Source organism: Burkholderia sp. Ac-20349 (genome assembly GCF_017104865.1).
GTDB lineage: Bacteria > Pseudomonadota > Gammaproteobacteria > Burkholderiales > Burkholderiaceae > Burkholderia > Burkholderia aenigmatica.
This window is the reverse complement of sequence record NZ_JAAGPM010000001.1, coordinates 57,495-168,417: the sequence shown is the minus strand read 5'-3', so window position 1 is coordinate 168,417 and position 110,923 is coordinate 57,495. Positions and strand designations below refer to the sequence as shown.

Genomic DNA, 110,923 nt, shown 5'->3' with positions numbered 1-110,923 from the left:
TTGCCGGCGAGGTGCGCATGCGCATCGATCCATCCGAGCCGGACCGGGTTCAGGTCGTGCAGCGGCTTGAATTCGGCATTCGGATCCCACCACCGATGGGCGAGGTCGCTGAATTTCTGGAGTTCGTGCGGATCGGCGTTGGTCATGTCGGCAAACGGGCTACGGGAGGAGGGCGGTGCTGCGGTTCGTCAGCCCCGAGTATATAAGAAGCGGACGAGCGGCGAAGCGACGAGCGCCTGGGCGGGCGTCAAAGAAAAAGCCCCGCCGGGGCGGGGCTTTGAAGCAGTCGAAAACCGCGGCTTAGTTTGCCGGAACGGTCGTCTTCTGCACTTGCTGCGTACCAACCACTTCGACTTCCACGCGGCGATCCGGTGCGAGGCAGGCGATGAGTTGCTTGCGGTTCTTCTGGTTGCAGCCAGTCGTAACCGGGTTGCGCTTGCCCTTGCCTTCCGTGTAGATCTTGTTGGCCGGCACACCCTTGCTGACCAGGTACGACTTCACGGCTTGCGCACGGCGCAGCGACAGACGGTCGTTGTACTTGTCCGAACCGATGCGGTCCGTGTAGCCCGTTGCGACGACCACTTCCGTGTTCATGCCTTCGATCTTCGAAGCCAGTTCGTCCAGCTTTTGCTTGCCCAGCGGCTTGAGCGTTGCCTTGTCGAAGTCGAACAGTGCGTCAGCTTGATACGTGATCTTCTGGCTCGTGATTGCCGGAGCGACCGGAGCGACCGGCGGCTGCGGTGCCTGGGCGACCAGTGCGCCATCGCACTTCGCGTTGGCGGTGGCCGGCGTCCAGAACGCATCGCGCCAGCAGAGCTCGTTCGTGCCGTTCATCCACACCCATTCGCCCGTGCCGTTGACCCAGTTGTCATTGACGGCTTGACGCGACGCCGGCACCGACTGTGCCGAAGCGGATGCAGCCATAACTGCGGTAGCTGCAATGAACGCGAGCTTTGAAAGTTTATTCATATTTCTCCTCTCGAAATTGAGATTACCGCAGGTTTACTGCGAGCCTGTTGACGGTGACAAGTCATACATTGCTCGAAGTATAACATTGGTGCGGCACAAAAAACGCGGCGCCGCCTCTGTGTAGACTTCGAGCAGCGTCTAACTTTCAGTGCGTTGGCATTTTGCCATATCGTTCCCTTCCTACGAAAAAAAATCCTCCCCACCCCAAGATCGCTTCAACTTTGTGGTGCATGCGCAACACTGACCTGCCGTAACTTTTAGAGATTGTCAAGAGTGTGGCGACGAAATTGCGCCGGTGAATGCAGTTGTTTACTCGTGCGCGAAAAACAAGCGATGTTGCAATCGTCTGTGATGTCGAGTCGGGCGCGATTGCGGTGCGCAATTCCGGCCGATTCGCTGGCGCTGCGATTTTTGCTATTTATATATAGAGGGGGCGGCGAATTGGCGGCTGATGGGCGCATGTTAGAATCTCGCGTTGCGTTGCGCATGCAGCGCCCACGCGAAAGGCGTTCGCCGTCTTCGCTCCGAAACGATACGGATACATGGATCAATTCGCCAAAGAGACCCTGCCCACCTCCCTAGAGGAGGAAATGCGCCGTTCGTATCTCGATTACGCGATGAGCGTGATCGTCGGACGTGCCCTCCCGGATGTCCGCGATGGCCTGAAGCCCGTGCACCGGCGCGTGTTGTTCGCGATGCACGAACTGAACAACGACTGGAACCGCGCGTACAAGAAGTCGGCGCGTATCGTCGGTGACGTGATCGGTAAGTACCACCCTCACGGCGACACTGCGGTCTACGACACGATCGTGCGGATGGCGCAGGACTTCTCGCTGCGCTACATGCTGATCGACGGGCAGGGCAACTTCGGCTCGATCGACGGCGACAATGCCGCGGCGATGCGTTACACCGAAATTCGCATGGCGAAGATCGGTCACGAGCTGCTCGCCGACATCGACAAGGAAACGGTCGATTTCGAGCCGAACTACGACGGCAACGAAATGCAGCCGTCGGTCCTGCCGTCGCGCATCCCGAACCTGCTGATCAACGGCTCGTCGGGTATTGCGGTCGGCATGGCGACCAACATTCCGCCGCACAACCTGAACGAAGTCGTCGACGCGTGCCAGCACCTGCTGGGCAACCCGGAAGCGACGATCGACGAACTGATCGAGATCATCCCGGCGCCGGATTTCCCGACGGCCGGCATCATCTACGGCGTCGCCGGTGTGCGCGACGGCTACCGCACCGGGCGCGGTCGCGTCGTGATGCGCGCGGCCACGCACTTCGAGGAGATCGACCGCGGCCAGCGGATGGCGATCATCGTCGACGAGCTGCCGTACCAGGTGAACAAGCGTTCGCTGCTCGAGCGGATCGCCGAGCTCGTCAACGAGAAGAAGCTCGAAGGCATCTCCGACATCCGCGACGAGTCCGACAAGAGCGGCATGCGTGTCGTGATCGAGCTCAAGCGCGGCGAAGTGCCGGAAGTGGTGCTGAACAACCTGTACAAGGCGACCCAGCTCCAGGACACGTTCGGCATGAACATGGTCGCGCTCGTCGACGGCCAGCCGAAGCTGCTGAACCTGAAGGAAATCCTGCAGTGCTTCCTGTCGCATCGACGCGAAGTGCTGACGCGCCGCACGATCTACGAACTGCGCAAGGCCCGCGAACGCGGCCACGTGCTCGAAGGTCTCGCGGTCGCGCTCGCGAACATCGACGAGTTCATCGCGATCATCAAGGCCGCGCCGACGCCGCCGATCGCGAAGGCGGAGTTGATGGCGAAGCCGTGGGATTCGTCGCTCGTGCGCGAGATGCTCACGCGCGCCGAGAGCGAGAACGCGGCGGCCGGCGGCCGTTCCGCGTACCGTCCGGAAGGCCTGAACCCGGCGTTCGGCATGCAGGTCGACGGGCTGTACCGCCTGTCCGACACGCAGGCCCAGGAAATCCTGCAGATGCGTCTGCAGCGCCTGACCGGCCTCGAGCAGGACAAGATCATCGGCGAGTACCGCGAAGTGATGGCGCAGATCGCCGACCTGCTGGATATCCTCGCGCGCCCCGAGCGGATCACGACGATGATCGGCGAGGAGCTGACCTCGGTGAAGGCCGAGTTCGGCGACGCGCGCCGCTCGAAGATCGAGCTGAACGCGACCGAGCTGAACACCGAAGATCTGATCACGCCGCAGGACATGGTCGTCACGATGTCGCATGCGGGCTACGTGAAGTCGCAGCCGCTGTCCGAGTACCGTGCGCAGAAGCGCGGCGGTCGCGGCAAGCAGGCGACGCAGATGAAGGAAGACGACTGGATCGAGACGCTGTTCATCGCGAACACGCACGACTACATCCTGTGCTTCTCGAACCGCGGCCGCGTGTACTGGGTCAAGGTCTATGAAGTGCCGCAGGGCTCGCGCAACTCGCGCGGCCGCCCGATCGTCAACATGTTCCCGCTGCAGGAAGGCGAGAAGATCAACGTCGTGCTGCCGGTCAAGGAATTCTCGGCCGACAAGTTCATCTTCATGGCGACGTCGCTCGGCACCGTGAAGAAGACGCCGCTCGAGGCGTTCAGCCGTCCGATGAAGAAGGGCATCATCGCGGTCGGCCTCGACGAAGGTGACTACCTGATCGGTGCGTCGATCACCGACGGCGCGCACGACGTGATGCTGTTCTCGGATTCCGGCAAGGCCGTGCGCTTCGACGAGAACGACGTGCGTCCGATGGGCCGCGAGGCGCGCGGCGTGCGCGGCATGCAGCTCGAGGACGGGCAGCAGGTCATCGCGCTGCTGGTCGCCGGCAGCGAAGAGCAGACGGTGCTCACCGCGACCGAGAACGGCTACGGCAAGCGCACGCCGATCACCGAGTACACGCGTCACGGCCGCGGCACGAAGGGTATGATCGCGATCCAGACGTCCGAGCGCAACGGCAAGGTCGTGGCCGCAACGCTCGTCGATGCCGAAGATCAGATCATGCTGATCACGACGGCCGGCGTGTTGATTCGCACCCGTGTCTCGGAGATTCGCGAGATGGGGCGTGCCACGCAAGGTGTTACACTCATCAGTCTCGATGAGGGTACCAAGCTCTCTGGCCTGCAGCAGATCGCGGAGGCCGAGGAGGGTGACGGCGAGGCCGACGAGGCGTCGGACGGCGAAGCCTGAAGAACGGATGAGACTCTAGCCGCCGCGGGCGCGAAGCGCCGCGGCCGGCGAGCAACCATTCATATTTCCAAAAGGGAGTGATGATGCAAAAGCAATTCAAGCAACTGGTTCTGCTGGCTGCACTGGTGCCGACGTTCGCGATGGCGCAAGCGCTGTCGAATTCCGCACCGGCAGCTCCGGCAGCAGCTGCGCCGATCGACGCCGACAAGAAGGCAGCGATCAAGGATCTGCTCGACGCGATCGACGCGCCGAAGCTCGTGTCGGCAATCGGCAACAGCGCCGAAATGCAGGCCAAGCAACTCGTCCCGGCGATCCTGTCGGACGCGCTGTCGGAAAACAAGACGCTGAACGACAAGCAGAAGCAGGCTGCCGTTCCGACGCTGCAAAAGAACGCGGTGCCGAAGCTGGTTGACGGCGCAGGCAAGGTGTTCGGCACGCAACAGTTCCAGAACGACGCGATGTCGGCTCAGTACGACGCCTACGCGAAGTACTACAGCACGTCGGAGATCAAGGATCTGACGACGTTCTACAAGAGCCCGACGGGCCGCAAGTTCATCCAGGTTCAGGATCAAGTCGGTCGCGACGTGGTCAACGGCCTGATGCAGAAGTACATGCCGCAAGCTATCCAGGCAACGCGCACGCAGGCTGACAAGGAAGTCGCAGCAGTCAAGCCGGGCAAGTAAAGCCGTCCGGGCACGCCCCCGGCCGTTCGGCCGGGTTTGGCGGGAGCCTGACGACAGTGCGATAATGGCCGTTTGCGCGTGAGCGCAAGCGGCCATTTCTTTTCTGGCGCGTTCTGCCGGCAGCGAGCCGGTCGCGTCCCTCCGAGGTTTTCACGATGCGCGTCTTTAATTTCTCCGCCGGCCCTGCGGCGATGCCCGAGGAAGTGCTGCGGCAAGCTGCCGACGAAATGCTCGACTGGCACGGCAGCGGCATGAGCGTGATGGAGATGAGCCATCGCGGCAAGGAATTCATGTCGATCCACGAGGCCGCGCTGACCGACCTGCGCGACCTGCTCGGCGTGCCGGCCAGCCACCGGATCCTGTTCCTGCAGGGCGGCGGTATCGCGGAAAACGCGATCGTGCCGATGAACCTGCTCGGGTCGCGCAAGACGGCCGACTTCGTCGTCACGGGTTCGTGGTCGCAGAAGTCGTTCAGCGAAGCGAAGAAATACGGCACGCCGCATCTCGCCGCGACCGGCAAGACGGAAGACGGCTTCACGCGTGCGCCCGCGCGCGCCGAGTGGCAACTGTCGGACGATCCGGCCTACGTGCATCTGTGCACCAACGAGACGATCGACGGCGTCGAGACGTTCGAGATTCCCGATCTCGGCGACGTGCCGCTGGTCGCGGATGTCTCGTCGCACATCCTGTCGCGTCCGATGGACGTCGCGAAGTACGGCGTGCTGTTCGGCGGCGCGCAGAAGAACATCGGGATGGCCGGCGTGACGCTCGTGATCGTGCGCGAGGATCTGCTCGACCGCGCGCTGTCGATCTGCCCGTCCGCGTTCGAATGGAAGACCATCGCCGCGAACAACTCGCTGTACAACACGCCGCCCACCTACGCGATCTACATCGCGGGCCTGGTATTCCAGTGGCTGAAGCGGCAGGGCGGCCTCGAAGCGATCGAGGCCCGCAATATCGAGAAGGCGAAGCTGCTCTACGACACGATCGATTCGAGCAGTTTCTATCTGAACAAGGTCGAGCCGGCAGCACGTTCGCGGATGAACGTGCCGTTTTTCCTGGCCGACGAAACGCGCAATGAAGACTTCCTCGCCGGCGCAAAGGCGCGCGGGCTGCTGCAGCTGAAGGGCCACAAGTCCGTCGGCGGCATGCGGGCGTCGATCTACAACGCGGTGCCGCTCGAGGGCGTGAAAGCGCTCGTCGAGTACATGAAGGACTTCGAGCAGCGCGGCGCCTGACGGCGGCGCTGTTCAAACAGCACGGCAAAACGCATGGACGACGAACTGAATTCCCGCCTGAAACCGCTGCGCGATCGCATCGACGCGATCGATGCGCAGCTGATCTCGCTCCTGAACCAGCGCGCCGCGGTGGCGCTGGAGGTGGGCGAGGTCAAGAAGCATTTCAACGCACCGGTGTTCCGGCCGGAGCGCGAGCTGCAGGTGATCGCGCGGCTGCAGGACATGAGCGCGGGGCCGCTCGCGAGCGAGCACATCAGCGCCATCTGGCGCGAGATCATGGCCGCGAGCCGCGCGCTCGAGCAGACGATCCACGTCGCGTTCCTCGGGCCGGTCGGCACGTACAGCGAGCAGGCGATGCTCGAGTATTTCGGCCAGTCGATCGAAGGGCTGCCGTGCCCGTCGATCGACGAGGTGTTCCGTTCGGTCGAGGCCGGTGCGTCCGCGTTCGGCATCGCGCCGGTCGAGAATTCGACCGAAGGCGCCGTGTCACGCACGCTCGACCTGCTGCTGCAGACGCAACTGTTGATCAGCGGCGAGCTCGCGCTGCCGATCCACCACAACCTGCTGACGCAGAGCGGCACGCTCGACGGCGTGAAGCGCGTCTGCGCGCATGCGCAGGCGCTCGCGCAATGCCAGCAGTGGCTCGCGGCGAATGCGCCGCAGCTCGAGCGGCAGGCGGTGGCGAGCAACGCGGAGGCCGCGCGTCTCGCGGCGGCCGATCCGACCGTCGCGGCGATCGCGGGCGACCGCGCAGCCGCACACTACGGCTTGCAGATCGCGTTCTCGCTGATCCAGGACGATCCGCACAACCGCACGCGCTTCGTGATCATCGGCAAGCAGCCGGCCGGGCAAAGCGGTCACGACCAGACGTCGCTGATCGTGTCGGTGAAGAACGAGCCGGGCGCCGTGTTCAAGCTGCTCGAGCCGCTCGCGCGGCATGGCGTGTCGATGACGCGCTTCGAGTCGCGCCCGGCGCGCGTCGGCACGTGGGAGTACTACTTCTACATCGACATCGAAGGGCACCGGGACGATGCGGCGGTGGCGGCCGCGCTGGCGGAACTCGGCCAGAAGGCTGCGTTCCTGAAGGTACTCGGTTCGTATCCGCGCGCACGCTGATGCGCGGCGGCCCGTCGCCTGCTCGAGCAGGCGTTGCGGCCAGGCGGGCAGGGCAGCCGGTCGGTGCTGCCGAAGGCGGGTTCGGGCGGTGTCCGGCGCAGGTTGCGCCGGATGCGAGCCCGTTGCCCGGAATCTGGAATTCCGCGTGCGGGGTGTCGTCCTGCGCGCGTAACTTGGCTCTTGTCGTGTCAGGCTTTGCATTCAACAAACTGGTCATCTTCGGCGTCGGCCTGATCGGCGGATCGCTGGCCCGCGCGCTGCGCGAGCGCGCGCCGGGCAGCGCGGGCGAGGTCGTCGGCGTGGGCCGTTCGCGTACGTCGGTCGAGCGCGCGCTCGCGCTCGGCGTGATCGACCGCGCGGCAGCGCTCGACGACGACGCGCAATTGCGCGACGCGCTGGCAGGCGCCGATCTCGTGCTGCTGGCGGCACCCGTCGCGCAGACGGGCCCGTTGCTCGCGCGCATCGCGCCGTGGCTTGAAGCGGCGACGATCGTCACCGATGCGGGCAGCACCAAGTCCGATGTCGTCGTGGCCGCGCGCGAAGCGCTCGGCGCGCGCATCGCGCAGTTCGTGCCGGGGCATCCGATTGCCGGTCGCGAGTCGAGCGGCGTCGAGGCCGCGTTGCCGGATCTGTATGTCGGCCGCAACGTCGTGCTGTGCCCGCTGCCGGAGAACCTGCCCGAATCCGTCGCCCGGATCGACGCGATGTGGCGCGAAACCGGCGCCGACGTGCGCACGATGAGCACCGAGCAGCATGATCGCGTGTTTGCGTCGATCAGCCATCTGCCGCACGTGCTGTCGTTCGCGCTCGTCGAGCAGATCCTTGGCGAGGCCGACGCGGAACTGAAATTCTCGTACGCGGCGGGCGGTTTCCGCGATTTCACGCGCATCGCCGCGTCGAGCCCGGAGATGTGGCGCGACGTGTGTGTCGCGAACCGCGCGGCGCTGCTCGACGAACTCGATGGCTACACGCGCGTGCTCACACGGCTGCGCGCGGCGATCGACGCCGGCGACGGCGCGGCGCTCGAAGCCGTGTTCACGCGCTCGCGCGCCGCGCGCAAGGCATGGCAGGAGCGCGGCGGTACGCCCGCTGCCGAACCGGTCAAGAAATAACAGGACGATTCCCATGGACTATCTCGATCTCGGCCCATACTCCAGCGCATCGGGCACCGTGCGCCTGCCCGGCTCGAAAAGCATTTCGAACCGCGTGCTGTTGCTCGCGGCGCTTGCCGAAGGCGAAACGACGATCACCAACCTGCTCGACTCCGACGACACGCGCGTGATGCTCGACGCACTCGGCAAGCTCGGCGTGAAGCTCGCGCGCGATGGCGACACCTGTGTCGTCACGGGCACGCGCGGCGCATTCACCGCGAAGACGGCCGACCTGTTCCTCGGCAACGCGGGCACGGCCGTGCGGCCGCTGACCGCCGCGCTCGCGGTGAACGGCGGCGACTATCGCGTGCATGGCGTGCCGCGCATGCACGAGCGGCCGATCGGCGATCTCGTCGACGGCTTGCGGCAGATCGGCGCGCAGATCGACTACGAGCTGAACGAAGGCTACCCGCCGCTGCGGATCAAGCCCGCGACGGTTTCCGTCGACGCACCGATCCGCGTGCGCGGTGACGTGTCGAGCCAGTTCCTCACGGCGTTGCTGATGACGCTGCCGCTCGTGAAGGCGAAGGACGGCAAGACCGTCGTCGAGGTCGACGGCGAACTGATCTCGAAGCCGTACATCGACATCACGATCCGGCTGATGGAGCGCTTCGGCGTGACCGTCGAGCGCGACGGCTGGCAGCGCTTCGTCGTGCCGGCCGGCGTCCGCTATCGCTCGCCGGGCCGGATCATGGTCGAGGGCGACGCGTCGTCCGCGTCGTACTTCCTCGCGGCCGGCGCGCTTGGCGGCGGCCCGCTGCGCGTCGAAGGCGTGGGGCGTGCGAGCATCCAGGGCGATGTCGGCTTCGCGAATGCGCTGATGCAGATGGGCGCGAACGTGACGATGGGCGACGACTGGATCGACGTGCGCGGCATCGGCCACGACCACGGCAAGCTCGAGCCGATCGACATGGACTTCAACCTGATCCCCGATGCGGCGATGACCATCGCGGTCGCGGCGCTGTTCGCGAACGGCACGAGCACGCTGCGCAACATCGCCAGCTGGCGCGTGAAGGAAACCGACCGCATCGCCGCGATGGCGACCGAGCTGCGCAAGGTCGGTGCGATCGTCGAGGAAGGCCCCGACTATCTCGTCGTCACGCCGCCGGAAAAGCTCACGCCGAACGCGGCGATCGACACGTACGACGACCACCGGATGGCGATGTGCTTCTCGCTCGTCAGCCTGGGCGGCGTGCCCGTGCGGATCAACGACCCGAAGTGCGTCGGCAAGACGTTCCCCGACTATTTCGACCGCTTCGCCGCGCTCGCCAAAGCCTGACCTGATTGTTCCGATGAAATCGACCCGACCCTTTCACCCGACCCCTGTCATCACGATCGACGGCCCGACTGCTTCCGGCAAGGGCACCGTCGCCGCGCTCGTCGCCGCGCATCTCGGCTTCCACCTGCTCGACAGCGGCGCGCTGTACCGTCTCGCGGCGCTGGCGAGCGTGCGCTACGACATCGCGGCCGACGACATCGATGCACTCGTGAAGCTGATCGACGATCTCCACATCACGTTTCGCGAAGGCTGCGCGCAGCTCGACGGCGTCGATGTGTCGAACGACATCCGCGCCGAAGCGGTCGGCAACCGCGCATCGGCGATCGCCGTGCACGGACCGGTGCGCACCGCGCTCGTCGCGCGCCAGCGCGCGTTCCGCAAGACGCCGGGCCTCGTTGCAGACGGGCGCGACATGGGCACCGTGATCTTCCCGGACGCCGTGCTGAAGGTGTTCCTGACGGCCAGCGCCGAGGCGCGCGCGACCAGACGGCATAAGCAATTGATGCAAAAAGGTTTTTCTGCTAATATAGATGACTTGCTCCGGGATCTTCGTGAACGTGACGCGCGCGACAGCAATCGCGCGGCCGCGCCGCTGAAGCCCGCGGCAGATGCCAAGCTGCTCGATACGTCGGCACTTTCGGTCGATGAAGCCGTCGATCAGGTGCTGCAGTGGTACCGGGCGCTCGGCCAGCCCGCCTGAGAAGGCGGGTAGCGGTAGGTGCTCCGCGCATAAGTGCGGGGCGTGTTTCGAACCCTTAACCCCGTGTGGACCTCGATCTGGCCCTTTCAGCCTGCCATTCCGGCCGGCGTGGCACAGCGATCCATGCACAATCAGATTTTTATGTCCGACCTGCAAACCTCTACCCCGAATACTGAATCTTTCGCGGCTCTGTTCGAAGAGTCGCTGACCCGCCAAGACATGCGCGCCGGCGAAGTGATTTCCGCCGAAGTCGTGCGCGTCGACCACAACTTCGTGGTCGTCAATGCAGGCCTGAAGTCCGAGGCTTACATTCCGATCGAGGAATTCCTGAACGATCAGGGCGAGGTTGAGGTGCAGTCGGGCGATTTCGTGTCCGTCGCGATCGACGCACTCGAAAACGGCTACGGCGACACGATCCTGTCGCGCGACAAGGCGAAGCGCCTTGCATCGTGGCTGTCGCTGGAAAAGGCTCTCGACAACAACGAACTCGTCACCGGCACGATCACCGGCAAGGTGAAGGGCGGCATGACCGTGATGGTCAACGGCATCCGCGCGTTCCTGCCGGGTTCGCTGGTCGACACGCGTCCGGTCAAGGACACGACCCCGTACGAAGGCAAGACGCTCGAGTTCCGCGTGATCAAGCTCGATCGCAAGCGTAACAACGTCGTGCTGTCGCGTCGTGCAGTGATCGAAGCAACCCAAGGCGAAGAGCGCGCGAAGCTGCTCGAGACGCTGAAGGAAGGCGCGATCGTCAACGGCGTGGTCAAGAACATCACCGACTACGGCGCGTTCGTCGACCTCGGCGGCATCGACGGCCTGCTGCACATCACCGACATCGCATGGCGTCGTGTGCGTCACCCGAGCGAAGTCCTGTCGGTTGGCCAGGAAGTCACCGCGAAGATCCTCAAGTTCGACCAAGAGAAGAACCGCGTCTCGCTGGGCATTAAGCAACTGGGCGACGATCCGTGGGAAGGCATCTCGCGCCGTTACCCGTCGGGCACGCGCCTGTTCGGCAAGGTCACGAACATCACCGACTACGGCGCATTCGTCGAAGTGGAATCGGGCATCGAAGGCCTCGTCCACGTGTCGGAAATGGACTGGACCAACAAGAACGTTGCTCCGTCGAAGGTTGTCCAGCTGGGCGACGAAGTCGAAGTCATGGTCCTCGAGATCGACGAAGACCGTCGTCGTATCAGCCTCGGCATGAAGCAGTGCAAGCCGAATCCGTGGGATGACTTCAGCCGCAACTTCAAGAAGGGCGACAAGATCACGGGCGCAATCAAGTCGATCACCGACTTCGGCGTGTTCATCGGTCTGCCGGGCGGCATCGACGGCCTGGTCCACCTGTCGGACCTGTCGTGGAGCGAAGCTGGCGAAGAAGCTGTTCGCAAGTACAAGAAGGGCGACGAAGTCGAAGCAATCGTGCTCGGTATCGACGTCGAGAAGGAGCGTATTTCGCTCGGCATCAAGCAGCTCGAAGGCGACCCGTTCAGCAACTACGTTGCAATGAACGACAAGGGCTCGATCGTCGACGGCGTCGTGAAGACGGTCGATGCGAAGGGTGCGGTCGTCACGCTGACGGGCGACATCGAAGGCTACCTGCGCGCGTCGGAAATCTCGCAGGATCGCGTCGAAGATGCACGCAACGTGCTGAAGGAAGGCGACAAGGTCAACGCGATGGTGATCAACATCGATCGCAAGTCGCGCGGCATCAACCTGTCGATCAAGGCGAAGGATTCGGCTGAGCAACAGGAAGCGATCCGCGGCCTGCAGTCGGACTCCAGCTCGGCTGCGACCGGTACGACCAACCTCGGCGCGCTGCTGAAGGCGAAGCTCGACGGCCAGAACCAGTAAGCCTCACGAGGTCTGCTGAAGTATGACCAAATCCGAGTTGGTCGCGCAGCTGGCATCGCGATTTCCGCAACTTGTCCTCAAGGATGCGGATTTCGCGGTGAAAACGATGCTCGATGCGATGTCTGACGCCCTGGCGAAAGGGCATCGTATCGAAATTCGCGGTTTCGGCAGCTTTGGCCTCAACCGTCGCCCGGCGCGCGTCGGACGCAACCCGAAGTCGGGGGAGAAAGTGCAGGTGCCCGAGAAGTTCGTGCCGCACTTCAAGCCTGGCAAGGAATTGCGTGAACGCGTCGACGGCCGTGCCGGTGAGCCGCTGAAGGCTGACGATCCGGACGACGAGCGTTGAGCGTCATCCGGTTTGCCCGGAACCTATCCGGCGAAGGCTGAAAAGAAAAGCGCCCCTTGCGGGCGCTTTTTTCATTTCCGGCGCGGGTGGCGTAACGGGTGAGCGCAGGATGTGCGCAGCCGCGGAAACGCTTCCTTTACAATACGGGTCGATTCGGTGCGACGAAGGGGAGTCGCGCGCCGCGGCAAACCTCAACAAAGAGAGGGCTTCATGAAGTTTATCGTCTGGCTGATCCGGGTATTGGTGTTCGTACTGCTGCTGGTGCTTGCGCTGGCCAATACGCAAACCGCGACGCTGAATTTCGTTGCCGGCTTTTCATGGCAAGCGCCGCTGATCCTGCTCGGCCTGGCGTTCTTCGGCGTGGGGCTGCTGGCCGGTTTGCTGTCCGCGCTGCCGTCGATCTTCCGCCTGCGTCTCGAGAACGGGCGCCTGAAGCGCGATCTGCGCGCGGCGCGCGAAACGCCGGCCGTCATCGACCAGCCGCCGATGCCGCCCGTCATTTAACACGGACGCCGCGCGATCATCGCGCGGTTTTCGTCTCTGCTTCGATATTTCGCATGGATCTGGATTTCTGGTGGTTGCTCGCGATTCCGGTCGCGTTCGCGCTCGGTTGGGCGGCGTCACGCTATGACCTGAAGAATCTCCTGTCGGAGAGTGCCAACCTGCCGCGATCGTATTTTCGCGGCCTGAATTTTCTGTTGAACGAACAACCTGACAAGGCGATCGACGCGTTCATCGAGGTCGCCAAGCTCGACCCCGAGACGGTCGAGCTGCACTTCGCGCTTGGCAACCTGTTTCGCCGCCGCGGTGAAACCGACCGCGCGATCCGGGTGCATCAGAACCTGCTGAGCCGCACGGACCTGCCGGTCAACGAGCGCGACCACGCGTTGTACGAGCTTGGCCAGGATTTCCTGAAAGCCGGCCTGCTCGATCGTGCCGAGGAGGCGTTCCACAAGCTCGCCGACGGCGATTACGCGCTCGGCGCGCAGCGGGCGCTGCTGACGATCTACGAGATCGAGAAGGACTGGAACAAGTCGATCGATACGGCGAAGCGCATCGAGTCGATGAGCGACAAGCCGCTTGGCGTCGAAATCGCTCAGTTCCACTGCGAACTCGCGCAGGACGCGCTGCAACGCAAGAATGCGGCAGCGGCCGCCGAACAGCTGCGCCTGGCGCTGGCCGTGAACCCGCAGAACGTTCGCGCGACGGTCCTGTCCGGCGACGCGGCGGAAGCGGAGGGTAACCACGCGGCCGCGATCGAGCACTGGAAGCGCGTCGAAGCGCAGAATCCGGCGTATCTGCCGCTCGTTGCCGACAAGCTGATGAAGGCGTACGTCGCGCTCGGCAAGAACGCCGAAGGCGCCGAGCTGCTGATGGGGTATATCGATCGCTATCCGTCGAACGACCTGCTCGACATCGCGTACCAGCACATCGCGGGGTTGCGTGGCCAGGACGCGGCGCACACGCTCGCGCGCACGCAGATGGAGAAGTCGCCGAACCTGTCGGGGATGCTGCATCTGCTCGATGCGCAAATCGCGGCGGCCGACGAACCGCGCCGTAAGGAACTTGAAATGATGCGTGCGCTGATCAAGCAGCGCACGAAGAATCTGCCACGGTATACGTGCCAGAATTGTGGTTTCCGGGCACGGCTTTTCTATTGGCAGTGTCCCGGATGCAGCGGCTGGGAAACCTATGCGCCGCGCCGCGTCGAACCAGCGATGCCGGGCTGATCCCGGCACGCCGAGCCAACGCGCTGCGGTTGTCGCCGGGCTCGTCCCGGCGGCCAAGTTAGTCAATCACCGGGAAGTACCGGAACATCTATGAAAATCACCATCATCGGCACCGGCTACGTCGGTCTCGTCACGGGCGCCTGCCTGGCGGAGATCGGTCACGACGTCTTCTGTCTCGACGTCGATCCGCGCAAGATCGACATCCTGAACAACGGCGGGATGCCGATTCACGAACCGGGGCTGCTGGACATCATCGCGCGCAACCGCGCGGCCGGGCGCCTGCGCTTCTCGACCGACATCGAGGCGAGCGTCGCGCACGGCGAGATCCAGTTCATCGCGGTCGGCACGCCGCCCGACGAGGACGGTTCGGCCGACCTGCAGTACGTGCTCGAAGCCGCGCGCAACATCGGCCGCCACATGACGGGCTTCAAGGTGATCGTCGACAAGTCGACGGTGCCGGTCGGCACCGCGCAGCGCGTGCGTGGTGTGGTCGACGAGGCGCTTGCCGCCCGCGGGCTGGCGGGCAGCGTCGCACACCGCTTCTCGGTCGTGTCGAACCCGGAGTTCCTGAAAGAAGGCGCTGCGGTCGAAGACTTCATGCGTCCTGACCGCATCATCATCGGCGTCGACGACGACGAGACGGGCACGATCGCGCGCGAGAAGATGAAGAAGCTCTACGCGCCGTTCAACCGCAACCACGAGCGCACGATCTACATGGACGTGCGTTCGGCCGAATTCGCAAAATACGCGGCGAACGCGATGCTTGCGACGCGTATCTCGTTCATGAACGAGATGTCGAATCTCGCCGACAAGGTCGGCGCCGACATCGAGGCCGTGCGCCGCGGGATCGGCTCCGATCCGCGCATCGGCTATCACTTCCTGTACGCCGGCGTCGGCTACGGCGGCTCGTGCTTCCCTAAGGACGTCCAGGCGCTGATTCGCACGGCCGGCGAGAACGGCCAGCCGCTGCGCATCCTGGAGGCCGTCGAGGCGGCCAACCATGCGCAGAAGGACGTGCTGATCGGCAAGATCGAGCAGCGCTTCGGTGCCGACCTGACCGGCCGCGAGTTCGCAGTGTGGGGCCTGGCGTTCAAGCCGAACACCGACGACATGCGCGAGGCGCCGAGCCGCCGCCTGATCGCCGCGCTGCTCGCACGCGGTGCGACCGTGCGTGCCTACGATCCGGTCGCGATCGAGGAAGCGCGGCGCGTGTTCGCGCTGGATTTCGGCCATGACGCGAGCGCGCTGGCGCGGCTGCATCTCGTCGACACGCAGGACGTCGCCGTGAAGGGCGCGGATGCGCTCGTGATCGTGACCGAATGGAAAGAATTCCGGAGCCCCGACTTCACGCGCCTGAAGGCTGAACTGAAGGTGCCGGTGATCTTCGACGGGCGCAACCTGTACGAGCCGGACGCGATGGCCGAGCTGGGCATCGACTACTACGCGATCGGCCGGCCGTATGTCGATCCCCAGTCGTCTTCCCGTGGCTGACCGCACGATGAACACTCTCCGCGAAGTCGTTCCGGTGCCGCGTGCGCAGATCGCGCGCTCGCGCGTGCTTGTCGTCGGCGACGTGATGCTCGACCGTTACTGGTTCGGCAACGTCGATCGCATTTCGCCTGAGGCGCCGGTGCCGGTCGTGCACGTGCAGCGTCAGGAAGAGCGGCTCGGCGGTGCGGCCAACGTCGCGCGCAACGCCGTGACGCTCGGTGGCCAGGCCGGGTTGCTGTGTGTCGTCGGTTGCGACGAGCCCGGTGAGCGGATCGTCGAGCTGCTCGCCAGCAGCGGCGTGACGCCGCATCTCGAGCGCGACCCGGCGTTGCCGACCACGATCAAGCTGCGCGTGCTCGCGCGCCAGCAGCAGCTGCTGCGCGTCGACTTCGAGGCGATGCCGACGCACGAGGTGCTGCTCGCAGGGCTTGCGCGCTTCGATTCGCTGCTGCCGCAGCACGACGTCGTGCTGATGTCGGATTACGCGAAAGGCGGCCTGACGCACGTCACGACGATGATCGAGAAGGCACGTGCGGCCGGCAAGTCCGTCCTCGTCGATCCGAAGGGCGACGACTGGGCACGCTATCGCGGCGCGTCGCTGATCACGCCGAATCGCGCGGAATTGCGCGAGGTGGTCGGGCAGTGGAAATCGGAAGACGATCTGCGCGCGCGCGTCGCGAAGCTGCGCGCGGAACTCGACATCGACGCGCTGCTGCTCACGCGTTCGGAAGAGGGCATGACGCTCTTTTCCGCCACCGGTGAACTGCACGCCCCGGCGCTCGCGCGCGAGGTGTTCGACGTGTCGGGCGCGGGCGATACCGTGATCGCGACCGTCGCGACGATGCTCGGCGCAGGCGTGCCGCTCGTCGACGCCGTCGTGCTGGCGAATCGCGCGGCAGGCATCGTGGTCGGCAAGCTCGGCACGGCCACGGTGGACTACGACGAACTGTTTCACTGAGCGCATGCGGTGGCGCGACAAGCGCGCCGCACGCATCGCTCGCACTTTTCAGGCAGGACGATCATGACCCTCATCGTCACCGGCGCAGCCGGTTTTATCGGCGCGAACATCGTCAACGCGCTCAACGCGCGCGGCGAGACGCGCATCATCGCCGTCGACAACCTGACGCGCGCGGACAAGTTCCGGAATCTCGTCGATTGCGAGATCGACGACTATCTGGACAAGACGGAATTTGTCGAGCGTTTCGCTCGCGGCGATTTCGGCAAGGTACGCGCGGTGTTCCACGAAGGCGCCTGTTCGGACACGATGGAAACCGACGGCCGCTACATGATGGACAACAACTTCCGCTACAGCCGCGCGGTGCTCGACACCTGCCTCGCACAGGGCACGCAGTTCCTGTATGCGTCGTCGGCGGCGATCTACGGCGGCTCGACGCGTTTCGTCGAGGAGCGTGACGTCGAGGCGCCGCTGAACGTCTACGGCTATTCGAAGTTCCTGTTCGACCAGGTAATCCGTCGCGTGCTGCCGAGCGCGAAGAGCCAGATCGCCGGTTTCCGCTATTTCAACGTGTACGGCCCGCGCGAGACGCACAAGGGGCGCATGGCGTCGGTCGCGTTCCACAACTTCAACCAGTTCCGCGCGGAAGGCAAGGTGAAGCTGTTCGGCGAGTACAACGGCTATGCGCCGGGCGAGCAGACACGCGACTTCGTGTCGGTCGAGGACGTGACGAAGGTGAACCTGTTCTTCTTCGATCATCCGGAGAAGTCGGGCATCTTCAACCTCGGCACCGGCCGCGCGCAGCCGTTCAACGATATCGCGTCGTCGGTCGTGAATACGTTGCGCGCGCTCGACAACCTGCCGCCGCTGACGCTCGCGCAGCAGGTCGAGCAGGGGCTGATCGAATACGTGCCGTTCCCCGATGCGTTGCGCGGCAAGTACCAGTGCTTTACGCAGGCCGACCAGACGAAGCTGCGCACGGCTGGTTACGACGCGCCGTTCCTGACCGTGCAGGAAGGTGTCGACCGCTACGTGCGTTGGCTATCCGGCCAGGTTTAAGCGGAAGCGTTGCATCGATAGACTGGGTCTCACGGTCGGCAGCCGCCGGCCGTATTCATCGGAGATCCAGCACATGATCAGGAAATGGTTGGTCGCAGCGGCAATGCTCGGCACGATCGCGTCGGCCTGGGCGGCCGTCGATGTCAACACCGCGAACGAGGATGCGCTCGTCGGCATCAAGGGCATCGGCCCGGCACGGGCAAAGGCGATTCTCGACGAACGCGGCGCACGCGGTCCGTTCAGGAATGCGGACGATCTCGCATCACGCGTGAAAGGCATGGGCGGCCATACCGTCGAGCGGCTTCAGCAGGAAGGCCTGACGATAGGCGCAGCCGGCACAGGTGCCGCGCTGCCGGCCGCGGGCAAGCCGGCGGCCGGCAAGCCCGCGGCTGCGCCCGCCCGCACCGCGCAGAAGTAACACGTCGCGCGAAGTCGACAACGAGCTCCTTCAGTCGCCGTCGTTGCGACGGCTTCCCGCGGCATGCCGCGGGTTTTTTGCGTGGGCACGGCGTACACGGCGGCCACGCATTGCGCGGCAGGCGTATTCCATCGTCGCAATGGGGTTGCCGGCGCGCGCAGCGGCGCTGGTTTACAATCGATTGATTGATCGGCCTCGTACTCACGGTATATCCATGGCTTACAAAACTATCGAAGACACGATCGGCAATACGCCGCTCGTCCAACTGGTCCGCTTGCCGGACGACGAGATTCGCGCGCGCAACAACGTGGTGCTCGCGAAGCTCGAAGGCAACAATCCGGCCGGCTCCGTGAAGGATCGTCCGGCACTGTCGATGATCAGCAAGGCCGAGGCGCGCGGGCGCATCAAGCCGGGCGATACGCTGATCGAGGCGACGAGCGGCAACACGGGTATCGCACTCGCGATGGCTGCGGCGATCCGCGGCTACAAGATGGTGCTGATCATGCCGGAGGATCTGTCGGTCGAGCGCCGCCAGAGCATGGCCGCCTACGGTGCCGAAATCATCCTGACGCCGGTGAAGGGCGGGATGGAGCTGGCACGTGATCTCGCCGACCAGATGCAGCGCGAAGGCAAGGGCGTGATCCTCGACCAGTTCGCGAACCCCGACAATCCGATCGCGCACTACGAAGCGACCGGCCCGGAAATCTGGCGCGATACCGAAGGGCGCATCACGCACTTCGTGTCGGCCATGGGCACGACGGGCACGATCATGGGCACGTCGCACTATCTGAAGGAACAGAATCCGGCGATCGAGATCGTCGGGGCGCAGCCGGAAGACGGTTCGCGCATTCCGGGCATCCGCAAGTGGCCGGAAGCGTACATGCCGACCATTTTCGATCGCAGCCGCGTCGACCGCGTCGAGAACGTGAGCCAGGCCGCGGCGGAAACGATGGCGCGCCGGCTCGCGTCGGTCGAAGGCATCTTCGCGGGCATTTCGTCCGGTGGCGCATGCGAAGTCGCGATGCGCATCGCGCGTCAGGTCGAGAATGCGACGATCGTGTTCATCGTCTGCGATCGCGGCGACCGCTACCTGTCCACGGGTGTGTTTCCCGCCTGAACGCGGGCAAGCGTGCGCAGGGCACGTGCATAAAAAAAGCGCCGCTTGTGCGGCGCTTTTTCTTTGGGCAGGCAGTGCTTACTGCGACTGCGTTTCGGTGGCGCTCGGCGGAAGTGCGCCGCTCGCTTCCATCTGTGCCTTCACGGCCTCGCCAAGCTGGTACACGGTGAGCGCGTAGAAGAAGCTGCGGTTGTAGCGCGTCAGCACATAGAAATTCTTGAGCCCGAGCATGTACTCGGTCGCGCGGCCCGGCGACGGCAGGTCGACGACCGTCACGGGCGTACCGGCTTCGGTCGTGATGTTGACCGTCGGCTCGTTCAGCGTCATGCCCGCGCGCAGCAGTTGCGACAGCGCCCAGTGCGGTTCGGGCTGGCCGTCGGCGGCAGCTTGTGCGATCCCCAGGCTGCCCGTATCGGGTGTGATCTGCCAGACCACCGGGCGATCGGTTTCCCAGCCGTGCTGCTTCAGGTAGTTCGCGACGCTGCCGATCGCATCGACAGGACTGCTGCGCAGGTCGACATGGCCCGTGCCGTCGAAGTCGACCGCATATTCGCGGATGCTGCTCGGCAGGAACTGCGGAATCCCGATCGCGCCCGTATACGAGCCGAGCACGGTGGTCGGGTCGAGCTGGTTGTCGCGCGTCCAGACCAGGAAATCCTCGAGGTTCTTGCGGAACGTCGCCTGGCGGCTGTCGCGGTTCGGCGTGTCCGGATAGTCGAACGTGAGCGTCGTCAGCGCGTCGAGCACGCGGAAATTGCCCATGTAGCGGCCGTAGATCGTCTCGACGCCGATGATGCCGACGATCACCTCGGGCGGCACGCCGAATTGCTCGGACGCGCGCTGCAGCGTTGCCTGGTTCGCCTTCCAGAATTTCACGCCCGCATTGATGCGGATCGGCTCGATGAAGCGCGAGCGATAGACGCGCCAGTTCTTGACCGTCGGCGACGGGGCCGGCCTCACGAGCTTGACGGCCGTCGCCGAATAGCTGATGCGCGAGAACAGCGCGTGCAGGCTGGTGGAGTCGAAGCCATTGCGGCTCACCATCTCGTCGATGAACGCGTCGACCTTCGCGTTGTTCGCGTAACGCTGCGGAACGATTTCCTCTTCGAAGGTCTGGCCTTGCTGCGGCTGGGCCTGTGCGACGAGCTTGCCCGCGGACTTCGCGGGTTGCGTCTGCGCGCCGGCGGGCGCGGCGCCGAGGGCCGCGACCACGGCGGCCGCAACGAGCGGGACGCGAACACGGAACAGCGCGGAGAGAAGGGCGGCAGGCTTGCTGGAATTCATGTCGAAGCGGGCGGACAGGGCGATTGGGTTCGGCGCAGTATACCCGACGGATCCGGCGCGCCGGGGCGTGGCGGGCCCCCATTGTGGTAAGTTAGCGGCGAATTCGCGGCAGACGATGGACATCATTGATGGAGACCTGCGGCGCATCGTGCGCCGCGGATGACAGCTTATGGCAACCGCTTTCTATACGCACCCCGACTGCATGCTGCACGAGATGGGGGAATGGCATCCGGAATGTCCGGCTCGCCTGTCGGCGATCCAGGATCAACTGATCGCGAGCCGCATCGACGACCTGATCGTGCACGAAACCGCACCGTTCGCGAGCGAGGTGGCGCTGGGCCGGGTGCACACGCAGGCGCATATCGACTACATCCGGAGCATGACGCCGGTCGATGGCTACGTCGAGGTCGATCCCGATACGCTGATGAACCGCGATACGTGGCGCGCTGCGCTGCGCGCGGCTGGCGCGGCGATCGCGGCGACCGACGCGGTGATCGAAGGCCGCTATGCCAATGCGTTCTGCGGCGTGCGTCCGCCCGGCCACCATGCGGAGCCTGCGCGCGCGATGGGTTTCTGCTTCTTCAACAACGTCGCGATTGCCGCGCGGCACGCACTCGACGTACACGGTCTCGAGCGTGTCGCGATCATCGATTTCGACGTGCATCACGGCAACGGTACCGAGGCCGCATTCGCGAACGACGAGCGGGTGCTGATGTGCAGCTTCTTCCAGCATCCGCTGTACCCGTTCTCGGGCGTCGATCACCAGGCGCCGAACATGGTCAACCTGCCGATGCCCGCGCGCAGCAACGGGATGGCGATCCGCGAGGCCGTCGACATGTTCTGGCTGCCGCGCCTCGATGCGTTCAAGCCGCAGATGCTGTTCGTGTCGGCGGGTTTCGATGCGCATCGCGAGGACGACATCGGCAACCTCGGCCTCGTCGAAGCCGACTTCGAATGGCTGACCGCGCAGATCGTCGACGTGGCGCGCCGGCATGCACAGGGCCGCATCGTGAGCTGCCTCGAAGGCGGCTACAACCTGTCCGCGCTCGGGCGCAGCGTCGTCGCACACCTGCGCGTGCTGGCCGGCATCTGATGATCGAGCGACCGGCCGGGCGCGCTCAGCGCGCCGGCACGCGCGCGTGAATCCACGCGATCAGCGCATCGATCACGCGGTCGCGTTCGAGATCATTCATCGTTTCGTGAAAGCCGCCTTCGTATAGCGTCAGCGTACGATCGGGCGAGCCGACGCGTGCGCCGAACGCGCGGCTGCCGTCGGGCTCGGTCAGCTTGTCCTCGGTGCCGTGATAGACGAGCACCGGAACGCGCAGCCCACCGCGGCCGCTTTCGATGCGCGCCATCGCGTCGAGAATTTCCGCGCCGGTGCGCGCGGGCACCGCGCCGTGATGCACGAGCGGATCGGCGCGGTTGGCCGCGACGATGGCCGGGTCGCGCGACAGCAGCGCTGCATCGATCTTGATCGCGGGGAAGGTCGGCCAGATGCGGCTGATGACGCGGCTCACCGCGAGCATCCAGCGTGGCACGTCGCGCCCCGGCGCGAGCGCCGGGCTCGACAGCACGAGGCCCGTCAGCGCGTGACCGCGTGCCGGCGCGCGTTCGATCGCGTACAGCGCCGCGACCGCGCCGCCCATGCTGTGCCCCATCAGGAACAGCGGCGAATTGCCGCGCGCCGCTTCAGCGATCAGCGCATCCGCATCGTTCAGGTAGCCGTCGAAGCGCTCGACCCACGCGCGCTTGCCGGGCGACTGGCCGTGCCCGCGCAGATCGATCGCGAGCACGTCGATGCCGGCCGCGTTCAACCGACTGGCAAGCGCGGCATAGCGGCCCGCGTGTTCGGCAAGGCCGTGCACGAGCGCGATCGTCGCGCGCGGCGGCGTGGTGCCGTCGCCGGCCGGCCAGCGGTACGACGCCAGTTCGAGCCCGTCCGCGGTACGCAGCCGGCCCATGGTCGGCGCGGGCGACGCCGAAGGCGCCGGTCCGGCGGTGGCGGGTGCGGCGGCCGGCGTGGTGGTGGCGGTCATCTGGCGTGTCCCCTGTTCGTTGGCATGTGTTCCGGGATCATAGTCGCGGCATTCCTGCGGCGGGCCAGCGGCGTCCCTCTAATTTCGTGTAGTTATGAAAAGATCGAAATCGATTATTAAGGGGAATGAGGGGTTTGCGGTAAAATCGACGGTTATTCCAGATGCATCGGCGGCCGACTGGCGGGCCAACTCGCCGGCCGGCCGCCGTTTTGTTTACATGATCGAATTACGCAATCTTTCGCAGCGATTTCCCGGGCCGGGCGGCTGGGTCGAGGCGCTTCGCAACATCAACCTGACGATCCCGCAGGGCGAGGTGTTCGGCATCATCGGCCGAAGCGGCGCAGGCAAGAGCACGCTCGTGCGCACCATCAACCTGCTCACGCGGCCGACCGAAGGCAATGTCGTCGTCGGCGGGCGCGATCTCACGCTGCTGCCGGCTGGCGCGCTGCGCGAGGCGCGCCGCGAGATCGGCATGATCTTCCAGCACTTCAACCTGCTGTCGTCGCGCACGGTGTTCGACAACGTCGCACTGCCGCTCGAACTGGCCGGCGCAAGCCGTGCCGAGATCGAGGCCGCCGTGCTGCCGCTGCTCGACCTCGTCGGGCTGTCCGCGCAGAAGGATCGCTATCCGTCGCAGATCAGCGGCGGTCAGAAGCAGCGCGTCGGTATCGCACGCGCGCTCGCGAGCCAGCCGAAGGTGCTGCTGTCGGATGAAGCGACCTCCGCGCTCGATCCCGAGACCACGCGCTCGATCCTCGACCTGCTGAAGCGCATCAACCGTGAGCTCGGCCTGACGATCGTGCTGATTACGCACCAGATGGAAGTGATCAAGCAGGTGTGCGATCGCGTCGCGGTGCTCGATGCAGGGCGTGTGGTCGAGGAGGGCCGCGTAATCGACGTGTTCCTGCAGCCGCATCACGAAGTGACGCGCGCGCTGATCGGCGACGTGATCGCACAGGAACTGCCGCCCGCGCTGAAGGCGCGTGTGGCCGAGCGGCTGAAGACGGGCCGCGGGCATCTGCTGCGGCTCGCGTTCACGGGCTCGGGGGTCGACCAGCCGATCCTGTCGGAGACGATCCGCCGGTACGAGCTCGATTTCAACATCCTGCACGGCCAGATCGACGAGATCCAGGGGCAGGCATTCGGTTCGCTCGCGGTGCTCGCGGGCGGCGAGCCGGGCAAGGTCGGGCAGGCACTCGCGTTCCTGCGCGAGCAAGGTGTGGTGGTAGAGGAGCTTTCGTATGTTGAGTGAGATGTTCGATATGTTCGTGCAGTCGTTCTGGGAGACGCTGATCATGGTCGGCATCTCCGGAGTGGTTGGCGCGCTCGTCGGCCTGCCGCTCGGCGTGCTGCTCTACCTGACCGACCGCCAGGGCGTGCTGCAGAACCTCGCTGTGAATCGTGTGCTCGGCGGCATCGTGAATGCCGTCCGCTCGACGCCGTTCATCATCCTGCTGGTCGCGGTGATTCCGTTTACGCGGCTCATCACGGGTTCGTCGATCGGCACGGCCGCGGCGGTCGTGCCGCTGACGCTCGCGGCCGCGCCGTTCATCGCGCGTCTCGTCGAGACGGCGTTGCGCGAAGTCGACCGCGGGCTGATCGAGGCTGCGCAATCGATGGGCGCGACCACGTCGCAGATCGTCTTCAAGGTGCTGCTGCCCGAATCGCTGCCGGGCGTCGTCGCGGGCCTGACGATCACGTTCGTGTCGCTGGTCGGCTATTCGGCGATGGCGGGCGCGATCGGTGGCGGCGGCCTCGGCGATCTCGGGATCCGCTACGGCTACCAGCGCTATCTGCCCGAAGTGATGTGGACGGTGGTCGCGATCCTGATCGTGTTCGTGCAGATCGTGCAGTCGTTCGGCGACTGGCTCGTCCGCCGGCTGAGCCACAAGTAAAACAAGACCGATCGGTCAGGAGACACTCGATGCAACGACGCTTCATGCTGAAATTCGCGGTGGCACTGGGCGCGGCCGCGCTGTTCGCGGGCGCGCACGCACAGGCCGAAACCATCAAGGTGGGTGTGACGGGCGGGCCGCACGCGCAGATCATGGAAGCGGTGAAGAAGGTCGCCGCGAAGAGCGGCCTCGAGATCCGCATCGTCGAATTCTCCGATTACGTGCAGCCGAACGCCGCGCTTGCGTCGGGCGACCTCGATGCGAACAGCTACCAGCACGATCCGTATCTGCAGGCGCAGGTGAAGGACCGCGGCTACAAGCTGATCAAGGTCGCGGATACCGTCACGTTCCCGATGGGCATCTATTCGAAGCGCGTGAAATCGCTGGCCGAACTGAAGCCGGGCGCGCGCATCGCGGTGCCGAACGATCCGACCAACGGCGGCCGTGCGCTGCTGTTGCTGCAAAAGCAGGGCCTGCTGAAGCTGCGCGCGGACGCGGGGCTGAAGGCGACGCCGCTCGATATCGTCGACAATCCGCGCAAGCTGAAGATCGTCGAACTCGATGCGGCGCAGATTCCGCGCTCGCTCGGCGACGTCGACGCGGCCGCGATCAACACCAACTACGCGATGGAAGCGGGGTTGAAACCGAAACAGGACGCGATCGCGATCGAAGGGCCGAATGGCCCGTACGCGAACATCCTAGCGATCCGCGAGGCGGACCGGAACAAGCCGTGGGTCGCGAAACTGGTCGCGGCCTATCATTCGGCCGATGTGAAGCAGTTCATCGAAGGCAAGTTCGGCGGAGCGGTCATTGCCGCCTGGTAACGGGCGAAGCAACGGGCGCCCGGCGAGATTAGAGTCGATGATCGAAAACCCGGGCTTTGCGTCCGGGTTTTTTCTCTTTTAAAATAGAACGACCGTTCGCTATCATTGGCGCGTCGCCAAGAAGCGGTATCCTCGACAACCACGAAGGTTGGGTCCGCTTGGCCGCGCAGTCATGAGGCCTCGCTATAGAATGGCCTCTGGTCGTATTCGTAACTTTGGAGCGTGTGCATGAAAATCCTGGTGCCAGTGAAAAGAGTGGTCGATTACAACGTGAAGGTCCGCGTGAAGTCGGACAACACGGGTGTCGACATTGCGAACGTGAAGATGTCGATGAACCCGTTCGACGAAATCGCGGTTGAAGAAGCGGTCCGCCTGAAGGAAGCGGGCGTGGCGACCGAAGTGATCGCCGTGTCGGTGGGCGTCACGCAAGCGCAGGAAACGCTGCGTACGGCGCTGGCGATCGGCGCGGATCGCGCGATCCTGGTCGAATCGACCGACAGCGTCGAGCCGCTGGCCGTCGCGAAGATCCTGAAGGCGCTGGTCGACAAGGAACAGCCGCAACTGGTGATCCTCGGCAAGCAGGCGATCGACGACGATTCGAACCAGACGGGCCAGATGCTGGCTGCGCTGGCAAGCCTGCCGCAAGCGACGTTCGCGTCGAAGGTCACGGTGGCCGATGGCCGTGCAACGGTCGCACGTGAAGTCGACGGCGGCGCGGAAACGCTGTCGCTGACGCTGCCGGCGGTGATCACGACCGACCTGCGCCTGAACGAGCCGCGTTATGTGACGCTGCCGAACATCATGAAGGCGAAGAAGAAGCCGCTGGAAACCGTGAAGCCGGAAGACCTGGGCGTGGACGTCGCGCCGCGTCTGAAGACGCTGAAGGTGGTCGAGCCGCCGAAGCGCGCAGCCGGCGTGAAGGTGCCGGATGTGAAGACGCTGGTCGAGAAGCTGAAGACCGAAGCCAAGGTGCTGTAAGAGGGAGCGGAAAGAAATGACGATTCTGGTGATTGCAGAACACGACAACGCGTCGATCAAGGCCGCGACGCTGAACACGGTGGCGGCGGCAGCGAAGATCGGCGGCGATATCCACGTGCTGGTCGCGGGCCACAACGCGCAAGCGGCAGCGGACGCAGCAGCGAAGATCGCAGGGGTGTCGAAGGTACTCCTGGCCGACGCGCCGCAACTCGAAGCGGGCCTCGCGGAAAACGTCGAAGCGACCGCGCTGAACATCGCGAAGGACTACTCGCACATCCTCGCGCCGGCGACGGCCTACGGCAAGAACATCGCGCCGCGTATCGCCGCGAAGCTGGACGTCGCGCAGATCTCGGACATCACGGCGGTCGATTCGGCCGACACGTTCGAGCGCCCGATCTACGCGGGCAACGCGATCGCGACGGTGCAGTCGAGCGACCCGATCAAGGTGATCACGGTGCGTGCGACGGGCTTCGATCCGGTGGCAGCGGAGGGCGGCAGCGCGTCGGTCGAGAAGATCGAAGCGGCAGCCGACGCTGGCAAGTCGCAATTCGTGAGCCGTGAAGTGACGAAGCTGGACCGTCCGGAACTCACCAGCGCGAAGATCATCGTGTCGGGTGGCCGCGGTCTGGGCAGCGGCGAGAACTACACGAAGGTGCTGGAGCCGCTGGCAGACAAGCTGTCGGCAGCCCTGGGCGCATCGCGCGCGGCAGTCGACGCGGGCTACGTGCCGAACGACTATCAGGTCGGCCAGACCGGCAAGATCGTCGCACCGCAGCTGTACATCGCAGTCGGCATCTCGGGTGCGATTCAGCACCTGGCCGGCATGAAGGATTCGAAGGTGATCGTCGCGATCAACAAGGATCCGGAAGCACCGATCTTCAGCGTGGCCGATTACGGCCTCGTCGGCGATCTGTTCGCGCTCGTGCCGGAACTCGTGGCCGAGCTCGGCTGACGCAGTGTGATGCTTCGGTAAGCACACGAGAAGAGGGGCGCGACGAGCGCCCCTTTTTTTTCGCCATCGACAGAAGAGAGAGGGGACACGCCATGAGCTATTCCGCCCCCGTCAAGGACATGCTGTTGTCGGCACGAAGGGCAACGAGGGCGTGCTCGCGTTGACGGAAGATCAGTTCTGATCGGCCGACGGTTCGATGAAATGAAAAAGGCGCCCCTGGGGGCGCCTTTTTTTCGATGCCGGCTGGCCCGCATGGCTGCGGGCGGCGTTGGCTTATGCGTATGCCGGGCGCGTCTGGCCGGCCACGTCCTTCAGGTAGCGATGCACCGACAGGTCGTCGGCCTGGATCGCGGGCATCTTGCCCGAGATCAGGTCTGCGAGCAGTTGGCCCGAGCCGCACGACATCGTCCAGCCGAGCGTGCCGTGGCCGGTGTTCAGGAACAGGTTCGACACCGGCGTGCGGCCGACGATCGGCGTGCCGTCCGGCGTCATCGGGCGCAGGCCCGTCCAGAACGTTGCCTTCGACGTGTCGCCACCACCCGGGAACAGGTCGTTCACGCACATCTCGAGCGTTTCACGGCGCGCGGCGCGCAGATTTTTGTCGAAGCCGACGATTTCCGCCATGCCGCCGACGCGGATGCGCTGGTCGAAACGCGTGATCGCGATCTTGTAGGTTTCGTCGAGCACGGTCGACACGGGCGCGGCTGCTGCATTGACGATCGGCGCGGTGATCGAATAGCCCTTCAGCGGATAGACGGGGATCTTCATCAGGTTCGAGATGAAGCTGGTCGAGTACGAACCGAGCGCGACGACGTACGCGTCCGCGCGCACCGTCTCGCTGCCGCACTGCACGCCGGCGATCTTGCCGCCCGCGATCGCGAGCGCATCGATCGGCGTGTTGTAGCGGAACTTCACGCCGAGCGATTCCGCGAGCGCGGCGAGGCGCGTCGTGAACAGCTGGCAGTCGCCCGTTTCGTCACCCGGCAGGCGCAGGCCGCCCGTCAGCTTGTGCGAGACGGCGGCGAGTGCCGGTTCGGCTTGCTTCAGATCGGCCGGCGACAGCAGCTCGAACGGCACGTTCGCTTCCTGCAGGACGGCGATGTCCTTCGCCGCGCCGTCGAGTTGCTGCTGCGTGCGGAACAGCTGCAGCGTGCCGCCCGTGCGGCCTTCGTACTGGATGCCGGTATCGGCGCGCAGCGCCTGCAGGCAGTCGCGGCTGTATTCGGCGAGGCGGACCATGCGGCCCTTGTTGACTGCATAGCGCTCGGCCGTGCAGTTGCGCAGCATCTGGTACATCCACTGGAGCTGGAAGCGCGTGCCGTCGAGGCGGATTGCGAGCGGCGCGTGCTTCTCGAACATCCACTTGACGGCCTTCAGCGGCACGCCGGGCGCGGCCCACGGCGCGGCATAGCCAGGGGAGATCTGGCCTGCGTTCGCGAAGCTCGTCTCGAGTGCCGGGCCGGCCTCCCGGTCGATCACCGTGACTTCATGACCGGCGCGCGCGAGGTAATACGCGCTTGCCACGCCCACCACACCGCTGCCCAGAATGACAACTCGCATAGCTGCTCCAGATGGAAGGGACCAGATCGAGGCCGGGCGCACCTGCGTCTCCGTGTAACCTCTAGCTGATCTAGTTTTTTGCGCTATGGTATTGTCGAATGTGTAGGTTTTGTTATCGTATTTTTCAGGTTTTCAGCATAAACAAATGAGAACGCAACGTCAGCCCGTACGCTCGCTCGACAAGCTCGACCGGCGCATCCTGAAACTGCTCCAGGACGACGGCCGGATGGCGATGAAAGACCTCGCGGAACAGGTCGGACTGACCGTCACGCCGTGCATCGAGCGTGTGCGGCGCATGGAGCGCGACGGTGTGATCACCGGCTATCACGCGCGTGTCGATCCGCACCAGCTCGATGCCGCGCTGCTGGTGTTCGTCGAGATCACGCTCGGCCACAAGGGCGGCAACATGTTCGAACAATTCCGCCGGGAAGTGATGAAGATCGACGAGGTGCTGGAATGCCATCTCGTGTCCGGCGATTTCGACTACCTGATCAAGGCGCGGATCGGCGAGATGGCCGACTACCGGAAGCTGCTCGGCGACATCCTGCTGCAGTTGCCCGGCGCCGTGCAGTCGAAGAGCTATGTCGTGATGGAAGAAATCAAGGAGACGCTGACGATCGCGGTGGGCGACTGACGCGCCTGCTGCAGGCCGTCGAGCCCTTTATCCCGCCCTTGGCATGCTGCGCCCAATACTGTATAAATGTACAGTATTGGGCGCAGGTAAATGGGTGGGCACATGGACGATCGATCCGACAACGAATTTCCGGTAGCGCCGCCCGTGCCTCGCAAGGGGCGCGGCGCGGTCGACAACCTGCAAGGGCGATACGAGATCGCGCAGCGCGAAGCGGTCGACGACGGCTGGACGCACGAGTCGGACGATAGCGATTTTCCCGCGCCGTTGCGCACGCAGGTATTCGAGGAGCGCGCGAAGAGCATCCTGACGCATAACCAGTCGCCCGACATCCCATTCAGCGTGTCGCTCAATCCGTATCGAGGCTGCGAGCACGGCTGCATCTACTGCTTCGCGCGGCCGACGCACAGTTATCTCGGCCTGTCGCCGGGGCTCGATTTCGAAAGCCGCATCTATGCGAAGGTCAATGCAGCCGAACTGCTCGAGCGCGAGATTTCGCGCAAGCGCTACGTGCCGGAGCCGATCGCGCTCGGCGTCAACACCGACGCCTATCAGCCGGTCGAGCGCGACCTGCGCATCACGCGCAGCGTGATCCAGGTGATGCACGATCGCGGGTTACCGTTCGCCGCGATCACGAAGTCGTCGCTGATCGAGCGCGATCTCGACCTGCTCGCGCCGATGGCCGAACGCGGGCAGGTGATGGCGGCGGTCACGATCACGACGCTCGATGCCGATCTCGCGCGCACGCTCGAGCCGCGCGCGGCGACGCCGGCGCGACGGTTACGTACGATCCGTGCGCTGAGCGAGGCGGGCGTGCCGGTTGGCGTGAGCATTGCCCCGATGATTCCGTTCGTCACCGAGCCCGACATGGAGCGCGTGCTCGAGGCGTGCGCGGAAGCCGGCGCAACGTATGCGAGCTACATCATCCTGAGGCTGCCGTGGGAAGTCGCGCCGCTGTTCAAGAACTGGCTTGCCGCGCATTTTCCCGACCGTGCGGAGCGCGTGATGAACCGCGTGCGCGACATGCGCGGCGGGAAAGACTACGACTCGGATTTCTCGAAACGGATGAAGGGCGAGGGGATCTGGGCCGACCTGCTGCGGCAGCGCTTCCGCCAGGCCGTCAAGCGGCTCGGGCTGAACGAGCGCACGAACGGCATTCTCGATCTGTCGCAGTTTCGCGGTGCGCCGGTTGCCGCGGCGCCGGTGCCGCACGTTGCGGTTCGTTCGGCCGGCACGCGGTCGACGCAGTCGCGCGACGACATGCAATTGAACCTGTTCTGACCGGCGCGCCAAGCCGGCGCGGGGTGCCGGTGGGGCGCGTTCGTTGCGCTTACTGCGAAATCTGCTTGGCCGCTTCGACCTGCGACTCGAAATACGTCTGGAACGACAGCGCGAGTGCGGTCATCAGCAGGAACGCGCCGATCAGCAGCGAGAAGATCACCACGAAGATCACGGTCCAGCCCGACTTGCTGTGCTTGCCCGTCTCCGCGTTGAATTGCGCGTCCCATTTTTCGTCGGGGCGCAGCCCATAGACGAGCGCGGCGAGGAACGCTGCCAGCAGCGAGATTGCGCCGGGTACCGCGAGCCACCAGCCGAGGCTGGCGCTGCGCTGGGTCGCGGCGAGCAAGAGGAAGCCCGGAATGCCGACGATCGTCGCGAGCAGGTGCGCCCAGCCGTATACGTCGCGAAAGCCATATAGATAGAAGCGGTGCGCACCGAGCGAGCCGAACAGGAACGCGAGGGCGGCGGTGAGCGTCTTGGAGCGAAAGCGGCGGGACGGTGCGGTGCTGCTGGACATGGATGGCGGCGTATTGTCGTTGGCATGGGCGGCCGGCGGGCCGGCGCGGGCGCGCGGCCCGGCACGCATTCTACGATGCCCGGTCGGGCCCGGTCACCCCTGTCCTGCGTCAAGGTGCCGCATAGGTCACGCGGTAGATTGCGCCCGCATAGTCGTCGCTGACGAGCAGCGAGCCGTCCGGCAGCGGCAGCACGTCGGCCGGGCGCCCCCATACCGTGCCGTCGGGCCGCAGCCAGCCCGTGACGAACGGGGTCTGGCGCGCCTGGCTGCCGTCCGCCGAGACGACGACGCGCATCACGCGGTAGCCGACCTTCGTGCTGCGGTTCCACGAGCCGTGTTCGGCGATGAACACGTTATTGCGATACGACGCCGGAAACATCGGCCCCGTATAGAAGCGCATGCCGAGTGCCGCGACGTGCGCACCGAGTTTCAATACGGGCGGCACATAGCGGCGGCATACGTCGGCGCTGCCGAATTCGGGGTCGGGCGTGTCGCCGCCATGACAGTACGGGAAGCCGAAGTCGAGGCCGGCGCGCGGCGCGCGGTTCAGCTTGTCGTCGGGCACGTCGTCGCCCATCATGTCGCGCCCGTTGTCGGTAAACCACAGCTCGCCCGAATCGGGGTGCCACGCAAAGCCGACCGTATTGCGTACGCCGCGGGCGACGACCTCGCTCCCGCTGCCGTCCGTCTTCATGCGTGCGATGATCGCGTAGCGGCCGCGATCGGCGAGACAGACGTTGCACGGTGCGCCGGTTGGCACGTACAGCTTGCCGTCGGGGCCGAACGCGATGAATTTCCAGCCGTGATGGTGCTCGGACGGCAGCGCGTCGGTGACGACGGTGGGGGCGGGTGGTGCGGCGAGCCGGTCGTCGATATGATCGAGACGCAGGATGCGCGATACGGCGGATATATAGAGTGCGCCGCCACGGTAGGCGACGCCGACGGGCATGTCGAGCCCGGATGCGATCACGTAGCGGGCGCTGATCCGGCCCTCGTGCATCACGAACGCATGCACGCGACCTTCCCGCGTGCCGACATACAGGATGCCGCGCGGCGACCATGCCATTTCGCGGGCGGTCGGTACCGCGTCGGTCAGCACTTCTATGTGGAAGCCGGGCGGCACGACGAGTTGCTCCACCGGCAACGGCGCGGCAAACGCCAGTGCGGACGCGAGGCAGGCAAGGCCGGCAAGCAGCGCCGCGAAACGGTGCTGCGCGCGGCGCGTCGAGGCGGCGCGAAGGGGCGGCATGACGGTGTGGAACGTCCCGGACACGACGATTGTATGCCCGGCGGACAGGCCGCCCACGGATTTTTTACGCGTAAGTGTTTGTTGTACCTCTGATTTCCGGCTATAATCGCGTGTTTCAGTAGTTTCGAACCCGGTTTTCCGAAGGACATCATATGGTTATCATCCGTCTGGCTCGTGGCGGCTCGAAGAAGCGCCCGTTCTACAACATCGTTGCTACCGATTCGCGTAACCGTCGTGACGGCCGCTTCATCGAGCGCGTCGGCTTCTACAACCCGGTCGCTACGAAGGGCGAATCGCTGCGTATCGCTCAGGATCGCCTGACGTACTGGCAAGGCGTTGGCGCACAACTGTCGCCGACCGTCCAGCGTCTCGTGAAGGAAGCGCAAAAGGCGCAACCGGCTGCCTAACATGGCACGGTGTGCCGGTCGTGCCGGCTGTAAGGAGCATTGATGGCGGGTCACGATTCCGGTAATGCAAGGCGCGGGCGTGCGTCGTTTGGCGCATTCGTCCGCAAGCCGGTCGAGCGCGACGCTGTCGCGAACGCCGGTCAGGCTGCCGAGCAGGGTAGTCTCGAAGTGGCGCAAGCCTGGCCCGACGATGCCGTCGAGGTCGGGGCGGTGGTCGACGCCTATGGCCTGAAGGGTTGGGTCAAGGTGGCGACGCATGCCGACGCCGGTCGCGGCGGCGATGCGCTGCTCAACGCGCGCCGCTGGTGGCTGGAACGCGGTGCGGAGCGGCTTTCCGTCCGCATCATGCAGTCGAAGACGCACAGCGACACCGTCGTTGCGCAACCCGCGGGCGTCAGCGACCGCGATGCCGCGCTGGCTATGCGTGGCTTTCGCGTGTTCGTGCGCCGGGAAGATTTCCCGGCATTGGCCGCGGACGAATTCTATTGGGTCGACCTGATCGGTCTCGACGTCGTCAACGAGCAATCGGTGGCACTCGGGAAGGTGAGCGGGATGATCGACAATGGCGTGCATTCGATCATGCGTGTCGAGTATCCGGCGACCGGCAAAGACGGTCAGCCGACCACCGATGAGCGGTTGATTCCGTTCGTCGGCGTATACGTCAAAACGGTGGATCAGGCGGCGCGTCGCATCGTCGTCGACTGGGAAGCCGATTACTGAAATGAACCAGGTTACCGAGAGCGCGGTGCAGTTCGACGTCGTCACGCTCTTCCCCGAGATGTTCCGTGCACTGACCGACTGGGGGATCACCAGCCGGGCCGTCAAGCAAGGGCGCTTCGGGCTGCGCACCTGGAACCCGCGTGATTTCACGACGGACAACTACCGCACGGTCGACGATCGTCCGTACGGTGGTGGTCCGGGCATGGTGATGCTGGCCAGGCCGCTCGAAGCTGCGATCGATGCCGCGAAAGCGGCGCAGGCAGAACAGGGCATCGCGAGCACGCGTGTCGTGATGATGTCGCCGCAAGGTGCGCCGCTCACGCACGATCGCGCGGTGCGGATGGCGCAGGAGCCCGGTGTCGTCGTGCTGTGCGGCCGCTATGAAGCGATCGACCAGCGCCTGCTCGATCGTTGCGTCGACGAGGAAATCAGCCTCGGCGATTTCGTGCTGTCCGGCGGGGAATTGCCGGCGATGGCGATGATGGATGCCGTCGTGCGGTTGCTGCCCGGCGTGCTGAACGATTCACTGTCGGCCGTGCAGGATAGCTTCGCCGATGGCCTGCTCGATTGTCCGCATTACACGCGCCCCGAGGAATACGACGGCGTGCGTGTACCGGATGTGCTGCTCGGCGGGCATCATGCCGAGATCGAGCGGTGGCGGCGCCAGGAAGCATTGAGGAATACGCTGCGGAAGCGGCCGGACCTGATCGTCCGGGCGCGCCGCGAAAAGTTGTTGAGCCGGGCCGACGAGGCATGGCTTGCGAACCTCGCACGCGAAGCGAAAAACGCCTCCTGAGGCGGCTGCGCGAGCGGGAATTGGCGGTGCCGCGCATGCGTGTGCGGCGCCTGATGTGAATCCATCCTCTATCGGGGCCAGGCCTGGAAGCAGGCGGGTGCCAACGCCGACACGATGGCATAAGGAGTCAGTAATGAATCTGATCGCAAAACTTGAGCAGGAAGAAATCGAGCGCGCGCTCGCCGGCAAGACGATCCCCGACTTCGCCCCGGGCGATACGGTGATCGTGAACGTGAACGTGGTTGAAGGTAACCGCAAGCGCGTTCAGGCTTACGAAGGCGTCGTGATCGCGATTCGCAGCCGTGGTCTGAACTCGAACTTCATCGTCCGCAAGATCTCGTCGGGCGAAGGCGTCGAGCGTACGTTCCAGACGTACTCGCCGCTGCTGGCAAGCATCGTCGTGAAGCGTCGCGGTGATGTGCGTCGTGCGAAGCTGTACTACCTGCGCGAGCGTTCGGGCAAGTCGGCTCGTATCAAGGAAAAGCTGGTGTCGAAGGATCGCGCCGCAGCAGCTTCCCAAGAGTAAGAGCTGTAAGGAAAAAGCACCCACCCGGGTGCTTTTTTCATTCTGGCGCGACAATATGCTCGATACGACACGACCCCGAGAGCCCCATTGAATCGCCGCCCCATCATCGATCCCGAAGTCCTGCCGGTCGAAGGCACCGGTGCCGGCCTGCCGGCCATTGATTCCCGCCTGATGACGCCAGCCGGCCTGCGTGACCGTTTCGCGCGCACGCTCGAATGGAGCGTCGAGCCCGGCGAGGCGAGGCTGCAGGAGGGCGTCGATCCACGTAGCGCGGCCGTCCTCGTGCCGCTCGTCGTCCGCGAGTCCGGCCTCACCATGCTGCTGACCCAGCGCGCCGACCACCTGAACGACCACGCCGGACAGATCAGCTTCCCCGGCGGTCGTCGCGAACCGTTCGATCGCGATGCAACTGCCACCGCGTTGCGCGAGGCGAAGGAAGAGATCGGGCTGGCAGACGAGCGTGTCGAGATCCTCGGCGCGCTGCCCGACTACCTGACCGGCACCGGCTTCTGCGTGGCGCCGGTGGTCGGCCTCGTGCATCCACCGTTCACCGTGCAGGCCGACACGTTCGAAGTGGCCGAGATTTTCGAGGTGCCGCTCGCGTTCCTGATGAATCCCGCGAACCATCAGGTCCGTGTGTTCCGCTGGGAAGGCGGCGAGCGTCGTTTTTTTGCGATGCCCTATCCAAATGGCGAACCCGGCGGGCATTACTTCATCTGGGGCGCAACTGCCGGCATGTTGCGCAATCTGTACCGCTTCTTGGCCGCCGGCTGATGCCGCGCGCCGGCTGGCGCGCGCGGCCGGCAGCCGGGCGACCGCGCCGGCAATCATGCCAGGCTGACGCTGTGCTATCGTTATGCAAAAAATGACATAACTCCGAAGACGGCACACGCATGACTTTCTTCTCGGTTCTCCTCGCTCTCATCATCGAACAGGTCCGCGCGTTGTCGCCGAACAATCCGGTGTTCGCGCTGTTCCAGTTTCACGCGGAAACCGTCGCGCATGGTCTCGACGCAGGCAAGCAGAAGCATGGCATCCTCGCATGGCTCGCGGTCGTACTGCCGTGGGTGCTGATCGTCGCGCTGATCTATTTCCTGCTGTACAAGGTGAGCTTCGTGCTCGCATTCATCTGGAACGTCGTCGTCGTGTACTTCACGCTCGGCTTCCGCCAGTTCAGCCACTACTTCACCGATATCCACCTCGCGCTCAACAACGACGACGTGCCGCGTGCGCGCGAAATTCTGCACGAGTGGACCGGCATCGACACGGTCGACATGCCGGTCGGCGAAATCGTCCGCCATACGCTGATTCATGCGGTCGTCGCGTCCCATCGCCACGTGTTCGGCGTGTTCTTCTGGTATGTGCTGCCGATCGGCCCGGCCGGTGCCGTGCTGTACCGGATCTCCGAATACCTCGCGCGCAGCTGGTCGACGCCGGGCGACGACCGCACGGCGGCCTTCTCGACGTTCGCGCAACGCGCGTTCTTCGTGATCGACTGGATTCCCGCGCGATTGACCGCGCTCGGCTTCGCGATCGTCGGCAATTTCGAGGACGCGATCTACGCGTGGCGCAACCACACGCGCCAATGGCCCGATCCGAACGACGGCGTCCTGCTGGCCGCCGGCAGCGGAGCGCTCGGCGCACGCCTCGCGGGGCCGCTCGCGGAACCGTCGAGCCTCGATGCGCTGGCGGTCGGCGACAGCGGCCCGTTGACGGTCGGTGACGATTGCACGCCGCGTACGCTGCAATCCGCGGTTGGCCTTGTCTGGCGCGCGGTGATCCTGTGGATGATTCTGCTGCTGATGCTGACACTTGCCGTCTGGGTGTCGTGACGGGGCAGTGCGGTACTCGATGAAAGGCAAAAGGCCGGCGGATGCCGGCCTTTTTGCTGTGGGTCAGTCGTCGCGCGGGTCGCGTACGGCGCCACATTGCCAGCATGCGGTGAACTGGGCTTCGAGCGCCTCGCCGCACTGCCGGCAGCGCCACGGCGCGGCACCGGCCGACGGACCGTGCGACGCGGCATCGAGGAGCCGGCGCGCGAGCGCGTCGTCGCGTTCGTCGTCGAGCCACAGCTCGGGCGTGCACGCGTCGGCGGGCAGGCCGCCGAGCGCGCCGGTCGCGTAGCAGTTATGCAGCTCGCAACCGATGCCGGCCACCTGAAGCACGTTGGCCCAATGCTGCGCCGTCGCGAGATCGGGTGCCTTGAAACGCATCGCGGCTCCTGTCGATGAAAGCCGGCCCGCATGGCACCGGCTGGCCGCCGCGCGCGTGCCGCGCGATCAGCGGACGATCTGGCTCGCCTCGTGCACGAGCTGCGCATAGAGCGCATGCCGCGACGGTGCGATGCGGCCGTCGGCGACGGCTTCGAGAATCGCGCAGCCGGGTTCGTGCAGGTGATGACAATTATAGAAACGGCAGTCGGCGAGCAGTGGCCGGAACTCCGGAAAGGCGCGCTCGAGACGGCCTTCCGTCAGATGGTAGAGACCGAATTCCTGGAAGCCCGGCGAATCGATCAGCGCGCCGCCGCCCTCCAATGGGTAGAGGCGCGTGAACGTCGTCGTGTGACGGCCGCTGTTGAGCGCGGCCGAAATCTCGCGCGTGGCGGCTTCGGCATCGGGAACGAGCAGGTTCACGAGCGTCGACTTGCCCATCCCGGACTGGCCGAGCAGGATCGTCGAATGCCCGGCGAGGTGCGGCATCAGCTGCGCGCGCGCGTCGTCGGGCGCGCCTTTCACCGACAGCTCGAGCACGTCGTAGCCGAGCGCGCGGTAGGGCGCGAGGCGCTCGCGCGCGACCGGCAGCGCGGCTTCGACGTCGATCTTGTTCAGCACGACGAGCGGCTTCAGCTGGTTCGCCTCGGCGGCGATCAGCGCGCGGCCGAGCAGGTCCTCGCTGAAATAGGGCTCGGTCGCGAGCACGATCAGCAACTGGTCGAGGTTGGCCGCGAACAGTTTCGACTTGAACTGGTCGGAGCGGTACAGCAGGTTGCGCCGTTCACCGATCTCGACGATCACGCCCTGGTCGGCCGATGCGAGCTCGTACACGACGCGGTCGCCGACCGCGATGTCGCTCTTCTTGCCGCGCGGGAAGCACTGCAGCATCGGGCCGCCGTCGTCGGGCGCGACGATGTAGTGGCGCCCGTGCGCCGCGATCACGCGGCCTTCGACCCGTTGCGCGTTCGACGCGCGCGGGGTCGGCTTGCGGGAAGTCGGGCGGCTCATGCGTGTTGCAGCAGGCGGTCGATCCGCTGCGACGCAGGCGGATGCGAGTAGTAGAAGGCCGTGTAGACGGGGTCGGGCGTCAGCGTCGACGCGTTGTCCTCATAGAGCTTCACGAGTGCGCTGACGAGGTCCTGCGCGTCGGTCTGGCTGGCCGCGAAAGCATCGGCCTCGAATTCGTGCTTGCGCGACGTGAGGCTGCCGAACGGCGTCGCGAAGAACAGGAACACGGGAATCGCGAGGAAGAACAGCACGAGCGCGGCGCCCGCGTTGCTGGTGTCGAGCGACGGCGTGACGCCGAGCCCCGTATAGAACCACGTGCGTTGCGCAAGCCAGCCGAGCAGCGCGAGCAGCACGAGGCTCAGCACGAACGACACGAGCATCCGCTTCATCACGTGGCGACGCTTGAAATGGCCGAGTTCGTGTGCGAGCACGGCCTCGATTTCCTGGCCGGACAGGCGCGCGAGCAGCGTGTCGAAGAACACGATCCGCTTCGACGCGCCGAAGCCCGTGAAGTACGCGTTGCCGTGCGCGGAGCGGCGGCTGCCGTCCATCACGAACAGCCCCTTGGCCGCAAAGCCGCAGCGCTTCATCAGCGACTCGATGCGTGTGCGGAGCGCGTCGTCCTTCAGCGGCTCGAACTTGTTGAAGATCGGTGCGATGAAGGTCGGGTAGATCAGCAGCACGAGCATCTGGAATGCGACCCAGACGATCCAGGTCCACAGCCACCACAGGCTGCCGGCCTGGTTCATCAGCCACAGCACGACGAACAGCAGCGGCAGGCCGAGCGCGGCGCCGAGCAGCGAGTTTTTCAGCATGTCGGTGAAGAACAGCCGCTTCGTCATCCGGTTGAAGCCGAAGCGCTGTTCGATCCCGAACTGGCGGTAATACTCGAACGGGACGTCGATGACGCCCGTGATCGCGAGCACCGCAGCGACGAGCGCGACCTGCTGCCCGTAGCCGCGGCCGAGCCAGCCGGTGAGCAGCGTGTCGAGCGCGCCGACGCCGCCGAGCAGCGTGAGACCGATCAGCACGGCCGCGCTGACGACGATCTCGAGCATCGTCAGCCGGGTGCGCTCGACCGTGTAATCGGCCGCGCGCTGGTGGGCGGTCAGCGGGATGGTTGCGCTGAACTGCGCGGGCACGCCATTGCGGTGCGCCGCGACGAAGCGGATCTGCCGCGACGCGAGCCACAGCTTGGTGACGACCATTGCGAGCACGGCGAGCGCGAACAGCAGGGTGAACGAAAAGGGTGACATCGAAGGGGCCAAAGGGTTCTATGCGAGAATTATATGTTCTTGCGGACCGGGCCCGCTGTTGCGATGCCGGCCGCCCGGGCGGCGCCGCGCGCCGTCCGCCATTTTCCAGGATGACTCATGACCGATACCGCCGCTTCCACCAGCCAGCCCGCGCTCGTGCGCAACGAGTTGAATCTCGTCTGGCTCGACATGGAGATGACGGGCCTCGACCCGGATAACGACCGCATCATCGAGATCGCGGTCGTCGTGACCAATTCCACGCTCGACATCGCCGTCGAAGGCCCCGTGTTCGCGATCCACCAGAGCGACGAAACGCTCGCGAAGATGGACGACTGGAACAAGTCGACGCACGGCCGCTCGGGCCTGATCGATCGCGTGCGCGCGTCGACCGTGACCGAGGCGGAAGCCGCCGCGCAGTTGCAGGCATTCCTCGCGCAGTACGTATCGCCCGGCAAGTCGCCGATGTGCGGCAACTCGATCTGCCAGGACCGCCGCTTCATGGCGCGCTGGATGCCCGAATTCGAGCGGTTCTTCCACTACCGCAACCTCGACGTCAGCACGCTCAAGGAGCTGTGCCGCCGCTGGCAGCCCGCGATCTACAAGGGCTTCCAGAAGCGTGCGATGCACACGGCGCTCGCGGACATCCACGAGTCGATCGACGAGCTGAAGTACTACCGCGAGCATTTCCTGATTCCGGCCGCGTCGGCTTCGGCAGGCGAGTCCGCGCCGGCCGCCTGAGCGGTCCCGCGCTCAGCGCGGTGCGCGTTGAGCGCTTTTCGGCCGGAACGCCGCGACCACCGCGGTGTCGGTCTCGATGTACGGACCGCCGATCAGGTCGATGCAGTAGGGCACCGCGGCGAAGATGCCGGGCACGGTCGACTTGCCGTCGGCATCGCGCAGCCCTTCGAGCGTTTCCCGGATCGATTTCGGCTGGCCGGGCAGGTTGATGATCAGCGCCGCATGGTCGGCCGTCTCGCGGATCACCGCGACCTGCCGCGACAGGATCGCGGTCGGCACGAAATTCAGGCTGATCTGCCGCATCTGTTCGCCGAATCCCGGCATTTCCTTCGTCGCCACCGCCAGCGTGGCCTCGGGCGTCACGTCGCGGCGCGCGGGGCCCGTGCCGCCCGTCGTCAGCACGAGGTCGCACCCGGCGACATCGACGAGCTCGGCGAGCGTGGCGGAGATCGTGGGCGCATCGTCCTGGATCAGGCGCGTTTCGGCGCGCCACGGCGACGCCAGCGCGCCGGCGAGCCACTCCTGCAGTGCGGGAATGCCTTTGTCCTCGTAGACACCCGTGCTCGCGCGGTCGCTGATCGACACGAGGCCGACGACGAGCTCGTCCGGGTGGTTACGCTTCGTCGTCGTCATGGTCGTCTCCGGCGTCGTCCGCCGCTTCGTCGTCCGCATTGGACGTGCCGCCAGCGGTCTTGATCCACTGGAACAGCTCACGGAAATAGCGCGGCGGCTTGCCTTGCTGCGCTTCCTTGCGTGCGTTGCGGATCAGCGTGCGGCCTTCCTGGATATCGGCTTCCGGGTGCTGGCGCAGGAATTCGGTCAGCGCGTCGTCGCTCGCGAGCAACTGTTCGCGCGTGCGTTCGATCCAGTGCAGGCGGGCCGTCGCGGCCTTGTTCACGCCGCGTTGCGCGTCGAGCGCGGTGCGCAGCGCGGCCGTCTCGTCGTCGGTCAGCGAGCGCATCACGCGGCCGACGTACTGGAGCTGGCGGCGCTTGCCTTCGTGATCGGTGATCCGGCGCGCTTCGCGAACGGCGTCCGCGAGGCTTTCGGGCATCGGCATGCGTTTCAGCGCGTCTTTCGGCAGATCGACAAGGGCCTGGCCGAGCACCTGCAGCTCGTGCATTTCGCGCTTCAACTGGGATTTGCTGGGACGATCGTAGCCATTGTCGTCGTCTTCGACGGCATGCTCGATCGGCTGGATTCGGGTTTTGCGTGTCATGGACGGCATTGTATCGCGCCGCGGACACCCCAAGCTTGTCGGTGTCCGGCCCCGGACCTTGCTATGATCGCGGGATACGCAACATTTTGAACATGCGGGCGCCCGCCCGCCACCGGATATCACGACGATGGCAGCCAATCTCGACGTACAAGCGCGCTATTTCCCGCACACGCAGGACCAGCTCAAAGAAATCGCCTCGGACATCCTTCGCCATGCGAAGGCGCTCGGCGCGACGGACGCCGCGACCGAAATCTCCGAGGGCGACGGCCTGTCGGTGTCGGTGCGCCGCGGCGAAGTCGAAACGATCGAGCACAACCGCGACAAGATGGTCGGCGTGACCGTGTTCATCGGCAAGAAGCGCGGCAATGCGAGCACGTCGGATTTTTCGCCGGGCGCGATCAAGGATACCGTCGCCGCCGCTTACAACATCGCGCGCTTCACGGCCGAAGATGAAGCGGCCGGTCTCGCCGAGGCCGAGCTGCTCGAAACCGACCCGCGCGACCTCGATCTGTACCACCCGTGGGCGCTGACGGCCGACGAGGCCGTCGAGCTCGCCCGCCGCGCGGAAGATGCCGCATTCGCGGTCAGCCCGCAGATCCGCAATTCGGAAGGCGCGAGCGTGTCGGCCCAGCATTCGCAGTTCGTGCTCGCGACGTCGCGCGGCTTCCTGTCCGGCTACCCGTATTCGCGCCACTACATCGCCTGCGCGCCGATCGCGGGCAGCGGCCGTCATATGCAGCGCGACGACTGGTATTCGTCGAAGCGCAGCGCGATCGATCTCGCGGCGCCCGAAGCCGTGGGCCGTTACGCGGCCGAGCGTGCGCTTGCGCGAATGGGCGCGCGCCGTCTCGACACCCGCAAGGTGCCCGTGCTGTTCGAAGCACCGCTCGCGGCCGGCCTGCTCGGCGCGTTCGTGCAGGCGGTGAGCGGCGGCGCGCTGTACCGCAAGACGTCGTTCCTCGTCGACAGCCTCGGCAAGCCGGTGTTCGCACCGCACATCCAGGTCGTCGAGGATCCGCATGTGCCGCGCGCGATGGGCAGCGCACCGTTCGACGAGGAAGGCGTGCGCACGCGTGCGCGCAGCGTCGTCAAGGACGGTGTCGTCGAAGGCTACTTCCTGTCGACCTACTCGGCGCGAAAGCTCGGCACGCAGACCACCGGCAACGCGGGTGGCTCGCACAACCTCGCGCTGCGCAGCTCGAACACGCAGGCGGGCGACGATTTCGACGCGATGCTGAAGAAGCTCGGCACCGGCTTGTTGCTGACCGAGCTGATGGGGCAGGGCGTGAACTACGTGACGGGCGACTATTCGCGCGGCGCGGCGGGCTTCTGGGTCGAGAACGGCGTGATCCAGTATCCGGTCGAGGAAATCACGGTTGCGAGCACGCTGCAGGAAATGTTCCGCCATATCGTCGCGATCGGCGCCGATTCGATCGTGCGCGGCACGAAGGAAACGGGCTCGGTGCTGATCGAGCAGATGACGATCGCCGGGCAGTAAGCGGCGCGCGGCGTCGGCCGTCATCAAACGAAAAAGCCCGACCGGCGTGAGCCGGTCGGGCTTTTTTCATTGCGCGCGACGCGTCAGCCGCGCTTGCGCGCGTAGACGACGAACGCATAGCCGAACGTGTTCGGCGCGGCCGCCTGGTGCGCATCGCGCGACACTTCCTGCCAGTGCGCGGCGTCGGGCGCCGGGAACGATGCGTCACCGTCGAAGTCTGCATCGATCTCGGTGACGACCAGCTTGTCGGCGAGGGCGAGGCCTTCCGTGTAGAGTTGCGCGCCGCCGATCAGGAACGCTTCGGGCACCCCGTCGCGCGCGGCGAGCGCGAGCGCGTCGGCGAGCGACGTGACCGTGTCGCAGCCGTCGAAGCGGCGCGTCGCGTCGCGCGTGACGACGATATTGCGGCGGCCCGGCAGCGGCCGGCCGATCGACTCGTGGGTCTTGCGGCCCATCACGATCGGTGCGCCCATCGTCGTGCGCTTGAAGAAGGCGAGATCCTCGGGAAGTTTCCAGGGCAACTGGTTGTCGCGGCCGATGATGCCGTTGCGGGCACGCGCGACGATCAGGGTCAACGTCGTCATGAAGGTCGGGGAGAGGAAAACCGGAATGGCGCCGATTCTACCGGAACGGCGGCGGGTGCCGGTTCCGGAGGCGCGCATCCGTCTTTCTGCGCTGCGCGCCGCGACGCTCGAAGCAATGCGTCGCGGCGATGGAATGAATAAAAAGAGTGCCCGCCGGGGGACGGAGCACAAAACCGTTTCGTGTTGCGAGATCGATGATGCGGGCTCTGACCGATCTGGTCAGGTCTGCTCAAATCAATATGTCATCCTTATCAAATGGGGCGGTCGATGCATCACTGACGCGTCGTGCCTTGCGTGGTGCCTTCCATCGCGTGCTGCACGTCGCCCGGCTGCGGTACCGGGAGCGGCATCGGTAACAGGGGCGGCGGCGGGATCTCGTCCCACAGCGTCACGAAAGTCCTGCCGGCCGGCAGCGGTTGCGGTGACGACACGGTCACGATGCCGAACCCGTTGACGTGCTGCATGTCCGGCGCGTTTGCCGCAAGCAGCATGACGCGATCCGGATTCGTGCTTTCGTCTGCGCGGACGGGCGTGGGCGGGCCGGCGGCCGCGACCGCAATGGCCATCGGCACGAAAGAAAGTAAAAGATGTTTTCGCATGGTCGCTGTCTCCGACGGTTTTCATATTCAGCGAAATGCATGCCATCGCGCCGGGACCATTGTCGAGACTGCGATTCGTGCGCAAGCGTTGCGAATTGTGTCGAAAAACGGCTGAAAATGTTTCAGGCCTGAAACGAGGGGGCTCGGGAATACTGCGGATTCAATCGATACGCTTCAAGGACGAAAATCGCCGCATGTGTTGATGACAGAGCGTATCGCTGCGCGGGGGCTATGTGCAGACGATTGACATGCATCGACCTCCTGAGCGATTCGGCCGCATCGCCCACCGCGCTGAAATCGGATTGTCGTATTCAGTGCCTATAACCAAGCTGTCTGGATCACAAAATAACTGGACGCGAGATAAGCGCCATCATGCGAGGCTTTGTCGTCGCCGCGCATCGGCATGGCGAATCGAGCCACCTTTGGCTGACCCGATTCGATCCTTTTCGCACGTGACGTGGCGTGCACGGCAATCGTTAGACGGTTGATGAACGGGGTGAGCATATGGGAGCCGATCAGCGGCACGTGATCTACTATTCGCGCGAACCGAACGACGCGTTGCGCGGCTATTTCGACGAATGCGGTTGGCGTGTCGATCTCGCGGAGACCGTGCGAGACGTACGGCGCGTCGTGCAGCATGGTGTCGCAACGGCCGGGCTGCTCGATTTTTCGCCGGGCTTCAAACCCTCGGACCTGCGCGAACTCGAATCCTGTCTGAGCATTCAGCACATCGGCTGGATCGCGGCGACGCGCCGCGGCCAGTTGCAGGACGCCACGCTGCGTCATCTCATTCGCGACTACTGTTTCGACTACGTGACGATGCCGTACGAGACGTCGCGGATCGTCGAGACCGTCGGTCATGCGCACGGCATGGTCGCGCTGACCGAACCCGTTGCGCCGCCCGTCGGCACGGGACGCAGCGAAGGCGAAATGGTGGGGACCTGCGATGCGATGCTCGGGCTCTTCAGGACGATTCGCCGCGTCGCGGCCACCGACGCGCCGGTGTTCATCTCGGGCGAATCGGGTACGGGCAAGGAGCTGACGGCGGTCGCGATTCACGAGCGGTCGTCGCGCGCGCAGGCGTCGTTCATCGCGATCAATTGCGGTGCGATTCCGTCGACGCTGCTGCAGGCCGAGTTGTTCGGCTATGAGCGCGGCGCGTTCACCGGCGCGAACCAGCGCAAGATCGGCCGGGTCGAGGCCGCCAACGGCGGCACGCTGTTTCTCGACGAGATCGGCGACCTGCCGCTCGAAAGCCAGGCCAGCCTGCTGCGCTTCCTGCAGGAAGGCAAGATCGAGCGGTTGGGGGCCCACGTGTCGGTGCCTGTCGATGTGCGCGTGATCTGCGCGACGCACGTGGACATGGAAGCGGCGCTGCGCGAAGGGCGGTTCCGCGAGGATCTGTACCATCGCCTGTGCGTGCTGAAGATCGAAGAGCCGCCATTGCGTGCGCGCGGCAAGGACATCGAGGTGCTCGCGCGGCACATGCTCGAGCGTTTCAAGGGCGACGCGCATCGTCGCCTGCGCGGCTTTTCCCCTGACGCGGTCGCGTCGCTGTACGGCTATTCATGGCCGGGCAACGTGCGCGAGCTGATCAATCGCGTGCGCCGCGCGATCGTCATGTCGGAGGGCCGGATGATCACCGCGGCCGATCTCGAGCTGAACGACTTCGCGACGCTCGCGCCCGTGTCGCTGCTGGAGGCGCGTGAGGCGGCCGAGCGGCAGGCGATCGAGCAGGCGCTGTTGCGTCATCGGGGCCGTTTCGCGGATGCGGCGCGCGAACTCGGTGTGTCGCGCGTCACGCTCTACCGGCTGATGTGCGCGCACGGCATGCGCGATCGCGGCGACACGCTGGCAGGGTTTTCGGCGCCGTTGCCGGAGCTTCCTCACCACGCTTGCTAAAATTGGCGGGTACGGCCGCCCTCGCGGCCGAAGGAACCCGCATGAAACAGTATCTCGATCTCGTTCGTACTATTCTCGATACCGGCACCTGGCAGGAGAACCGCACGGGGATCCGCACCATCAGCATGCCGGGCGCGATGCTGCGTTTCGACCTGCAGCAAGGCTTCCCGGCCGTGACGACCAAGAAGCTGGCGTTCAAGTCCGCGATCGGCGAACTGGTCGGCTTCCTGCGCGCGTCGCGCAGCGCGGCCGATTTCCGCGCGCTTGGCTGCAAGGTGTGGGACGCGAACGCGAACGAGAACGCGCAGTGGCTCGCGAACCCGTATCGCCAGGGCGTCGACGATCTTGGCGACGTGTACGGCGTGCAATGGCGCCAGTGGCCGGGCTACAAGGTGCTCGACGCGGGCGCCGACGCGCAGATCGCCGATGCGACGCGCCGCGGCTTCCGGATCGTCACGCGTTTCGACGAAGACGGCGCGCCGAAGGTGCTGCTGTACAAGGCGATCGACCAGCTGCGCCAGTGCCTGGACACGATCATGGAGAACCCGTCCGACCGGCGCATCCTGTTTCACGCGTGGAATCCGGCCGTGCTCGACGAGATCGCGCTGCCCGCGTGCCATCTGCTGTACCAGTTCCTGCCGAATGCGACGACGCGCGAGATCTCGCTGTGCCTGTACATCCGCAGCAACGACGTCGGCCTCGGTACGCCGTTCAACCTGACGGAAGGGGCCGCGCTGCTGTCGCTCGTCGGCCGGCTGACGGGCTACACGCCGCGCTGGTTCACGTACTTCATCGGCGACGCGCACATCTACGAGAACCAGCTCGACATGCTGCAGCGCCAGCTCACCCGCGAGCCTTACGACAGCCCGCGGCTCGAGATCGCTGAGCGTGTGCCGGAATACGCGAAGACGGGCGTCTACGCGCCCGAGTGGCTGGAGCAGATCGAGCCGTCCGATTTCTCGCTCGTCGGCTATCGACACCATGAGCCGCTGACCGCGCCGATGGCGGTCTGATCGCGCGCCCCGGACCGTGCGGATGCATCGATCCGCGCCCGACAGAAACAAGGCCCGACCGGCTGATGCCGGTCGGGCCTTTTTGTTTCACGTTTGCGGCACTTACTGGCGATGCCGCTCTTCGTGACCGCCTTGCGGCGGCGGGTTGCTCGGGCGCGGCGCCTCGACGTGCGGGGCCGGTTGCGGCCGCGGTTCCATGCGCGGTGCGGGCATCGACGGGCGCGGTTCCATGCGTGGTGCCGGTTGCGGCCGCGGCTCCATACGCGGCGCGGGTTGCGGCCGTGGATCCATGCGTGGCGCCTGCGGTTGCGGGCGCGGCATGTCATGCACGGCGGGGGCTGGCGGACGGTACTCGTTCACGCGTGGCGGGGCGATTTCGCGGTGCGGCGCCGGTTGCGCGAATTCGGGGCGCGGTTGCGGCGCGGGCGCCGCGCGTTCCGGTTGCGGTTGCCCATGCTGGGCCGGCGTCTGGAAATCAGGGCGCGGACGCGGCTGCGGAATCTGCGCCGTATTGTCGAGCCGCGGTTGCGGCAGTGCGCGCGGCGCTTCGTTTCGGCCGCCGGGCTGCGCGCCCTGCGGCGTCGGCACGCCCTCCGGATGCGGGACCGCAGCGCTGCGCACGGGCGGCAGCGCATTCTGTCCCGCCGCATGCAGCGCGGTGGGCGGAGCGGGGCGCTGACGCTCCATCGGCGTGTGCGGCTGCATCCAGGCGGGCGACGGCGCCTCGGCTGCGTGCGCATTGCCGATGCCCGACGGACCGTTGTTCGCCACCGGTGGATGCGGGACGCCGTTGCCCGGCTCGAAGGCCTGATGCGGCATCGGGTTGCCGGGTGCCTGCGGCATGCCGCCGTTGGCGAAACGCGGTGCGTTGGGGGTTTCGCCGTTCGCCGGCCGCGCGGCATTCGGTATGCCCGGCACCGGTGCTCCCTGCATCGGAGCCCCCGTCCGCCCGGCCTGCGCGGCGGCCGGCTGGCTTTCGCGAGACGCGCGAGCCGGCTGCACGACCGGTCCGTGCGGATTCACGAGCTGCACGTTGTGCATCGCCCATGCGCCGTCGCCCGGCTTGCCCGGTACGCGGACCGGACGCGCCGTATAGTCGGCCGGCACGTTCGTCTTCACGACAGGCGCACCGGCGCCTGGCACGCGCCCGCCTTGCTGCGCGAGGTGGGCCGCGGCCTGGTCGCGATACGCGGCTGGCACGGCAGGATTGCGCGTCGCGACGTACGGGTGCTGCGCGATCGCCGCCGGCGGACGGTAGCTCGCATTGCGCAGCCCGCCGGTGAAGCTCTGGCGCACCGGCGCAATGCCGGGCGTACCTGGCGTAACGTGCGCATTGCGCCATTGCTGCGGATCGACGTGCTGCGAGAAGTGCGCGACCGGCTGGCCGTGCACGAACGCAGACGCCGGTACGGCCGTGATCGCGTGCGGCGCGCGGAAGTTCACGTACGTCTTGTTGATGTTGGTGATATTGGTGATGTTCGTCACGTTCACGGTCTTGTTCACGTTGACGTTGACGTTGTTCACCACGATGTTGCGGTTCACGCGGTCGTAGTAGTGCGGGCTCCAGCCGCCCCAGCCCGGGTGCCACGGTTCGCCCGGGCCGAGCGCGAACCACGCGCAGCCGGCTGCGGCGACGCCGCCCACCGTGAGCGCGACGCTCCAGTCGGGGCCGCCGCCGCCGCCCACGAACGCGACGAGTGCCGGCGCATAGACCGGCGGCTGGCTGACGACCAGCGGGCCCGGTACCCAGGCCCAGCTATCGTCCACGTATGCCCAGCGGCCGTAGTGATACGGCGCGAAGCCCCACGGCGCGTCGTCGACCCAGGTCCAGCCCCACGGCGCCTGCCAGATCCAGTGGCCGTCGTGATACGGCGCCCAGTCGGCCGGCGTGTCGTTCGGCACCCATACCTGGCCGTAGTTCGGGGTTTCGCGCCACGTGCCGTTCGCGTCGAGATCCTGGTAGCCGGGAATGTCGCGGGACACATAGCGGGCCGACACCGAGCGCTCCTCGGCCGCATCGCGGCTGGCGGCCCACTGGTCGAGCGGATCGGGGCCCGGGGCGGCGGATTGCTGCGCGACCTGCAGGTCGGTGCCCGTGAACACGACCTGCTGCCCCGGTGACAGCGGGTACTGGCCGTTGCTGCCGTAGGCGGTCGCACTGCCGCTGCGCAACGTGACCGTCGTGCTCGTGCCGTTCGGTGCGACGTCGACGCGATAGTCGCCGGGGCCCGTGATGCCGAGCGCGAGGTTCGGCGTGTCGATTTCGTACGTTCCACCGGCCGGCAGATCGCGCACGTGCGTCGATACGGTGCCGAGCCCCACTTTCAGCTGGGTCGTCGAGTCGTCGAGGTTCAGCACCGACAGGCTCGTCGACTCGCCGAGCCGCACCGCGGTCGAGCCGATGTGCAGTTCCGAGCGCGCACCGGCATCGTTCCAGAGCTGGTCGCCGGTCGTCAGCGGCCGGTTCACGGCGGCATACGACCATGTATCGGTGCCGGCCGGTTCGGTCGTCACGGCGCCCGACAGGTAATTGAGCCGCGCGACACGGCTGGGCGGATCGCCGCCCGGTTGCCGTGCCGCAGCCGAATAGGGCGGGGCGTCGGCCGATTGCGCGAATGCGGGGGGCAGTGCCGCAAGCGCAACGAACGCGAGCAGCGTGCAGCGGGCGGTTCGCTTGAGCGTGAACAGGGTGGCCATGGTGAGCGTCTTCGTCATTATCGCGGCGCGTCGATTCGTGCCGTTGAGTTCACAATATCCGCTCGGCCTGTTTCAATGCTCGGTGTTTTGTAAGTTGAATGGCACGCGATGTAACAAAACCTGACGACCGCGCGTCGTTGTCGTGCAGACGCAATGCAGGCGTCAAGCGGACGTAAGCCAGCCGTCGAAAAGCTGCTGTCCGGGCACGGTGACGCGCAGCACGCGCGGTCGTGCGGCGCGCTCGATCCAGCCGTGCGCGCAGAAGCTCTCGAGCAGCGCCGCACCGAGTGCGCCGCCGAGATGCGAGCGACGCTCGCTCCAGTCGAGGCAGCCGCACGCGAAGCGGCGCCGGCGCGTGCGCTGCTGCGCGACGTCGATGCCCCATTGTGCAAGCGCCTGGGTGCCGAGTTCGGTGGCCTCGATCGCATCGCCGTCGGCAAGCAGCCAGCCGCGCGCGGTGAGCCCGTCGAAGATGCGCACCGCGAGTTCACCGGCCATGTGGTCGTAGCAGGTGCGCGCATAGCGCAGTTCGGCCGGGACCGTGCGGGACGGCGACGGAACCGGGCGATGCGGCGCGGCCGCACGGGCGACGTTCGCGAGCGCCTCGAGCGAGGCCGCGATATCGGCCGATGCGATCCGGTAGTAGCGGTGCCGGCCGCGGACGTCGAGCGCGAGCAGGCCGCCTTCGGTCAAGCGCGCGAGGTGGGCGCTTGCGGCGGACGGCGACAGTCCCGCGATCATCGTCAGTTCGCCCGCCGGTCGTGCGCTGCCGTCCATCAGCACCCACAACATCGCGGCGCGCCCGGGGTCGGCGATCAGCGAGCCGATGCGGCTCAGGCCCGGAAAGTGGTGGTCGTCTTGGTCGGTCATCGTCGTGTCTCGTCAGGCGGGATGATCTTCAGTGTAGTGGGCGCGCGCATTCGATGTTTCGCTGTTGGCTGAAATGTCGGATGCGGCGGCGCTGGCGTCGTCGAGGCGGCGAGCCGGGCTGCGGCCGCTTGCGGCGCGCGCGTAGAATGGCCGAAAGCGGCGGCAGCGGGCTGCCGCATGTGACACGACGCAACGATGAAGACGATTTTCTGTTTGCTGGCGGCCGCGCTCGTCTGTGCGGCCTGTGCGCAGGGCGGTGGCGCGACCGGCGAGCGCGGCGGCAGCATCGAGATGTACGGCACGATCGATCAGGGCATCACGGTGCGCCGCTGACCGGTGCCGGTGGCGTATGCGCCGGGCACAGCCCCGGCAGCCACGCCACGCGGGGCGCTCCGCGACGCGTTGCCGCAGCGCAACGTATAATGGCCCGATTACAGCGCCCCTGCCGCCTGGAGCCAACAAGATGTCCCAACCGTCCCCCGTACCGGCCGCCCTCGACCGCACCGAAACCGTCTTCCGCTTCCTCGCCGAGCCGTCGTCCGTGAACTTCGGCGGCAAGGTGCATGGCGGCGCGCTGATGAAGTGGATCGACGAGGTCGCGTATGCGTGCGCGGCCGTCTGGTCGAGCCGCTATTGCGTGACGGTCAGCGTCGGCAACATCCGTTTCCAGCGTCCGATCATGGTCGGCAATCTGGTCGAGCTGAAGGCGCGCGTCGTTGCGACGGGCCGTACCAGCATGCATATCCATGTGTCCGTGCATGCCGGCGATCCGAAGGGCGGCATGCTGCGCCAGACGACCGATTGCCTGGTCGTGTTCGTCGCGGTCGACGAGAACGGCAACCCGGTGCCGGTGCCGCCGTTCGTGCCCGAGACCGACGAGCAGAAGGTGCTCGCGAAATATGCGGCCGACGTGCGGGCCGCGCTCGACAAGATCGTCGAGATGAAGCCGGAGGAAGTCGCGAAGGGCGCGGTCTGACCGCTGCGGGCGCCGCGCATCGCGCCGCGCCCGTCGTTCTGCCTCTTCCTGCCGTTACTGCGACCCGATCATCTGCTCGGGACGTACCCACGCATCGAATTCCGCCTCGGTCAGGTAGCCGAGCGCGAGCGCGGCCGCCTTCAGCGTCGTGCCTTCCTTGTGCGCCTTCTTGGCGATCTGCGCGGACTTGTCGTAGCCGATGTGCGGATTGAGCGCCGTCACGAGCATCAGCGATTCGTTCAGCAGCAGGTCGATCCGCGAGCGGTTCGGTTCGATGCCCACCGCGCAGTGGTCGTTGAAGCTCTGCGCGCCGTCGGCGAGCAGCCGCACCGACTGCAGCACGTTGTGCGCGATCATCGGCCGGAATACGTTCAGCTCGAAGTTGCCGCTCGCGCCGCCGACGTTCACCGCGACGTCGTTGCCGAACACCTGGCAGCACAGCATCGTCACGGCTTCCGACTGCGTCGGGTTCACCTTGCCCGGCATGATCGAGCTGCCCGGCTCGTTCTCCGGAATCGACAGCTCGCCGAGCCCGCAGCGCGGCCCGCTCGCGAGCCAGCGGACGTCGTTCGCGATCTTCATCAGGCCGGCTGCCACCGTCTTCAGCGCGCCGTGCGCGAACACCAGCGCGTCGGCGGCCGCCATCACCTCGAATTTGCTCGGTGCCGTCACGAACGGCAGTTTCGCGAGCCGGCCGATTTCATCGGCGACGCGCACCGCGAACTCCGGATGCGCGTTCAGCCCCGTGCCGACCGCGGTGCCGCCGAGCGCGAGTTCGTACAGGTGCGGCAACGCCGATTCGACGTGACGGATGCCCTGGTCGAGCTGCGCGACGTAGCCGGAAAACTCCTGGCCGAGCGTGAGCGGCGTTGCGTCCTGAAGGTGCGTGCGGCCGATCTTCACGATGTCTGCAAACGCCTTCGACTTCGCGTCGAGCGTCGTGCGCAGCGTGCGCAGCGCCGGCAGCAGGTGGTTGACGATCGCGTACGCGGCCGCGACATGCATCGCGGTCGGGAACACGTCGTTCGACGACTGGCCGCGGTTCACGTCGTCGTTCGGATGAACCTTGCGCGCTTCGCCGCGCTCGCCGCCCAGCAGTTCGCTCGCGCGATTCGCGATCACCTCGTTGAGGTTCATGTTGGTCTGCGTGCCGGAGCCCGTCTGCCACACGGCGAGCGGGAATTCGCGCGGATGCTTGCCGGCGATGATCTCGTCGGCCGCGTCGATGATCGCGCGCGCCTTGTCGTCGGCCAGCACGCCGAGCGACTGGTTCACGGCCGCCGCGGCGCGCTTGACGATCGCGAGCGCGTGGATCAGCTCGGGCGACTGCTTCTCGGTCGAGATCCGGAAATTCTGCAGCGAGCGCTCGGTCTGTGCACCCCAGAGCCGGTCGGCCGGCACGGCGATCTCGCCGAACGTATCGCGTTCCATCCGAACTGCTTCGTTCATGATCCACTCCTCCAGGAAAGGGGAAAGGCCGCGCATCGTTGCGCGGCATCAGACGTAATCAGACGTATCGTGAGGCAGTCGCGCCGCTCGCGCGGCGTCTTGAGATCTTCAACCGACAAGCATAGCGCCGGCCCGGATTTCGCGTCGTGTCGCGCTCAGTGCGGCGACGTAACGAGCGACGCGCTCTTCAGATGAAAGCGCCACGCCATCAGCACGGCCACGCTGGCGAGCCCGGCCGCGAGGCCCCACCAGAGGCCACGGGCACCGAGGCCCACGTGGAACGCGAACCAGTAGCCGGTCGGAAAACCGATGCCCCAGTAGCCGAGGGTCGCCGCGAGCATCGGGATGCGCGTGTCCTTCAGGCCGCGCAGCGCACCCGATGCGACGGTCTGCGCGCCGTCGACGATCTGGAACACCGCTGCGATGCCGAGCAGCGACGCGGCGAGCGACACCGTGGCCGCGTTGGCCGGATCGCCGAGGTTCAGGTACAGGCCGACGATCGCGTGCGGCGCGACGATCAGCACGATGCCCGACAGCGTCATGAACGCGACACCGAGGCCGAGTGCGACGAAGCCCGCATGGCGCGCGGCGACGGGCGCCCCTGCGCCGACCCAGTAGCCGACCCGCACGTTGGCGGCCTGGCCGATCGCGAGCGGCACCATGAAGGCCACCGATGCGACGTTCAGCGCGATCTGGTGTGCGGCAAGCGCCGTCGCGCCGAGTACGCCGATGGTCAGGCCGGTGGCGAGGAACAGTGTCGATTCGACCCCGTACGTGATCGCGACCGGCCAGCCGATGCCGATCAGTTCGCCCATCATCGGCAGCTTCGGGCGCGCGGCGGTCACGAAGTGACGGAAGCGCTGCCGGCCGTGCAGCAGCCAGATCAGTGCGAGCGCGGTGAGCCAGATCGTGATGGTCGTCGCAACGGCCGAGCCGAGGAAGCCGAGGCGCGGCAGCCCGAACGCGCCGTGGATCAGCCCGTAGTTGAGTACGCCGTTGACGCCGACGCCGCCGATCGACACCCACAGCAGCCGGCGTGCGGCGCCGATCGCGGGCAGGAAGGCGCGCATCAGCCCGACGCCGATCAGGCTGCCGAGCGCGGCGAAGCGCAGGATGCCCGTGTATTCGCCGACGTGATGCGCGAGCAAGGGCGGCTCGTGGAACATCAGCAGGATCGGTTCGGACAGCGACAGCGCGATGATGGCCGGGATCGCGAGCAACACGGACAGCGCGAAGCCGGTCCAGTAGATGTGCGGGACGCGCTCGTCGGCCTTGGCGCCGCGCGCATGCGCGACGCTGACGCTGACCGACGACAGCACGCCTTGCAGCACGGTCACGATGACGAAGAAGAAGTTCGCGCCGAGCCCGCCCGCTGCGAGCGAATCGGGGCCGAGCGAGCCGAGCAGTACCGTGTCGGTGACGCTCATCGCCATCTGCGAGAGCTGCGCGATCGCGAGCGGCGCGGCGAGGCGCGCGGTATCGGCGGCATGACTGGACAGGGACGGCGGCACGGCGGCCGTCCGTGTAAGACCGGAATGCGACATGGAATGGGCGCTCGCGCGGGTGCGGGCCCGCGCTATATGTATTTATTTTGAGAGACAGCTAGCTTACGGCTTAATTCGAACTGTGTCGAACGCGCGCACCGATGGCCATGTCGCAGGCAGGGGAACGCTAGGCTTCGCGCACGGCAATGCGCGTGTCGCCGAGCAGGACGACCTGGCCCGCGCGGATCTTGCAGGTCTTGCGCAGCTCGACCGCGCCGTCGACTTTCACCGCGCCGGACGCGACGATCAGCTTCGCGGTGCCGCCGCTGTCTGCGAGGCCGGTGATCTTGAGAAGGTTGTGCAGCTCGACGTATTCGCCGGTCAGCGTGAAATCCAGATTGGGCATGACGAAGAAGGTGCGCGATGCGCGGGAGGAATCGCCCCGCATCATACGGCACCGCGGGCCGGTGCGCGAGCGCGGTCGGCTGCCGCATGCAGTTGTTAGGGAATGTGAGCCATTCGTCAGCAAATGAAACGGTGGGTAACAGTCTGAGAGATTCGAGAACCGGCCATGCGCGCCGCGGGTCTTTTGTCGTGCCTGCTGCGTGTTGCGGCGGGGGACGCCACGGACCGCATCGCTGCGGTTCGGGCTCACAACTTCCTGAGGAGAATTGCCATGTCCAAGATTCGTACGATGCTGATCGGTGCCGCGTTGACGGCGTTCGCCACTTCGGCCGCATTTGCCCAGACGGGCGCGGCGGCGCAGGGCGCAGCCGGAGCCGGCATGCAGGCACAGACGCCGGCAGCGGGTGTCGGTGCAGGCGTGCAGGGTGGTGCGGGCGCGAACGCGTCGGGCAATGCGGTCGGCGGTGCAACCGATGCGGTCGGCGCAGCAGCCGACGGCGCGAAGGATACGGCGTCGTCGGCCGTCCATTCGGCCAAGAAGCACGCGAAGCATGCCGCGAAGTCGGCCAAGGGCCATGCGGGTTCGGCCAAGGCGAAGACCGGTGAAGCGGCCGAGGGTGGCGCAGCGGTCGGTGCGGAGGGTGGTGCATCGGCCCAAGGCACTACGCAGTAAGCGGTGCCCGATGCCGCGTGACGCTCGTCCCGGACGGCGCGTCGCGACGGCGGCCGTCCGACGGCCCGGTGCGCGTTGCGCGAACCGGGCCGTTTTCATGTGTTGATGTGATGGGGCGCGCCGTTACGGCCGGCGTTGGCTTTGCCCTTGTCCTTGCGCCGGCCGCACGGCCGCCGGGGTGAATACGCTGCGCAGCCACGCGGCGAGCCGGGCGAACACGTCGTACGGTTCCTCGATGAAGATCTCCGGCTTCAGCAGCCGCAGGTATTCCATGATCTGCTGCGCTTCCTGCTTCTGGAACGAGCCATGCGAGAGCCCGAGCCGCAGCAGCCCGCGCAGTTCGCCGAGCTTGTCGCGCGCGGTGCTGCCGACGCTCATCTCGCACGCGAGCTTGGCCTCGTAGACCCGTTGTCGCAGCGATTCCGCGAGCCGCCATGCAGGCGTCTGCATCAGTTCCTCGAGCGTCTGGATGTCTTGCGCCGCCCCCTTGATCTGCGAGGCGAGCGGGTCGACCAGCGACGGGTCGCCCTGCGCTTCGGCGACGATCGCTTTCGCCCAGTCGCGGCACGCCTTCGCGAGTTCGTCGGGGGTCCATTCGGAGCGGAATGCGAAGCCGAAGCCGAATTCGCCGGCCTGCTGCATCAGGATGGCGACGACGTCCGGAAATTCCTTGTCGAGCGTGCGTTTTGCCCACGCGTACTGGCCGCCCTGCAGCATCCGCTGCACCGCGTGCTCGGTCAGCGGCACCATGTTGTCGAGCAGTTTGGCGCGCAGGAAATCCTCGAACGACGGCGTCGCGAACTGCGGGTCGAGTTTCAGCGACACGCGGACGAACGCGTCGTAGTCCTTGCGCAGGGACTCGAGTGTGTCGTCCTTGAGGGAAAGGGTGATCTGGCCCATGAATCGTCTCGATGGCGGCCCGCGCAAGCCGGCGGCCGGCACGGCGCACCGGAGCGGGCGCAGCGTCGACTGACCGGTGCGCGCCGAGGCCGGTGGCGGGTCTTCATTCCCTATATCGGCGTGCCGGACGAAAACTTGAGCGTGCTTGACCGAGCGTGTACTCAGGCGGGCAGCCAGTGGGGCAGCACGACCCCTTGCCAGAGAAAGAACACCGCGAGCCCCGCCGCGATCGTCACGAGCGGGCGGCGGGTGGCTGCCGACACGAGCACGGCGGCCAGCGCGCCGACGAGCTGCGGATTGCGCCAGGTCAGCTCGGCCGTACCGCCGTGCGGCGAGACGGTCATCGGCACGATGATCGCGGTCAGCACGGTGACGGGCACGAAGCCGAGCGCGGTCCGCACGAGCGGCGGGAAGGTCAGCCGTTCGCCGAACAGGAACAGCGTCGAGCGGATTGCGTACGTGATGACGGCCATCCCGAGAATCAACAGCGCGTAGCTCACGATGCGGCCTCCGTGCGCGAGCCGGCGCGCGTGCGTTCGTGCAGCAGCGTGAGCGCGACGCCGATCGCGACGCCGGCGGCAACCGCGCCGAGCAGCCCGAGTTTGTACGGCCAGCCCTGCCAGAAGTATGCCAGCGTGCCGGCCGTCACGGCCGCCGCGAAATAGCGCAGCGTGCCGAGCTGCGGGACGACGATCGCGATGAAGGTCGCCGCCATCGCGAAATCGAGGCCGAGCGACTGCAGACCCGGGAACGCGGCGCCGAAGCCGATGCCCGCGAGCGTCCAGACCTGCCAGTTCAGGTACATCGCGAGCCCCGAGCCGAAGAAGTAGTGGGGGCCGATCGCACCGGGCGGGAAGTGCCGGTAGTGCGCATAGGCGACCGCAAACACCTCGTCGGTCATCAGTGCGCCGAGCGTCGCGCGCCAGCGCAGCGGCAGGTGCGCGACATAGGGCGCGAGCGTCGCGCTGTACAGCAGGTGACGCAGGTTCACGATCAGCGTGGTCGCGAGCACGACGACAAAGCTCGCGCTGCCCGCGATCAGGCCGAGCGCGATGAACTGCGCGGAGCCCGCGAACACGGCGAGCGACATCAGCGCGCCATGCCACGGGGCGAGCGGGCCGCCGCCAACGAGCGTGCCGAAAATCACGCCGAACGGCGCGGCGCCAACCATCATCGGGATCGTGTCGCGTGCGCCGTCGAGCCATTCGTTGAACGGGCGGCGGGCAGGCGATGCGGGTGTCGGGTTCAAAGGGTGCTCCTCCATGAACTGGAGGATAGCGGGCAGGTGACCGGCCGGCTTGTATGTTCTTGCGCTCGCGGGATCGGGCCGGAGCTTGCCTGCTTGCCGGCGCCGCCCGCAATCGCGGTGGCGGGCCGTGCGCCGCCGTGTGTCAGCTCGCCTGCCAGCGCCCGGGCGGCACGCCGAACATGCGTTTGAAATGTCGGGTGAAGTGGCTTTGGTCGACGAAGCCGCTGGCTGCCGCGACATCGGCGACGGGTACGCCCGCGCGCAGCGGCGCCAGCGCGCGCTGCAAGCGCAACTGGTTGCGCCAGGCATGCGGCGGCATGCCGGTCGTGCGGGTGAACAGGCGCGCCGCGTGGAACGGCGACAGGCCGGCCGCGTGCGCGACTTCGTCGAGCGTCACCGTGCACATGAGATCGGCGGCGAGCCGCTCGCGCATCGCGTCGACGCGCGGCTCGTCCGCCGCGAGCGGCGCCGGTCGCGGCAGGGCATCGGCATGGCGCACGATCAGCGTCGACAACGCATCGAGCATCGCCGTCTCGGCAGCGAGCGGATCGTAGATGCGCGGTGCGCCGGTCGCCGGATCATGCGCCGGCTGCCCGTGCGCCTGCAAGGGCAGGGCGCGCTCGCTGCCGGCCTCCATCATCCGGTGCGCCAGCGTGAGCCGGGCTGCAAGATCGGCGTCGCGAATCACGTCCGGCGCAAACCACGGCGCGTCCTGCGGGCGGCCGGCAATCGCACTGGTGAGTTCGCGGATGAATTCGACCGGCATGTAGCTGACGCGATAGCACCAGCCCTCGTCGGCCGCGCGCGAACCCGTATGCACCTCGCCGGGATTGATCACGGGCACGGAGCCGGTTTCGGCGACATAGCCGCTGCCGCGATAGGTGAAGCGTTCCGCGCCTTCGAGAATCACGGGGATCGTGTACGCGTCGTGCCAGTGCGGTGCGAACGTGTGGTCGCGATAGGTGGCCGTGACGAGATCCGCATCCGGCAGCAGCGGCGTGCGCCAGTAGCGTGCTGAGTCGGGAAGGCGGGTGGCGGACATGATCGGGCGCGGAAGCGGTCGAATCGACAGTGTATCGCTCGCGCGCCCGGCAGGCGTGCGCTTTACTTGACCGGAATCGTCGTGCCGGCCGGCATCGGCACCGCGGTGACGGCGTTCTTCGGGCTGCCGCTGACGATGCGGTCGCTGTAGGTCAGGTAGACGATCGTGTTGCGCTTGGCATCGACCACGCGCACGACGTGCAGGGTCTTGAAGATGAACGACATGCGCTCGCTGAACACGTCGGTCTGCTGCTTGAGCGGCTCCTTGAAGCTGATCGGGCCGACCTGCCGGCATGCGATCGACGCTTCGCTCGGATCCTCGGCGACGCCGAGCGTGCCCTTGATCCCGCCGGTGCGGGCGCGCGACACGTAGCAGGTCACGCCGTTCACGACCGGATCGTCATACGCCTCGACGACCACGCGATCGGAGCCGGTGACGCGGAAATGGGTGTTGACGCTGCCGACTTCCTCCGCGTGCGCGAGCGGTGCCGCGGCGAACGCGGAAAGCAGGAGGGCGAAGGGGGCTGAGCGGAGGAGGCGATGCTTCATCGACGGAACCGGATGCGAATGCGGGACAGAGACTCTAGCATGCGCACGACCGGGCGATGAAAGGCGGGCCGGAAAAACAAAAGGCCCGTCGAATGACGGGCCTTTCGCTATTTGGCTCCCCGACCTGGGCTCGAACCAGGGACCTACGGATTAACAGTCCGGCGCTCTACCGACTGAGCTATCGGGGAATAAATCGGTACATCTGCATGCGTGTTTGTCTACCAGCAAAAAGCCCGTCCACTTTCAACGGGCCTTTGCGTTTTTGGCTCCCCGACCTGGGCTCGAACCAGGGACCTACGGATTAACAGTCCGGCGCTCTACCGACTGAGCTATCGGGGAACAAACAACAACAGCAGAGAAACGAGATTGTATGGAGTGTTCGCTAACCTGTCAATACTTTTGAGCGACGAGGCACAAAATTTTTTGCAGGGTTGCCGTGCGATCAGCGCTCGAGCAGGTGCAGTTTGTCCTGCACGTCCTTCCACTCGTCCGCGTCGGCCGGTGCCGGCTTGGTCTTCGTGATCGACGGCCAGTCCTTCGCCAGCTCGGCGTTCAGCGCGGTGAACTGCTGCTGGTCGCCCGGAACGTCTTCTTCGGCATAGATCGCATTGGTCGGGCACTCGGCGACGCACACGGCGCAGTCGATGCACTCGTCCGGATCGATGGCGAGAAAGTTGGGACCTTCACGGAAGCAATCCACCGGGCACACATCCACGCAGTCCGTGTATTTGCACTTGATGCAGCCTTCGGTCACAACGTGAGTCATTAAAACGCTCCTGCTTGGCGGTATATATGGGGTGGCGTTTGCGCCAAAACCGGCATTGTAACTGAAGCGCAAAACCCGCATGGCGTGGTCGGCTATCCGGCTTATATCGTTTCGTGATTAGTTTATGGGGGCCCGCCCAGAGGCTCGCCGAAGGGGCACGCCCAGCGGGCCGCATGTACCGTACGCCGGTGCGGCCGGAGCAGGGCGGCAGGCGGTTTCACGATGGTCGGGCCCGCATTCGGGTAACATGGCCGACAGACCGGGCGGCGCGCGGTGCGCCGGGGCCCTGTCTCGATATTGGCGGTGCCGTAATCATGATCATCACTTCGCTGCTCGACACGGATCTCTACAAGTTCACGATGATGCAGGTCGTCCTGCATCACTTCCCCGCTGCAAGCGTCGAATACCGTTTCCGGTGCCGCACGCCCGGCGTCGATCTCGTGCCGTACATCGACGAGATTCGCGACGAGGTGCGCGGCCTGTGCGCGCTGCGTTTTTCCGACGTCGAACTCGACTACCTGCGGCGGATGCGCTTCATCAAGAGCGATTTCGTCGATTTCCTCGCGCTGTTCCACCTGAACGAGAAGTACATCTCGATCACGCCGTCGCCGAAGGGCAACGGCGAGATCGACATCGCGATTACGGGGCCGTGGCTGCACACGATCCTGTTCGAGATCCCGGTGCTCGCGATCGTCAACGAAGTGTATTTCCGCAACACGCAGCGCGAGCCCGACTATCGCGAAGGCCGCGAGCGGCTGTGCGAGAAAATCAAGCTGCTCGGTGCGAAGCCGGAATTCGCCGACTGCAAGATCGCCGACTACGGTACGCGCCGGCGCTTCTCGAAGGTCTGGCATGAGGAAGTCGCGCTCACGCTGCGCGACGGCCTGGGCCCACAGTTCGCGGGCACGAGCAACGTGCTTTACGCGATGAAGCACGGCATCACGCCGCTCGGCACGATGGCGCACGAGTACCTGCAGGCATGCCAGGCGCTCGGCCCGCGGCTGCGCGATTCGCAGATCTACGGCTTCGAGATGTGGGCGAAGGAATACCGCGGCGACCTCGGGATCGCGCTGTCGGACGTTTACGGGATGGATGCGTTCCTGAACGATTTCGACATGTACTTCTGCAAGCTGTTCGACGGCGCGCGCCACGATTCGGGCGATCCGTTCGAATGGGGCGAGCGGATGCTGCGCCATTACGAGTCGAACCGTTGCGACCCGCGTACCAAGGTGCTCGTGTTCTCTGACGCGCTCGACATCCCGAAGGTCATGCAGTTGTACGAACGGTTCCGCGGCCGCTGCAAGCTCGCGTTCGGCGTCGGCACGAACCTCACCAACGATCTCGGCTACGTGCCGCTGCAGATCGTGATCAAGATGGTCCGTTGCAACGGCCAGCCGGTCGCGAAGCTGTCGGATTCGCCGGGCAAGAGCATGTGCGACGACAAGGCGTATCTCGCGTACCTGCGCCAGGTGTTCGGCATCGCGCAGCCGGTCGAGGAAGACGCGTCGAAGTAAGCGTCGGCCGAACGGCCAAAACTGCGTTGGGGCGAGGTCGGCCGGTATAATCCGACGGTATCGCCCGCCAACGTCACGAGGACCGTTCATGGACACTTCCGCTGCCCGTCGCCAGATCCTCGCGCGCATTCGCGCGGCGCAGGGGCGTGCGGCCGAACCCGATGCGGCCGAGCGCGACGGCGTTGCCGACTATCTCGCCCGTCATCCGGAGGGCCCGCGTCCGCCGGCGCCGGCCGATCTCGTCGCCGCATTCGTCGACGAAGCGGCCCGTCTGTCGACGACGGTCGACGAAGTCGCGACGCTTGCCGACGTCCCTGCCGCCGCGGCACGTTACCTTTCCGCTCACGGCCTGCCGACGCAGGCCGTCGCGTGGCGCACGCTGGCCGATTTCGACTGGGCGGGCGCAGGCCTGTCGGTCGAATGCCGCAAGCCGCGCGACGGCGATCTGGTCGGCCTCACCGGCTGCTTTTGCGCGACCGCCGAAACCGGCTCGCTGGTGCTGTTGTCCGGCCCCGACACTTATGCGTCGGCCGGCCTGCTGCCGGAAACTCACATCGCGATCGTTCCCGCGTCGCGGATCGTCGCCGGTCACGAAGACGCGTTTGCGCTGATCCGCTCGGAGCGCGGCGAATTGCCGCGCGCGGTCAATTTCGTGTCGGGCCCGTCGCGCACGGGCGATATCGAGCAGACCATCGTACTGGGCGCGCACGGCCCGTACCGCGTTCACGTGATCGTCGTACGGGGCGCATGACGCGCCCGCCGCATCCACTACCACTCGAACAAGGAAGTTCTGCATGAAACGACATGCCGCCTGGGCGGGCATGGCGTCGGGAATTGCGCTTGGCGCCGTTCCCGCGCTTGCATCGGCCGCAACGCTCGACGGTGCCACGCTGTCTGCTCTCTGGGGCATCCCGTTCGCCGGGATCCTGCTCTCCATCGCACTGTTCCCGCTCGTCGCCCCGGTGTTCTGGCATCACCACTTCGGCAAGATTGCGGCCGGGTGGGCGATCGTGTTCCTGATCCCGTTCGCGTTCGCGTTCGGCGCGGGCACCGCGTTCGGCACGCTCGTGCACGCGCTGCTCGAGGAATACATACCGTTCATCGTGTTGCTCACCGCGCTCTATACGGTCGCGGGCGGCATCTGCGTGAACGGCAACCTGCACGGCACGCCGAAACTGAACACCGCGATCCTCGCGCTCGGCACGCTGCTCGCGAGCGTGATGGGCACGACCGGTGCCGCGATGCTGCTGATCCGGCCGCTGCTGCGCGCAAACGACAACCGCAAGCATGTCGTGCATGTCGTGATCTTCTTCATCTTCCTCGTCGCGAACGCGGGCGGCTCGCTGTCGCCGCTCGGCGATCCACCGCTGTTCCTCGGTTTCCTGAATGGCGTGAGCTTCTTCTGGACGACCACGCACCTCGCGCTGCCGATGCTGTTCATCTGCGCGGTGCTGCTGACGCTGTTCTTCGTGCTCGATACGTACTTCTACCGGAAGGGCGGCGAGGAGCGGCCGGCCGTGCTCGACCCGACGCCCGACAACGACAGGCTGTCGATCGACGGCAAGATCAATTTCGTGCTGCTTGCGGCCGTGATCGGCCTGGTGCTGATGAGCGGCGTGTGGAAGCCGGGCATCACGTTCGACGTGTGGGGCACGCACGTCGCGCTGCAGAACCTCGTGCGCGACGTCGCGCTCGTAGGCGTGACGCTCGCGTCGCTCGCACTGACGCCGCGCTCGGCGCGCGAGGGCAATGCGTTCAACTGGGCACCGATCGAGGAAGTCGCGAAGCTGTTCGCGGGGATCTTCGTGACGATCGCACCGGTGATCGTGATCCTGCGCGCCGGTGCCGACGGTGCGTTCGCGCAGATCGTCCATCTCGTCACGGGGCCGGACGGCAAGCCGATCGACGCGATGTACTTCTGGGCGACGGGCATCCTGTCGTCGTTCCTCGACAACGCGCCGACCTATCTCGTGTTCTTCAACCTCGCGGGCGGCGATGCCCAGTCGCTGATGACGACCGGCGCGTCGACGCTCGCCGCGATTTCCGCGGGCGCGGTGTTCATGGGCGCGAACAGCTATATCGGCAACGCACCCAACTTCATGGTGAAGGCGATCGCCGAATCGCGCGGCGTGAAGATGCCGAGCTTCTTCGCGTATCTCGGCTGGGCGCTGGTCGTGCTGATACCGGTATTCCTGCTGACGTCGTGGCTCTTCTTCACGGCGTAAGCTGACGATTTTCAACCTAGAGCGGGCGGTCCCGGCGGCGCACGGTGCGCTGCGATCCGCCCGCGGCATGCGGAGATGGCGATGCAGAAGATCCTGGTCGCGCGTCCGATCTTTCCGGACGTGATCGAGCGGCTCAAACAGTATTTCTACGTCGACTGGAACAACGGCGACGCACTCGCTCCCGACGTGCTCGCCGCGCGTCTGGCCGACAAGGACGGCGCGCTGACGGCCGGTGACCCGATCGGCGCTGCCGAGCTCGCGGCGGCGCCGCGCCTGCGCGTCGTGGCGAACATGGCGGTCGGCTACAACAATTTCGACATGGCCGCGTTCAACGCGGCGAACGTGCTCGGCACCAACACGCCCGACGTGCTGAACGAGTCGACCGCCGATTTCGGCTGGGCGCTGATGATGGCCGCAGCACGCCGGATCGCCGAATCCGAGCACTGGCTGCGGGCCGGCCACTGGCAGAAGTGGGCGTACGACGGTTTCCTCGGCAGCGACATCTACGGCTCGACGCTCGGCGTCATCGGAATGGGGCGCATCGGCCAGGCGCTCGCGCGCCGCGCGCGCGGCTTCGGGATGCAGGTGATCTATCACAACCGGTCGCGCGTCGCGCCCGAGATCGAGGCCGAGCTGAATGCCGAATACGTGTCGAAGGACGCGCTGCTCGCTCGTGCCGATCACGTCGTACTCGTGCTGCCGTACACGAAGGAGAACCATCACACGATCGGCGCGGCCGAACTCGCGAAGATGAAGCCCACCGCGACGCTGACCAACATCGCGCGCGGCGGGATCGTCGACGATGCGGCGCTGGCCGTCGCGCTGCGCGACGGGACGATCGCCGCGGCCGGCCTCGACGTGTACGAAGGCGAGCCGACGGTCCATCCGGCACTGCTCGAGGTGCCGAACGTCGTGCTGACGCCGCATATCGCGAGCGCGACCGAAAAAACGCGCCGCGCGATGGCGAACCTCGCCGCCGACAACCTGATTGCCGCACTGGGCGAGGGGCCGCGCGCGGGGCAGCCGCCGAATCCGATCAACCCTGACGTGATCGGGAAGCCGCGCGCATGACGATGACGTTGTTGCTTGCGGCGGTCGTCGTGCTGGCCGTCGCGCTTGCCGTGGCGATCGTCGCACTCGTGCGTGGCGGTGGCCACCACGACGATGCGGCGGTACTGGGCGATCAGATCGAGGACGCCGCGCATGCGCAGGCGCGCGCGGTCGAGCGGCTCGAACGCGAATTGCGCGGCGAGATCGTCGAGAACGCGCGCGGCTCGCGCACCGAGCTGGCCGGCAGTTTCGCGCAGCTTCAGCAGACGCTCGCCGCGCAACTGACGAGCGTGGCGACCGTGCAGAACAACCAGATCGAGGGTTTCGCGCAGCAGCTCGGCAAGCTGGTCGCCGGCAATGCGCAGCAGTTCGACGCGATGCGCGAGAGCGTGCAGCGCCAGGCGCAGCAGGCGCGCGAGGAGCAGACAGGGGCGCTCAGGCTGTTCGGCGACACGTTGAACCGGCAGCTCACGCAACTGACCGAGGCGAACGACCGCCGGATCGGCGAGGTGCGCGCGACGCTCGAACAGCGGCTGAAGGAAATCGAGACGAACAACGCGGCGAAGCTCGAGGAGATGCGCCGCACCGTCGACGAGAAGCTGCACGCGACGCTCGAGCAGCGGCTCGGCGAATCGTTCAAGCTCGTGTCGGACCGGCTCGAGCAGGTGCATCGCGGGCTGGGCGAGATGCAGACGCTCGCGGCGGGCGTCGGCGATTTGAAGAAAGTGCTGACCAACGTGAAGACACGCGGCACCTGGGGCGAAGTGCAGCTCGAGGCGCTGCTCGAACAGATGCTGACGCCCGAGCAGTACGCGAAGAACGTCGCGACGGTGCCGAAGAGCAGCGAGCGTGTCGAGTTCGCGATCCGGCTGCCGGGGCGCGATGCCGGCACGCGCGACGCGCCGCCCGTGTGGCTGCCGATCGACGCGAAATTCCCGCGCGAAGACTACGAGCGGTTGATCGATGCGCAGGAGCGCGCCGATGCGGCGGCGGTCGAGGAAGCGGCCCGCGCGCTCGAAGCGCGCGTACGGCAGGAGGCGCGCACGATCGCCGAGAAGTACGTCGCGCCGCCGCACACGACCGATTTCGCGTTGCTGTTCCTGCCGACTGAAGGGCTTTATGCGGAGATCCTGCGTCGCCCGGGGCTGACCGACCTGCTGCAGCGCGACTATCGCGTGACGGTCGCCGGCCCGACGACGCTCACCGCCTTGCTGAACAGCCTGCAGATGGGCTTCCGTACGCTCGCGATCGAACAACGGTCGAGCGAGGTGTGGCAGGTGCTCGGCGCGGTGAAGACGGAGTTCGGCAAGTTCGGCGACGTGCTCGCGCGCACGAAGTCGCAGCTCGAAACGGTCACGCGCTCGATCGAGGCCGCCGAGCAGCGCACGCGCGTGATGAACCGGAAGCTGAAGCAGGTCGAGGCGCTGCCAGGCGACACGGCGGCCGGGCTGCTTGGCGCGGAAGGTGTCGACGGTGCGGACGCGGACGACGCATGACGTACACGGCCGACATCGGCCTGAAAGCAAAAACGGGCGCCGCGGCGCCCGTTTTCTTTTGCAGCGCTTGCTGGCATGGCCGGCGAGCGGTCAATGCCCGGCGAGCGTATCCAGCGCGTCGCCCGTGATACGCACGATGCGCCAGTCGGGCAGCACGGTTGCGCCCATCTTTTCGTAGAAATCGATCGCAGGCTGGTTCCAGTCGAGAACCGACCATTCGAAGCGCGCGCACCGGCGTTCGACGGCCAATGCCGCGAGGTGACGCAGCATCGCGGTGCCGAGGCCCGTGCCGCGCTGCGACGGCTGCACGTACAGATCCTCGAGATAGAGGCCGCGACGGCCGAGGAACGTCGAATAATTGTGGAAGAACAGCGCATACGCGACGATCGCGCCGTCGCGTTCGGCCACGCGCGCCTCGGCAGCAGGGTGCGCGCCGAACAGCGCGTCGGCGAGATCGACCTCGGTCGCGACGAACAGGTGCGTGAGCTTCTCGAACTCGGCCAGTTCGCGCATCAGCGCGAGGATCGCGCCGACGTCGCGCGCTTGGGCCGCGCGGATCAGCGGTGTGCCGCTCACGCTTCCTCCGGCGGATCGGACAGCACGATCTCGATGCCGCCGAAGCGCGATGCGACCCAGTTGTACGCGTGGCACGCGATCCACAGCAGCACGAAGCCGAGGATGGCGTTCAGCAGCAGCGCGCTCAGGATCGTGCTCAGTTCGACCATCCCGTAGCGGATGTACGCGACGAGAATGCCGAGCAGCACGATCGGCACGCTGAACGTCAGGTACACGAGGATCAGCGCCTTTGCGGTCTGCCCCGCGGCGATCGACGAAATTTGTTTCTTCATGTGCGGATTGCCCCGTAGAGAGTTACCGATAGTGGAATTCAGATCAGGCCGTCGAGCGGCAGGATGTCGACCGGGGTGCCCGCGTCGACTGCCGCGGTATCGTGGCCCAGGACTATGAAACAGTTGGCGGCCGAGAGGCCGCTCAGCGACGCGGAACTCTGCGAGCCCGCCGGTGCGACGTGCCAGCGGCCGTCGGCGGCGCGTGTCGCGATGCCGCGCAGGTAGTCGGTGCGGCCCGCGCGCGACTTCAGCGCATGCGTGCTGAGTGCCGTATGCATGGCCGGCGGCTGGGCCTGCGCGCCGGCCAGCGTCAGCAGCGCGGGGCGCACGATCGCGTAGAACGTCACAGCTGACGCGACCGGATTGCCGGGCAGCCCGAAAAACAGCGCGCGACCGGCGCCCTCGGCCGCGCGTGCGAGCGTGCCGCACGCGAGCGGCCGGCCGGGACGCAGCGCGAGGCTGGCGAACGTCACGTCGCCGAGCCGTGCCATGACGTCGCGCGTGAAGTCGGCTTCGCCGACCGATACGCCGCCCGACGTGATGACCGCGTCGGCCTGCGCGGCGACGGCGTCGCGCAATGCGGCTTCGAGCGCGACCGGGTCGTCGCGGACGATCCCGAGATCGACCGCGTCGACATGCAGCCTTTCGAGCATCGCGATCAGCATCCCGCGATTGCTGTCGTACAGTGCGCCGGGGCCGAGCGGCTCGCCGGGCTCGCGCAGCTCGTCACCGGTGGAGAACACGGCGACGCGCACGCGCCGGCGCACCGTGACCTGGGTGATACCGAACGACGCGAGCAGGCCGAGATCGGACGGCCGCAGGATGCGGCCCGCGGCGAGCGCGCAGGCGCCGCGCGCGAGATCCTCGCCGGCCTTGCGGCAGTTCGCGCCGCGCGCGATGTCGTGCGCGGCGAAGTGGATCGTGTCGCCGTCGACGCGCACGCGTTCCTGCGGAATCACCGTGTCGCAGCCGGCCGGCATCGGCGCGCCCGTCATGATGCGCACGCAGGATCCGGCCGCCACGGCGCCGTCGAACGGATGGCCGGCGAGCGCGGTGCCGGCGACCGTCAGCGCGACGTCCGCTTGCGGGCCGGCGCTACCGTCGAACGCATAGCCGTCCATCGCCGAGTTGTCGTACGCGGGGATGTCGAACGGCGCGTTCACGTCGGCCGCGAGCACGCGGTCGAGCGCATCGCGCAGCGTGACCGTGTCGCACGCGTCGACGGGCACCGCGAAGCGGCACGCGAGCGCCTGCGCGTCGGCGAGCGACAGAGGGGCATCGGAATCGGGTGCGGTTCGGGAGATGGGCGAGGATTGCGTGATCATCAGTCGGACTGCGCCGCAAGGCGTATCGGGTTCGTGGCCGGTGGCGCGAGGAGGGCGCCTGGACGCGGGTTTCGCGTGCGGCAGGCGCCGGGCGGGAACCGCATGGGTGCCGTCAGCGGCGGGCCAGCGCGGCGAGTTCCTGCCAGGAGTTGGCATTGTAAAACGCACGCTCGTCGTGAAACTCGACTTCGACCGTCTTGTGGCGTGCGTACCACGCACGCACCTTGCGATCGCCGGCCGCGAGCCGGGCGGCGAGATCGTCGGCCAGCGATGTGCGCAGCAGCGCGAACGTCGGCTGCGGCGAGCGTGCCTGCTGCGCGTCGACGGTTACCGCCATGGCGATGTCGGCCTGCTGCGCATCGAGCGCCGCCTGCAGCCGTGCGACGAGGTCGGCAGGCAGATAGGGCGTATCGCATGGTGAGCACGCGACGAGCGGCGCGCGTGCCGCCCGCATGCCGGCGAGCAGGCCCGCGAGCGGGCCGGGGAAGTCGGGTGTTGCGTCCGCGACGATACGCGCGTCGAACGGCGCACCGAGCTCGGCATAGCGATCGGCATGACGATTCGCGCTGATCAGCGTCTCGTCGACCTGCGGTGAGAGCCGGCGCAGCACGTGCAGCGCGAGCGGCGTGCCGTCGAGCAGCTGCAGGCCCTTGTCGACGCCGTCCATGCGCGTGGCGCGCCCGCCTGCGAGCAGCAGGCCGGCGATCGTGGGAGAGGCGGTGGCGGGCATCGTGAGAAGGCGGGAGGGGCAGCGTGCGTCAGCCGCCGATATACGACATTTCGACCCGCTTGCCCGCGCCGTCGGGCAACGCGTCGGCAGACGCGCTGCCGCGCAGTTGCGAATAGCGGTCGGTGCGCGCCTGCCAGATGCGGGCGATCGCGGTCGCGATCTCGGCGTCGCTCGCGCCGCCGCGCACGAGCGCGCGCAGGTCGTGGCCCGTCGACGCGAACAGGCACAGGTACAGCTTGCCTTCGGTCGACAGCCGCGCGCGCGTGCAGTCACCGCAGAAGGCCTGCGTGACGCTCGAAATCACGCCGATCTCGCCGCTGCCGTCCGCATAGGCCCAGCGCTGCGCGGTTTCCGCCGCCGTGTGCGGCTCGAGCGGCACGAGCGGGACGTGTTCGGCGATCCGTGCGATGACGTCCGCCGATGGCAGCACTTCGGTCATGTTCCAGCCGTTCGACGTGCCCACGTCCATGTATTCGATGAAGCGCAGGATCACGCCGGTGCCGCGGAAACGCTCGGCCATCGGCAGGATCTCGCTGTCGTTGGTGCCGCGCTTCACGACCATGTTGACCTTGACCGGCGCGAGGCCCACGGCCTGGGCGGCGAAGATGCCGTCGAGCACGTCGGCGCTCGCGAACTCGGCATCGTTCATGCGCTTGAACAACGTATCGTCGAGCGCGTCGAGGCTGACCGTCACGCGCGTGAGCCCGGCGTCCTTCAGCGCGCGCGCCTTGCGCGCGAGCAGCGAACCGTTGGTCGTGAGCGTCAGGTCGAGCGGGCGGCCGTCATGGGTGGTCAGGCGGGCGAGGCGCTCGATCAGGAATTCGAGATTCTTGCGCAGCAGCGGCTCGCCGCCCGTGATGCGGATCTTTTCGACGCCGTGTGCGACAAAGAGTCGCGCCACGCGCTCGATTTCCTCGTGCGTGAGCAGCGCGCTGTGCGGCAGGAACGGGTAGTCCTTGTCGAAGACCGCGCGCGGCATGCAGTACACGCAGCGGAAGTTGCAGCGATCCGTCACCGAAATGCGCAGATCGCGCAGCGGCCTGGCGAACGTGTCGGCCAGCGTGCCGTCCGGGGCGTGCGGGATGCCGGAGACGTCCGGCATCCCGCTGACGTCGGCGAGAGGAATGATGCGTCGGGACATGTTGAAAGAAGTGCGAACCAGACCTCTATTTTAGCCGCAAGCGGCGGGTCGGTCCGGTGGGCGGAAACCCGCAGCGCGGACGTGAAAAAGCCCGCCGGAGGCGGGCTTTTCCTGGTCGGACGATGCGTCGATCAGTGATGCGTCGTTTCGACCTGCTGCATCGGGGCCGTATCGGCCGGCGGCAGCGTCTTGCGTTCGCGCGGCACGCGCGCCGGACGCGGGAGTTGCGACGCGGCTTCCTGCGCGGCGGCGAACTTGCCGGCGTCCGTGTTCACCCAGACGAGACCGGCCTGCTCCAGCACGGCATCCAGGCTCGCCGAAGCGGGCGCGGCTACCGGTTGTGCAGGCGCCGGTGCCGGTGCGGCGACGGCCTCGACCGGCGCTGCTTCGACCTGGGCCGGCTCGACAGCCACCGGAGCGGCTTCGGTCGTCACGGCCGGTGCGGCCTGCTCGACGGGTGCCGGCTGCGGCGCCTCGACGGCGACAGGCGCTGCCGGCACTTCGAACGCGTCGGTCGGCGAAACCGCGACCGGAGCCGGACCGGCTTCCGTATCGACGGCCGGTGCAACCGGTGCCGGTTCTGCTGCGTGGGCGACAACCGCTGCTTCGACCGGTGCTGCTTCGACGTGTACCGGTGCCGGCTGCGGCTCGACAGCGGCCGGTGCTACCGGTTCGGCATGGTGCTCGACCACGGCTTCGACGACAACGGCGCTTGCCGCGGCGGCTGCCACGACGACTGCCGGTGCGGCCGTGTGGACCGGTTCGGCAGCAGCCGGGGCTTCCTGCATCTCGGCTTGCACGGTGGTTTCGCCCTCTGCGCCTTGCTCGGCGTGGTCGACGACTGCGCCGTCTTCCTCGCGTTCGCGACGACCGCCGCGGCGGCCGCGACGGCGACGACGGCGTTCCTCGCCATCACGCGCGCCGGCTTCCGCATCGGCTGCCAGATCGGCGCCGGGCAGTGCTTCTGCGACGGCTTGGTCGGTTTCCGGTTCCGGATGGGTTTCGCCACGGTTGACGGTTTCGAGCGTAGCCGCATGCTGGGTCGGCTTGCGACGCTCGCCGCGCTCGCGACGTTCCTGGCGCTCGCCACGACCGGCTGCTTCGACGCCTTCCGGCTGCTCGGCACGCTCACGCGGTTCGCGGTTTTCACGCGGTTCGCGCGGCTCACGGCTTTCGCGCGGCTCGCGGCCTTCGCGCGGGCCACGGCCCTCGCGACCTTCGCGACCCTCACGGCCTTCGCGGTTCTCGCGACCTTCACGCGGTTCACGACCCTCGCGCGGTTCGCGGTTCTCGCGCGGCTCGCGCGCTTCACGCGGTTCGCGTGCTTCCTTGCCTTCGCGTTCCTGGCGTTGCGGCTGGCCACGGCCTGCTGCAGCCTGGTCTCGGCCGCCTTGCGCCTGCTGGGCACCGCCGCGACGGTTGCGGTTGCGATCGCCACCGCGTTCGCCGCGTTGCTCGGACTTCTGTTCGCCGCGAGCCGGACGGGCTGCCTGCTCCTTGACCGGTGCCGGAGCAACCGGTGCGGGCGCGGGTGCCGGCGACACGCCGAACAGACCCTTCAGCCAGCCGATGAAGCCGGTGCTTGCCGGTGCGACAGGCGCGGGCGCGGGTGCGGCAACGGGTTCGACCGGGCGCTGCGGGGCCGGGCTCGGGGCCGGACGCTCGGGCGTGATGCCCTTGACCGCGGCTTCCTGCTTCGGCTTCACTTCCGCCGCGCGCTTGCTGTAGCCGGTTTCCGACTCCAGTTCGCGGGCGGCTTCCTCGGCCATCTTCCAGGACGCGCGCGGATCGTCGAGGCGTGCGTCGTCGTGGCGCAGGCGTTCGAGCTTGTAGTGCGGCGTATCGAGGTGCTTGTTCGGGATCAGCACGATGCCGACCTTGAAGCGCGACTCGATCTTGTTGATTTCCTGACGCTTTTCGTTGAGCAGGAAGGCGGTCACCTCGACCGGCACCTGGCAGTGGATCGCCGCGGTGTTTTCCTTCATCGCTTCTTCCTGAATGATCCGCAGGACCTGCAGCGCGGACGATTCGGTATCGCGGATGTGACCGGTGCCGTTACAACGCGGGCAGGTCACGTGGCTGCCTTCCGACAGGGCCGGACGCAGGCGCTGGCGCGACAGTTCCATCAGGCCGAAACGGGAGATCTTGCCCATCTGGACGCGCGCGCGGTCATGCTTGAGCGCGTCTTTCAAGCGTTGCTCGACTTCGCGCTGGCTCTTCGCCGATTCCATGTCGATGAAATCGATCACGATCAGGCCGCCGAGGTCGCGCAGGCGGAGCTGGCGGGCGACTTCGTCGGCCGCTTCGAGGTTCGTGCGGGTGGCCGTTTCCTCGATGTCCGCGCCCTTGGTCGCGCGCGCCGAGTTCACGTCGATCGCGACGAGCGCTTCGGTGTGGTCGATCACGATCGCGCCGCCCGACGGCAGCGGCACCGTGCGCGAGTACGCGGTCTCGATCTGGTGCTCGATCTGGAAGCGGGAGAAGAGGGGCACGTCGTCGTGGTAGCGCTTCACCTTCGCGACGTTGTCCGGCATCACGATGTCCATGAATGCGCGGGCCTGATCGTGGATCTCGTTCGTATCGATCAGGATTTCGCCGATATCCGGCTGGAAATAGTCCCGGATCGCGCGGATCACGAGGCTCGATTCCAGATAGATCAGCATCGGCTGGCCGGGGTTGCCGCTTTGCGACGCCGCTTCGATCGCGCGCCACAGTTGCAGCAGGTAGTTCAGGTCCCACTGCAGTTCCTCGGCGCTGCGGCCGATGCCCGCGGTACGGGCGATCATGCTCATGCCGTCCGGGATCTGCAGTTGCGCCATCGTCTCGCGCAGTTCCTGACGCTCGTCGCCTTCGATCCGGCGCGACACGCCGCCGCCGCGCGGGTTGTTCGGCATCAGCACCAGGTAGCGACCGGCGAGCGAGATGAACGTGGTGAGGGCAGCGCCCTTGTTGCCGCGCTCTTCCTTCTCGACCTGGACGATCAGCTCCTGGCCTTCGCGCAGGGCATCCTGAATGCGCGCGGAGCGCATGTCGATGCCTTCCTTGAAGTACTGGCGGGCGACTTCCTTGAACGGCAGGAAGCCGTGGCGGTCTTCGCCGTAGTTGACGAAGCACGCTTCGAGCGACGGCTCGATACGGGTGATGACACCTTTGTAGATATTGCCTTTGCGCTGTTCGCGCCCGGCTGTCTCGATGTCGATGTCGATGAGCTTCTGCCCATCGACGATGGCGACGCGCAGCTCCTCCTGCTGCGTCGCATTGAACAGCATGCGTTTCATGAACGACTCCAGGCGGCTCTGCTGGCGGTGCCTCGCGGTTGTCAGTCGCGAGGGCGGGAACGACGGCAGGCCGCGCCTTGTTGTGTTGTCACAAGCACGCTGGAGCGGGAACGATGGCGGGGAGAATTGCCTGAAGAGGCGCTTGGGCCCGAAAGACGGGGCCGGCGGCCGTAGGGCACCTGCGAATACGGCTTCAAAGCACGGCGTTCACACACCGCACGCTGCAAAAGCGCGCTAAGCCTGAGTCCGGGCATTGCCACGGGCGCGCGCAATGGGTCGCGCGCGCCGACGGGCGGCAGATGCTGCGGCTTGGGCCGCAGCGGGGAGTATCGAATCCAGCCCGACTTTCCCGCTTGGGGTGTACTTCCCTGGTTTGACGTCGCCAAGTCCCGCACGCTTCGCGGGACCAAATCGGGCGCAACGCCGTAATTTTCGCAACCGGCAGCTTGCGGACGCACTTCGCGCCGTCTGGCTGCCGATCGAATTCTTTTCAACCAACTTTCCGTTACCGCGGCGCCTTGCCGACCGAATCCGCCTGTGGGCGCGATCCTTGCCGGCGAGCGGTGCCGTGCGTGCAACTTGCTGCATCTCTTTGATTAGGGGCGAGCAGCAGACCCCCGGCGCAAGTAAAATAACGGTTTGCGCTTGCGCCTTGCCCGCTCAGTCCGGGCCGGCCGGTGAGGCCGCCCGCAACGTCAGGCTGGGCAAAATTATATTCAGTATGAACGAGTTAGGCAAAATATCCCAGAATTCGGTCGCAAGCGGCCAGGTATCGATGCTCGAGATCGACGAAAGCTCGGCCGGTCAGCGTATCGACAACTTCCTTTTGCGCGTCTGTAAAGGCGTGCCGAAAAGCCATATTTACCGGATCCTGCGCAGCGGAGAAGTGCGCGTAAATAAGGGTCGGGTCGATGCGCAGTACCGGCTCGCGTTCGGCGACATCGTCCGCGTACCGCCGGTGCGGGTGGCCGCAGCCGACCTTGCGCGCGCCGAGGCGACCATCGTGCCGCCCGCGCACTTCGAGGTGCTGTTCGAGGACGACGCGATGCTCGTCATCAACAAGCCGGCCGGGGTCGCGGTACACGGCGGCAGCGGTGTCGCGTTCGGCGTGATCGAGCAGATGCGCCAGGCACGCCCGCGCGCAAAATTCCTCGAACTGGTGCACCGGCTCGACCGCGAAACGTCCGGCGTCCTGATGCTTGCGAAGAAGCGCACGGCGCTGGTGGGCCTGCACGAGCAGATTCGCGAGAACAGGATGGACAAGCGCTACTTCGCGTGCGTCCACGGTGAATGGCAGTCGGACTGGGGCCGCCGCCGCGCGGTGAAGGCCCCGCTGTTCAAGTATTCGACCCCGGAAGGGGAGCGCCGCGTGCGCGTGCAGGACGACGGGCTGCCATCGCACACGGTGTTCAACCTCGTCGACCTTTGGCCCGAGTACGCGCTGCTCGAAGCGGAACTCAAAACGGGTCGGACCCATCAGATCCGTGTGCACCTCGCGCATCTCGGCCTGCCGATCGCCGGCGACGCCAAGTATGGCGATTTCGCACTGAACAAGGCGCTGGCGCGCGCGAATGCGCAGCCGTCGTTGAAACGGATGTTCCTGCATGCGTACCGGCTGCGGCTCGCTCACCCGCTGACCGGCGAGGCGCTGCAGTTCGACGCGCCGCTGCCGGACGAATGCCGGCGCTTCCTCGACCAACTCAGCGCACTGCGCGATAACGCCTGAACCGCATGGCTCGACAGCAATTTGACCTGATCGTCTTCGACTGGGACGGCACGCTGATGGATTCGACTGCGCATATCGCGCACAGCATCCAGGCTGCATGCCGCGATCTCGGCCTGCCCACGCCGTCCGACGAGGCGTCGCGCTACGTGATCGGCCTCGGCCTGCGCGATGCGCTGCAGATTACGGCTCCGACCCTCGATCCGTCCGACTATTCGCGGCTCGCCGAGCGCTACCGCTATCACTATCTGCTCGACGACCAGCGCATCGAGCTGTTCGCCGGCGTGCGCGAGTTGCTCGCCGAGTTGCGCGACACGGGCTATCTGCTCGCCGTTGCAACCGGCAAGGGGCGGGTCGGGTTGAACCGCGTGCTCGACCAGTCGAAGCTGACGAGCCTGTTCGACGCGACGCGCTGCGCGGACGAGACCTTCTCGAAACCGCATCCGGCGATGCTGCATGAGCTGTCCCGGGAATTGGGGCAGGACCTGTCGCGCACCGTGATGATCGGCGACACGACGCACGACCTGCAGATGGCCGCGAGTGCCGGAGCGGCCGGCGTCGGCGTCGCGTACGGCGCGCATACGGCTGACGCGCTGGCTGCGCTCGCGCCGCGCTTCGTCGCACCGGACGTCGGCGCGCTGGCCGCTTGGCTGCGGGAGCACGCATGAGCGCGGCGCCGGATGCCGTGCGCGTGTGCGCTTCGGATGCCCTGGCTGACGGTGGCGCGGGCGTGCGCGTCGACGCGACGCTGCGCGGCGAGCAGGCTGTCGTGTTCTTCGTGCGCTACGAGGGCCAGGCATACGGTTATCTGAATCGTTGCGCGCATGTGCCGATGGAGCTCGACTGGGCCGAGGGGCAGTTCTTCGAATCGTCGGGCCTCTACCTGATGTGCGCGACGCATGGCGCGATCTACGAGCCGAACACCGGCAAGTGCGTCGGCGGCCCGTGCCGCGGCGGCCGCCTGCGGCCGGTCGAGGTCGACGAGCGCGACACGTCCGACGGGCGTGCGGTATTCTGGGTGCCCGACGCCGACCTGCGTCCCGCCGTTCCCGCCACGACCGACTAACGACAACACTGCATGGCCGACCAACCGAATTCCCCGGATTCCTCCTCCCGTCCCGACAGCCGTGAACCGAACTGGGAGCGTGCGGCGCTCGAGCGGATCGCGCTCGCGGCGGTCAAGGAGCAGCGCGCGGCGCGGCGCTGGAAGATCTTCTTTCGCTTCGCGTTTCTCGCCGTGTTCGTGCTGTTCGCGTTCGCGCTGATCGATTTCTCGAGCGATTCGAAGTTTTCTTCGAGCGGGCGGCATACGGCGCTCGTGACGATCGACGGCGAGATCGCGGCCGGCGTCAACGCGAACGCCGACGACATCAACACGGCGCTCGACGCCGCGTTCGACGACGACGGCACCGCCGGTGTCGTGCTGCGGATCAACAGCCCGGGCGGCAGCCCGGTGCAGGCCGGGATGGTCTACGACGAGATCCGCCGGTTGCGCGCGAAGTATCCGGACAAGCCGCTGTACGTCGTCGTGACCGACATGTGCGCATCGGGCGGCTATTACATCGCGTCGGCGGCCGACAAGATCTTCGTCGACAAGGCGAGCATCGTCGGGTCGATCGGCGTGCTGATGGACGGGTTCGGCTTTACCGGCCTGATGGGCAAGCTCGGCGTCGAGCGGCGTCTGCATACGTCGGGCGAAAACAAGGGCTTCTACGACCCGTTCTCGCCGGAGACGCCGAAGATGGACGCGCATGCGCAGGCATTGCTCGACCAGGTGCACGCGCAGTTCATCAAGGCCGTGAAGGATGGCCGCGGCAAGCGGCTGCACGAGACGCCCGACATGTTCTCGGGCCTGTTCTGGACCGGCGAGAAGAGTGTCGAGCTCGGGCTGGCCGACGGCTACGGCACGACCGACACGGTCGCGCGCGACGTGCTGAAGGCGCCCGATCTCGTCGACTATACGGTGAAGGAAAGCCTGACGAACCGTGTCGCGCGCAAGTTCGGCGCGGCCGTCGGCGGCGCCGCCATGAAGGCGCTGACGGCGGGTGGTGCGTCGGTCAGCTTGCGCTGACCGAAAGCGGGCGGGCCGCAAGGGCCCGCCAGTCGCTTGGCGGTTCGTCTGCTACGGCTTCAGTTCGCCAGCAGCAGGAAGATCGCAGGGCGCTTGTGCAGATTCGGCGCAGGCGCCTTTTTCCAGTCCGCTACGGTGCGGCTCGCGATCGTCTCGGTCGCGAGGGTCAGGTCGGCCGCGACGCAGATCTGCGTCGACGGCGCGCAGGTCGCGACGAGCGTGTCGAGCATCGCGTGATTCCGGTACGGCGTTTCGATGAAGATCTGCGTCTGGCGCGCCTTGCGTGACAGTTGCTCGAGTTCGCGCAGGCGTTTCGCGCGCGCGGCCGCGTCGACCGGCAGGTAGCCGTTGAACGCGAAGCTCTGGCCGTTCAGGCCCGATGCCATCAGCGCGAGCAGAATCGAACTCGGCCCGACGAGCGGCACGACCTTCACGCCGCGCTCGTGCGCGCGGCGCACCAGCAGCGCACCGGGGTCGGCGACGGCCGGGCAGCCGGCCTCCGACACGAGGCCGGCGTCCGCACCGGCCAGAATGGGCGCGAGCAGCCGGTCGATGGCCCCGGCCGGCGTATTGACGTTCAGTTCGCTGATCTCGATTTCCTGGATCGGGCGCGTCGTGCCGATCTTCTTCAGAAACGCGCGCGTCGTTTTCGCGTTCTCGCCGATGTAATAGCCGAGCGTGCCGGCACGCGCCTGGACGGCCGCGGGCAGCACGGCGGCGAGCATCGATTCGTCGCCTTCGCCGAGCGTGTTCGGGACGAGGTAAAGCGTGCCGGCGGTCATGCGCGGTCTCCACGGGTGGTTGCAAACAATGGGTATTCGGCGGCGCGCAGCATGCGCGTGAGCGCGATCAGCGGCAGGCCGACGAGCGCGGTCGGGTCGTTCGAGTCGATCGCGTCGAGCAGCGCGATGCCGAGCCCTTCGGACTTCGCGCTGCCGGCGACGTCGTACGGCGTTTCCGCGCGCAGGTACGCGTCGAGTTCGGCCTCGGGCAGCGCGCGGAAGCGCACGCGCGTGACGATGTCCTCGACCTGCGCTTCGCCCGTCCGGCTGTCGTACAGGCAGAGCGCGCTGTGGAATTCGACTTCGCGGCCCTGCATCGACACGAGTTGCGCGAGCGCGCGCTCATGCGTGCCGGGCTTGCCGATCTGGAGCCCGTCGAAGGTCGCGACCTGGTCCGACCCGATCACGAGCACGCCGTCCGGCGCGTCGATCGTCGCAGCGACGGCGCGTGCTTTCGCGGCGGCGAGGCGCAGGGCGGTCGCGGCCGGCGTTTCGCCGTCGTTCGGGGTTTCGTCGAGGTCGGGCGACACGACGTCGAAGGGGATGCCGAGGCGCTCGAGGAGCGCGCGGCGGTAGCGTGAACTGGAGGCAAGAATCAGCCGCGGCGGGCGGCAAACGGTATCCGGCATGGTCGGTTGGATCGGTGAGTCGTCGGGTGTTGCGCAGCGTTGCGCGGACGCAAGCTTAAGTGATTGACCGCAAAAGGTAAAACAGGTATGCTTTCCCGCTTTTCGTCGGCAGGCTTCCGTTGTGGTGGCGCCTGCCGGGTCTTCGGAAGTAAAGTACGTCATCTGCGGATGAGCCGTACGCGAGCGGTACCAAGCCGGATCCGCAAGTCAGCCTGTAGGCAGGAGCGCACATGAACACTTCTTCTGGCAAACCTGCTGCGGCGCTTGATCCGCACGCGATCGACCTGTTCGAATTCGCCCGCAGCGGGCGGCAGGCAGCGGGCGCGGTACGCCTCTCGCAACTGCCGCGCATGTTAAACGAAGTGCCTGCGGACGCGCCAGATCGCGACACGGTCTTCACATGGCAGGCGGAAGGGTTCACCCAGAAGGAGTTGCAGGACGACGGCGCCGATGGGCAGCAGCCGTATCTGCGCCTTGCGGTGCACGGCCATGCGTGGCTCACGTGCCAGCGCTGCATGACCCCGTACGACCAGACGTTCGGCGTCGACATGACGTACCGGGTCGTCGCGACCGAAGAAGAAGCTGAAGAATTTCCGCTCGACGACGATGAAGCCGATGTGATCGTGGGCTCACGCCAGTTCGATCTCGTCGACTTGATCGAAGAGGAATTGCTGCTTTCGTTGCCGCTCGTGCCCAAGCACGAGGTTTGCCCGGCAGTCCACGAAAGCCTCGTGTCGGGTGCGAGCGGTCCCGCGGAAGAGACGGACGAAGAGTCCGACGAAGCCGGGGACGAAGGCAAACGGCCGAATCCGTTCGCAGCGCTGGAAGCGCTGAAGAAGGACGGTGACGGCACCAAGAAACACTAAGCAGTTGTGGCGCGGGAAGGCGTAAAGGCTTTGGGCCAGGGTAGTTAAGCGCCGGATCGGGCTGTGTTAGAATCCGGAAAATTATTTAGGAGTTAGTCATGGCAGTCCAGCAAAACAAGAAGTCGCCGTCGAAGCGCGGCATGCATCGTTCGCACGATTTCCTGACGGCAGCGCCGCTGGCAGTCGAGCCGAGCACGGGTGAAGTGCATCTGCGTCACCACGTCAGCCCGAACGGCTACTATCGCGGCAAGAAAGTCGTCAAGACGAAGAACGACTAAGCGTCAAGTCACGCGTTGCGCGCTACGCTTGCCGTTCGCGTGACAACTGGTTCGCTTGACACTTTCCTGGCTCGACAAAAAGGCGGCATTCATCTGCCGCTTTTTTGTGCCTGAAATTCGTCGCATTCCATGACCGTAAAGCTCACAATCGATTGCATGGGAGGCGACCACGGCCCGTCCGTGACCGTTCCCGCGGCAGTCAAGTTCGTCCGCGCGCATCCCGATGCGCACCTGATGCTCGTCGGCATCGAAAGCGCGATCCGCGCTCAGCTGAAGAAGCTGAAAGCCCTCGACGATCCCGCGCTGACCATCGTTCCCGCCACCGAAGTCGTGGCGATGGACGACCCTGTCGAAGTGGCGCTGCGCAAGAAGAAGGATTCTTCGATGCGCGTCGCGCTCAACCGCGTCAAGGAAGGCGAGGCGCAGGCCTGTATCTCCGCCGGCAATACCGGCGCGCTGATGGCCGTTTCCCGCTACGTGCTCAAGACGCTGCCCGGCATCGAGCGGCCCGCGATCGCGTCCGCGCTGCCGAACCCGACCGGCTACACGATGATGCTGGACCTCGGCGCGAACGTCGACTGCGAGCCGCAGCACCTGCTGCAGTTCGCGGAGATGGGACACGCGCTCGTGGCCGCGCTCGAGGGCAAGGAACGCCCGACGATCGGCCTGCTGAACATCGGCGAAGAGGTGATCAAGGGCAACGAGACGATCAAGCGCGCAGGTGAACTGCTGCGCGCCAGCACGCTCAATTTCCGCGGCAACGTCGAAGGCAACGACATCTACAAGGGCACGGTCGACGTGATCGTGTGCGACGGCTTCGTCGGCAACGTCGCGCTGAAGACGTCCGAGGGACTCGCGCAGATGCTGGCAGACATCATCCGCGAGGAGTTCGGCCGTTCGCTGATGTCGAAGCTGATGGCGCTGCTCGCCGCGCCTGTCCTGCTACGTTTCAAGAAGCGCGTCGACCACCGCCAGTACAACGGCGCGGCGCTGCTGGGGCTGAAGGGCCTCGTGATCAAGAGCCACGGTTCGGCCGACGCCTACGCGTTTGAGTGGGCGCTCAAACGCGGGTATGATGCCGTCAAAAACGGCGTGCTGGAGCGCCTCGCGCGCGCGATGGCGGATAATTCAGTGTCGCTCGGCGAAGGCGAACACGACGCGGGCGGCGCGGGCCATGCAAGCCCCGCCGCAGGCCATCACGCCGAACCTTCCGCTGCGCAATCCTCTAAAGCATAAATGGCCCAATCGACTCTCTATTCCCGCGTGCTCGGCACGGGCAGCTACCTGCCGCCTGACCGCGTCACGAACCAGCAGTTGACCGATCGTCTCGCGAAGGAAGGCATTGAGACGAGCGATGAATGGATCGTTGCGCGCACGGGCATCCATGCGCGCCATTTCGCCGCACCGGACGTGACGACCAGCGACCTCGCGTTCGAGGCGTCGCGTCGCGCGATCGAAGCCGCCGGCATCGATCCGCAGTCGATCGACCTGATCATCGTCGCGACTTCGACCCCCGATTTCGTGTTCCCGAGCACCGCGTGCCTGCTGCAGAACAAGCTCGGCATCAAGAACGGCGGCGCGGCATTCGACGTGCAGGCCGTGTGTTCGGGCTTCGCGTACGCGATGGCGACGGCCGACAGCTTCATCCGCAGCGGCCAGCACCGCACCGCGCTCGTGATCGGCGCGGAGACGTTCTCGCGCATTCTCGACTTCAAGGACCGCACGACCTGCGTGCTGTTCGGCGACGGCGCGGGCGCGGTGATCCTGTCCGCGTCGGAAGAGCCGGGCGTGCTCGGCAGCGCGCTGCACGCGGACGGCAGCTATTCGCACATCCTCTGCACGCCGGGCAACGTCAACCGTGGCGTGATCGAAGGCAGCGCGTTCCTGTACATGGACGGGCAGGCCGTGTTCAAGCTCGCGGTCAACGTGCTCGAGAAGGTCGCGATCGAGGCGCTCGCGAAGGCGAATCTCGCGCCCGAGCAGATCGACTGGCTGATTCCGCACCAGGCCAACATTCGCATCATGACCAGCACCTGCCGCAAGCTCGGCTTGCCGCAGGAGCGCATGGTCGTGACGGTCGACCAGCACGGCAACACGTCGGCCGCGTCGATCCCGCTGGCGCTCGACACCGCGGTGCGCGACGGTCGCATCCAGCGTGGCCAGCACGTGCTGATCGAAGGCGTCGGCGGCGGCTTCACCTGGGGCGCGTCGGTCTTCCGCTACTGATCCGCAGCGCGCGACTGCTGCGCGCGGATCCCATCGGCGCGCCATTCGTGCGCGCCGTCCGAATCGACTCAATTGGGGACGATATGAAATTTGCATTCGTATTTCCGGGGCAGGGCTCGCAGGCGGTCGGCATGCTCAACGCATTCGCCGATCTGGCCATCGTGCGCGAGACGCTCCAGGAAGCGTCCGATGCACTCAATCAGGATCTCGGCAAGCTGATCGCCGAAGGCCCGGCCGAAGAGCTGAATCTCACCGCCAACACGCAGCCCGTGATGCTGACCGCAGCCTATGCGTGCTATCGCGCGTGGCAACAGGCAGGCGGCCCGGCGCCGTCGATCGTCGCCGGCCACAGCCTCGGTGAATACACGGCGCTCGTCGCAGCCGGCGCGCTCGCGTTCAAGGACGCGGTGCCGCTCGTGCGTTTCCGCGCGCAGGCGATGCAGACGGCCGTGCCGGTGGGCCAGGGCGGCATGGCCGCGATCCTGGGTCTCGACGACGACACGGTGCGTGCGGTATGCGCCGAAGCAGCGGAAGCTGGCGTTGTCGAAGCCGTGAACTTCAATGCACCCGCGCAGGTCGTTATCGCAGGCAACAAGGCCGCGGTCGAAAAGGCCTGCGAGATCGCGAAGGCGAAGGGCGCGAAGCGCGCACTGCCGCTGCCGGTATCGGCGCCGTTCCATTCGTCGCTGCTGAAGCCGGCGTCGGACCAGCTGCGCGACTATCTTGCGAACGTCGACGTCAAGGCGCCGCAGATTCCGGTCGTCAACAACATCGACGTCGCCGTGGTCAGCGATCCGGCTGCGATCAAGGACGCGCTGGTGCGCCAGGCCGCGGGCCCGGTGCGCTGGGTCGAGTGCGTGCAGCACATCGCCGGCGCGGGCGTCACGCACGTGATCGAATGCGGTCCGGGCAAGGTGCTCGCCGGCCTGACGAAGCGCATCGACGGCAACCTGACGGGTGCGTCGGTGTTCGATCCGGCGTCGCTCGACGAAGCGCTCAAGCTGGTGACCGCCTGACGCGGCGCCTTTTCTCAAGAGACGGATATTCGATTCATGGACAAGACTCTCGATAAACAGGTTGCGATCGTCACCGGCGCGTCGCGCGGCATCGGCCGTTCGATCGCGCTCGAACTCGCGCGCCTGGGCGCGACGGTGATCGGCACGGCGACGAGCGAATCGGGCGCTGCTGCGATCACCGCGGCGTTCGCGGAAGCGGGCGTCACGGGGCGCGGCGCGGTGCTGAACGTCAACGACGCGGCAGCCGCCGAGGCGCTGATCGACGCGACCGTGAAGGAATTCGGCGCGCTGAACGTGCTCGTCAACAACGCGGGCATCACGCAGGACCAGCTCGCGATGCGCATGAAGGACGAGGACTGGGACGCGGTGATCGACACCAACCTGAAGTCGGTGTTCCGCCTGTCGCGTGCAGTGCTGCGCCCGATGATGAAGGCACGTGGCGGCCGCATCATCAACATCACGTCGGTGGTCGGCTCGGCCGGTAACCCGGGTCAGGTCAACTACGCGGCTGCAAAGGCCGGCGTCGCGGGCATGACGCGTGCGCTCGCGCGCGAAATCGGCAGCCGCGGCATCACCGTGAACTGCGTGGCGCCGGGCTTCATCGACACCGACATGACGAAGACGCTGCCGGAAGAACAGCAGGCCGCGCTCAAGACCCAGATTCCGCTCGGCCGCCTCGGCAGCCCGGAAGACATCGCCCATGCCGTCGCGTTCCTCGCATCGCCGCAGGCCGGTTACATCACCGGTACGACGCTGCACGTGAACGGCGGCATGTACATGTCGTAACGGTTTTCGTTTACCATCCGCGCCGTATCCCGTTTTTCAGGCGGATCGGCGCTTGATCGACCATCAAGCCAACGCGCGTTTTGGCGTCAGCAAACCTGATAAAATGCGCGCACTTGTAAATCTGAACTTTCCCTCGGAGGGGTAATGGATAACATCGAACAACGTGTCAAGAAGATCGTCGCTGAACAACTGGGCGTCGCGGAAGCCGAGATCAAGAACGAAGCTTCGTTCGTGAACGACCTGGGCGCCGACTCGCTCGACACGGTCGAACTGGTGATGGCTCTGGAAGACGAGTTCGGCATGGAAATCCCGGACGAAGAAGCAGAGAAGATCACGACCGTTCAGCAAGCGATCGACTACGCTCGCGCAAACGTCAAGGCGTAATAGGCGCCTTTCGCGCTTGTCCGCCTCGTCGCCGCGATCTTCGCGATTGACGCGCCATCCTGCCGGCTTCGCGCCGGACGGACTAACAGCCACAGGGCTCGCAGGGCTGATTCCTGTGGCCACTGTGGCTTTTGTTTTTGTCATCCAATAATGGAAAAGAGGTTACCGTGAGCCGCCGTCGTGTTGTTGTTACAGGCCTGGGGCTGATTTCGCCTGTTGGCAATAATGTTGCCGACGGCTGGGCCAATCTCGTCGCCGGCAAGTCCGGTATTGCCACCGTCACGAAGTTCGATCCGTCGAACCTCGCCGTCCATTTCGCGGGCGAAGTGAAGGGTTTCGTCGCCGAGGAGTACATCCCGGCGAAGGAAGCCCGGAACATGGATACGTTCATCCATTACGGCATCGCCGCCGGCGTCCAGGCCATCAAGGACAGCGGGCTGGAAGTGAACGAAGCCAATGCGGAACGCATCGGCGTGCTGGTCGGTTCCGGCATCGGCGGCCTGCCGATGATCGAGGATACGCACCAGACCTACGTCGATCGCGGCGCGCGCCGGATTTCGCCGTTCTTCGTGCCGGGTTCGATCATCAACATGATCTCGGGCCACCTGAGCATCATGTTCGGCCTGAAGGGCCCGAACCTCGCGGCCGTGACGGCCTGCACGACCGGCCTGCACAGCATCGGCCTCGCAGCGCGCCTGATCCAGGCCGGCGACGCCGACGTGATGGTCGCGGGCGGTGCCGAATCGACGGTGTCGCCGCTCGGCATCGGCGGTTTCGCGGCAGCGCGCGCGCTGTCGACCCGCAACGACGATCCGGCCAGCGCGTCCCGTCCGTGGGACAAGGACCGCGACGGCTTCGTGCTGGGCGAGGGTGCCGGCGTGATGGTGCTCGAAGAGTACGAAGCGGCGAAGGCACGCGGGGCGAAGATCTACGCGGAAGTCTCGGGCTTCGGCATGACGGGCGACGCGTACCACATGACCGCACCGAACATGGACGGCCCGCGCCGTTGCATGGTCGCGGCACTGCGCGACGCCGGCCTGAACGCGGATGAGGTCCAGTACCTGAACGCGCACGGCACGTCGACGCCGCTGGGCGACAAGAACGAGTCCGACGCGGTGAAGGCGGCCTTCGGCGAGCATGCGTACAAGCTCGTCGTGAACTCGACGAAGTCGATGACGGGCCACCTGCTGGGCGGCGCGGGCGGCCTCGAATCGGTGTTCACGGTGCTGGCGCTGCACAACAACGTGTCGCCGCCGACCATCAACATCTTCAACCAGGACCCGGAGTGCGATCTCGATTACTGCGCGAACACCGCGCGTGACATGAAGATCGACGTCGCCGTGAAGAACAACTTCGGCTTCGGCGGTACCAACGGCACGCTGGTGTTCAAGCGCGTCTGACGCTGCAATCGCTTGACGAGTCCATTCGATGCTCCGGCCGGGCGCCCGCAACGCTTTGCGTTGCGGGCCTCGGCCGTGTCGTATCTCGTGCTGGCCGCGTTCGTCGCGTCGGCGGCCGCGTCGGTCTACCTGTTCTGGGCACCGCGCGCGGGCGCTGCCGCCGGCGCATGCGTGTCGGCCGCGACGGCAGCGCTGCTGGCCGTGTGCGCCGCGCGGGCCTGTGCCCGCCGGCTGCCGGCCGAGCTGAGGATCGACGCATTCGGGGAAGTTGCGGCGTTTGGCCGCACCGGGCGCCTGCTGGCCCGCGGCCGCGTGACGGGCCATGCGCACTGGAGCAGCCTGTTGCTGGTGCTGTCGGTCGGGCAGGGTGCCCGGCGGGCCCGGCCGCTGCTGATTCCGGCCGATGCGCTCGACGCCGCATCGTTCAGCGCGCTTTCCGTGCTGGCGAGAACGGCAGGCGCGGCGGGGCGGGCGTGACGGCGGCGCGGTTACGGACCGTAACCAGCGGCCGGCGCGGGAACGCTACAATATTGCTCCGCGTTGCATCCCTAGTTAACGGATTTGTCAGGTGAGTGAAAAAGAAATCGATCAGGCTCTGGTCGAGCGCGTACAGAAGGGCGACAAGGCAGCGTTCGAACTCCTGGTCTCCAAATACCACCGCAAGATCATTCGGCTGATCTCGCGCCTCGTGCGGGATCCCGCCGAGGTCGAGGATGTGGCCCAGGACGCGTTCATCAAGGCGTATCGTGCGCTGCCGCAATTTCGCGGCGAATCGGCGTTCTATACGTGGTTGTACCGAATTGCCGTCAACACGGCGAAGAACTACCTTGCGACGCAAGGCCGCCGGGCGCCGACCTCGACCGAGGCCGATGCGGAGGAAGCGGAAACTTTCTCCGACGCAGACCAACTAAGGGATATCAACACGCCTGAGTCGATGTTGATGAGCAAGCAGATTGCCGAGACGGTCAACGCTGCCATGGCTCTGCTGCCCGAAGAACTGCGCCAGGCAATTACGCTGCGCGAGATCGAGGGCCTGAGCTACGAAGAGATCGCGGAAATGATGGGCTGTCCGATCGGGACGGTCCGGTCGCGGATCTTCCGTGCACGCGAGGCAATCGCTGCCAAATTGCGTCCGCTGCTCGATACGCCCGAAGGCAAGCGCTGGTAAGCGCGACAGGCGGAGCGACGCGGGTCGGGGTCTAGTTACGGATAGAGTCGTGAAGTCACGACGGGGTGTGCAAGATGGGGAGCATCATGGGGTCGGTCAATACGCAGTCGCAAGCGTCCTCGCGCGGCGAGCGCCTTTCCGCGCTGGTTGACGGCGAAATGTTCGATGGCCCGGACAACGGGCAGTTTCTGGCTGAGCTCAACCGCGCGGATCGCGCTGCGTGGGCCCATTACCACCTGATCGGCGATGCGCTGCGCTCGGACGAACTGGCGCTGTCGCCCGCGCTGAGCGTCGCATTCACCGCGCGCATGTCGGCTGCGCTGGAAAGCGAGCCGCACCTGCTCGCACCGGCGGCCGCGCCCGTCGCGCGCAAGCTGCTGTCGCTGCGCCGGCGCGTCGTGCCCGCGTTCGCGGTCGCCGCTGCCGCGGCCACGCTGACGTGGATCGTCGTTCCGCAAATGCAGACGGCCGGTGCCCCGGGCGCCGTCCAGGTCGCGTCGGCCGGTGCGCCGCAAGGCGGCAACCTGCAGCGCGTGACGGTTGCGCAGGCATCGGCCCAGCCGGGGCTGCAGGACGTCAACATCATTCGCGACGCCAGCCTCGACCAATATCTTGAAGCGCATCAGCAATTCGCGCAGCAGCCCGTCGTCACGGGTTCGATGCCGCTGATCCGCGCTGCCGTGACCACCACGCCAGGCCAATAAACCCGATGCGGACATTGCAGTTGAATCACGCCATCTCCGGATGGAAGCGGCTGCCGGCCCTCCTGCTTTGCGCAGCCGCCCTGTTGTCCGTTCAATCCCTTCCTGCCAGCGCCCAGCAACCGGACGATCCCGTCGCGACCCGCAAGGGTGCCGCGGACTGGCTCGACCGCGTCCAGCAGGCGGCGCAGCAGCAGAGCTACGAAGGCACGTTCGTCTACCAGCGCGGCGGGTATGTGCAGTCGTCGCGCATCGCGCACGTCTCGTCCCGCGACGGCGAGTTCGAGCGCATCGAGACGCTCGACGGCAAGCCGCGCAAGCTGCTGCGCCATAACGACGAGCTGTACACGTTCGTGCCCGAGCGCAAGCTGTGCGTGGTCGAGCGCCGTCAGACGCGCGACTCGTTCCCCGCGCTGCTCGGCGCGAGCGGCGAGCACGTGATGTCCGTCTACGACGCGAAGTCGCTCGGCAAGGATCGCGTGGCGGGGATCGACGCGCAGGTCGTCGAGCTCGTGCCGAAGGATGCGTACCGCTTCACGTACAAGCTGTGGGCCGATGCGCGCACCGGGCTGCTGCTGCGTTCGCAGACGCTCGATGCGAACGATCACGTGCTCGAGCAGATCGCGTTCTCGCAATTGCAGGCGGGCGGCGCAAGCGGCGACAAGGCCGCGATCGCGGCTGGCATGCGCAATCTGAACGGCTGGACGGTCGTGCGTCCGCCGGTCGCGACAGTCGACATGGAAGCGCAGGGCTGGCAGCTCGCACCGAGCGTGGCCGGTTTCCAGAAGATTCGTGAAGTGCGCCGGCCGATGGCCGCGCGCGACGCGGGCGAGCCGCCGATCCCGGTCGATCAGGCCGTCTTCACCGACGGTCTCGCGACGATCTCGGTCTTCATCGAGCCGGCCGAAAAGAATACGCGCAAGGAAGGCGCGGGCAGCACCGGTGCAACGAACGTTCTCGTGAAGCGCCGCGGCGACTACTGGATCACCGTGCTCGGCGAAGTGCCGCCGGCCACGTTGCAGCAGTTCGCGTCTGCCATAGAATACAAGGCTTCCAAGTAACGCTACGGCTTCCGACATGATGAAACCCACGCTGCGCAAATGGCTCGCGGCCGCGGCGCTGTCTGCCTGCCTGCCGCTCGTGCCGCATACCGCGTTCGCGGTGACGGCTCCCGCTGCCAGCCTGCCCGACTTCGCCGACCTGGTCGAAAAGGTCGGGCCGGCCGTCGTGAACATCCGGACCACCGCCAACGTGCCGACGAGCGGCCCGCGCGGGATGCTCCCGCCGGGCTTCGACAACGGCGACATGTCGGAATTCTTCCGGCGCTTCTTCGGCATTCCGCTGCCGCAGGCGCCCGGCAACGGTAGCGGCAATGGCGGCGGCAACCCGAAGAACGCGCCGGCGCCGGACAATCCGCCCGACACCGAGCAGAATCGTGGCGTCGGCTCGGGCTTCATCGTGTCGGCCGACGGTTACGTGATGACCAATGCGCACGTCGTAGACGATGCGGACACCATCTACGTGACGCTGACCGACAAGCGCGAATTCAAGGCGAAGCTGATCGGCGTCGACGATCGCACGGACGTCGCGGTCGTCAAGATCCAGGCGTCGAACCTGCCGGTCGTCGCGATCGGCGATTCGAACAAGGTGCGTGTCGGCGAGTGGGTCGTCGCGATCGGTTCGCCGTTCGGCCTCGACAACACCGTGACGGCCGGCATCGTCAGCTCGAAGAGCCGCAATACGGGCGACTACCTGCCGTTCATCCAGACCGACGTCGCCGTGAACCCCGGCAACTCGGGCGGCCCGCTGATCAACATGCAGGGCGAGGTGATCGGCATCAACTCGCAGATCTACAGCCGTACCGGCGGCTTCATGGGCATCTCGTTCGCGATTCCGATCGACGAGGCGATGCGCGTGGCCGACCAGCTTAAGGCGACGGGCAAGGTCACGCGCGGCCGGATCGCGGTCGCGATCGGCGAAGTAACGAAGGACGTGGCCGATTCGATCGGGCTGCCGAAGGCCGAGGGTGCGCTCGTCAGCAGCGTCGAGCCGGGCGGTCCGGCCGACAAGGCGGGCATCCAGCCGGGCGACATCATCCTGAAGTTCAATGGTCGTTCGGTCGACACGGCGTCGGATCTGCCGCGCATGGTCGGCGACACGAAGCCCGGCACGAAGGCGACGGTCAGCGTATGGCGCAAGGGTCAGGCACGCGATCTGCCGATCACGATCGCGGAGACGCCGGCCGAATCGACGGCGAAGGCCGAGCAGCGCAAGAACGCGCCGCAGAAGCCGCGCCAGACCAATTCGCTCGGCCTGACGGTCAGCGACCTGACGGCGGAGCAACTGAAGACGCTGAAGCTGAAGAGCGGCGTGCAGATCGACGGCGTCGACGGCCCGGCTGCCCGTGCGGGCCTGCAGCGCGGCGACATCGTGCTGCGTGTCGGCGACACCGACATCACGAACGCGAAGCAGTTTGCCGACGTGACCGCGCAGCTCGATCCGCAGAAGGCGGTCGCGGTGCTCGTGCGGCGCGGCGACAACACGCAGTTCGTGCCGGTTCGGCCGCGCCAGAAGTAACGCGCCGATGTTCACGCTCTACGGCCGCGGCTGGTGCCACCTGTGCGACGACATGCGCGACGCACTGGCGCCGGTGGCGGCCGAATTCGACGTCGCGGTCGATTACGTCGACATCGACGCCGATGCGGCGCTCGTCGCCCGCTACGACGAGGACGTGCCGGTGCTGCTGCTGGATGGGGCAGAAGTGTGTCGTCACCGGTTCGACGCCGCGAAGGTGCGCGACGCGCTTGCGGCCCGGCGCCAAGCCTGACCTGCCGCCAGCGGGCGTCGTTTCGCACGGGGCTTGACCCGGCGGGCACCCCCCTCGGCGGGCCACCGCGCGGCGCGGCGTCCGAAATCCCGCCCGGCGAAGGCCTTTTCGGCTAAAATAAGCCGTTTTTTCACCGACTTACAAGGCGTGCTCCGCGGTCGTCGAGCGCGCCTTTTTCGCTTGATCGGCACTGAATGGATCATATTCGCAATTTCTCGATCATCGCGCACATCGACCATGGCAAGTCGACGCTCGCGGATCGCATCATCCAGGTATGCGGCGGCCTCGCCGACCGTGAAATGGAAGCGCAAGTGCTCGACTCGATGGATATCGAGCGCGAGCGCGGCATCACGATCAAGGCGCAGACAGCCGCGTTGTCCTATCGCGCGCGCGACGGCAAGGTCTACAACCTGAACCTAATCGACACGCCGGGGCACGTCGACTTCTCGTACGAAGTCAGCCGTTCGCTGTCCGCGTGCGAAGGCGCGCTGCTGGTCGTCGATGCGAGCCAGGGCGTCGAGGCGCAGACGGTCGCGAACTGCTATACGGCGATCGAGCTCGGCGTCGAGGTCGTTCCCGTGCTGAACAAGATCGACTTGCCGGCCGCGAACCCCGAGAACGCGATCGAGGAGATCGAGGACGTGATCGGCATCGACGCGACCGACGCGACGCGCTGCAGCGCGAAGACGGGCCTCGGCGTCGAGGACGTGCTCGAGTCGCTGATCGCGAAGGTGCCGCCGCCGAAGGGCGATCCGGCCGCGCCGCTGCAGGCGCTCATCATCGACTCGTGGTTCGACAACTACGTCGGCGTCGTGATGCTGGTGCGTATCGTCAACGGCACGCTGCGTCCGAAGGACAAGATCAAGATGATGGCGACCGGCGCGCAGTATCCGGTCGAGCACGTCGGCGTGTTCACGCCGAAGTCGCGCAATCTCGAATCGCTGTCGGCCGGGCAGGTGGGCTTCATCATCGCCGGCATCAAGGAGCTGACGGCCGCGAAGGTCGGCGACACCGTCACGCATGTGGCCAAGGCCGCTACCGAGCCGCTGCCGGGCTTCAAGGAAGTGAAGCCGCAGGTGTTCGCGGGGCTGTATCCGGTCGAGGCGAACCAGTACGACGCGCTGCGCGAGTCGCTCGAGAAGCTGAAGCTGAACGACGCATCGCTGCAGTACGAGCCGGAAGTGTCGCAGGCACTCGGGTTCGGTTTCCGCTGCGGCTTCCTCGGGTTGCTGCACATGGAAATCGTGCAGGAGCGGCTCGAGCGCGAGTTCGACATGGATCTCATCACGACCGCACCGACGGTCGTCTACGAGGTCGTGCAGAGCGACGGCTCGACGATCAAGGTCGAGAACCCGGCGAAGATGCCGGAGCCCGGCCGCATCGTGGAAGTCCGCGAGCCGATCGTCACCGTGAACCTGTACATGCCGCAGGATTACGTGGGCTCGGTGATCACGCTGTGCGAGCAGAAGCGCGGCTCGCAGATCAACATGCAGTATCACGGCCGCCAGGTGCAGCTCACGTACGAGATCCCGATGGCCGAGATCGTGCTCGACTTCTTCGATCGCCTGAAGTCGGTGTCGCGCGGCTATGCGTCGATGGACTACGAGTTCAAGGAATACCGTTCGTCGGACGTCGTGAAGGTCGACATGCTGATCAACGGCGACAAGGTCGATGCGCTGTCGGTCATCGTGCACCGTTCGCAGTCGCAGTACCGCGGTCGTGAAGTCGCCGCGAAGATGCGCGAGATCATCCCGCGCCAGATGTACGACGTGGCGATCCAGGCCGCGATCGGCGCGCACATCGTCGCGCGCGAGAACATCAAGGCGCTGCGCAAGAACGTGCTCGCGAAGTGCTACGGCGGCGACATCACGCGAAAGAAGAAGCTGCTCGAAAAGCAGAAGGAAGGCAAGAAGCGGATGAAGCAGGTGGGTTCGGTCGAGATCCCGCAGGAAGCGTTCCTTGCAATCTTGCGCGTCGAAGACAAATAACAGGACTGATCCTTTTATGAATTTTGCGCTGATTCTTTTTGTGCTCGTCGTCTTGACGGGCGTAGCGTGGGTGCTGGACAAACTGGTGTTCCTGCCGCGGCGACGCAAGGCGGCCGACTCGGCGATCGAGGAGTTCGATCGCCAGCAGTCGCGCATCGACAAGCGTTTCGCGGATGAAAACGCCGTGCAGACGCGTTCGAAGCTGCGCGACGAGAAGCTGCGCCAGCCGTGGTGGCTGGAGTACACGGCGAGCTTCTTCCCGGTGATCCTGGCGGTGTTCGTCGTGCGTTCGTTCGTCGTCGAGCCGTTCAAGATTCCGTCGGGCTCGATGGTGCCGACGCTGCTCGTCGGCGATTTCATCCTCGTCAACAAGTTCGAATACGGGCTGCGCCTGCCGGTCACGAACACGAAGATCACGCAGGGCAGTCCGCTGTCGCGCGGCGACGTCGTCGTGTTCCGTTATCCGAAGGACGAGTCGGTCGACTACATCAAGCGCGTGATCGGCCTGCCGGGCGATACCGTCGCGTATCAGGACAAGCAGCTCACGATCAATGGTCAGCCGGTGCCCGAAGCGCCGCTGCCCGATTTCTTCGACGACGAGCGCCAGAATTACGCGAAGCAGTTCGAGGAAACGATCGGCAACAAGAAGAACGCGATCCTCAACAACCCGGCCGTGCCGCCGTTCGTGATGGGCGCATACGATTATCCGTTTCGCGACAACTGCACGTACAACAGCCGCGGTGTGATCTGCAAGGTGCCGCCCGGTCACTACTTCATGATGGGTGACAACCGCGACAACAGTGCGGACAGTCGCTACTGGGGTTTCGTGCCGGACCAGAACATCGTCGGCCGCGCGTTCTTCATCTGGATGAACTTCAGCGACCTGAAGCGCATCGGTTCCTTCAACTGATCGCATTCGACTCACTCGCACTACGCGATGCACGGGCCGCGTCGCGTAGTGCCGAACTACTTTAAGAACCGGCGGTAACACCGCCTCGTCACGCCTTTTCGTGTCCGGCCGTGCCGTTTCGGCCCGACCGGCGCCCGCGTTATACTCCTGCACATGCCCCTATCCCAGTTGGAAAGCCGGCTGCGCTACGAATTTCGCAATGCGGAATTGTTGCGCCAGGCTTTGACCCATCGTAGTCACAGTGCCACGCACAACGAACGGCTCGAGTTTCTCGGCGATTCCGTTCTGAATTGCGCGGTGGCCGCCCTTTTGTTCCAGCGTTTCAGCAAGTTGGACGAAGGCGATCTGTCGCGCGTACGCGCCAACCTCGTCAAACAGCAGTCGCTGTACGAAATTGCTCAGGCCCTGAATATCTCGGACGGGCTGCGGCTAGGCGAGGGCGAGTTGCGTAGCGGCGGGTTCCGCCGCCCGTCGATCCTCGCGGACGCGTTCGAAGCCATCATCGGGGCCGTATTCCTCGATGGCGGCTTCGAAGCCGCCCAAGGGGTCATCAAGCGCCTCTATATCCCGATTCTCGACCACATCGATCCGCGCACGCTCGGCAAGGACGCGAAGACGCTGCTGCAGGAATACCTGCAGGGGCACAAGATCGCGCTGCCGACTTACACGGTGGTCGCGACGCATGGTGCGGCGCACAATCAGCAATTCGAAGTCGAATGCACGGTGCCGAAGCTCGACGTGAAGGTGTCGGGCTCCGGTGCGAGCCGGCGCGCGGCCGAGCAGGCTGCCGCGAAGAAGGCGCTCGATGAAGTGATGGCCGCCGCGCCGATGCTGGCCACCAAGCCGAAGCGCTCGAAAAACGCGCGCGGGTCGAAGCATGTCGAACCCGAAATCGTGCCGGGCGTGAAGGGCGTGCAGGAAGCGCTCGATCTGCGCTCGCCGGAGCGGAAGGAACGCGCGGCGGCGCGCGAGGCGAGGGCAGCCGGTGTGGCGCCCGCGGCATCCATGGCGACCGGTACCGAGCCGGCCGCGGCGCCGATGGCCGCGATTCGTGCGGCGCATGTCGACGCGGCGACGGAGAAGGGCGAACGGGCGGCGAAGCCGGCGGCCGACAAGGTTGCCGACAAGCCGGCCGAGCGCACCGACAAGGTTGCGGAGAAGCCCTCGGAAGCCGTACCTGCTGCACGTGCAGCCGACAAGCCGGCTGGCCAGGTGGCCGATCCGGCGGCGGCGTCCGCCGACAAGACTTCCGCCGGTACCGACCCCGCTTCGCGCACGACTGCGCGCGCACGCGACGCCGCGGCGCCGGATTCCGAGACGCCGCCGGGCGGCGCGAGCCTCGCTGCCACACAGGCGCGCGTGGCCGATGCCGACCACTGAATTGCCCATCGATCGTGCCGCGCGCCGCGCGGCCGTTTCCGAACCTGTCTCCCAAACGATATGAACACTCCCGCTCCTACCGGTTTCCGTTGCGGCATGATCGCGATCGTGGGCCGCCCGAACGTCGGCAAGTCGACGTTGATGAACGCACTCGTCGGCCAGAAGATCAGCATCACGTCGCGCAAGGCGCAGACGACCCGTCACCGCATCACCGGCATCAATACGTTCGACGACGCGCAATTCGTGTTCGTCGACACGCCGGGCTTCCAGACCCGCCACAGCACCGCGTTGAACCGTTCGCTGAACCGCGCGGTCACGTCGACGCTCACGTCGGTCGACGTGATCCTGTTCGTGATCGAGGCCGGCCGCTTCGGGCCCGACGACCAGAAGGTGCTCGACCTGATCCCGCCCGGCATGCCGACGCTGCTGATCGCGAACAAGATCGACCGCGTGACCGACAAGGCGACGCTGTTCCCGTTCATGCAGCAGATGAGCGGGTTGCGCGAATTCACTGAGCTCGTGCCGCTGTCGGCGCAGCGCCCGGAAGACATCAAGCGCCTGCTGGACACGATCAAGCCGTACCTGCCGGAAGGCGAGCCGATCTACGGCGAGGACGAACTCACCGATCGCAGCTCGCGCTTCCTCGCAGCTGAAATCCTGCGCGAGAAGGTGTTCCGCTGGACCGGCGACGAACTGCCGTACACGAGCACCGTGCTGATCGACAAGTTCGAGGAAGAAGGGCGCCTGAAGCGCATCTTCGCGACGATCCTCGTCGAGCGCGATTCGCACAAGGCGATGGTGATCGGCAAGAAGGGCGAGAAGCTCAAGCAGATCAGCACCGAGGCGCGGATGGACATGGAGAAGCTGTTCGACGGCCCCGTGTACCTCGAGACCTTCGTGAAGGTGAAGAGCGGCTGGGCCGACAACGAGGCAGGGCTGCGCGCCTATGGGTACGAATGACGCGCTGACGTCGACCGAAGACGCGGTGACGGCCGGTGCGAACGACGCGCCGCTGCCGGCACCGCCCGAACCGCCGCGCAAGGCGCGGCGCGCGACGTCTCGCACGTCCGATTTCCGCGTCGCCGAGCAGCCGGCGTTCGTGCTGCACAGTTACCCGTATCGGGAAACGAGCCTGATCATCGACGTGCTGACGCGTGATCATGGCCGGCTCGCGCTCGTCGCGAAGGGCGCGAAGCGCCCGCACTCCGCATTGCGCGGCGTCCTGCAGACCTTCCAGCCGCTGCTGCTGTCCTGGTCGGGCAAATCCGAGGTGCGCACGCTGACGGGCGCCGAGTGGGTCGGCGGGATGCTGCCGCTCGGCGGAGACGGTCTGCTGTGCGGCTTCTACGCGAACGAGCTGCTCGTGAAATTCTGCGCGCGCGAAGATCCCCAGCCGCCGCTCTTCAATCACTACGTGCTGACCCTCACGCGCCTCGCCCACGGCGAGCCGGCGGTGCAGGTGCTGCGCTCGTTCGAGCGCGTGCTGTTGCGCGAGACCGGCTACGCGATGGCGCTGAACCGCACGGTCGCGCGCCGCGCGGTCGAGCCCGAGCGCCGCTACGTGTTCGATCCCGAGCGCGGCGTGCGCAATGCGGACGACGAAGTCCCATCGCACTGGCCGGTGATTTCCGGACAGACGTTGCTCGATATGGAGCAGGACGATTACCATCGAGCCCAGACGGTTGCGCAAAGCAAGACGCTGATGCGCTTCCTGCTGAACACCTATCTCGGCGGTACGCCGCTTGCCACGCGTCAGATCCTGATCGACCTGCAAAACCTATGAGCTTCTTCCTGACAACGCCCACCGCCATCGACCTCGGCGTGAACATCGACCACGTCGCGACGCTGCGCAATGCGCGCGGCACGACCTATCCCGATCCGATCCGCGCGGCGCTGGCCGCGGAAGAAGCCGGTGCGGATGCGATCACGCTGCACCTGCGCGAGGATCGCCGCCACATCGTCGACGCGGACGTGCGCAAGCTGCGCCCGCTGCTGAAGACGCGCATGAACCTCGAATGCGCGGTGACGGCCGAGATGCTCGATATCGCGTGCGAAGTGCGCCCGCACGACGCGTGCCTCGTGCCCGAGAAGCGCGAGGAACTGACGACCGAAGGCGGTCTCGATGTCGCCGGCCACTTCGAGGCCGTGCGGGCGGCATGCAAGCAGCTCGCCGACGTGGGCGTGCGCGTGTCGCTGTTCATCGACCCGGACGAGACGCAGATCCGTGCCGCGCACGAAGCGGGCGCGCCGGTGATCGAGCTTCACACGGGCCGTTACGCCGAAGCGCACGACGAAGCCGAACAGCAGCGCGAATACGAGCGCATCGTCGCGGGCGTTCAGGCCGGCGCGCAGCTCGGCCTGAAGGTCAATGCCGGTCACGGGCTGCATTACACGAACGTGCAGCAGATCGCTGCGATCGACGGCATCGTCGAACTGAACATCGGCCACGCGATCGTCGCGCATGCGATTTTCGCGGGCTGGGACAACGCGGTGCGCGAAATGAAGGCGATCATGGTCGCCGCGCGCGTTGCCGCGCTGCACGGCGGCGCGCGCTGAAGATGACATGCCGCTGCGCGTCGCGCGTCATGCCTGACCCGGCCCGCCCGGGTCGCACCGGCGCGTACTGACATGGCGATCTACGGCATCGGTACCGACATCGCCCAGGTGAGCCGCATCGCGGCCGTGCTCGAACGCACGGGCGGCCGGTTTGCCGAGAAGGTGCTGGGCCCCGACGAACTGCGCGTGTTCCATGCGCGCCGCGCCCGCTCCGAGGCGCGCGGCATCGCGTTCCTCGCGACGCGATTTTCCGCGAAGGAAGCGTTCTCGAAGGCGATCGGGCTCGGCATGCACTGGCCGATGACGTGGCGTGCGCTGCAGACCCTCAACCACCCGAGCGGCGAGCCGTACGTGGTCGCGTCGGGCGAGCTGGCCGACTGGCTGGCCGCCCGTGGCATCACGGCGCGCGTGACGGTCAGCGACGAACGCGACTACGCGGTGTCGTTCGTGATCGCCGAGACGGATGCGGCGCCTGCACCTGTTTCCCGAACCTCCTCCTGACGGAACTCCCGATTCAATGAAAACGACTCCCGGCCCGGTCATGCTCGACGTCGTCGGCACGGCCCTGTCGCGCGACGATGCGCGGCGCCTCGCGCATCCGAACACCGGCGGCGTGATCCTGTTCGCGCGGCACTTCCAGAACCGTGCGCAACTGACCGCGCTGACCGACTCGATCCGCGCGGTGCGCGAAGACATCCTGATCGCCGTCGATCACGAAGGCGGGCGCGTGCAGCGGTTCCGCACCGATGGCTTCACGGTGCTGCCCGCAATGCGTCGCCTCGGCGAGCTGTGGGATCGCGACGTGCTGCTCGCGGCGAAGGTCGCCACGGCCGTCGGCTACATCCTGGCCGCCGAGCTGCGTGCTTGCGGGATCGACATGAGCTTCACGCCCGTGCTCGACCTCGACTACGGGCACTCGAAAGTGATCGGCGATCGCGCGTTCCATCGCGATGCGCGCGTCGTCACGCTGCTCGCGAAGAGCCTGAACCACGGGCTGTCGCTCGCCGGGATGGCGAACTGCGGCAAGCATTTCCCGGGGCACGGCTTCGCGGAGGCCGACTCGCACGTCGCGCTGCCGACCGACGACCGCACGCTCGACGCGATCCTCAAGCAGGACGTTGCGCCGTACGACTGGCTCGGCCTGTCGTTGTCCGCGGTGATTCCCGCGCATGTGATCTACACGCAGGTCGACAAGCGGCCGGCCGGTTTCTCGCGCGTGTGGTTGCAGGACATCCTGCGCGGGCGGCTCGGCTTCACGGGCGCGATCTTCAGCGACGACCTGTCGATGGAAGCCGCGCGCGAAGGCGGCACGCTCACGCAGGCGGCCGACGCCGCGCTCGCGGCCGGATGCGACATGGTGCTCGTCTGCAACCAGCCGGATGCGGCCGAGGTCGTGCTGAACGGGCTGAAAGCGCGGGCAACGGACGAGTCGGTGCGACGCATCAAGCGGATGCGCGCGCGCGGCAAGGCGCTCAAGTGGGACAAGCTGATCGCGCAGCCCGAGTATCTGCAGGCGCAGGCGCTGTTGAGCAGCGCACTGGCCTGAGCGGGGAAGGGACGGCGCGGTGCGCGCCATTCCGGTCGCCGAAACAAAAAGCCGCGCAATCGCGCGGCTTTTTTATGGCTTACTGCCGGCGTGAACCAGGCAGCTTCGGGAATCAGGCCAGTCGGTGACGTGAATTAATGCGCAACTAACGGTCAATGCCTGTCAGCGCCTGCCTGCATCGCTGCCCGCTCAGTTCACCTTCATCCGCTGCAGCTTGTTGTACAGCGTCTTCGGGCTGATGCCGAGCAGCGTTGCCGCGCGGTGGCGCGTGCCGCCGACTGCGTCGAGCGTCGCGCGGATCAACAGATCCTCGACGTCGGACAGCGGCGTGCCGACCTTGATCTGCACGCTGCTGCCGTTCAGCGCGGCGCCGGCCGAGAAGCTCGGTTCGCCCGCGCGCAGCGTCTCGATGAAATCGCCCGATGCGTCGTACGCGAAGCGCACGCGCTCCTGCAGCTCGCGCACGTTGCCCGGCCATTCGTAGGACAGGCATTCGCGCACGAAACCCGGCGCCGCGCGCTTGTCGGTCGTGCTGCGGCCGGTTGCGCGCGCTTCGCGGTTCAGTTCGTCGATCAGTGCGTCCGCGATCGCGAGCGCGTCGCCGTCGCGCTCGCGCAGCGGCGGCATCGTGATCGACGCCGCATCGAGGCGCAGCCACAGATCCTCGCGCAGCGTGCCATTTGCGACTGCTTCGCGCGCCGGGCGGCGCGTGGTTGCGATCAGCCGGAAATCGCTCGTGATCGAGCTGGTGCCGCCGATCCGCATGAAGTTCTGCGAATCGAGCGCATGCAGCAGCGCTTCCTGCAGCACGAGCGGCAGCGCGGTGATTTCGTCGAGGAACAGCGTGCCGCCGCCGGCCTGCTCGAACAGGCCCGATTCGCGGCGCTCGGCGCCGTCGAAGGCGCCGCGCTCATGGCCGAACAGCACGCTGTCGAGCGATGCGCCGTGGCGGCCGGCCTGCGCGATGGTCCGGCAGTCGAACGACACGAACGGCCCCTTGCGGCGCCGGCTCAGGTCGTGCAGCGTGCGCGCGGCCAGCTTCTTGCCGGTACCGGCTTCGCCCGAGAACAGCACGGCTGTTTCGGTGCGCGCGTTGTGCTCGATCATGTCGTACACGTGCTGCATCGCGTCGCTGCGGCCGACCAGCGCGCCGAAGCGGCCGAGATGGCGCAGCGAGGCGCGCAACGACTGCACTTCGTCGATCAGTTCGTACGGGCGCGGGATCCGCGCGAGCAGGCTGCGCAGGCGCGGAATGTTGATCGGCTTCAGCAGGTAATCCCAGATACCGTGACGCAGGCCCTCGATGGCGCTTTCGACCGTCGCATTGCCGGTCAGCACGATGACGGGCAGCGAGCCGTTCGGCTGTTGCTGCGGCAGGTGCTGGAGCAGGTCGAACCCGCTGCCGTCCGGCAGGTTCAGGTCGACGAGCACGACGTCGGGAATGGAGCGGCCGAGCGCCGTGCGCGCTTCGGCGAGCGACGTGGCCGTGTCGACCGAGAAGCCGTCCGCGGCGAGCAGCGCGGTGAGGCCGGACAGACTGTTGGGATCGTCTTCGACAATCAGGGCGTGTGGCATGGTGGACGCGAGTCGAGTCAAGAGAGGCGGGCTGTCGGCCAACGGGGCCGCAACCGCATGTCAGATTAAAAACTGATTTTATGCCCCGCTGAACGCGTAACGAGCATTATTTCTCCGGCGCTATAAAACAGTTACCGATGATACAAATTGAATATCTTTACCGGTGGATTTTGTGCTTTACATGAGCCTGACACCCGCCCGGTTGTTGGCGCCGGACAAACAAAAAGCGCCCCGAAGGGCGCTTTGTTCGATGCGGGTACTGCTGGCGATTACGCGCGGCTGCGGTATTCGTTCGTACGCGTATCGATTTCGATCTTGTCGCCGGTATTGCAGAACAGCGGCACTTGCAGTTCGAAGCCCGTTGCGAGCTTGGCGTTCTTCAGCACCTTGCCCGACGACGTGTCGCCCTTGACTGCCGGTTCCGTGTAGGTGATCTCGCGAACGAGGACCGTCGGCAGTTCGACCGAGATGGCCTTCTCGTTGTAGAACACGACTTCGCAAGCCATGCCGTCTTCGAGGTAGTTCAGCGCTTCGCCCATCATTTCCGCTTCGACTTCGAACTGGTTGTAGTCGGCGTCCATGAACACGTACATCGGATCGGCGAAGTACGAGTACGTCACTTCCTTGCGGTCGAGCACGACGACGTCGAACTTGTCGTCAGCCTTGTAGACCGCTTCCTGGCCTGCGTTCGTCAGCAGGTTCTTCATCTTCATCTTGACGACGGCGGAGTTACGGCCCGACTTGTTGTATTCGGCCTTGGCGATGACCCATGCGTCGCTGCCGATCTGCACGACGTTGCCTACGCGGAGTTCCTGTGCGGTTTTCATAAAAAACTGTCCTGATCAAATCAAATAAATAGGTGCCTGAGCGTTGCGCAACGGCTGACGGTGCAAGCGTGCGTTCCGGTGGACGCCAAAAGCGAGCGCTTGCCTGGTCAGCCGTCGGATAACCGCTTATTTTAACTGAGATTTTGCATATTCCGCCAGCTTTCCGGCGAGATCGCCGACGGCCGCGAGCGCATCGGCCCAGCGGGCCGCGTTGGCGTCCAGTGCCGCACGGTGCTGCCAGAAATCGGCCCAGTCGGGCGTGCCGACGCCGTTCCAGGCATGCCAGAACCGCTCGAGTGCCGCGCGCGGCGCGTCCGCGAGGCCGGCCGACAGGTGCGCGAGCGCGGCATCGAGCTTCGGCAGGTGCACGTCGTCGGCCTGCGGGTAGATGTGCCACACGAACGGCTTGCGTGCCCACTGCGCCCGGACGAACGAATCCTCGCCGCGCACGAAATTGATGTCGGCCACCCACAGCAACGGATCGTAGTCGGCCTGGGGGACGAACGCGAGCCCGTGAGCCGTCAGGTTACCGCTGTTCGCATGCGTGCCCGCGCAGAACGACTCGACCCCGAAAAAGCGCGCGACGGCAGGCGACACGCGGCCGGCCGGCACGAGTGCGACGACCGGCGACGGGCCGTCGCGCCACTGCGCGAGCAGCGCGTCGACGGCCGGATTCTCGTAGGCGAACAGGCTGACGACCGTGGTGCCGGGGGCCGGCGGCGGGCCGCCAGTCGCGCGTCGCCACCAGGCGTCTTGCGCCGCGGCGTCGGTCTCGAAGGCCGTGCGGCGCGTATCGAGATCGTGCTCCTTCAGGACGCCGCCGGTGCCGGCCGACAGGCCTGGGAAGAAAAACGTCTTCAGCAGCGGGTAGCGCGGATGCGGCGACGGCCGCAGATGGAAATCGGCGACCCAGTCCTCGGCGCTCAGGTATTCGAGGTTGATCCACACGGGGCGACGGGCGCGGCGTGCCATCGCCGCGAGATACGCGCCGGGCAGCTCGCACGCGAACGCTTCGATCACGACATCGGCGATCTCCAGCGCGTCGCCGACTTCCGCATGCCAGTGCTCGACCACGATCGCGTCGACCGTCTGGCGCCCCGCGTCGGGATCGACCCCGGGCAGCAGGCGCGCGAACGTGCGCAGGTCGTCGACGAACAGGCGAACCTGCCAGCCGTGCTCGTGCGCGAGCTGGCGCGCGACGCGCCAGCAGACGCCGATGTCGCCGAAATTGTCGACCACCGTACAGAAGAGGTCGCAGGCGATCGGTTCGCCCGGCGGGAGCGGTGCGGCGGGCAGGGGGGCAGCGGTGGTGCGTGGCATCGAAGCGGGGCGGTGAATGCTCTAAACTGGCGATTCTAATAGACCCGTTCCGCGTTACAAGGCGCCCGGATCACGCATGACATCCCCTGAAGCTTCCGATACCCCGTTCGAACCGAAGAAGATCCTCGCGCAGCTGCCGCACATGCCCGGCGTCTATCGCTATTACGACACGGCGGGCGCCGTGCTCTATGTCGGCAAGGCGCGCGATCTGAAGAAACGCGTATCGAGCTATTTCACGAAGACGCAGCTGTCGCCGCGTATCGCGATGATGGTCACGCGCATCGCGCGCATCGAGACGACCGTCACGCGGTCGGAGGCCGAGGCGCTGCTGCTCGAGAACAACCTGATCAAGGCGCTCGCGCCGCGCTACAACATCCTGTTTCGCGACGACAAGTCGTATCCGTACCTGAAGCTCACCGCGCACCGATTTCCGCGGATGGCCTACTACCGCGGCTCGGTCGACAAGCAGAACCAGTATTTCGGGCCGTTCCCGAGCGCCTGGGCCGTGCGCGAGAGCATCCAGATCCTGCAGCGCGTGTTCCAGTTGCGTACCTGCGAGGATTCGGTCTTCAACAACCGCACGCGGCCGTGCCTGCTGCACCAGATCGGGCGCTGCACGGCGCCGTGCGTCGGCGCGATCTCCGACGAGGATTACGCGATCGACGTGTCGAACGCCGCGCGCTTCCTGCTCGGCCGGCAGTCCGAAGTGATGAAGGAGCTCGAGCAGAAGATGCACGCGTTCGCGGCCGAGCTGAAATTCGAGCAGGCGGCGGCCGTGCGCAACCAGATGAGCTCGCTCGCGACGGTGCTGCACCAGCAGGCGATCGAGGTCGGCAGCGACAGCGACGTCGACATCCTGGCCGTCGTCGCGCAGGGCGGGCGCGTGTGCGTGAACCTCGCGATGGTGCGTGGCGGCCGGCATCTCGGCGACAAGGCGTATTTCCCGACGCACGTCGAAAGCGCGCTGACACTCGCCGAGGGCGGTATCGGCGACGAGTCCGAGCTTGCGGAGGCGGAGGCGGCCGCCGCGGCCGTCGACGTATTGCCCGACCTGCCCGCGGAAGAACCCGGCCGCACGCGCGCCGACGCGGCGGCGTCGGTCGAGGCCGAGGTGCTCGACGCGTTCATCGCGCAGCACTATCTCGGCAATCGCGTGCCGCCAGTGCTCGTCGTGAGCCATGCGCCCGCGAGCCGCGACCTGCTCGAGTTGCTGTCCGAGCAGGCCGGCCACAAGGTGTCGCTGGTGCGGCAGCCGCAGGGGCAGCGGCGCGCGTGGCTGTCGATGGCCGAACAGAATGCGCAGATCGCGCTCATGCGGCTGCTGTCGGAGCAAGGCTCGCAGCAGGCGCGCACGCGCGCGCTCGCGGAGACGCTCAGCTACGAATGCGACGATCTCGCGACACTGCGGATCGAATGCTTCGACATCAGTCATACGATGGGCGAGGCGACGCAGGCGTCGTGCGTGGTCTACCACCATCACAAGATGCAGTCGGGCGAATACCGCCGCTACAACATCACCGGGATCACGCCGGGCGACGACTACGCGGCGATGCGGCAGGTGCTCACGCGCCGCTACGAGAAGATGGTCGAGCAGGCCGCGCAGGCGGCTGCCGCCGACGATGCGGCCGGGATCGACGGCGAGTCGACGCGCCAGGCCGAGGCGTCGAGCCTGCTGCCGAACATCGTGCTGATCGACGGCGGCAAGGGTCAGGTCGAAATCGCGCGCCAGGTGTTCACCGAGCTCGGCCTCGACACGTCGATGCTGGTCGGCGTCGCGAAAGGCGAGGGGCGCAAGGTCGGCCTCGAGACGCTCGTGTTCGCGGACGGCCGCACGCCGCTCGAACTCGGCAAGGAGAGCGCCGCGCTGATGCTCGTCGCGCAGATCCGCGACGAGGCGCACCGCTTCGCGATCACCGGCATGCGCGCGAAACGCGCGAAGGCGCGCCAGACGTCGCGGCTCGAGGAGCTCGAGGGCGTCGGCGCGAAGCGCCGGCAGCGGCTGCTCGCGCGGTTCGGCGGGTTGCGCGGCGTGGTTGCCGCGAGCGTCGAGGAGCTCGCGAGCGTCGAGGGCATCTCGCACGCGCTCGCCGAGCAGATCTACAAGCAGCTTCACTGACGCGGCCGTGCGGCCGGCTGCGTTGCCAGCGTTCTTGTGGCAGGCCGGTCGACACGGCACAATTGCGAATCCTTTACTGTCCCGCATGCCATGCCGTTCAATTTCCCGATTTTCCTGACGTGGGTACGGATCGTGCTGATCCCGCTCGTCGTCGGCGTGTTCTATCTGCCGGACACGGTGATGGGCGGCGCGCACCGCAATCTCGCGGCGGCGGCGATCTTCATACTCGCGGCGCTGACCGACTGGTTCGACGGCTATCTCGCCCGCAAGTGGAACCAGACGTCGTCGTTCGGCGCATTTCTCGATCCGGTGGCGGACAAGCTGATGGTGACGGCCGCGCTGCTGATCCTCGTGCAGATTTCGCGGGTCGACGCGGCGATCGCACTCGTGATCGTCGGCCGCGAGATTGCGATTTCGGCGCTGCGCGAGTGGATGGCACAGATCGGCGCGTCGAAGAGCGTCGCGGTGAACCAGCTCGGCAAGTTCAAGACCGCCTGCCAGATGGTCGCGATTCCGATGCTGCTGTTTTACGGGCCGCTGCCGCTCGGCGTCGCGACGATCGACACGCGCGTGTGGGGCGAATGGCTGATGTATCTCGCCGCGGTGCTGACGATCTGGTCGATGCTGTACTACATGAAGCTCGCATGGCCGCAAATTCGCGAGCGCGGGGGCGCGTGACCTGCGCCGCGGATTCGGCGGAGCAGGTTTTTTGGAAAAAGGGCTGGAAAAGCTCTTGACACACGAATGTGCCTTCGACATAATCTCGCTTCTCCGCTGCACGACGAAGTAAGTGTGTGACGGGGAAGCAGTAGCGCAGCAATACGCGGGAGTAGCTCAGTTGGTAGAGCGCAACCTTGCCAAGGTTGAGGTCGCGAGTTCGAGACTCGTCTCCCGCTCCAGATTTTTCTGGCAGCGTGTTGTACGGCAAAGCGCTGCAGATGCAGGACACATGCGGGAGTAGCTCAGTTGGTAGAGCGCAACCTTGCCAAGGTTGAGGTCGCGAGTTCGAGACTCGTCTCCCGCTCCAGATTTTATCTGGCAGCGTGTTGTACGGTAAAGCGCTGCAGATGCAGGACAATGCGGGAGTAGCTCAGTTGGTAGAGCGCAACCTTGCCAAGGTTGAGGTCGCGAGTTCGAGACTCGTCTCCCGCTCCAAGTAATGGGGAAGCCACGCTTCCCTTTTTATTTGATGGACCGATGGTCCTCGAATAAAAATCTGTCGCTTGCCTCATGGCATCCGGACAGTCCGCTTTTGGCGCGATAGCAAAGCGGTTATGCAGCGGCCTGCAAAGCCGTTTAGGCCGGTTCGACTCCGGCTCGCGCCTCCAGGTAGAACGAGATAAAGCCCCGCTTCGGCGGGGCTTTTCTTTTTCTGCGTCACTTTCGTTCCACCCGGAAAGTCGCCGAGGCGGATCGCTTGCGCATGACGTTCGCCTTTTCTCCACGACGTAAAAATCAGTGATGTCCGGATGGACGTGGCGCGTGCAGTCGACTGGTCGCCGATGCGGTCAATTTTTTGGCGCGTGTGGTACAGTCGGCAGCGGCGTAACACCACGCCTCCACTCCGCGGAAAGGGTTCACACCCAGGTCGAGCATCTCACCGCATGTTCATGCGACTCCTAGCCGATAAGCGGATACGGCTGCCTCTGGAGATCGTATGCCTCAAGATCCTCGCGCCACGGCGCAAAACGGTCACATCGACCTCGTTCGGCAGCGCAAGCGTGCCAAGCAACTTCTCAAGCAACTCCAGGCGGGAATTCCGGTTGCCGGACCGGGCGAGAACCTGCGCCGTGCGGCTTCCCCCGTGCTTGCCGACGCCCAATGGCTGATCGCGCGCGAACTGGGATTTGCCAGCTGGCCGAAACTCAAGTCGCATGTGGACGCCGTCGAGTTCGCCGCACGGCATCCGGAATTTGCCGCCAATGACACGGCAGATACCCAGCATTGGCGTTGCGGCAACGACATCGCGCATAGTCTGCGCGTAGCCGGATTTCGTGGGGAATATCACGTGTTCGCCGATCCGTACTGCATGGGCCCGGTTCCCAGGCTGGAGCCGGAGGCGTTCATCGACACGCGTTGCGAGTTCATCAGCCAGTGTTTCGATATCCCGCTGCCGGCGGTTCGACAGCGCGCGGCGACCGAGTACGGCGCGTTGTCGAAGCTGTCGCAGGCCAGGCATGCCGTACTCTGGTGCGAAGCGGATGCGTACGATCAGCTCTTCCTGATCGCCGTTCTTGCAAACATGACGCGACGGCCGGAATCGTTGGAACTGGTCGAGATCGACAGCGTGCCGGGCGTCGATCGTTTCGTCGGCCTGGGGCAACTGGCGCCGCAGGTGCTCGCATGGCTATGGCCGCGTCGACGTGAGCTGACCGACGACGCGTTCTCGCTCGCACGCGAGGCCTGGGACGCCTATCGCGATGCGACGCCGCTTGCTTGGGCGGCGCTTTGCAGGGAGGCGAGTCCCAGCCTTCCGCTGCTGGCCCCGGCACTGAGGCGTCAGTTGCAGGAGTTGCCGTCGGTGCGTGATGGCCTCGGTCTGACGGAAAGGCTCGCGCTGGAGACTATTCGCGACGGTGACGGACTTGCCTGGTCGCAGGTGTTTGCCGAGTTGAACCTGCGTCGCGATCCGCTGCCGTTCCTGGGTGACGCGATGTTTTACGCGATGATGCGCCCGCTGGTCGAAGGCGCCTGTCCGCTGATCAAGGTGCATGACGAACTGCCCGAGCGAGAAAAGTGCATCGTTGGCCTGACCCCGCTTGGCGAGCAGGTGCTGCAAGGAAAGGCGTATTGGCAGGATCACTGCGACGTGCCGCGCTGGGTGGGCGGCACGCAAATACTGCCGCGCAGCACCCATTGGGCTTTGGATGACAACTTCACACCGGTGCTGCGCCATCGTTTTGATTGAGCAGGGGCAATCGACTGATCGCGGTTCGCGATAGCCATGTCCGACCGGCTGCAATCACCTCATCGCGGATGCGGAAGTTTTTGTCCGGGTGAGCGCGAGTGGCGTTGATCGGGTTGCGTCGGCGCATAGGTTCGGCGTCGCGAGCCATGAAGCGGTGTTGGCCTGCAAAGCCTTGTGCGGGTAGGCGCCTCCAACTCGCGCTCCCGAAAAAAAGCCCCGCTTTGGCGGGGCTTTTTCGTCTCACGCGCCGGCCCTGACACGGGCAGGGTCGGAAGGGCGTGCAATTCTCCCGAATGCCTGTTCCGCCATGGGGTGGGCCGATGCCGGAAGCGCGCAACGATGCCGCTCAACCATCCACCGGCTGCGTCGGCGTGTCGAGCGTCAACTGATAGAACGCCGCGTCGAGCCACCGGCCGAACTTGAATCCCGCCTGCGTGACCGTGCCCGAGTGCACGAATCCCAGCTTCGTATGCAGTGCGACGCTCCCCGCATTGGTTGCATCGATGCAGCCGACCACCACGTGCACCTGCGCTTCGCGCGCGCGCCGGACCACTTCGCGCAGCAGCACCTCGCCAAGCCCGCGGCCGCGCTGGTCGCGATGCACGTACACGCTGTGTTCGACCGTGTATTTGAAGGCGGGAAACGCGCGGAACGTGCCCCAGCTTGCGAAGCCAAGCAGCGTGCCCGACGCGTCGACCGCGCCGATGACCGGGAAGCCGCCCGCACGCTTCGCCGCGAACCACGCGACCATCGCTTCCGGCGGACGCGGCTTGTAGTCGTACAGCGCGGTCGAGGTCGCGATCGCGTCGTTCAGGATCTCGAGGATGGCCGGCGCGTGCTCGGCCTCGCTGCAGTCGATCAGGCGCACGTCGTCGCGCTGTTTCGGGGAATTCATAGAGGCTCCTGTGGGCAGTAATGGAGTCGCGCGCACGGCGGCTGCGACGACGCGTTCATCAGGGATTCCGCACGCCGGCAGCGGCAGACGCATCGCAGATCACGACGACATAGCGCGCGGCCTGCGACGACGGATTGCTGAAAATCAGCGGCTGGTCGAGCCGCATGGCCAGACAGTCGCCTTCGTGGAGTTCGTGAAGCGCGTCGCCGAACGTGACGTCGACGCGGCCGCTGATGACCCACACCTGCTGATGCAGCGCGCTTTCGCGCCCGCCGCTGTCGTACGCGACGCGCGCACCGGGCGGGAAGTCCACCTCGACGAGCTGGATCGGCGACGGCCAGCCGGCCGGGGAGAGGTTGCGGCGCACATAGCCGGACGCCGGATCCCGCCATTCGGCCTGCTGCGCGCGGCGTGCCAGCGGTTGCGCGGGCGTGTCGTGCTGATCGCCGCCGAACAGCCCGGCCAGCGACACGCCGAGCCCGGCCGCGAGCTTGTCGAGCACGACAGCCGTCGGGCTGGCCGATGCGCGTTCGATGAGCGAGATCATCGAACGGCTGACGCCGGAGCGCGCGGCCAGCGCATCGAGCGTGTAGCCTCGCACGGTGCGCAGGTCGCGCACGCGCCGGGCGATGCGTTCGTTGATGCCGGTGTCGTCGGCAACGGCGGTGGCTGATTCTTTCATGATGGATTTATTTTCCAGCAAACTGGAATTTGCTGTCAACGGGGTGGGTGGCTGTGGGCCAACGTCTCGACGGAGTCCGAATGGCTTGCCCGGCAGTCGGGCGAGGCGTAATATACGAATCGACTATGTTTCGTTTAATTGGGGATATATGGGCATCATCAAGATTTCCGAGCACATGCACGAGCGGCTGCGCTCGACCAGCACGGCGCTGAGCCGCTCGATCAACGCGCAAGCCGAACACTGGCTGCGCGTCGGGATGCTCTCGGAACTCAATCCGGCGCTGTCCTATGGCGACATCTGCCGGATGCTGATCGAGGCCGAGGCGCGGGGCAGCGAGGCGGGGCCGGCGGAACCGGTCGAGCACGGCATCGAGCAGGTGGCGTAATGGCGAAGCGAGAAATCCCGATCCGCGGCGCCGCGGAAATCGCCAAGTCGCGCGAAGCCGCGAAGCTCGCGTCGCAGGTGCTGGAGATGCTCACCGAGCATGTGAAGCCGGGCGTCACGACCGACGATCTCGACGTGCTGTGCCGCAACTACATCGTCGACGTGCTCGGCGCGATTCCGGCCAACATCGGCTATCACGGCTATCCGAAAACCGTGTGCGCGTCGGTCAACCACGTCGTGTGCCACGGCATCCCGTCGTCGCGGCCGCTGCGCGACGGCGACATCGTGAACCTCGACATCGCGGTGATCAAGGACGGCTGGTTCGGCGATACGAGCCGCATGTATTTCGTCGGTGAACCGAACGAGCTCGCGCGGCGGCTCGTTGCGACGACCTATGAGGCGATGCACGCGGGCATTCGCGCGGTGCGTCCGGGCGCAACGCTCGGCGACGTCGGCTACGCGATCCAGCAGGTCGCGCATCGCGAAGGATTCAGCGTGGTTCGCGAGTATTGCGGGCACGGCATCGGCGATGTCTATCACGACGAGCCGCAGGTGCTTCACTACGGCCGCCCGGGGACCGGCGTGCCGCTCCGGCCGGGGATGATCTTCACGATCGAGCCGATGCTCAACGCGGGCAAGCGCGACACGCGCATGCTGGCGGACGGCTGGACGGTCGTCACGAAGGACCATTCGCTGTCGGCGCAATGGGAGCACATGGTCGTGGTGACGGAAACGGGCTTCGAGGTGCTGACCGAGGACGCGAAGCCGCAGGCGTTCCCGGCGCTGTCCGGCACGCACGCCGCCTGACGCCCGCCGGGCACCGCGAAGGGCGGTGCAGCGGCTCAGCGAAACGGGCCCCTTTGCGGGGCCCGTTTCATTTTGGTTTTTGTCCGAGGTCGCGCGGCGCGATTCACGCGCGAACGCGGCGGCCGGCTGCTCGGTGGAGGAGTGCGGCCTGGCCGCGGCTCAACCGCGCGCCTTTTGCCATGCGGATTCGACGAACACGCGGCACAGTGCTTCCATCCCCTGGCGGTCTTCGTCGTCGAAGCGCGCGGCAACCGGGCTGTCGACGTCCCACACGCCGATCAGCGTGCCGTCGCCGGCCACCAGCGGCACGACGATTTCGGATTCCGATGCCGCGTCGCATGCGATATGGCCGGGGAAGTCATGCACGTCGCGCACGACCTGCGTTTCGCGCGTCTGCGCGGCCGTGCCGCATACGCCCTTGCCGAGTGCGATCCGCACGCAGGCGGGCTTGCCCTGGAACGGCCCGACCACGAGTTCCGTTCCGTCGAAGAAGTAGAAGCCGGCCCAGTTGAGACGGTCGAGCGAGTGATAAACGAGTGCGGCGAAGTTGGCCGCGTTCGCGGTC

General features: G+C 66.2%; 112 protein-coding genes and 6 tRNA genes (2 of these 118 only partly in view). 77 read left to right on the top strand and 41 right to left on the bottom strand.

Translation table 11 applies throughout. From position 1 onward, the window contains the following. Together ubiG and ompA are read right to left on the bottom strand one after the other, a co-directional pair. A protein-coding gene (gene ubiG, locus G3N61_RS00825; protein WP_205821105.1) for a bifunctional 2-polyprenyl-6-hydroxyphenol methylase/3-demethylubiquinol 3-O-methyltransferase UbiG crosses the window boundary here: on the bottom strand, positions 1 to 146 show its 5' end (the start). The gene continues 553 nt to the left of window position 1, outside the view; the window shows 146 of its 699 coding nt (coding positions 1-146); it begins with the start codon at positions 144 to 146; its stop codon lies off the left edge, out of view. Positions 147 to 300: 154 nt separating this feature from the next. After that, positions 301 to 969, bottom strand: a complete 669-nt coding sequence (ompA, locus tag G3N61_RS00820) for an outer membrane protein OmpA (RefSeq protein WP_006476579.1) — start codon at positions 967 to 969, stop codon at positions 301 to 303. A gap of 542 nt (positions 970 to 1,511) precedes the next feature. On the opposite strand from ompA, the gene gyrA reads away from it, so the two are divergent. The 16 genes from gyrA to cysM all read left to right on the top strand — a co-directional run bounded on the left by gyrA (position 1,512) and on the right by cysM (position 19,252). Further along, positions 1,512 to 4,115 carry a DNA gyrase subunit A gene (gene gyrA / locus G3N61_RS00815; RefSeq protein ID WP_089450129.1) on the top strand — a complete coding sequence of 868 codons (2,604 nt, stop codon included), beginning with the start codon at positions 1,512 to 1,514 and terminating at the stop codon, positions 4,113 to 4,115. Positions 4,116 to 4,198: 83 nt separating this feature from the next. Beyond that, on the top strand, positions 4,199 to 4,798 hold the full coding sequence (locus tag G3N61_RS00810) for a DUF2059 domain-containing protein (RefSeq protein WP_011351329.1): 600 nt from the start codon (positions 4,199 to 4,201) through the stop codon (positions 4,796 to 4,798). Between the two features lie 155 nt (positions 4,799 to 4,953). Then, positions 4,954 to 6,036 carry a 3-phosphoserine/phosphohydroxythreonine transaminase gene (gene serC, locus G3N61_RS00805; protein ID WP_043181853.1) on the top strand — a complete coding sequence of 361 codons (1,083 nt, stop codon included), beginning with the start codon at positions 4,954 to 4,956 and terminating at the stop codon, positions 6,034 to 6,036. Between the two features lie 33 nt (positions 6,037 to 6,069). After that, complete coding sequence (gene pheA / locus G3N61_RS00800) at positions 6,070 to 7,152, top strand: prephenate dehydratase (RefSeq protein WP_043181854.1); 1,083 nt, start codon at positions 6,070 to 6,072, stop codon at positions 7,150 to 7,152. Between the two features lie 185 nt (positions 7,153 to 7,337). Beyond that, positions 7,338 to 8,264 (top strand): prephenate dehydrogenase/arogenate dehydrogenase family protein, encoded by a 927-nt coding sequence (locus G3N61_RS00795; RefSeq protein WP_205821104.1) that lies wholly within the window; start codon positions 7,338 to 7,340, stop codon positions 8,262 to 8,264. A gap of 13 nt (positions 8,265 to 8,277) precedes the next feature. Then, positions 8,278 to 9,582 carry a 3-phosphoshikimate 1-carboxyvinyltransferase gene (aroA, locus tag G3N61_RS00790; RefSeq protein WP_043181857.1) on the top strand — a complete coding sequence of 435 codons (1,305 nt, stop codon included), beginning with the start codon at positions 8,278 to 8,280 and terminating at the stop codon, positions 9,580 to 9,582. 13 nt (positions 9,583 to 9,595) lie between these two features. After that, a complete protein-coding gene (cmk, locus tag G3N61_RS00785) occupies positions 9,596 to 10,282 on the top strand; it encodes a (d)CMP kinase (RefSeq protein WP_043181860.1) in 687 nt (228 codons plus the stop codon). Between the two features lie 123 nt (positions 10,283 to 10,405). Beyond that, positions 10,406 to 12,136 carry a 30S ribosomal protein S1 gene (gene rpsA, locus G3N61_RS00780; RefSeq protein ID WP_342352384.1) on the top strand — a complete coding sequence of 577 codons (1,731 nt, stop codon included), beginning with the start codon at positions 10,406 to 10,408 and terminating at the stop codon, positions 12,134 to 12,136. Between the two features lie 22 nt (positions 12,137 to 12,158). Continuing rightward, on the top strand, positions 12,159 to 12,482 hold the full coding sequence (locus tag G3N61_RS00775) for an integration host factor subunit beta (RefSeq protein WP_006486894.1): 324 nt from the start codon (positions 12,159 to 12,161) through the stop codon (positions 12,480 to 12,482). A gap of 210 nt (positions 12,483 to 12,692) precedes the next feature. Next, on the top strand, positions 12,693 to 12,986 hold the full coding sequence (locus G3N61_RS00770) for a LapA family protein (protein WP_043181862.1): 294 nt from the start codon (positions 12,693 to 12,695) through the stop codon (positions 12,984 to 12,986). Positions 12,987 to 13,039: 53 nt separating this feature from the next. Beyond that, the gene (gene lapB / locus G3N61_RS00765) at positions 13,040 to 14,212 is read left to right on the top strand and encodes a lipopolysaccharide assembly protein LapB (protein WP_089450132.1); all 1,173 of its coding nucleotides are present in this window, start codon (positions 13,040 to 13,042) and stop codon (positions 14,210 to 14,212) included. Positions 14,213 to 14,302: 90 nt separating this feature from the next. Further along, positions 14,303 to 15,703, top strand: a complete 1,401-nt coding sequence (locus tag G3N61_RS00760) for a UDP-glucose/GDP-mannose dehydrogenase family protein (protein WP_043181865.1) — start codon at positions 14,303 to 14,305, stop codon at positions 15,701 to 15,703. 7 nt (positions 15,704 to 15,710) lie between these two features. After that, positions 15,711 to 16,661, top strand: coding sequence for a D-glycero-beta-D-manno-heptose-7-phosphate kinase (gene rfaE1, locus G3N61_RS00755; protein ID WP_051889794.1), 951 nt, complete (start codon positions 15,711 to 15,713; stop codon positions 16,659 to 16,661). Positions 16,662 to 16,724: 63 nt separating this feature from the next. Then, positions 16,725 to 17,717 (top strand): ADP-glyceromanno-heptose 6-epimerase, encoded by a 993-nt coding sequence (gene rfaD, locus G3N61_RS00750; RefSeq protein WP_043181867.1) that lies wholly within the window; start codon positions 16,725 to 16,727, stop codon positions 17,715 to 17,717. Positions 17,718 to 17,790: 73 nt separating this feature from the next. Continuing rightward, complete coding sequence (locus G3N61_RS00745) at positions 17,791 to 18,135, top strand: helix-hairpin-helix domain-containing protein (protein WP_043181868.1); 345 nt, start codon at positions 17,791 to 17,793, stop codon at positions 18,133 to 18,135. 214 nt (positions 18,136 to 18,349) lie between these two features. After that, positions 18,350 to 19,252 carry a cysteine synthase CysM gene (gene cysM / locus G3N61_RS00740; RefSeq protein WP_011351342.1) on the top strand — a complete coding sequence of 301 codons (903 nt, stop codon included), beginning with the start codon at positions 18,350 to 18,352 and terminating at the stop codon, positions 19,250 to 19,252. 78 nt (positions 19,253 to 19,330) lie between these two features. Here the strand turns inward: cysM and mltB are convergent, their stop codons facing one another. Then, a complete protein-coding gene (mltB, locus tag G3N61_RS00735; protein ID WP_080741543.1) occupies positions 19,331 to 20,662 on the bottom strand; it encodes a lytic murein transglycosylase B in 1,332 nt (443 codons plus the stop codon). 43 nt (positions 20,663 to 20,705) lie between these two features. Here mltB and G3N61_RS00730 point away from each other — a divergent pair, with 43 nt between their 5' ends. Next, entirely contained in the window at positions 20,706 to 21,629 is a 924-nt protein-coding gene (locus tag G3N61_RS00730) for a histone deacetylase family protein (RefSeq protein ID WP_043181873.1), read from the top strand. Positions 21,630 to 21,654: 25 nt separating this feature from the next. Here G3N61_RS00730 and G3N61_RS00725 read toward each other — a convergent pair whose 3' ends face one another. Next, positions 21,655 to 22,575, bottom strand: coding sequence for an alpha/beta hydrolase (locus G3N61_RS00725; protein ID WP_205821103.1), 921 nt, complete (start codon positions 22,573 to 22,575; stop codon positions 21,655 to 21,657). A 217-nt stretch (positions 22,576 to 22,792) separates the two neighbouring features. Between G3N61_RS00725 and G3N61_RS00720 the strand changes: the two genes are divergently transcribed. The 5 genes from G3N61_RS00720 to G3N61_RS00700 all read left to right on the top strand — a co-directional run bounded on the left by G3N61_RS00720 (position 22,793) and on the right by G3N61_RS00700 (position 27,224). Beyond that, positions 22,793 to 23,827 (top strand): methionine ABC transporter ATP-binding protein, encoded by a 1,035-nt coding sequence (locus tag G3N61_RS00720; RefSeq protein ID WP_205821102.1) that lies wholly within the window; start codon positions 22,793 to 22,795, stop codon positions 23,825 to 23,827. Beyond that, a complete protein-coding gene (locus G3N61_RS00715; RefSeq protein WP_043181878.1) occupies positions 23,817 to 24,470 on the top strand; it encodes a methionine ABC transporter permease in 654 nt (217 codons plus the stop codon). The genes G3N61_RS00720 and G3N61_RS00715 overlap by 11 nt, the downstream gene beginning before the upstream one ends. A gap of 29 nt (positions 24,471 to 24,499) precedes the next feature. Next, the gene (locus G3N61_RS00710; protein ID WP_043181879.1) at positions 24,500 to 25,294 is read left to right on the top strand and encodes a MetQ/NlpA family ABC transporter substrate-binding protein; all 795 of its coding nucleotides are present in this window, start codon (positions 24,500 to 24,502) and stop codon (positions 25,292 to 25,294) included. Positions 25,295 to 25,522: 228 nt separating this feature from the next. Further along, positions 25,523 to 26,272, top strand: a complete 750-nt coding sequence (locus G3N61_RS00705; RefSeq protein ID WP_205821101.1) for an electron transfer flavoprotein subunit beta/FixA family protein — start codon at positions 25,523 to 25,525, stop codon at positions 26,270 to 26,272. A gap of 16 nt (positions 26,273 to 26,288) precedes the next feature. Further along, positions 26,289 to 27,224, top strand: a complete 936-nt coding sequence (locus G3N61_RS00700) for an electron transfer flavoprotein subunit alpha/FixB family protein (protein WP_043181882.1) — start codon at positions 26,289 to 26,291, stop codon at positions 27,222 to 27,224. A 273-nt stretch (positions 27,225 to 27,497) separates the two neighbouring features. On the opposite strand, the gene G3N61_RS00695 is transcribed toward G3N61_RS00700, so the two are convergent. Next, the gene (locus G3N61_RS00695) at positions 27,498 to 28,784 is read right to left on the bottom strand and encodes a D-amino acid dehydrogenase (protein ID WP_043181884.1); all 1,287 of its coding nucleotides are present in this window, start codon (positions 28,782 to 28,784) and stop codon (positions 27,498 to 27,500) included. Between the two features lie 145 nt (positions 28,785 to 28,929). Between G3N61_RS00695 and G3N61_RS00690 the strand changes: the two genes are divergently transcribed. After that, positions 28,930 to 29,418, top strand: a complete 489-nt coding sequence (locus G3N61_RS00690) for an Lrp/AsnC ligand binding domain-containing protein (RefSeq protein ID WP_011351353.1) — start codon at positions 28,930 to 28,932, stop codon at positions 29,416 to 29,418. 90 nt (positions 29,419 to 29,508) lie between these two features. Continuing rightward, positions 29,509 to 30,696 carry a PA0069 family radical SAM protein gene (locus G3N61_RS00685; protein WP_043181886.1) on the top strand — a complete coding sequence of 396 codons (1,188 nt, stop codon included), beginning with the start codon at positions 29,509 to 29,511 and terminating at the stop codon, positions 30,694 to 30,696. A gap of 49 nt (positions 30,697 to 30,745) precedes the next feature. Here the strand turns inward: G3N61_RS00685 and G3N61_RS00680 are convergent, their stop codons facing one another. Both G3N61_RS00680 and G3N61_RS00675 read right to left on the bottom strand, forming a co-directional pair. Next, positions 30,746 to 31,213 (bottom strand): TM2 domain-containing protein, encoded by a 468-nt coding sequence (locus G3N61_RS00680; RefSeq protein WP_043183093.1) that lies wholly within the window; start codon positions 31,211 to 31,213, stop codon positions 30,746 to 30,748. A 109-nt stretch (positions 31,214 to 31,322) separates the two neighbouring features. After that, entirely contained in the window at positions 31,323 to 32,462 is a 1,140-nt protein-coding gene (locus G3N61_RS00675; RefSeq protein WP_205821100.1) for a PQQ-dependent sugar dehydrogenase, read from the bottom strand. A gap of 152 nt (positions 32,463 to 32,614) precedes the next feature. On the opposite strand from G3N61_RS00675, the gene rpsP reads away from it, so the two are divergent. The 6 genes from rpsP (at position 32,615) to G3N61_RS00645 (ending at position 36,743) form a co-directional block, all read left to right on the top strand. Beyond that, the gene (gene rpsP, locus G3N61_RS00670) at positions 32,615 to 32,869 is read left to right on the top strand and encodes a 30S ribosomal protein S16 (RefSeq protein ID WP_006476550.1); all 255 of its coding nucleotides are present in this window, start codon (positions 32,615 to 32,617) and stop codon (positions 32,867 to 32,869) included. 42 nt (positions 32,870 to 32,911) lie between these two features. Further along, a complete protein-coding gene (gene rimM, locus G3N61_RS00665; protein ID WP_043181889.1) occupies positions 32,912 to 33,589 on the top strand; it encodes a ribosome maturation factor RimM in 678 nt (225 codons plus the stop codon). A gap of 1 nt (position 33,590) precedes the next feature. After that, entirely contained in the window at positions 33,591 to 34,385 is a 795-nt protein-coding gene (gene trmD, locus G3N61_RS00660) for a tRNA (guanosine(37)-N1)-methyltransferase TrmD (protein ID WP_043181891.1), read from the top strand. Positions 34,386 to 34,518: 133 nt separating this feature from the next. Then, entirely contained in the window at positions 34,519 to 34,911 is a 393-nt protein-coding gene (gene rplS / locus G3N61_RS00655) for a 50S ribosomal protein L19 (RefSeq protein ID WP_089450137.1), read from the top strand. A gap of 87 nt (positions 34,912 to 34,998) precedes the next feature. After that, on the top strand, positions 34,999 to 35,685 hold the full coding sequence (locus G3N61_RS00650) for a CoA pyrophosphatase (protein WP_043181896.1): 687 nt from the start codon (positions 34,999 to 35,001) through the stop codon (positions 35,683 to 35,685). A gap of 119 nt (positions 35,686 to 35,804) precedes the next feature. After that, positions 35,805 to 36,743, top strand: a complete 939-nt coding sequence (locus tag G3N61_RS00645) for a CobD/CbiB family protein (protein ID WP_043181898.1) — start codon at positions 35,805 to 35,807, stop codon at positions 36,741 to 36,743. Between the two features lie 63 nt (positions 36,744 to 36,806). Here the strand turns inward: G3N61_RS00645 and G3N61_RS00640 are convergent, their stop codons facing one another. From G3N61_RS00640 to G3N61_RS00630, 3 genes are all read right to left on the bottom strand, one after another. Next, complete coding sequence (locus tag G3N61_RS00640; protein WP_021159739.1) at positions 36,807 to 37,124, bottom strand: hypothetical protein; 318 nt, start codon at positions 37,122 to 37,124, stop codon at positions 36,807 to 36,809. Between the two features lie 66 nt (positions 37,125 to 37,190). Next, positions 37,191 to 38,132: a ribosome small subunit-dependent GTPase A gene (gene rsgA / locus G3N61_RS00635; RefSeq protein WP_089450138.1), complete on the bottom strand. Its 942-nt coding sequence runs from the start codon at positions 38,130 to 38,132 to the stop codon at positions 37,191 to 37,193. Continuing rightward, positions 38,129 to 39,388: a M48 family metallopeptidase gene (locus tag G3N61_RS00630; RefSeq protein WP_043181903.1), complete on the bottom strand. Its 1,260-nt coding sequence runs from the start codon at positions 39,386 to 39,388 to the stop codon at positions 38,129 to 38,131. Before G3N61_RS00630 ends, rsgA begins: the two co-directional genes overlap by 4 nt. A gap of 117 nt (positions 39,389 to 39,505) precedes the next feature. On the opposite strand from G3N61_RS00630, the gene orn reads away from it, so the two are divergent. Further along, positions 39,506 to 40,126, top strand: a complete 621-nt coding sequence (gene orn, locus G3N61_RS00625) for an oligoribonuclease (protein WP_031399981.1) — start codon at positions 39,506 to 39,508, stop codon at positions 40,124 to 40,126. Positions 40,127 to 40,138: 12 nt separating this feature from the next. On the opposite strand, the gene mog is transcribed toward orn, so the two are convergent. Together mog and yjgA are read right to left on the bottom strand one after the other, a co-directional pair. Beyond that, the gene (gene mog, locus G3N61_RS00620) at positions 40,139 to 40,759 is read right to left on the bottom strand and encodes a molybdopterin adenylyltransferase (protein ID WP_205821099.1); all 621 of its coding nucleotides are present in this window, start codon (positions 40,757 to 40,759) and stop codon (positions 40,139 to 40,141) included. Then, entirely contained in the window at positions 40,740 to 41,345 is a 606-nt protein-coding gene (gene yjgA, locus G3N61_RS00615) for a ribosome biogenesis factor YjgA (RefSeq protein ID WP_277405077.1), read from the bottom strand. The genes mog and yjgA overlap by 20 nt, the downstream gene beginning before the upstream one ends. A gap of 127 nt (positions 41,346 to 41,472) precedes the next feature. Between yjgA and pmbA the strand changes: the two genes are divergently transcribed. Further along, on the top strand, positions 41,473 to 42,843 hold the full coding sequence (gene pmbA / locus G3N61_RS00610; RefSeq protein ID WP_011351368.1) for a metalloprotease PmbA: 1,371 nt from the start codon (positions 41,473 to 41,475) through the stop codon (positions 42,841 to 42,843). An 83-nt stretch (positions 42,844 to 42,926) separates the two neighbouring features. Here pmbA and G3N61_RS00605 read toward each other — a convergent pair whose 3' ends face one another. Together G3N61_RS00605 and G3N61_RS00600 are read right to left on the bottom strand one after the other, a co-directional pair. Further along, a complete protein-coding gene (locus G3N61_RS00605; RefSeq protein WP_043181911.1) occupies positions 42,927 to 43,427 on the bottom strand; it encodes a dihydrofolate reductase in 501 nt (166 codons plus the stop codon). A 272-nt stretch (positions 43,428 to 43,699) separates the two neighbouring features. Next, positions 43,700 to 44,026: a hypothetical protein gene (locus G3N61_RS00600; protein ID WP_043181912.1), complete on the bottom strand. Its 327-nt coding sequence runs from the start codon at positions 44,024 to 44,026 to the stop codon at positions 43,700 to 43,702. A 504-nt stretch (positions 44,027 to 44,530) separates the two neighbouring features. Here G3N61_RS00600 and G3N61_RS00595 point away from each other — a divergent pair. Continuing rightward, positions 44,531 to 45,928, top strand: a complete 1,398-nt coding sequence (locus G3N61_RS00595; protein WP_043181914.1) for a sigma-54 dependent transcriptional regulator — start codon at positions 44,531 to 44,533, stop codon at positions 45,926 to 45,928. Positions 45,929 to 45,969: 41 nt separating this feature from the next. Further along, the gene (locus tag G3N61_RS00590) at positions 45,970 to 46,941 is read left to right on the top strand and encodes a thymidylate synthase (protein WP_043181915.1); all 972 of its coding nucleotides are present in this window, start codon (positions 45,970 to 45,972) and stop codon (positions 46,939 to 46,941) included. A gap of 102 nt (positions 46,942 to 47,043) precedes the next feature. Here G3N61_RS00590 and G3N61_RS00585 read toward each other — a convergent pair whose 3' ends face one another. Further along, on the bottom strand, positions 47,044 to 49,638 hold the full coding sequence (locus tag G3N61_RS00585; protein ID WP_205821116.1) for a DUF6600 domain-containing protein: 2,595 nt from the start codon (positions 49,636 to 49,638) through the stop codon (positions 47,044 to 47,046). Between the two features lie 162 nt (positions 49,639 to 49,800). Beyond that, the gene (locus tag G3N61_RS00580; RefSeq protein WP_043181916.1) at positions 49,801 to 50,508 is read right to left on the bottom strand and encodes a helix-turn-helix transcriptional regulator; all 708 of its coding nucleotides are present in this window, start codon (positions 50,506 to 50,508) and stop codon (positions 49,801 to 49,803) included. 195 nt (positions 50,509 to 50,703) lie between these two features. Here G3N61_RS00580 and G3N61_RS00575 point away from each other — a divergent pair, with 195 nt between their 5' ends. Further along, on the top strand, positions 50,704 to 50,841 hold the full coding sequence (locus G3N61_RS00575; RefSeq protein WP_175023156.1) for a hypothetical protein: 138 nt from the start codon (positions 50,704 to 50,706) through the stop codon (positions 50,839 to 50,841). Positions 50,842 to 50,971: 130 nt separating this feature from the next. Next, positions 50,972 to 51,484 (top strand): acyl-CoA thioesterase, encoded by a 513-nt coding sequence (locus G3N61_RS00570; protein ID WP_039370920.1) that lies wholly within the window; start codon positions 50,972 to 50,974, stop codon positions 51,482 to 51,484. Between the two features lie 54 nt (positions 51,485 to 51,538). Here the strand turns inward: G3N61_RS00570 and fumC are convergent, their stop codons facing one another. From fumC to G3N61_RS00555, 3 genes are all read right to left on the bottom strand, one after another. Continuing rightward, entirely contained in the window at positions 51,539 to 52,933 is a 1,395-nt protein-coding gene (fumC, locus tag G3N61_RS00565) for a class II fumarate hydratase (RefSeq protein ID WP_043181919.1), read from the bottom strand. Between the two features lie 155 nt (positions 52,934 to 53,088). Further along, a complete protein-coding gene (gene norM, locus G3N61_RS00560) occupies positions 53,089 to 54,477 on the bottom strand; it encodes a multidrug efflux MATE transporter NorM (protein ID WP_205821098.1) in 1,389 nt (462 codons plus the stop codon). 127 nt (positions 54,478 to 54,604) lie between these two features. Continuing rightward, a complete protein-coding gene (locus G3N61_RS00555; protein ID WP_006486208.1) occupies positions 54,605 to 54,823 on the bottom strand; it encodes an RNA-binding S4 domain-containing protein in 219 nt (72 codons plus the stop codon). Positions 54,824 to 55,093: 270 nt separating this feature from the next. On the opposite strand from G3N61_RS00555, the gene G3N61_RS00550 reads away from it, so the two are divergent. Next, entirely contained in the window at positions 55,094 to 55,495 is a 402-nt protein-coding gene (locus G3N61_RS00550; RefSeq protein WP_205821097.1) for a hypothetical protein, read from the top strand. Between the two features lie 123 nt (positions 55,496 to 55,618). On the opposite strand, the gene G3N61_RS00545 is transcribed toward G3N61_RS00550, so the two are convergent. The 8 genes from G3N61_RS00545 to fdxA form a co-directional block, all read right to left on the bottom strand. After that, on the bottom strand, positions 55,619 to 56,395 hold the full coding sequence (locus G3N61_RS00545) for a DUF4088 family protein (protein ID WP_043181926.1): 777 nt from the start codon (positions 56,393 to 56,395) through the stop codon (positions 55,619 to 55,621). A 161-nt stretch (positions 56,396 to 56,556) separates the two neighbouring features. Next, positions 56,557 to 56,895, bottom strand: a complete 339-nt coding sequence (locus G3N61_RS00540; RefSeq protein WP_043181927.1) for an AzlD domain-containing protein — start codon at positions 56,893 to 56,895, stop codon at positions 56,557 to 56,559. Further along, entirely contained in the window at positions 56,892 to 57,659 is a 768-nt protein-coding gene (locus G3N61_RS00535; RefSeq protein ID WP_089450146.1) for an AzlC family ABC transporter permease, read from the bottom strand. Before G3N61_RS00535 ends, G3N61_RS00540 begins: the two co-directional genes overlap by 4 nt. Before the next feature lie 127 nt (positions 57,660 to 57,786). Beyond that, positions 57,787 to 58,686 carry an AraC family transcriptional regulator gene (locus tag G3N61_RS00530; protein ID WP_043181929.1) on the bottom strand — a complete coding sequence of 300 codons (900 nt, stop codon included), beginning with the start codon at positions 58,684 to 58,686 and terminating at the stop codon, positions 57,787 to 57,789. A 62-nt stretch (positions 58,687 to 58,748) separates the two neighbouring features. After that, positions 58,749 to 59,234, bottom strand: coding sequence for a CreA family protein (locus G3N61_RS00525; protein ID WP_011351383.1), 486 nt, complete (start codon positions 59,232 to 59,234; stop codon positions 58,749 to 58,751). Positions 59,235 to 59,346: 112 nt separating this feature from the next. Further along, positions 59,347 to 59,422 (bottom strand) — tRNA-Asn (locus G3N61_RS00520). Positions 59,423 to 59,497: 75 nt separating this feature from the next. Beyond that, positions 59,498 to 59,573: transfer RNA gene (locus G3N61_RS00515), tRNA-Asn, on the bottom strand. 103 nt (positions 59,574 to 59,676) lie between these two features. Next, positions 59,677 to 60,000 (bottom strand): ferredoxin FdxA, encoded by a 324-nt coding sequence (fdxA, locus tag G3N61_RS00510; RefSeq protein ID WP_011351384.1) that lies wholly within the window; start codon positions 59,998 to 60,000, stop codon positions 59,677 to 59,679. 314 nt (positions 60,001 to 60,314) lie between these two features. Between fdxA and pncB the strand changes: the two genes are divergently transcribed. The 5 genes from pncB (at position 60,315) to rmuC (ending at position 66,285) form a co-directional block, all read left to right on the top strand. Beyond that, positions 60,315 to 61,514 carry a nicotinate phosphoribosyltransferase gene (gene pncB / locus G3N61_RS00505; protein ID WP_043181937.1) on the top strand — a complete coding sequence of 400 codons (1,200 nt, stop codon included), beginning with the start codon at positions 60,315 to 60,317 and terminating at the stop codon, positions 61,512 to 61,514. Between the two features lie 88 nt (positions 61,515 to 61,602). Continuing rightward, positions 61,603 to 62,265, top strand: coding sequence for a lactate utilization protein C (locus tag G3N61_RS00500; protein WP_043181939.1), 663 nt, complete (start codon positions 61,603 to 61,605; stop codon positions 62,263 to 62,265). Positions 62,266 to 62,308: 43 nt separating this feature from the next. Continuing rightward, entirely contained in the window at positions 62,309 to 63,739 is a 1,431-nt protein-coding gene (locus G3N61_RS00495; RefSeq protein ID WP_205821096.1) for a sodium:proton antiporter, read from the top strand. 81 nt (positions 63,740 to 63,820) lie between these two features. Beyond that, complete coding sequence (locus tag G3N61_RS00490) at positions 63,821 to 64,810, top strand: D-glycerate dehydrogenase (protein ID WP_205821095.1); 990 nt, start codon at positions 63,821 to 63,823, stop codon at positions 64,808 to 64,810. Beyond that, positions 64,807 to 66,285 (top strand): DNA recombination protein RmuC, encoded by a 1,479-nt coding sequence (rmuC, locus tag G3N61_RS00485; protein WP_205821094.1) that lies wholly within the window; start codon positions 64,807 to 64,809, stop codon positions 66,283 to 66,285. The genes G3N61_RS00490 and rmuC overlap by 4 nt, the downstream gene beginning before the upstream one ends. A 90-nt stretch (positions 66,286 to 66,375) precedes the next feature. Here the strand turns inward: rmuC and G3N61_RS00480 are convergent, their stop codons facing one another. From G3N61_RS00480 to G3N61_RS00455, 6 genes are all read right to left on the bottom strand, one after another. Then, complete coding sequence (locus tag G3N61_RS00480) at positions 66,376 to 66,861, bottom strand: GNAT family N-acetyltransferase (RefSeq protein ID WP_205821093.1); 486 nt, start codon at positions 66,859 to 66,861, stop codon at positions 66,376 to 66,378. Further along, complete coding sequence (locus G3N61_RS00475; RefSeq protein WP_006476519.1) at positions 66,858 to 67,133, bottom strand: hypothetical protein; 276 nt, start codon at positions 67,131 to 67,133, stop codon at positions 66,858 to 66,860. Before G3N61_RS00475 ends, G3N61_RS00480 begins: the two co-directional genes overlap by 4 nt. A 38-nt stretch (positions 67,134 to 67,171) precedes the next feature. Beyond that, entirely contained in the window at positions 67,172 to 68,458 is a 1,287-nt protein-coding gene (glp, locus tag G3N61_RS00470; protein WP_205821092.1) for a gephyrin-like molybdotransferase Glp, read from the bottom strand. Positions 68,459 to 68,570: 112 nt separating this feature from the next. Then, complete coding sequence (gene mobA, locus G3N61_RS00465; protein ID WP_205821091.1) at positions 68,571 to 69,188, bottom strand: molybdenum cofactor guanylyltransferase MobA; 618 nt, start codon at positions 69,186 to 69,188, stop codon at positions 68,571 to 68,573. 28 nt (positions 69,189 to 69,216) lie between these two features. Beyond that, entirely contained in the window at positions 69,217 to 70,329 is a 1,113-nt protein-coding gene (gene moaA, locus G3N61_RS00460; RefSeq protein ID WP_043181948.1) for a GTP 3',8-cyclase MoaA, read from the bottom strand. Positions 70,330 to 70,460: 131 nt separating this feature from the next. Beyond that, positions 70,461 to 73,607 carry an Rne/Rng family ribonuclease gene (locus tag G3N61_RS00455; RefSeq protein WP_205821090.1) on the bottom strand — a complete coding sequence of 1,049 codons (3,147 nt, stop codon included), beginning with the start codon at positions 73,605 to 73,607 and terminating at the stop codon, positions 70,461 to 70,463. Between the two features lie 721 nt (positions 73,608 to 74,328). On the opposite strand from G3N61_RS00455, the gene G3N61_RS00445 reads away from it, so the two are divergent. From G3N61_RS00445 to G3N61_RS00430, 4 genes are read left to right on the top strand one after another with little or no spacing between them, the layout of a single operon-like run. Further along, positions 74,329 to 75,333, top strand: a complete 1,005-nt coding sequence (locus G3N61_RS00445) for an RluA family pseudouridine synthase (RefSeq protein ID WP_175023198.1) — start codon at positions 74,329 to 74,331, stop codon at positions 75,331 to 75,333. Between the two features lie 5 nt (positions 75,334 to 75,338). Next, a complete protein-coding gene (locus tag G3N61_RS00440; protein ID WP_043181953.1) occupies positions 75,339 to 75,998 on the top strand; it encodes an HAD-IA family hydrolase in 660 nt (219 codons plus the stop codon). Beyond that, positions 75,995 to 76,396, top strand: coding sequence for a Rieske 2Fe-2S domain-containing protein (locus tag G3N61_RS00435; RefSeq protein WP_043181955.1), 402 nt, complete (start codon positions 75,995 to 75,997; stop codon positions 76,394 to 76,396). Before G3N61_RS00440 ends, G3N61_RS00435 begins: the two co-directional genes overlap by 4 nt. Positions 76,397 to 76,408: 12 nt before the next feature. Beyond that, the gene (locus G3N61_RS00430) at positions 76,409 to 77,401 is read left to right on the top strand and encodes a S49 family peptidase (protein ID WP_043181957.1); all 993 of its coding nucleotides are present in this window, start codon (positions 76,409 to 76,411) and stop codon (positions 77,399 to 77,401) included. 59 nt (positions 77,402 to 77,460) lie between these two features. Here the strand turns inward: G3N61_RS00430 and G3N61_RS00425 are convergent, their stop codons facing one another. Further along, positions 77,461 to 78,183, bottom strand: a complete 723-nt coding sequence (locus G3N61_RS00425) for an SAM-dependent methyltransferase (protein WP_043181959.1) — start codon at positions 78,181 to 78,183, stop codon at positions 77,461 to 77,463. Beyond that, positions 78,180 to 78,812: a Maf-like protein gene (locus G3N61_RS00420; RefSeq protein WP_205821089.1), complete on the bottom strand. Its 633-nt coding sequence runs from the start codon at positions 78,810 to 78,812 to the stop codon at positions 78,180 to 78,182. The genes G3N61_RS00425 and G3N61_RS00420 overlap by 4 nt, the downstream gene beginning before the upstream one ends. Before the next feature lie 230 nt (positions 78,813 to 79,042). On the opposite strand from G3N61_RS00420, the gene G3N61_RS00415 reads away from it, so the two are divergent. The 22 genes from G3N61_RS00415 to nagZ all read left to right on the top strand — a co-directional run bounded on the left by G3N61_RS00415 (position 79,043) and on the right by nagZ (position 98,844). Beyond that, positions 79,043 to 79,678: a DUF177 domain-containing protein gene (locus G3N61_RS00415; RefSeq protein WP_043181963.1), complete on the top strand. Its 636-nt coding sequence runs from the start codon at positions 79,043 to 79,045 to the stop codon at positions 79,676 to 79,678. A 98-nt stretch (positions 79,679 to 79,776) separates the two neighbouring features. Further along, a complete protein-coding gene (rpmF, locus tag G3N61_RS00410) occupies positions 79,777 to 79,956 on the top strand; it encodes a 50S ribosomal protein L32 (RefSeq protein WP_006051932.1) in 180 nt (59 codons plus the stop codon). A 129-nt stretch (positions 79,957 to 80,085) separates the two neighbouring features. Beyond that, positions 80,086 to 81,192, top strand: coding sequence for a phosphate acyltransferase PlsX (gene plsX, locus G3N61_RS00405; protein WP_043181965.1), 1,107 nt, complete (start codon positions 80,086 to 80,088; stop codon positions 81,190 to 81,192). Then, on the top strand, positions 81,193 to 82,182 hold the full coding sequence (locus G3N61_RS00400; RefSeq protein WP_043181967.1) for a beta-ketoacyl-ACP synthase III: 990 nt from the start codon (positions 81,193 to 81,195) through the stop codon (positions 82,180 to 82,182). A gap of 83 nt (positions 82,183 to 82,265) precedes the next feature. Further along, positions 82,266 to 83,198: an ACP S-malonyltransferase gene (gene fabD / locus G3N61_RS00395; RefSeq protein ID WP_205821088.1), complete on the top strand. Its 933-nt coding sequence runs from the start codon at positions 82,266 to 82,268 to the stop codon at positions 83,196 to 83,198. A gap of 36 nt (positions 83,199 to 83,234) precedes the next feature. Further along, positions 83,235 to 83,984, top strand: coding sequence for a 3-oxoacyl-ACP reductase FabG (gene fabG / locus G3N61_RS00390; RefSeq protein ID WP_006476504.1), 750 nt, complete (start codon positions 83,235 to 83,237; stop codon positions 83,982 to 83,984). A 144-nt stretch (positions 83,985 to 84,128) separates the two neighbouring features. Further along, on the top strand, positions 84,129 to 84,368 hold the full coding sequence (acpP, locus tag G3N61_RS00385; RefSeq protein ID WP_004197638.1) for an acyl carrier protein: 240 nt from the start codon (positions 84,129 to 84,131) through the stop codon (positions 84,366 to 84,368). 167 nt (positions 84,369 to 84,535) lie between these two features. Beyond that, a complete protein-coding gene (gene fabF, locus G3N61_RS00380; RefSeq protein WP_043181980.1) occupies positions 84,536 to 85,768 on the top strand; it encodes a beta-ketoacyl-ACP synthase II in 1,233 nt (410 codons plus the stop codon). Between the two features lie 12 nt (positions 85,769 to 85,780). Then, on the top strand, positions 85,781 to 86,245 hold the full coding sequence (locus tag G3N61_RS00375; RefSeq protein ID WP_089450153.1) for a protein YgfX: 465 nt from the start codon (positions 85,781 to 85,783) through the stop codon (positions 86,243 to 86,245). Positions 86,246 to 86,336: 91 nt separating this feature from the next. Beyond that, positions 86,337 to 86,936, top strand: a complete 600-nt coding sequence (rpoE, locus tag G3N61_RS00370; RefSeq protein ID WP_006490873.1) for an RNA polymerase sigma factor RpoE — start codon at positions 86,337 to 86,339, stop codon at positions 86,934 to 86,936. A gap of 86 nt (positions 86,937 to 87,022) precedes the next feature. Continuing rightward, entirely contained in the window at positions 87,023 to 87,640 is a 618-nt protein-coding gene (locus G3N61_RS00365; RefSeq protein ID WP_089450677.1) for a sigma-E factor negative regulatory protein, read from the top strand. Between the two features lie 5 nt (positions 87,641 to 87,645). Further along, positions 87,646 to 88,698 carry a MucB/RseB C-terminal domain-containing protein gene (locus G3N61_RS00360; protein ID WP_089450154.1) on the top strand — a complete coding sequence of 351 codons (1,053 nt, stop codon included), beginning with the start codon at positions 87,646 to 87,648 and terminating at the stop codon, positions 88,696 to 88,698. A 16-nt stretch (positions 88,699 to 88,714) separates the two neighbouring features. Continuing rightward, positions 88,715 to 90,214, top strand: a complete 1,500-nt coding sequence (locus tag G3N61_RS00355; protein ID WP_043181986.1) for a DegQ family serine endoprotease — start codon at positions 88,715 to 88,717, stop codon at positions 90,212 to 90,214. A 7-nt stretch (positions 90,215 to 90,221) separates the two neighbouring features. Continuing rightward, entirely contained in the window at positions 90,222 to 90,464 is a 243-nt protein-coding gene (locus tag G3N61_RS00350) for a glutaredoxin family protein (RefSeq protein ID WP_205821087.1), read from the top strand. A gap of 194 nt (positions 90,465 to 90,658) precedes the next feature. After that, positions 90,659 to 92,452, top strand: a complete 1,794-nt coding sequence (lepA, locus tag G3N61_RS00345) for a translation elongation factor 4 (RefSeq protein ID WP_043181988.1) — start codon at positions 90,659 to 90,661, stop codon at positions 92,450 to 92,452. Positions 92,453 to 92,468: 16 nt separating this feature from the next. Then, complete coding sequence (gene lepB, locus G3N61_RS00340) at positions 92,469 to 93,362, top strand: signal peptidase I (protein ID WP_043181990.1); 894 nt, start codon at positions 92,469 to 92,471, stop codon at positions 93,360 to 93,362. A 153-nt stretch (positions 93,363 to 93,515) separates the two neighbouring features. Next, the gene (gene rnc / locus G3N61_RS00335; RefSeq protein WP_205821086.1) at positions 93,516 to 94,742 is read left to right on the top strand and encodes a ribonuclease III; all 1,227 of its coding nucleotides are present in this window, start codon (positions 93,516 to 93,518) and stop codon (positions 94,740 to 94,742) included. A gap of 60 nt (positions 94,743 to 94,802) precedes the next feature. Continuing rightward, positions 94,803 to 95,702 carry a GTPase Era gene (gene era / locus G3N61_RS00330; RefSeq protein WP_089450159.1) on the top strand — a complete coding sequence of 300 codons (900 nt, stop codon included), beginning with the start codon at positions 94,803 to 94,805 and terminating at the stop codon, positions 95,700 to 95,702. Beyond that, on the top strand, positions 95,689 to 96,525 hold the full coding sequence (gene recO / locus G3N61_RS00325) for a DNA repair protein RecO (protein ID WP_205821085.1): 837 nt from the start codon (positions 95,689 to 95,691) through the stop codon (positions 96,523 to 96,525). Before era ends, recO begins: the two co-directional genes overlap by 14 nt. Next, positions 96,522 to 97,298 carry a pyridoxine 5'-phosphate synthase gene (gene pdxJ, locus G3N61_RS00320; RefSeq protein WP_031400031.1) on the top strand — a complete coding sequence of 259 codons (777 nt, stop codon included), beginning with the start codon at positions 96,522 to 96,524 and terminating at the stop codon, positions 97,296 to 97,298. The genes recO and pdxJ overlap by 4 nt, the downstream gene beginning before the upstream one ends. A 72-nt stretch (positions 97,299 to 97,370) precedes the next feature. Next, on the top strand, positions 97,371 to 97,799 hold the full coding sequence (gene acpS / locus G3N61_RS00315; RefSeq protein WP_122944847.1) for a holo-ACP synthase: 429 nt from the start codon (positions 97,371 to 97,373) through the stop codon (positions 97,797 to 97,799). 16 nt (positions 97,800 to 97,815) lie between these two features. Beyond that, positions 97,816 to 98,844 (top strand): beta-N-acetylhexosaminidase, encoded by a 1,029-nt coding sequence (nagZ, locus tag G3N61_RS00310; protein WP_043182001.1) that lies wholly within the window; start codon positions 97,816 to 97,818, stop codon positions 98,842 to 98,844. Between the two features lie 189 nt (positions 98,845 to 99,033). On the opposite strand, the gene G3N61_RS00305 is transcribed toward nagZ, so the two are convergent. From G3N61_RS00305 to earP, 3 genes are all read right to left on the bottom strand, one after another. Beyond that, complete coding sequence (locus tag G3N61_RS00305; protein WP_043182004.1) at positions 99,034 to 100,419, bottom strand: sigma-54 dependent transcriptional regulator; 1,386 nt, start codon at positions 100,417 to 100,419, stop codon at positions 99,034 to 99,036. Between the two features lie 269 nt (positions 100,420 to 100,688). Further along, entirely contained in the window at positions 100,689 to 101,246 is a 558-nt protein-coding gene (gene efp / locus G3N61_RS00300) for an elongation factor P (RefSeq protein ID WP_011351421.1), read from the bottom strand. Between the two features lie 126 nt (positions 101,247 to 101,372). Further along, complete coding sequence (earP, locus tag G3N61_RS00295; RefSeq protein WP_205821084.1) at positions 101,373 to 102,566, bottom strand: elongation factor P maturation arginine rhamnosyltransferase EarP; 1,194 nt, start codon at positions 102,564 to 102,566, stop codon at positions 101,373 to 101,375. Positions 102,567 to 102,642: 76 nt separating this feature from the next. On the opposite strand from earP, the gene uvrC reads away from it, so the two are divergent. The 7 genes from uvrC (at position 102,643) to G3N61_RS00260 (ending at position 107,590) form a co-directional block, all read left to right on the top strand. Then, positions 102,643 to 104,682, top strand: a complete 2,040-nt coding sequence (gene uvrC / locus G3N61_RS00290) for an excinuclease ABC subunit UvrC (RefSeq protein WP_043182009.1) — start codon at positions 102,643 to 102,645, stop codon at positions 104,680 to 104,682. Between the two features lie 90 nt (positions 104,683 to 104,772). After that, positions 104,773 to 105,360 (top strand): CDP-diacylglycerol--glycerol-3-phosphate 3-phosphatidyltransferase, encoded by a 588-nt coding sequence (pgsA, locus tag G3N61_RS00285; RefSeq protein WP_011351424.1) that lies wholly within the window; start codon positions 104,773 to 104,775, stop codon positions 105,358 to 105,360. A gap of 145 nt (positions 105,361 to 105,505) precedes the next feature. Further along, positions 105,506 to 105,581 (top strand) — tRNA-Gly (locus G3N61_RS00280). A 52-nt stretch (positions 105,582 to 105,633) separates the two neighbouring features. Further along, positions 105,634 to 105,709 (top strand) — tRNA-Gly (locus G3N61_RS00275). Positions 105,710 to 105,761: 52 nt separating this feature from the next. Then, positions 105,762 to 105,837, top strand: a tRNA-Gly gene (locus G3N61_RS00270). Positions 105,838 to 105,936: 99 nt separating this feature from the next. Then, positions 105,937 to 106,010, top strand: a tRNA-Cys gene (locus tag G3N61_RS00265). A gap of 329 nt (positions 106,011 to 106,339) precedes the next feature. Continuing rightward, positions 106,340 to 107,590 (top strand): DUF1835 domain-containing protein, encoded by a 1,251-nt coding sequence (locus tag G3N61_RS00260; protein WP_205821083.1) that lies wholly within the window; start codon positions 106,340 to 106,342, stop codon positions 107,588 to 107,590. Between the two features lie 346 nt (positions 107,591 to 107,936). Here G3N61_RS00260 and G3N61_RS00255 read toward each other — a convergent pair whose 3' ends face one another. Both G3N61_RS00255 and G3N61_RS00250 read right to left on the bottom strand, forming a co-directional pair. Next, positions 107,937 to 108,485 carry a GNAT family N-acetyltransferase gene (locus G3N61_RS00255; RefSeq protein WP_089450162.1) on the bottom strand — a complete coding sequence of 183 codons (549 nt, stop codon included), beginning with the start codon at positions 108,483 to 108,485 and terminating at the stop codon, positions 107,937 to 107,939. Between the two features lie 58 nt (positions 108,486 to 108,543). After that, on the bottom strand, positions 108,544 to 109,167 hold the full coding sequence (locus tag G3N61_RS00250) for a helix-turn-helix domain-containing protein (protein ID WP_205821082.1): 624 nt from the start codon (positions 109,165 to 109,167) through the stop codon (positions 108,544 to 108,546). A gap of 148 nt (positions 109,168 to 109,315) precedes the next feature. Between G3N61_RS00250 and G3N61_RS00245 the strand changes: the two genes are divergently transcribed. Then, entirely contained in the window at positions 109,316 to 109,552 is a 237-nt protein-coding gene (locus tag G3N61_RS00245) for a ParD-like family protein (RefSeq protein ID WP_205821081.1), read from the top strand. Beyond that, on the top strand, positions 109,552 to 110,358 hold the full coding sequence (gene map, locus G3N61_RS00240; RefSeq protein ID WP_175025893.1) for a type I methionyl aminopeptidase: 807 nt from the start codon (positions 109,552 to 109,554) through the stop codon (positions 110,356 to 110,358). The genes G3N61_RS00245 and map overlap by 1 nt, the downstream gene beginning before the upstream one ends. 159 nt (positions 110,359 to 110,517) lie before the next feature. Here map and G3N61_RS00235 read toward each other — a convergent pair whose 3' ends face one another. Then, positions 110,518 to 110,923, bottom strand: partial view of a GAF domain-containing protein gene (locus tag G3N61_RS00235; protein ID WP_043182019.1) — the 3' portion only. Its footprint extends 98 nt past the window's final position; the window shows 406 of its 504 coding nt (coding positions 99-504); its start codon lies off the right edge, out of view; its stop codon occupies positions 110,518 to 110,520.

Coding starts and splice junctions, on each gene's coding strand:
- aroA (WP_043181857.1), top strand. CDS start 8,278: ATGGACTATCTCGATCTCGGCCCATACTCCAGCGCATCGGGCACCGTG.
- G3N61_RS00710 (WP_043181879.1), top strand. CDS start 24,500: ATGCAACGACGCTTCATGCTGAAATTCGCGGTGGCACTGGGCGCGGCC.
- G3N61_RS00550 (WP_205821097.1), top strand. CDS start 55,094: ATGTCCAAGATTCGTACGATGCTGATCGGTGCCGCGTTGACGGCGTTC.
- cmk (WP_043181860.1), top strand. CDS start 9,596: ATGAAATCGACCCGACCCTTTCACCCGACCCCTGTCATCACGATCGAC.
- fabG (WP_006476504.1), top strand. CDS start 83,235: ATGGACAAGACTCTCGATAAACAGGTTGCGATCGTCACCGGCGCGTCG.
- G3N61_RS00570 (WP_039370920.1), top strand. CDS start 50,972: ATGTCCCAACCGTCCCCCGTACCGGCCGCCCTCGACCGCACCGAAACC.
- G3N61_RS00245 (WP_205821081.1), top strand. CDS start 109,316: ATGGGCATCATCAAGATTTCCGAGCACATGCACGAGCGGCTGCGCTCG.
- recO (WP_205821085.1), top strand. CDS start 95,689: ATGGGTACGAATGACGCGCTGACGTCGACCGAAGACGCGGTGACGGCC.
- rnc (WP_205821086.1), top strand. CDS start 93,516: ATGCCCCTATCCCAGTTGGAAAGCCGGCTGCGCTACGAATTTCGCAAT.
- G3N61_RS00590 (WP_043181915.1), top strand. CDS start 45,970: ATGAAACAGTATCTCGATCTCGTTCGTACTATTCTCGATACCGGCACC.
- G3N61_RS00420 (WP_205821089.1), bottom strand. CDS start 78,812: ATGCCGGATACCGTTTGCCGCCCGCCGCGGCTGATTCTTGCCTCCAGT.
- G3N61_RS00250 (WP_205821082.1), bottom strand. CDS start 109,167: ATGAAAGAATCAGCCACCGCCGTTGCCGACGACACCGGCATCAACGAA.
- G3N61_RS00600 (WP_043181912.1), bottom strand. CDS start 44,026: ATGCGAAAACATCTTTTACTTTCTTTCGTGCCGATGGCCATTGCGGTC.
- rsgA (WP_089450138.1), bottom strand. CDS start 38,132: ATGAGCCGCCCGACTTCCCGCAAGCCGACCCCGCGCGCGTCGAACGCG.
- rpsP (WP_006476550.1), top strand. CDS start 32,615: ATGGTTATCATCCGTCTGGCTCGTGGCGGCTCGAAGAAGCGCCCGTTC.
- G3N61_RS00260 (WP_205821083.1), top strand. CDS start 106,340: ATGCCTCAAGATCCTCGCGCCACGGCGCAAAACGGTCACATCGACCTC.
- G3N61_RS00255 (WP_089450162.1), bottom strand. CDS start 108,485: ATGAATTCCCCGAAACAGCGCGACGACGTGCGCCTGATCGACTGCAGC.
- G3N61_RS00400 (WP_043181967.1), top strand. CDS start 81,193: ATGGCCCAATCGACTCTCTATTCCCGCGTGCTCGGCACGGGCAGCTAC.
- fabD (WP_205821088.1), top strand. CDS start 82,266: ATGAAATTTGCATTCGTATTTCCGGGGCAGGGCTCGCAGGCGGTCGGC.
- uvrC (WP_043182009.1), top strand. CDS start 102,643: ATGACATCCCCTGAAGCTTCCGATACCCCGTTCGAACCGAAGAAGATC.
- rfaE1 (WP_051889794.1), top strand. CDS start 15,711: ATGAACACTCTCCGCGAAGTCGTTCCGGTGCCGCGTGCGCAGATCGCG.
- G3N61_RS00500 (WP_043181939.1), top strand. CDS start 61,603: ATGGACACTTCCGCTGCCCGTCGCCAGATCCTCGCGCGCATTCGCGCG.
- yjgA (WP_277405077.1), bottom strand. CDS start 41,345: ATGACACGCAAAACCCGAATCCAGCCGATCGAGCATGCCGTCGAAGAC.
- G3N61_RS00495 (WP_205821096.1), top strand. CDS start 62,309: ATGAAACGACATGCCGCCTGGGCGGGCATGGCGTCGGGAATTGCGCTT.
- acpP (WP_004197638.1), top strand. CDS start 84,129: ATGGATAACATCGAACAACGTGTCAAGAAGATCGTCGCTGAACAACTG.
- G3N61_RS00695 (WP_043181884.1), bottom strand. CDS start 28,784: ATGCGAGTTGTCATTCTGGGCAGCGGTGTGGTGGGCGTGGCAAGCGCG.
- G3N61_RS00810 (WP_011351329.1), top strand. CDS start 4,199: ATGCAAAAGCAATTCAAGCAACTGGTTCTGCTGGCTGCACTGGTGCCG.
- rpsA (WP_342352384.1), top strand. CDS start 10,406: ATGCACAATCAGATTTTTATGTCCGACCTGCAAACCTCTACCCCGAAT.
- pncB (WP_043181937.1), top strand. CDS start 60,315: ATGATCATCACTTCGCTGCTCGACACGGATCTCTACAAGTTCACGATG.
- rfaD (WP_043181867.1), top strand. CDS start 16,725: ATGACCCTCATCGTCACCGGCGCAGCCGGTTTTATCGGCGCGAACATC.
- G3N61_RS00525 (WP_011351383.1), bottom strand. CDS start 59,234: ATGAAGCATCGCCTCCTCCGCTCAGCCCCCTTCGCCCTCCTGCTTTCC.
- pheA (WP_043181854.1), top strand. CDS start 6,070: ATGGACGACGAACTGAATTCCCGCCTGAAACCGCTGCGCGATCGCATC.
- G3N61_RS00490 (WP_205821095.1), top strand. CDS start 63,821: ATGCAGAAGATCCTGGTCGCGCGTCCGATCTTTCCGGACGTGATCGAG.
- G3N61_RS00475 (WP_006476519.1), bottom strand. CDS start 67,133: ATGAAGAAACAAATTTCGTCGATCGCCGCGGGGCAGACCGCAAAGGCG.
- rpmF (WP_006051932.1), top strand. CDS start 79,777: ATGGCAGTCCAGCAAAACAAGAAGTCGCCGTCGAAGCGCGGCATGCAT.
- gyrA (WP_089450129.1), top strand. CDS start 1,512: ATGGATCAATTCGCCAAAGAGACCCTGCCCACCTCCCTAGAGGAGGAA.
- G3N61_RS00630 (WP_043181903.1), bottom strand. CDS start 39,388: ATGTCACCCTTTTCGTTCACCCTGCTGTTCGCGCTCGCCGTGCTCGCA.
- G3N61_RS00455 (WP_205821090.1), bottom strand. CDS start 73,607: ATGAAACGCATGCTGTTCAATGCGACGCAGCAGGAGGAGCTGCGCGTC.
- nagZ (WP_043182001.1), top strand. CDS start 97,816: ATGAAAACGACTCCCGGCCCGGTCATGCTCGACGTCGTCGGCACGGCC.
- G3N61_RS00685 (WP_043181886.1), top strand. CDS start 29,509: ATGGGTGGGCACATGGACGATCGATCCGACAACGAATTTCCGGTAGCG.
- G3N61_RS00700 (WP_043181882.1), top strand. CDS start 26,289: ATGACGATTCTGGTGATTGCAGAACACGACAACGCGTCGATCAAGGCC.
- mobA (WP_205821091.1), bottom strand. CDS start 69,188: ATGCCCGCCACCGCCTCTCCCACGATCGCCGGCCTGCTGCTCGCAGGC.
- rplS (WP_089450137.1), top strand. CDS start 34,519: ATGAATCTGATCGCAAAACTTGAGCAGGAAGAAATCGAGCGCGCGCTC.
- mog (WP_205821099.1), bottom strand. CDS start 40,759: ATGACGACGACGAAGCGTAACCACCCGGACGAGCTCGTCGTCGGCCTC.
- G3N61_RS00360 (WP_089450154.1), top strand. CDS start 87,646: ATGCGGACATTGCAGTTGAATCACGCCATCTCCGGATGGAAGCGGCTG.
- G3N61_RS00645 (WP_043181898.1), top strand. CDS start 35,805: ATGACTTTCTTCTCGGTTCTCCTCGCTCTCATCATCGAACAGGTCCGC.
- G3N61_RS00415 (WP_043181963.1), top strand. CDS start 79,043: ATGAACACTTCTTCTGGCAAACCTGCTGCGGCGCTTGATCCGCACGCG.
- earP (WP_205821084.1), bottom strand. CDS start 102,566: ATGCCACGCACCACCGCTGCCCCCCTGCCCGCCGCACCGCTCCCGCCG.
- rmuC (WP_205821094.1), top strand. CDS start 64,807: ATGACGATGACGTTGTTGCTTGCGGCGGTCGTCGTGCTGGCCGTCGCG.
- G3N61_RS00555 (WP_006486208.1), bottom strand. CDS start 54,823: ATGCCCAATCTGGATTTCACGCTGACCGGCGAATACGTCGAGCTGCAC.
- G3N61_RS00365 (WP_089450677.1), top strand. CDS start 87,023: ATGGGGTCGGTCAATACGCAGTCGCAAGCGTCCTCGCGCGGCGAGCGC.
- rimM (WP_043181889.1), top strand. CDS start 32,912: ATGGCGGGTCACGATTCCGGTAATGCAAGGCGCGGGCGTGCGTCGTTT.
- orn (WP_031399981.1), top strand. CDS start 39,506: ATGACCGATACCGCCGCTTCCACCAGCCAGCCCGCGCTCGTGCGCAAC.
- G3N61_RS00545 (WP_043181926.1), bottom strand. CDS start 56,395: ATGGGCCAGATCACCCTTTCCCTCAAGGACGACACACTCGAGTCCCTG.
- plsX (WP_043181965.1), top strand. CDS start 80,086: ATGACCGTAAAGCTCACAATCGATTGCATGGGAGGCGACCACGGCCCG.
- ompA (WP_006476579.1), bottom strand. CDS start 969: ATGAATAAACTTTCAAAGCTCGCGTTCATTGCAGCTACCGCAGTTATG.
- G3N61_RS00430 (WP_043181957.1), top strand. CDS start 76,409: ATGGCCGACCAACCGAATTCCCCGGATTCCTCCTCCCGTCCCGACAGC.
- trmD (WP_043181891.1), top strand. CDS start 33,591: ATGAACCAGGTTACCGAGAGCGCGGTGCAGTTCGACGTCGTCACGCTC.
- mltB (WP_080741543.1), bottom strand. CDS start 20,662: ATGATGTCCATCGTCTGCCGCGAATTCGCCGCTAACTTACCACAATGG.
- G3N61_RS00715 (WP_043181878.1), top strand. CDS start 23,817: ATGTTGAGTGAGATGTTCGATATGTTCGTGCAGTCGTTCTGGGAGACG.
- norM (WP_205821098.1), bottom strand. CDS start 54,477: ATGTCGCATTCCGGTCTTACACGGACGGCCGCCGTGCCGCCGTCCCTG.
- lapB (WP_089450132.1), top strand. CDS start 13,040: ATGGATCTGGATTTCTGGTGGTTGCTCGCGATTCCGGTCGCGTTCGCG.
- G3N61_RS00575 (WP_175023156.1), top strand. CDS start 50,704: ATGAAGACGATTTTCTGTTTGCTGGCGGCCGCGCTCGTCTGTGCGGCC.
- cysM (WP_011351342.1), top strand. CDS start 18,350: ATGGCTTACAAAACTATCGAAGACACGATCGGCAATACGCCGCTCGTC.
- moaA (WP_043181948.1), bottom strand. CDS start 70,329: ATGTCCCGACGCATCATTCCTCTCGCCGACGTCAGCGGGATGCCGGAC.
- G3N61_RS00435 (WP_043181955.1), top strand. CDS start 75,995: ATGAGCGCGGCGCCGGATGCCGTGCGCGTGTGCGCTTCGGATGCCCTG.
- era (WP_089450159.1), top strand. CDS start 94,803: ATGAACACTCCCGCTCCTACCGGTTTCCGTTGCGGCATGATCGCGATC.
- G3N61_RS00760 (WP_043181865.1), top strand. CDS start 14,303: ATGAAAATCACCATCATCGGCACCGGCTACGTCGGTCTCGTCACGGGC.
- G3N61_RS00425 (WP_043181959.1), bottom strand. CDS start 78,183: ATGACCGCCGGCACGCTTTACCTCGTCCCGAACACGCTCGGCGAAGGC.
- fumC (WP_043181919.1), bottom strand. CDS start 52,933: ATGAACGAAGCAGTTCGGATGGAACGCGATACGTTCGGCGAGATCGCC.
- G3N61_RS00585 (WP_205821116.1), bottom strand. CDS start 49,638: ATGGCCACCCTGTTCACGCTCAAGCGAACCGCCCGCTGCACGCTGCTC.
- G3N61_RS00725 (WP_205821103.1), bottom strand. CDS start 22,575: ATGACCGCCACCACCACGCCGGCCGCCGCACCCGCCACCGCCGGACCG.
- G3N61_RS00535 (WP_089450146.1), bottom strand. CDS start 57,659: ATGGAGGAGCACCCTTTGAACCCGACACCCGCATCGCCTGCCCGCCGC.
- G3N61_RS00640 (WP_021159739.1), bottom strand. CDS start 37,124: ATGCGTTTCAAGGCACCCGATCTCGCGACGGCGCAGCATTGGGCCAAC.
- G3N61_RS00445 (WP_175023198.1), top strand. CDS start 74,329: ATGAACGAGTTAGGCAAAATATCCCAGAATTCGGTCGCAAGCGGCCAG.
- G3N61_RS00675 (WP_205821100.1), bottom strand. CDS start 32,462: ATGCCGCCCCTTCGCGCCGCCTCGACGCGCCGCGCGCAGCACCGTTTC.
- pmbA (WP_011351368.1), top strand. CDS start 41,473: ATGGCAGCCAATCTCGACGTACAAGCGCGCTATTTCCCGCACACGCAG.
- G3N61_RS00690 (WP_011351353.1), top strand. CDS start 28,930: ATGAGAACGCAACGTCAGCCCGTACGCTCGCTCGACAAGCTCGACCGG.
- G3N61_RS00595 (WP_043181914.1), top strand. CDS start 44,531: ATGGGAGCCGATCAGCGGCACGTGATCTACTATTCGCGCGAACCGAAC.
- G3N61_RS00350 (WP_205821087.1), top strand. CDS start 90,222: ATGTTCACGCTCTACGGCCGCGGCTGGTGCCACCTGTGCGACGACATG.
- G3N61_RS00745 (WP_043181868.1), top strand. CDS start 17,791: ATGATCAGGAAATGGTTGGTCGCAGCGGCAATGCTCGGCACGATCGCG.
- map (WP_175025893.1), top strand. CDS start 109,552: ATGGCGAAGCGAGAAATCCCGATCCGCGGCGCCGCGGAAATCGCCAAG.
- G3N61_RS00355 (WP_043181986.1), top strand. CDS start 88,715: ATGATGAAACCCACGCTGCGCAAATGGCTCGCGGCCGCGGCGCTGTCT.
- G3N61_RS00775 (WP_006486894.1), top strand. CDS start 12,159: ATGACCAAATCCGAGTTGGTCGCGCAGCTGGCATCGCGATTTCCGCAA.
- glp (WP_205821092.1), bottom strand. CDS start 68,458: ATGATCACGCAATCCTCGCCCATCTCCCGAACCGCACCCGATTCCGAT.
- G3N61_RS00530 (WP_043181929.1), bottom strand. CDS start 58,686: ATGTCCGCCACCCGCCTTCCCGACTCAGCACGCTACTGGCGCACGCCG.
- G3N61_RS00440 (WP_043181953.1), top strand. CDS start 75,339: ATGGCTCGACAGCAATTTGACCTGATCGTCTTCGACTGGGACGGCACG.
- fdxA (WP_011351384.1), bottom strand. CDS start 60,000: ATGACTCACGTTGTGACCGAAGGCTGCATCAAGTGCAAATACACGGAC.
- G3N61_RS00705 (WP_205821101.1), top strand. CDS start 25,523: ATGAAAATCCTGGTGCCAGTGAAAAGAGTGGTCGATTACAACGTGAAG.
- pdxJ (WP_031400031.1), top strand. CDS start 96,522: ATGAGCTTCTTCCTGACAACGCCCACCGCCATCGACCTCGGCGTGAAC.
- efp (WP_011351421.1), bottom strand. CDS start 101,246: ATGAAAACCGCACAGGAACTCCGCGTAGGCAACGTCGTGCAGATCGGC.
- G3N61_RS00730 (WP_043181873.1), top strand. CDS start 20,706: ATGGCAACCGCTTTCTATACGCACCCCGACTGCATGCTGCACGAGATG.
- lepB (WP_043181990.1), top strand. CDS start 92,469: ATGAATTTTGCGCTGATTCTTTTTGTGCTCGTCGTCTTGACGGGCGTA.
- G3N61_RS00605 (WP_043181911.1), bottom strand. CDS start 43,427: ATGACGACGTTGACCCTGATCGTCGCGCGTGCCCGCAACGGCATCATC.
- G3N61_RS00580 (WP_043181916.1), bottom strand. CDS start 50,508: ATGACCGACCAAGACGACCACCACTTTCCGGGCCTGAGCCGCATCGGC.
- G3N61_RS00305 (WP_043182004.1), bottom strand. CDS start 100,419: ATGCCACACGCCCTGATTGTCGAAGACGATCCCAACAGTCTGTCCGGC.
- G3N61_RS00770 (WP_043181862.1), top strand. CDS start 12,693: ATGAAGTTTATCGTCTGGCTGATCCGGGTATTGGTGTTCGTACTGCTG.
- serC (WP_043181853.1), top strand. CDS start 4,954: ATGCGCGTCTTTAATTTCTCCGCCGGCCCTGCGGCGATGCCCGAGGAA.
- pgsA (WP_011351424.1), top strand. CDS start 104,773: ATGCCGTTCAATTTCCCGATTTTCCTGACGTGGGTACGGATCGTGCTG.
- G3N61_RS00680 (WP_043183093.1), bottom strand. CDS start 31,213: ATGTCCAGCAGCACCGCACCGTCCCGCCGCTTTCGCTCCAAGACGCTC.
- lepA (WP_043181988.1), top strand. CDS start 90,659: ATGGATCATATTCGCAATTTCTCGATCATCGCGCACATCGACCATGGC.
- acpS (WP_122944847.1), top strand. CDS start 97,371: ATGGCGATCTACGGCATCGGTACCGACATCGCCCAGGTGAGCCGCATC.
- G3N61_RS00720 (WP_205821102.1), top strand. CDS start 22,793: ATGATCGAATTACGCAATCTTTCGCAGCGATTTCCCGGGCCGGGCGGC.